Genomic DNA, 112,664 nt, shown 5'->3' with positions numbered 1-112,664 from the left:
CTTTGGGCTACCCGAGCGGTTTTCTCTGGGACCTGAGCGATTCTTTGAGCTACCCGAGCAGTTTTCTCTGGGACCTGAGCGATTCTTTGAGCTACCCGAGCAGTTTTCTCTGGGACCTGAGCTGTTCTTTGGCTTACCCGAGCGGTTTTCTTGGGGACCTGAGCGACTCTTTGGGCTACCCGAGCGGTTTTCTCTGGGACCTGAGCGATTCTTTGAGCTACCCGAGCAGTTTTCTCTGGGACCTGAGCTGTTCGTTGGCTTACCCGAGCGGTTTTCTTGGGGACCTGAGCGATTCTTTGGGCTACCCGAGCGGTTTTCTCTGGGACCTGAGCTGTTCTTTGGGCTACCCGAGCGATTTCTTGGGGCCTGAGCTGTTCTTTGGGCTATCCGAGCGGTTTTGGATCAGCCGCATGTTACATTTATGCACTTATTATCCTTTCGTAAAATAATATTTGAATAAAAAATCTCATACAAATACCCCAATTGATGGCGAGTCTAACAATTGGGGTGAAATTCAATAAAGCATAGGATTGTGCTAACTCTTCACAATCGTTCTTTGAGCCTTTTTAAGTATCCTCTCTGTTGCCTTTGATGGAGAATCTTTTTGCCATTCGTCGCAAAGATTTTTGACCCAATCTGGTTGTGTTTTACTAGCATCATTTAACCAATTTCCAACAGAATCTTGAACATACTTGGACGAATCTGATTTTAATAAATTTAAAATAGGGAGTGCGATATATGGATTTTCTTTTAAAATTTCAATATGCTTGGTCCATACCCCGCGTGGACGAATTGATTCCAAGCTGAATCTACGAATGTTTTCATCCTCACTTTTTGCCCACTCAAATAGCAAATCTACACTATTCTCAATATTTGCTGAAAGATCCTCTCTAATGGACATCCATGCAATTTCCCGAACACCAAAATGATGATCTGCAGCAAAAAGCTTGATATACAACAATTTCTCTTCTAAAGTAAGATCATTACTTTTATTCATAAATGCTGCCCAACATCGTACACTATCCGAAACATGATGAGAGCATTTTTTGATGATATTCTCTTTGTTAGTAGCACTTTCTTCTTTCACGATTGTATCTAATAAACTTCCAATTAAACGTATTGCCTTCATTCCTGTTTCTACTTTTTGGTTTTCAATTTCAGTTAGAACAAATTCTAATTTTTCTTCCAGCCCTAAGGATGGTAGAACATTCTTTAATAAAGTAATATGGTGAACAGCTTGCCATTCCGTTAAATTAACACTCTCTATTTTTCCTTGATTCAGCAGCATTAAAACTTCATTCGGGATATCACTAGCCTTTCTAGCGCCCTTTCTATTTAAAACATCTGCTAGTACTTCCATTCAATAACCTCCTGTATTTGCTGAACATTACTCCTTTAACTAAATAGATGTCACTATTCATATTATTTTTTATGAACTTCCAAATAGAAAAGAAAATCCTTTGTATTTTTATAATTTGGATTTATAAAAATAGTATCCAAAAAATTTTATTGATACAAAATACTATGTCGGTAAAATCGCACTATGACTTTCTACTTTCGAGTTGTCAAAAACACGTTTCTTTTTAGAATATTGGATTTCATGCTCATACGGTAGACTTGTTTTCAGTTTGTCCAATACCTTTGCAGTTTTCTCTACTAAACTTTCCTCTAAAACGACACTTGCTGTAGGTTATCTAAATAGTAATGGACATAATTATATTGGACTTAATTACAATGTATAAAAGCTTAGATTATAAGTCATTAACATTAGATCTCCTAATAAAAGATGGACATAATTATTTAGATAACCGTTATACTGAAAATTAATTTATAATTATTATACAAGAAGTTGTAATTATTATTAATAGGAGACGGATATATGAAAATAGTAATTGCAGAGAAACCAGATCAAGCAGCAAAATTAGCTGCCCCCTTTTCTTTTACAAAAAAAGCTGGTTATTTTGAAGTTAAGCCTAACACATATTTTCCAGATGGAGCACTAATTACATGGGCGATAGGACATCTATGTGAATTGAAAGCACCTGAGGAATATAATCCAACATGGAAGAAATGGACTTTAGAAACATTACCGATTATTCCAGATCGATTCGAATATAAAGTGACAAATTCAAAATATAAACAATTCAATGTGATTAAAAGTTTAGTAAAAAGACCCGACATTAAAGAAATCATTATTGGTGGTGATGCTGGGCGTGAAGGTGAATTGATTATCCGCACCATTTTAAGAGTATGCAGTGTTAATAAACCGATGAAACGTCTATGGATATCATCTTTAACAGAAAACGCTGTAAAAAATGGGTTTGCAAATTTACTACCAGAAGAGAAAACACGCGATATTTATTTTGAAGCACTAAGTCGTTCATGTGCAGACTGGCTAATTGGCATTAACACATCCAGATTATACACGGTACTCCTCAAACGAAATGGCGTGAAAGATGTATTTTCAATTGGTCGTGTACAAACACCTACACTTGCACTAATAGTAAAGAGAGAACATGAAATTGCGAATTTTAAATCAGAACCATTTTGGGAAGTGGAAACAGAGTTTAATTTTGATGGAAAAATGTTAAAAGCAAAATGGCACAAAGATAACATTTCAAGGGTTCAAGAAGAACGACAAGCTATTGCTATTGCTAATTTCTGTATCAATAAAAATGTAGAAATTAATAGTATTAAAAGGGAAATAAAGGAATACGCTCCTCCATTGTTATTCAACTTATCTGCATTACAGGCTACAGCAAACAAGGCCTATAAATTCTCACCACAAAATACACTGGATATTTTGCAAAAACTTTATTTAAAGGGCGTAGTTTCCTATCCAAGATCTGATTCACAATTTTTAACGAATGAAGAAGCAAAAACACTACCAAAGATACTAGAGCATTTAAGTAAAATTGATAAATATAAAGGTCTTCTTCCACCACCGACAATTTCAATTATGAATAATAAAAGATATGTGAATGAAAAAAAAGTAACCGATCACCATGCAATTATTATTACAGAGCAAATACCAGACGTAGCAATGCTAAGTACAGAAGAAGAAAGGATTTATGATTTAGTTGCAAGACAAGTCATCGCAGCACATTACAACAATGCCATATTTTCTTACACAACGATTCATTCACTTGTTGATAAACGTGCAGAATTCATCTCTAAGGGCAAAGTGCTAATGGAAGAAGGTTGGCGTAAGGTTATTTATCATTCTAAAGATAACTCACCTACAGACAAAGATGAACTGCTCCCCCCATTACATGAAAATGAGCAAGGTGTCGTTGCAAAAGCTAACGTAAAAAAAGGGGAAACTCAACCACCAAATCGTTATTCTGAAGGTAATTTGATTACCGTAATGAAAACAGCTGGTAAACATTTGGAAGATGAGGAATTAGAAAAGGTCTTATGGAAAACGGAAGGATTAGGTACTGAAGCTACACGCGCTGGAATTATTGGTACATTAAAAGATCGAAACTATATCGAAGTTAAGAAAAACCAAGTCTTTGCAACAACTAAAGGTATATTACTAATTGAGGCACTAGGTGAAAGTATCTTAACTTCCCCTTCAATGACAGCCAAATGGGAGCAACGACTTTCTGAAATAGGTGAAGGCAACGCTTCTCCTAAAGTATTTTTGGAACAAGTAAAAAAGCTTGCTGACAAATTGATTTCAGATGCTAAAAAGCGTGAAAAGGAATGGGCATTTAATCAAAATGCAGTCTATAAAATCACTGCAAATAATCCGTACAATAAAAGATATAATAAAGAAAAAACAGTTGTTGGGAAATGTATCCTTTGCGAGGGGTCAATCATAGATCATGGCACTTTTTATGGGTGTTCAAATTATAAAACAGCTAATTGTAAATTCTCGGTTTCAAAGAAACTTTTAAGAAAAACTATTTCACAATCTAATATGAAAAAACTCTTGGCAGCTGGTGAAACAGATTTGATAAAAGGATTTAAAAAAGGTGAGAATATTTTTAATGCCCACCTTATTTGGGATGAAAAAGAACGTAAAATTAATTTTAAATTTCCACAATAACTCACAATCCTACTTTCAACATATCGTTGAAAGCCTGTAGCTTATATTAAGAATTTAAAATACCTAATAGCCTTGATAAACAAGCAAAAAGAAAGAGCGTGTTTTTAAAAAATTTAATCTAAACGTGCTCTTTATATATTTTATTGAATCATTCTTCTATAAAAAAAGATTAATCATTTCTATGATATTTCCTCCATTAAAGCTCCCTTTAATGGGGAAATATTCCATAAATTATATTAAGCATGCTCTTTTAATATAGCTGTTTTCTCAAAGATTGTTGCTTCTGATTTTGCTATCTTCTTCGATTAAAGTACCCCGATTATTCAATCGGATTAAATTTAATTAATTTCGCTTGATACATTTTATCCTTATACATATATGTAATATCCCCTCTACTCCCACCTGTTGGAGAAATTTGACCCCCTATTTTCGCAATAAGTTGATTGTCATTTATTTCAAAATAGATAAGATTGCCAGTATATATCAGGAAATAAATGTTCGGGTTTAAATGTTTAATATTAATTTTAAAATTCTTTTTTCCAATTCTAATAATGGCTTTGTTAGGTAATAACTTAGTCTTCACATTTTTTAACACTATTGCAATCGGATCATCAACAAGAACTTCAACTGGTACTTCAACAAGTTCCTTATTTATTCTTTGATTTTGGATATGGAAAACGTGAACTTCTCGTTCTAATATTCCAGTACCAGTACCTTTGATCAAAATTTAATAGGACTCCAATACTCATATTCGTAGTCTTCCTGCCACCTATATAATTCTATGGTAAAAAAACCATCCTTACGTTTAAAAATTTGAACGTTATATTGATTACTTGGAGACAATATTTCTTTTAGAACTTGTTCCATTAGCCCACCATCTTTTCTCGTAATAATGTAAATAGTATAGTATTTCTTTTCAACTAAACTGCACCTTCGTTGAAGAACATCTTTCCACAATCTTTAATTTATTTCACCAGAGATTCCTCATCTTCCTTTGAAATTGAATTAACAAAGACATATAAATTTGCAATGGAGACATTTACTGAGTTTAGTCGTGATGGGAAAATTGATATTAATCTTTCTGAATTAAATCCAAATGATAGTTCTGAACATTTATATGTAAAAAGAATTCAATCAAGCTTAAACAATCTTCGCTTTGCTTGTGACAAACTTAAACAATACAAAGACGTTGCACTAACATGGTGCGTTTGTTGAAGTACATTCATATCTAAAGATAAAAAGGGAGCTGAGATTATATTTCTAGCTCCCTTTAGTCTGTATTTGTAATAAATCCCTAGTTGATTTTTTTAAGGAAATTACTTGTGGCATCACTGATATCTGTAACATTAGTTTGATAGAATCCATGAGAGCCGTCAATAATTTGGGACTCAGCATTTGCACCAAGTCGATTTAAGTGATTTATTTGATACTCTTCTCCTCCTTGTTTTTGAGTAACTGAGGATATTAGTTTCAATACAGGTATTTCTGAAGGGAAGACTACGCTGTTTACCTCATTGACAGCGTCATATAAACTCAAAACCTGATTATAGATCGTATCGTTGAGAACATGATAAGAAAATAATTTATTATCACTGATTTCTTTTTCGGTATAGCCATTTTCAACTGTTTGATCAGAAGGTAGCAGCCCATTGATGATTCGATTAAATCCAGTTGCTTGAAGTAACATATTAAAACCATATAGGATTTATATTGAGGTTATATCGGCTCTGCGTCTTAGCGTCTGGCTCTTTAACTATGATAATTTTAAATTTTTTTATGTTTACTAAACTTTCTTGTTTACATTTTGGACAGTAAAGAGCAAAACTAATTAATATTGTATTCGCATATACTTTAGTGCGTGTTTTTGAACTACAAATTGGGCAGTATATCCATTTGCTTTTTTCACTCATATACCCTTCTCCTTTTCTGTCTAGCTCCTCATATAGTTATATTTTACACAAGCAAATTTTCAAAGTGTATATGCACCATATATATTTTTACAGAAAAAAGGAGACAATCAACATTAGAAAATTCATGGCAATATGAGCAAACATATGTGCAAGTATCGCAAGTTCTAGATTGTGCTTCCAATAAATCCAGCCAAAGAAGAAGCCGGGTAAACCATTCAATAAGATCATTCGGAACCAAATGAATGCGGTCATTTCTGTCACACTTGCAGTTCCACTATAGTGACCTATTGCAAATAATAATGCGCTAACAAATATTGCAAGGATAAAGACCCAGTTCGAAGGTTTTGCTGATTTTCGATCAAATAGTTTCCAAAAAATAAAAACCAACAAGCTCATAAACCCAAAACGCATTAATAGTTCCTCAACAATCCCTCCGTAGAGTAAAGCTGCTAAAAATTCTATTGCATTATAAGGATGTATTAGTTCTTTTAGACCCTCCGGCAAGAGTGGGAATAAAAGATAATCGAATCCTCTTATAACAACTCCTGCAATCGAACCGAGTATGATAGCTAGTTTAATACCTTTTATCCACTCTGACTTTGACTTTTCTCTAGCATTCGGGTGCATAATCACAGATTTTAAACCAACTTTATGAGCAGTAAAAAAACCTATAACAAGAGCAATGATTAAGAAAATATAATTGGGAAGTGTGCCAAGTAAGGCTAACATTTCAGGTGATCCTGAAATCCCCATCATTTCCCTCGCTTGCTCTAATTGGGCCGGGTTTGTCGATAGTGTCGATAGTGCCTTAAGATATAAGGGAACGAATGCAATGATTCCAAGCAAGAGATAAATGAATAGTCCTTTAACACTTTTTTGCTTTGTCATAAGTAACCTCCTTGATTTCAGTATAAGATTCATATAAATATCAATATTTGTTTTATTTACTATAAGACTCTATTAAACAGTTCATTCTTGTTTCCCTCCTCCAAATTGTTTATTCACCCTTAATACGATTACGTTCGACTAATCGTTCACTTACGAAAAAATAAATAAAAAAAATCTCAGGAATTTGAACCTGAGACCTTTCTTTTAAATATTTTTCTTGCAAAAATAAGATAGATAATAAGATACGTTGGAAATGTAATAAGGCCTAAAAAGCCCCATAGCCAAGCATTGTGTCCCCTCTTCCGTGCATCCCAAAACATCCATGAGCTCTGACAAATCAGAATGGATGCAATCACGACGCATAACCAAAGCGGTGTGCTACTTAGTTTGTTTGAGATCATTCATTACTGACCTTCTTTCTAGTTTTGTTAAGAGCTAAGGGCAATAAGATAATCCCCACAAGCTGAAAATAAAGAATAAGAATTGGCTGACGATAAACGACAGCAATCCCAACCGAAAGCACAAATACTGCAACAGAGATAAACGTGAGGAGGTCTTTCCATTGTTTTTTTCGTATTCTTTTTTTCTCTAATTCAACATTTTGTTGAAACCATTGTAAGTTTGGAGTAGATACTGGATTCCATTGATCCAGTTTTTCTAAACCATCTATTAATTGCTTAACCGTTATTTCATCTTCATCATCCAACATAGAATTACTATTTTTAGAATCATACTCCTTCAAGTTCAGCCAACTCCTTTCGTACATTTTTTAGACCATTTGAAACTCGAGATTTTACTGTTCCTTCTGCAATACCCATCATTTTTCCAATTTCCTCATATGAATATCCGTAATAATGCTTTAATACGATTGGCATACGTATTTCTTCATTAATCTGAGCAAGTACATCAAGTACATCAGTCCATTCTTCGTTCATATTGGCTGCATTCCATTTCATTTTTCGGAGCGCTTGTTCCTGCTCTAGCCAGTTTTTCTCCCGCTTCTTTCTACGCTGTTGATCGATAAAAAGGTTCGTTGCGATTGTGATGAGCCATGAGGAAAACTTGGATTCACCATTATACAGTTGGATTTTTTCAATACACTTCATCATCGCCTCTTGTGTTAAATCTTCTGCGATTTGTGGATGAAGGGTAACTTTCATTAAATACTTTACGAGGAACGAATAATTCTGTTGTAGCAGTTTCGAAAGAGCCAATGTATCCCCTTTTTTCGCCTTTCGAATTAAATCCTTTTCATCCATGAAATCTACTCCATACAATAATGATTTATATGTAATACGACTAACTGGGAAAAATCGTTCATTTTCAAAATAAAGAATCACAACAAAAACATTTTGCCACCTATTAGTATTTATTAAGTTTACATGAAAGTTATATATTTGACCAAAAACCAAAATATTGTTGCTCCTTCAACGAGTTCAAAATAATTGTTTAATTATTATAGTATTATCAAACTACTCACATGATTTGACACCCTTGCTCTTGGCTAACCTCTACTTCTGTCTTCGAGGTTCGGGACTTACACCCTATAGTTCATACACATGCCGGGCGCACCTAAAAGAACTCATTTTGAAAAAATTAATCAAAATGAGTTCTAACAAATATTTTTTAGTTTTTAAACACGGGTATTCGAACTTAAAATTACTCCAATGATTATTTCAGAAGTAAAGTTATCATCCTCACTGTAAAACATGTAGCGCTTCGAGCTTTATTAAACTTGCTGCAAATCTTTTTGGACCACTTTTAAATAAATAAGTGCCAATATTATTCAGCTTTTTTCACCATAAAGCACACAAGCATACATGGTTCACTGCTTTTATTAACACACCAATGCTCTTCGCCAGCAGGAATTAGTGTTGCATCTCCTGCCTTTTCCACACTGTATTCACCATTACTGTATGTTTCAATTTCTCCACTGAAAATATAAGAATATTCATCTTCATCATGACGGCTCATGCCCACAGTAGGAACACGTTCGCCTGGTAGCAGAGAAATAACACTCATGCTCACTTCTTGGAAATTCCCCTGTTTTGTAAAAAATTTTTTCATTTCATACATTGGCATGCCAATGGGCTCGACTTGATTAATATTAATTTTTTCCATTTTATTTACCACCTATTCTTTTTGAAGTTTTGGATCTAGGAAGTCTCGTAGACCATCCCCTACAAAGTTAGCACCAATCGAAATTGAGAATATAGCTAACCCTGGGAAGGTTGATACCCACCAATTTTGAATAACCTTTGCCCCATCTGATACCATTGAACCCCACTCAGGTGTAGGCGGCTGTGTTCCTAGTCCAAGGAAGCTTAATCCAGAAAACATCAAGATTGCATTCCCTAGATCAAGTGTTGCCATAACCAGTAGTGGACCAAAGCTATTCGGTAAAATTTCTAAAAACAGAACTCGAACATGTGAAGCACCCATCACGCGCGAAGCAGTAACATACTCGCTTTCTTTTAAGGAGATAACCATTGAACGCATCAATCTTGCATAATTTGGCCACCATATAATGGCCATTGCAATTACCGAGTTTATAATACTTGGACCAAGTGCTGCTGCAATTACCATCGCTAAAATAAGTGGTGGAAATGCCATAATAAGCTCTGAGAAACGCATCATTACTTCGTCTACTTTCCCACCTTTATATCCTGCTATTCCCCCATAGAAAATACCAAAAGAAAATGCAGTTATCACAGTAATTATACCTGCTGTTAGAGAAATTCTAGAACCATACATAACACGTGAGAATACATCACGTCCCAACTCATCAGTACCAAAGAAATGTGAAAAGCTCGGTGGCTGGTATCGAATGGATAAATCTTGTACAGTTGTACTATGTGTAGCGATTAATGGTGCACAAATGACAACGATTATCCAAAATGCACAAATGAATAATCCAAGTTTAAAAAGAAATCCTTTTTGAGTGATAAAAGAGCTAAATTTTCTCATTATTTATACCTCACCCTCGGATCAATAATCCCATAAAGGATATCAATTAGTAGATTAATAACAACATAAATAAAAGCAATTAATAATGACACACCACATATAGCTGGGAAATCAAGTGAAACGGCAGATAGGTAGGCATACTGTCCAATTCCAGGCCAAGCAAAAATATTTTCAACTAGCACCATTCCACCTAGTAAATTACAAAATCCTATTCCAGCTACTGTAATGACCGGTATCATTGCATTGGAAATCGCATGTTTAACGATAATTCCAGATTCCTTCAGACCCTTAGAACGAGCTGTACGTATGTAATCCATTGACAACACTTCAAGCAAATTAGATCTTGTTTGACGAGCAATTAGTCCCATAGTAAAGAATCCTAATACCGTTCCTGGTAGAATCAAGTGCATAGCCACATCACCGAATAATTGAAAATTCCCGCTAATAATTGAATCTAGTAGAAGTAATCCTGTTCCTCCCTCAGGAGTTGTTGCTCGTGCATCAATTCGACCAGGTCCAGGCGTAATGCCTAAAACGGAGGAAAAAATATTGAGCATAATTAAAGCAAACCAAAAGCTCGGTACAGATACCCCACTAACAGAAATGGTACGAATGACATGATCAATAGCCTTATTTCTGAAAATTGCAGAGATTGTTCCAAATAGAATACCTAACACTAAGGCAATCACCATCGCTACTATCGATAATTCCAATGTTGCTGGGAAGAACTGCATTAAATCATCAAACACAGGTCTGCCTGTTCGTATTGATGTACCCAAATCACCCGTCAATAAGTGTTGGAAGTACAGAAGTAATTGACTAAAAAGCGACTGATCTAGTCCCCACTTCTCTTTAAAAGCAGCAACAATTTCAGGATTATTCATTGCACTTTGGCTCAAATTCGCAGCAACCGGATCACTCGGCACTAAATGCGAAAGAATAAAAACGAAAAGTGCCACACCAAACAATAAGAAAAGCAGAAACAATAGACGCCTAGCAATAAATCTAAGCAATTCGGATCACACTCCCAACTAGAATACAACTTCCTAGTAAATCTCAGGTAAGTAGCTACCGTATATAGTTACCTACCTACGAGTAGCTGCTTAATCATAAAAAATTATTTTGAAAGCTTTAATTCATTTAATCGTAATTTATAAAGGTCGTTGTAAGTAACACCTTCAAGGTTGGCACCTACAGCAAATGATTTAGGGTGCTGTACTAAGAATGCATATGGACTATTTTCAGCAACTATTTCCTGCATCTTCTCAGAAATTTCTGCACGTTTTGTAACATCAATTTCTACTTTCGCTTGTTCAGCTAAACTTACTAATTCTGCATTAGCTGAAGATTCCCAGTTTGCACGTTTTCCTACAATATCACCTGGAATAAATGCTAATTGATTGCTTAGATCATAGTAGTCAGGAGACCAGTGCATCACTAGGAATGGCGTTTTCCCATTTCGATAGTCTTCGATAACAACCCCAACATCTCCAGTTTGAATTTCCACATTAATATTAATTTTCGCAAGATCTTCTTTTACTTTTTCAGCAATTGTTACCCATGAAAGTCCTTCTGAATCGTAATTAGCAGCTGTTAAAGGTACTGTAAAGCCTTTTTCATACCCTGCCTGCTTCATCAATTCCTTTGCCTTTTCTAAGTTTTGATAATTATCTGGTCTAGATTTTGCGCCAACAAAACCATCTTGAACAAATGACATTGGTAATAGTGCGCCATCGCCCGCTAATAGCTGGAAGCCTTTATAATCAAGCGCGTAACGAACAGCTTGCTGAACAAGTGGGTCCGCCATTTCTTTTCCTATTTCAGTACTATTATTCATTAGTAAGAATGAAATTGTTGAAGTTGGTGAAGATACTACCTTGGCATTTCCACCCTCTTTGATGCTTTTCACTTGGTCAGGTCCAACGCTTAATGCTACGTCAATTTCACCTTTTTCAAGTGCTTTAATTTGTGTATTTGGATCCGGAATTTCTTTGATAATAACCTTACTCGCATTCACAGTACCCGTATAATTCGGATTCTTTTCAAAAACCATCTCTGTATTTGGAGTCCACTTCGTTAATACATAAGGACCACTACCTGCTGATGCCCCATCAAGGTAAGCAGTTGCTGCATCCGTTGAACTTGCATCTGCTGCATCTGAACCACCTTGTTCCTTCACAACTTTGCTATCTACAACTGCAAAGGCATTACTTGTAAGTTTTGAAAGGAATGATGCATCCTTTTCCTTAAGATTGACAACAACAGTCTTGTCATCTGGCGCTTCCACGCTAGCAACTCCTTCTGCAAGAGCAGAAGCATTGTCTTTTAAATTAATTGTACGATTAAAACTAAATACAACATCCTCTGCAGTTACAGCATTACCGCTCGAAAATTTACGACCCTCATCTAGCTTAAATGTATACACAAGCCCAGAATCATCTACCATATACTCTTTTGCAAGTGCTGGCTTTGGTGTAAGGTCTGACCCTTCCAACGTGTATAAATTCTCATATGTTGCATAGAAATAGAAATTTCCAAACACTTCATAAGCACGCGCTGGATCTAACGTTTTCCAGTCGGAAGCAACCCCAATTACGATTGTATCCGTGTTAGATGTGCCTCCAGATTCATTTGTTTTTTCTTCTTTATTGCTACAGGCGATAAGCGATAGAGCCAATACCAATAGGATGGATAGTAAAGAAAATTTTTTCATCATCTAAGTTCTCCTTTTATAATAAATTTATAGTTTTACTTTGTATGCAAATGACATGCTGCAAAGTGCTTACTATCTGTTTGAATAAAGTCAGGCTCCTGTGTTTTGCAAATATCCATCGCTACAGGACATCTTGTATGAAACCTACATCCGGCAGGCGGATTAGATGGACTTGGCACATCCCCTGTAAGAATAATCTTTTCTCGATGTTCATCACTAATATCTGGAACCGAGGACAGAAGCGACTTTGTGTAAGGATGTTGCGTTTTTTCATATAGTTGATCACGAGTAGATAATTCAACAATTTTACCTAAATACATCACTGCGACTCGGTCACTAATATGGTGAACAACACTGAGATCATGCGAGATAAATAGATAAGTAAGGTTCAATTGTTTCTGTAAATCCTCTAGTAAGTTAATGACCTGTGCTTGAATCGACACATCTAAAGCTGAGACAGGTTCGTCACACACGATAAGCTCTGGATCTAGTGCCAATGCTCTAGCAATTCCAACCCTTTGTTTCTGACCTCCTGACATTTCATGAGGATATCTATCAAGAAAACGATTTGCTAGACCAACCATATCCATTAGCTCTTTAATTTTTGCTTCACCATTTTGTATTTTATGAATTTTGAATGGTTCTAATAAAATTTGCTTAATCGTTCTACGTGGATTTAAGCAAGCAGATGGATCTTGAAAAATCAGTTGTGCCTTTTTAGCAAAATTTTTCCGTTTTGATTTTGAAAACTTTGTAATATCTTCGCCATCAAATAATATTTCAGATCCCTGGTCTGGTGTATATAGACCAAGCAATGTCCTGCCTAGTGTACTTTTACCACAGCCACTTTCGCCCACAAGACTAAATGTTTCACCCTTTTTTATCGTAAAAGAAACATCGTCCACTGCTCTAAGTAAACCTTTTTTTCCATCTGGGCTTTTAATATGAAAGGTCTTTTTTAAGTGTGAAACCTCTAAAATATTTTCTGTGCCTTTGCTGTTTGATACCGTATCTATACTATTGGAATTATTTTGTACCATTCACATCACCACCCTTTTCAGATCCGTCATAAATAAAGCATTTTACTTCACGACCATCTTCTAGTTGAAATAATGGTGGGGCTTCCAATTTACATTTCTCTGTTGCAAATTTACAACGAGGATGAAAACTGCAACCTTTTGGCATATTCAGTGCATCAGGAACACTACCTTCAATCGCTTCGAGTCTTTCCACTTTACTAGAAATTTTAGGTATGGCATTAAGCAATCCTTTTGTATACGGATGAAGAGGATCAGCAAAAACCAAATCAGTTGGACTTTTTTCAACAATTTGTCCAGTGTACATAACTACTACTTTCTCACACATTTCCTTCACAACACCCAAATCATGAGTGATCATAATAATACTCATATTCCTCTTTTTCTTTAGACTGTTCATTAAATCTAGAATTTGCGCTTGAATCGTAACATCTAATGCAGTAGTAGGCTCATCAGCAATTAATAGTTTGGTATTGCAGGCTAAAGCGATAGCTATCATAATTCTTTGTCGCATACCACCTGACATTTGATGTGGATATTCATGAAATCGCTGCTCTGGAGAAGGGATTCCTACCATTCTTAGCAATTCAATTGCTTGTTTTTTTGCCTCTTGTTTACTTACACCTTTTTCGTGAATCAAGATTGGTTCCATAATTTGCTTACCACAAGTATGTAAAGGATTAAGTGAGGTCATTGGCTCTTGAAATATCATTGATATAGAATTTCCTCTAATCTTCCGCATTTCATGAGGTGAGAGTTTTAACAAATCTAAACCATCAAAATCAATATTTCCAGTGATTTCACTATTAGCATTTTGTAAAAGTCCCATTATCGTAAGGGAGGTAACACTTTTGCCACTACCACTTTCACCAACGATTCCTAATGAACTTCCTTGGGCTAGTTCAAAGTTTAAATTATCTACTGCTTTGACAACACCTTGACGTGACTTGAATTTAATCGTCAAATCCTCCACTTTTAGTAATGTCATCAGTTTCACCTCTTTCAAAAGTATTGTTAAAAATAATTGCAAGAATAGTACTAAAAAATTAATAGATTGATAATTCCGAAAATTCAATACATTAATCTTTAGCACACAATTTGGCTTGAGGAACATTTAATTAATTATTGCTCTATTATCTAAAGCAAGTAATAGTGTATAAGTTCTTTAAATAGATCCGTTTTGAAATTCTAATATTCCTCAAGTAAATAAATCTTAAAACAACTAGATAAATTTCCTTTTTATTTATTTAACTAAAAATAACTGGAGTGATTACGGAAAGTAATACAGTCTCCTGATTTAAAGGATTTTCCCATATATGAGTGAGATTTGAAGGGAAATGTATTGCTTCTCCTTCACGCAAATAATATTCTGTCTGGTCAATAGTGAATAATACTGCCCCTTTTAGAACGTAATAAAACTCTTCACCTGGGTGTTTAAATGGTTCGTTTTCTTTTTGAAGAGGCTTTATTGTTACAAGAAATGGCTCTATTTTTCTATCTGGAAAATTATTGCTTAACCTAACATAAGTAGAATCAGAGCTTTCTATTTTAAAAGGTTTTTGATTTTGCTTTTTCACTGCGTAATTTAGATCTTCCGTCTCCTCAAAGAAATGAATCATCTTCACACCAAATGCGTCAGCAATTTTTTTTAAGGATGTGATAGCTAATGATGATGTTCCTCTCTCAATTTGGGATAAAAAACTGACGGATAATTCAGTCTTTTCACTCAATTCCTTCAAAGTCATACCTTGTTCAAACCTTAATTGCTTTATTTTTTGAAAAATTTCTTCCATAACTGAATTCCTTTCTCTTAACAGAAGAATAATTACTGTATAACCGTAATTTATTACAATCTTATCATAATTTTTAAAAATGTAAATTAAATTTTAAAATATTCTTTATATTCTTAATATAATATTTTTTTAAGATACCTTTGTAATATAGCAGCAATACTATAAAAGATTTGTTGATTTTATATAGATAATAAACGTTTAGAAGCACCAAGAATGCTGACTACTAAAGAAAAAACAAACATTTTAAACAGATGAGTGGTAATAAAGGATGGATGTATTGGTTTATAATCTATTTGAAAGAGTAGGCAGTCATAAATTATAGTGAAAACAGAATGTGGAAAAGAACAAGTTAAAAAATAATGTACTTTTCTGGTCATTGGAAGGAGTTATAGCCCTATTTTATAGCAGGTGGGTTTTAATGAAGCTGTAAAATGGTGTATGTTTAACGAAAAAATTCGATAGGCTGCAACTAGGTGAGCAGATTAAAGATGGGCTTCTAAACGAAGATTACTAATTTAAGGAGCTCGTATACACTTATACAGGAGAATTTAAATGTAAATACTGAAGTGTGAAAAGGGACACAACTACCAAGACCACATTTTACGAAAAAAAAAGAAACTATTTGATATAAATTGATCAAAATAGATTCTTTCTTTGTGAAGGATTGTTTAATTTTCATTAAAAATTCGACTACTTTCTTCTGTTGAACTTCAACAAATGCGCTCTTCAACAATTTTCTTATCTAATGTAAATGGTTTCGTAGAAGATGCTTTTGGCACAATAAAGTATACAACTGTCATATTTTATCCCCTACTATGAGTTGGCCATCTATTATAAGTATCGTAGCCATAGGAATGGGTTTGTTCTCCTTCGTTTACCTTAATTCGAATGGACATTCCATCTCCTACACTGGTATTGATAGAAAACGTGCCATTAAAAGCCCGAACCCTCTCTTGCATCCCCCTGATCCCCATTGAATCGGCAAGAATGATTTCATCCATTTTACATCCTATACCATCGTCAAAATAATTGACTTCAAAACCTTCTTTGGCTTCTAAGAGATGAATCTCAACAATGTTAGCATGCGAATGTTTCAAAGCATTATTCAATAGCTCTTGGAAAAGACGATAAATCATTAAATTTAAACGTTCATCCTCTAAATAAAGACGATCAATGGTGTAAATTAGAACAAAATCAGTTCGTTTATGAAATTTTTGGATAAGTTTTTCAAGCGCTGCATTTAAACCTAATGTATCTAATAGTGGCGGTTTTAAATTTTCACAATATCCTCTTAAATCAGTCAACGATGCAATCATATGATCATGAACTACAGAAAGATTCGTTTGAATATTTGTGTTTGTCTTTGCATGGATAACTACATGCATTTCTCTAGCAATATGGAGCTGCTCTTGTAAAATCGTATCATGAAGTTCTTGCGCTAATTGATACTTTTCTTGTTCAAATCGAAGCCATAGTAGCTTATTGAGCCACGGTAACTGATCATTATCTGCTTCCTTCATATGCTTTAATTGTTCTAAAAGTTCTTCAACCATTTTAGTATTTTCTATAAAATTATTTAAATATAAAAGCAATAATTCTAGCCATAATAATTCCTCTTCCTTTAGATAGATAGATTTATTATGATCTACGACTAGTATTCTTTTATAATTTACATCTTGGTGAATAAAAGCAATATAAAAATGCTCAGTTTTCTTTATATCCCCCAAGCGTAGTTCTTCTAGTAAAACTTCATCTATTTGATTTTGTGTATATTCTTTTGATTTGCTTAATGAAGTAACATGATGTGTTTGAAAACCATTTGTTAGTACGTCGATATGATTAATCTCAAGATGCAAAGCAACTTCTAGAACAAATTTCTCCAATAAGTCTTCAATCTTTACGACTCTTCCAATACTATCAATGGTCGTATACATTCTATGGATATAATCTCCCTTTGTTGAAAAAAGGATTTTTCGCTTATGATAATCTATTTTTTCTTTAATATAGAAAAGGGCTATTAAAGAGAAAAAGGAAAAAAGGAAAATTTCTGTCATTCTTGAAATAGCTATATCAGTTATCCAGTAGAGACCAATTAATAGCCAAACTGTAAAAGCAAATGAAAAATTAAAATAATGACGTATGCGAGTTATATAGTACTCCATATCAAATATACGTTCAGTGAGCTGTGTACATATGAAGCTGTATGGTATAAGCAACAAAAATAAGGAGCATATATCGGCAGAAATTATATATTTATGAAAAATAATTTGCGGTAAGGCAAACAAAAAAAGGAATGGTAAAAAAGGGCTAATAATGCTTAATAGAAAAATTTTCAATTGAGGGGTTTTATATTTTAAATAGCCTATCCCTAAAATACCAAAAATTATTATTAATAAAATAAAAAATAACCACAGGGTAAAAATAGAGAATAAAGTATTTGTAAATGGGTAGATGATACTAAAAATACTAAAAGAAGAAACTATAATTACAGGAAGTATATATATTATTTTAATGTTGTAGATAAATAACCATTTTAAATTCAAAAATAAAAAATAATTTCTTAAAAAGTGAATCAAAAGAACAAGACAAAGTATCATACTACTTCGATTCACAACTGTCCCAACATTATCTAACATTCCTGATGCGCCAATACTAACATAAGCCAATGATACGGTAAGAATAAACAGAATAAGTAAATTTATCAAACTCGAATTCTTTTGTTTCTTATATAAGTAGAGAGAAACAATTAAACTTAATAAAAAATAACATGCTGGTAAAAAAAATATATACAAAAATTGTTCAGGAATATCAGATGGTTCTAATTGTAAATGAATTAACTGTCCATCTTCTTGGTTCACAAACTTTAACTCTTTAGCCACTCTAATTACAGGATCATATTTAATAATATTTAGTTCATTAATATTGTTACCATTAACTTCCAAAATAATATCCCCTGCTGAAATCCTTTGCTTATTTGCCCATTCCTTATAAAATGGCTCAATTATTAACCATTGTCCATTCTCTTCTTTCAGTTTAATTCCCAAATAAGGCGTGCTATAAGTTACATATATCAAATAGCTTCCTAATATAAGATAAGTACTTATAGTAAGCCAAAGCCAATTACTTTTCAAAAAGTTTAGTGCCAAAAGCCCGTTTCTAAACATGTCTCATCCTCATCAAAGGATGTTATGATTGCCTTCTGCTCAAGCTCTGTAACACCAACTAGAGAAGCCTTATTTTCTTTTAACAATGTAAGTAGTGATGGGTTTTTTTCCAAATATTGAATCATGTTAATCATAAAATCTCCTCATTTCATTAGTTTTTATAGTTACATTTTTCGGCATAATCAATTGATTTTCAATCTCTATTAACTTTAGTATTTTACCATTCAATTTTTTATAAGGGATTAATAACCATAAATGCAACTATACTTATATTATACTTTTATTATCCAATTTATCAACATAATTTTCTAAAAATTGCTAAAATTCAATATATCGGGTGCTGATTTTTCTAAGAACAGGCTTTGTCTTCTTCATTTTTTGACAATTTAATTTTATATGTCGATATTGTAGTCTTAGAATATTTATTAAATCAATAAACCTCGATAAAAGCGCTCAAAACACGCTCTTAATAGAATTCGTGGAAGATCTTTTTTAAATATCCTTCTATTTCAACATTGATTTGTATTTTCAAAAGAATAATCAAAAATTCAAAATCTATGTTCTCAATACACCCAATCAATATTTTATCCTTCCCATAAACTCGCTCAGTCTCAAATTTCTCAATGACCTTCACTTTTAAAGATCATCTTTTACCTTAATAGTGCGAGTAACTCTTCTAATCCTTCCCCTTTATCTATTGTTAATAAAAAATCCGTTGTAGTCAGAACAATTGAGTATTGTGTCTTAAGGTTGGGATGTTTGATACCTACTTCATCTGCAATGACAATTGTTTCTTCAAACGTCAATGAAGGAAATTGTTAACAAATATCAACAAAAAATAAGAGTATTCAGTTAAATATAGTGGTATGGCTCCAAGTCATATAAGAATTCATGCTACCTATATATTAATTAAAATGTGTGTTCCTTCTCAATGATGAAACATCTGCTAACTATAGCAGCTAGCTTGAAATAGTCCTCAAATGATTTGAATATACATTTTAAAAACATCAGCAAAGGTTTTTCAAATACTACATACTCTTTTTTGGACTCTTAATGATAATGGAATAACACCAAAATGGGAGCACCTTTTTCGCTTTCCCAAAGCTCAACAAAAAAGCAGTATCCATAAGGGAAATCATTCAAATACGCTTCATCATCAAGGCAGATATTATATTTATACTTCGAATACCATTCAGACTTAACATCATTTATCGATAATAGCTCTAGCTTGCTTTTCTGCTCTGTTTGATAGTTACAGATAAATACCTGTTCTACTATGCTATTAAAAATCATTTCTCCAAGTTCCTGTGACATAGGAGTATCAGGATAAAGTTTACTTGAAACTAATGCTTCATCGTTATAAATCTGATTTTTATATTTGTCTATGAAATAGCCTTTTTTTCTCACAATGCTCAACCCTTTTTGTTTTACTTTCGTTCTAAATATTAAATTCTTATAGACATACCTGTCATTTTAAATCTGAACACTTCTCACCTACCACATCCCCAACATCTGTTCTTCTCGAAACAGATAATACTAGGATTTCTGTTAGGTTTCAAATTTCAACAGAGCTATATTAATTAAAGTATAATCATAATATAGTTGAACTTAAATAATTGCCTCTACCTAAAAAAGTTCTTATATTTAAAATTCATAAAGAAAAGGAGATTACGCAATGAGCTATGACTTAATGGTATTTGACAAGGAGCAAGCACCTAGCAATAAGGAAGCTTTTTTAAAATGGTATGATGAACAGACAAAATGGACAGAGCCACATGATTATCAAACAGTGGCTTATACAAGCCGAGCATTACAAAAATGGTATGAAGACATGACTCAGCAATTTCCCGATATGAATTTGGCATATGAGGAATTACTGGATGAAGATGAGGACGATGAGCTTGAGAGTCGTTTCACTGAATATAGTATTGGCTATGCTATTATTTATACTGCTTTTGCTTGGTCAGTCGCAGATGAAGCCTTCAACGTAATGAAAGAGCTTGCACAAAAGCATGGAGTCGGCTTTTTTAATGTGAGTGGTGATGGTGAAGTCGTCAGGTAATAAGACCTAAATAAAAGTTAACATAAAAAGGAATGCTCCACGCATTCCTCTTCTTTTGTAAACCATTATCTAGTCAAAACTGGCAGAGCTTATCAATCAAATATCGACAGCATTGCTAGCCAAATTGGCATGTTCACTCCGCATGAAGGACAGTTTGTCTCACCAGCCAAATATGGCAAATCGCGGGCTAGTCCATGTTCACCAATCGTTGTCACTTGATCCGCCAACACCGCTTGGTCCGCATCCGAAAAATTAGACACAGGTATAACTATATGGACCTCTTGTTCCTCTTCGAACACAGGGTCTTGCGCAAATGCCTGTATACACTCACCCTCTTCATTTGGCCATAAATATACATCCTGCCTGCACTCTGGACATACTGCAATGTACTCATCTCCCGACACAAATGTCATTAGCATATTCGCCACCTTGTAAGATCCCCGAAAAGCTGCATCAGCGGCAAGAATATAACGCTTTTCCACATCATCAACTGGAGCATGAGCAGCATGGATACGCACCTCTTCTCCTAATAATGCTACATCGCGAATTGCCTCTATATATCCACTATAGATGTCCTCACAGATTGATGCTCCTACATCCTCAGCGAGCTCCGCCCAAGCTATAGGATAAGGCGTCGAGTCGTTCTTGTCACGGCTTGCTTCGATGATGCCGCATGTAATAAACAAATCTCGCTGCACTTCAGGAACTTTCGTCGAACAAGCAATCTTTGCTAAATAAGGAACTGCCGCATATGTGACCGTGTAAATCGTATTCTGATGAAACAAGTATTCCTGAAAAAGCTCATCAGCCGTTTCTTGGTTGTATTCCTGCATCAACTGCTCTAGCAGCGTTGGTACGTTCTCTCCAGATCCATAGGGTCCCATCAGCTTCCCCCATGTATCGCTAGTCCATTCAAGCAAAGTAAGCGCCCCCTTGTTTCTCTTTCTGATTGTCTGCTTTCCAAAAAAGCTTCTCTTATATTCATCGATAAATATAAACATATATTTACCACATAATTAAGGTTAATCTTAAAAATTTGCACTTTTTCAAAATCTCTACATACTCAACGGGACTTTTTCCTTTGAATTTTATTAATAGATTTACTTTTGGATTTCACTCATTTTTTTAATGTTCTGTTAATAAAATAATTGCATGATACACATTTAGGGAGTAACGGGATGTAGCATATTCTTCATGGTATTCTCTTCAGCACATGCAGTTTCTACTACTTTTCTCCATTCTTCGGCTCGGAATTCATCCACAACTATGAATTTTCTAAGTGATGTAATAGACTTTGTTTTTTAATATTTATAATATTCCTCTTGTTTCTATAAGCAAAAAAATATTAAGAATAATAAATAAACAGTACTTCTATTTGTTCTAGACTATCTTCAAAAAACATCGAGTAAACTACTCTTTTTGCCTTACAACAGTCCAATATGTATTTAACATTCTGGTTGGAACAATGATTGATTTCAATAAAGTCTAACTTGGTTCACTGTAAAAAATTAGTGACCCTATTTGATAAAAGTATTGTCCTCTTTAATGCATACATGAATTACTCCAGTTCTACTGACATGTACAAGTACATCTTTTATTTCTCTATCTAAAACCTGTTCGATTGCATATCTAATTTCCCATTCCTTAACTTGACCATTAGCATTTGAAATGCTTGCATGACTAGTATGCTTGTCTTCAATGTGTATAATTATTGTCCCTTTATGTTCGTAGACTTTTACAACGCTTCCAATAAAATCAGCTGCAACTTTATCTACGTCAACTACTCCTTCATTTGTTATATCTCGAAATGTTCTACTTGAAAACTGATAGATTATAGCCATTTTATTCCCCCTCCCTGCCAAATGATGTTTATTTGTTACAACTAAAAATGCTCAGACTCAATTGTGTGCTTGGAAATACGTAGCTTGATTACTAAATTACCGTGTACAACTTTAATATTTTTGATTAATAATCCACGATGTAAAATTTCTATTAAAAATCCAAAAAATGTTTCTAATTAGAAATAAAAAAATTAGACTCAAATCTCACATCATTTGAGTCCAATCTTTTTGCGCAATGAATAACATTTGTCATGTTACATTCATAAAATAACATATCACTCTGAACAATTTCTAAACAAATTATTTGTAGATAATACAGTAAGGAATCAATTTCGCCTTGGTGTAATTGCGTCCGGATTTTGAATTGAGCATGCTAACTTAATCCACTTAGCTATGACAATAAAACAAAAACTAGAAAATATTATTGTAAGCTAGCAAAAATCAGTATAAAAATGATAAAATAGCTTAATAAAGGGGGATGCAAATATGGGGAAATTAAGCAAAAGGAATATATTATGGATTGTGCCAATTGGCATTTTAGGGGTATTTTGGTACTTTTACGGTCCACAAAAGGACATTACAGATAATGAATATATTACATACGTTAAAAACTATTCATTTGAAAACAGTCAAAAATCGTTAGAATCTGGATTGGCAAGTGCTTGTAAAAATCCATACTGGGTATATTTTGAAACACAAAAAGGGCAAAAGGTTGTAGAGTTTAAAGGAGATTGTCCAATTAGTAATAAAGAAAAGAAAGTGAATATTCAATTTTTAGCGGATAATGATATGACAAAGGTCTGGTACGGTGCAATGCTGGTTGATAATAAAATGCAGGATGAAAAGGATCGAGACAAATACCTTCTCACTCTTGCTGGTGACTAATAGTGAAAGCTCTCGTTTAAAAGCAAAACGAGAGCTTATTTAGTCCTATAGAGCTAATCAAAGGATTGTGGAAAATCGTAGAATCCATCCATCCCTAGTTAAATAGATAACCTAAAAAGCGATTCTTTATTTCACTGCTTTCCAAATGGTCCATCTATCCTTTTCAACTATCGTACTGTCAGTGTCCAATGACTGATCTATATATTGCACTAATTCCTGCAACTCTTCCTCTTCTAACTCATGTAAAATACTTCTCCCTGTTCTATTCCTAATATCCTGAAGTAATTGTACTTTGTACTCATAGACCTTTCTAGTTTCCCATAGCTTTACTTCCTGTATCTCCTTAAATCCAATTTCCTTTAGTGTTTCCATTACTTTTTTACTACTATATCTGCGCGTTATTTCATGCTCCTTTAATTTAGGGAAATACTCAAAGAAATATCCTCGTATATGACGTGCATCGCCTTTTAAAAGACAGTCTTCTGGTGTACGGTCTTGGATAATATAGATTCCATCATCCTCCAGTATTCGATACGCCTCTTGAAAACAAGCTTTTAAATCTTGGATATGATGAATTAATGCTCGTTCGAGAATTACCTGAAAGCTGCTGTTGTCTAAGCCTGTATCCAGTGCATTTCCCTGCTTAAAGGTAATATGATGATAATCCTTACAATTTTCCCTCGCCCCCACCAACATGGCCTTAGAAAAATCTACACCGATGACAGAAGTTACACCCAATTCTACTAATGCCTTAGAATAAATTCCTCCACCACATCCAATATCAGCAGCTCTAGAAATATTCATTGGCGGAACAAGCTTTTTAATAGTTTCCATCCATGAGAAATCAGCATGTCGAGTTGTATACGTTGTTCGATTGTTCATACTGTGAAAATCAATGCCCATCTTCATCACTCTTTTCGAAATTTATATGGTCAACTTGTTACTCTTATTGTAAACCTCTTCTTAACATTAAAAAAATTAATGATAATTATCATTTTCAATAAGGTAATCTTATCAAACAATACAAATTACTCATACACAATAAAAAACTCATGCAATTTAAATATAGTTGCATGAGTTGATTTTGTTATAATCAAAATATAACTGAATCTACAGACTGAATGATGTAACGTTCTAATATTCTAATTTCTTTATTTAGCTTCACAATGGCATCTTCTATTTGCTCAAAGCGTTCCCTATAACGATTGCTTCCATTTTTGGACTGCATCTTTTCTTTTAACGATGCCTGACCTAAATATAGCCCTTCTAGTAAATCTAACTTTTGAAAATAAGTTGTACTGTATTGTAATTCCATCGGTATAAAGCCCCTTACCTGTTCCTATTTTTTCTTTCCTAAAACCTAGCTTCTTATTAGCACTATAACCGAAAAATGAATCTACAAAACTACAACAATATTACTAATTAATAACCAATAAATGGTGTTAACTGAAATAATGAGCTTCATTCTTTAAGATTGAATAAGCAAATGTATCGTATGCCTTACCATTTTGGTACATATAATCTCTGAGAATTCCTTCCTGTTGAAACCCTATTTTCTTAAGTAATTGATTAGATGCCTCATTTTCTATAAATACAATAGCTCCTATTCGCGTCAGCCCTAGGTCATTAAAGCCATAAGAAATTACCTTAGTAACCGCTTCTAATGTATACCCCTTTCGCCAATAATCTGGATGAATTTCATAGCCAATTTCTGCTCGTTTATGTGTTGGTGACCAAACATTGAAGCCAATAGTTCCGATGATTCCCTTCGTCTCTTTTCTTTCTATACCCCAACGTATCCCCCTTTTTTCAGTGAAATTTTTTGAAAAAAGCATTATTAATTTTTCGGCTTGCTTAAAATCTGTAAATGGCTCCTGCCCATAATACCGTATTACTTCCTCATGAGAAAAACAGTTAAAAATACTTTTAGCATCGTCTTGTGTCAGCTCTCGTAAAATAAGTCTTTCTGTCTCTAAATTGGGAAACATATAATCCCTCCTTCTATCTCTACCGTACCATCTTCTTTAATTTGATAACTATAGTAATAATTGCTATATAACTAAAATTAAATTATACTATATAAGACTATGCACTCCTACTTCAAGCATATTAAGGTGATTACAACATGACATCCTATGAACGTATACTAATAATGGTCCCGCCTTTTCCCTAGCTACTCTATCTACTCTTTAATTAAAAAGTAGATTTTGCTTGTAGGAGGGCAATAAGTTGAAAAAACATGCAGCACCATCTTTACTTTTAATGATTGTACTTGTGGCATTCCCACAGATTAGTGAGACAATCTATTCTCCATCTCTTCCTGATATTTCACACGCATTGAATACTACAAATAGTGCCGTACAGCTCACTTTAAGTATTTATTTTATAGGGTTTGCAATAGGTGTTTTTTGTTGGGGATGGCTATCTGATTTTATTGGACGTAGACCGGCAATGTTAGGCGGTTTAATTTTTTATGGAATTGGCTGTTTTATGTGTTTTTACGCAGAAACGATAACTTTTCTATTGGTTAGTCGATTTATACAAGCTTTTGGAGCAGCAACTGGCTCTATTATTACGCAAACGATTTTACGAGAAAGTGTTTCTGGCAGTAAAAGACATGCGATGTTTGCACAAATTTCTGCCGTCATTGCCTTTACCCCTGCAGTGGGACCACTTATTGGTGGTTGGGTCGATCAGGCACTTGGCTTTAGAGCCGTATTCTTTGTGCTCGTTGTAATGAGTATATTGCTATTTATCTACACCTATTTGAGACTTCCTGAAACAACAGATATATCAACAAGAAAAAGAATCGCTATTTATCCGGTTGTAAAGCGCATTCTTTCATCTCCTAAAGTTCTTGTTTTTGGCTTGTTGATTGGTGGCATAAATGGTGTGTTATTCAGTTACTATGCTGAGGCGCCTTTTATTTTTATAGAACATTTTCATATATCGCCTGGTCTCTATGGATTTCTTGGGATTTTTGTGGCACTTGCCTCTATTATTGGGGCAATGATATCTAAAAGACTCGTCGTCAATTATAAGCCAGAAAAAGTTATCCATCTTGGCTGCTATGTGATGATTGCTGGCGCCTTTTTACAATTAATCGTTAGTATATTACCATTCTCTAATCATGTACTATTTAGTAGCATATTAGGTACTATTTTTATTCTGTTATTAGGCGCAGGTATTGCTTTGCCTAATTGCTTAAGTTTAGCTCTTGTCAGCTTTCAAGATGTAATTGGAACAGCAGGTGCTATTTTCAGCTTAGGCTATTACCTGCTGGTGAGTCTCATAACGTCTGGCATGAGCCTCTTGCATAATGGTTCCTTGCTTATAATGCCTCTATATTTTGTGATTTTAACCATGCTTATGTTATTATTCGGAAGAAAATATATTGTTTAAATATAGTAGCGGGCATATTTAAGCATTAGTACTTCCACTATAGGCCACCCTATACTTTTTGGGTGGCTTTCCTATTTACTGAAAATAGTAATCCACTACCTCCTCAGCAGATTGAAAAACCGTATTACCCTGCGTCTTATAAATAAATTTCGGAGACGTACAGGCTTTCTCAAGACTTTTGGCTTTTTTTAATTTATCCGTCATCTGCTCGATAATTTCTGAGTAGCCATCAAGATTATTGGAAATCTTCGGCATCATGGAATGTGTAATATCTAAAACTATGGATACTTGATCCTCTGCATAATTATTTAAATTAATGAAAAAGCACTCCTCTAGATTTTTCGAATGCTTATCAACATTGATAACAGCCTCTTGGTATTTAGCAATAAATCCAGTCGATGTTTTAGTAATAGTAAAGCCCTGTTCCGTTAATTTCTTATCCATAGCATCTAAAAATTTATTAACTTCCTCGTCCATTTTAGGCGTTACCGTTGACTGTATTAAATCATCACAAGTCTGATAAATAGTATCAACCTCTGCTTGCTTTTCAACAAGTAATTTAAAATTTGACATTGAATACACACGAAATCTCCCCTTTTTTATAAGTTGGACATTCGGGCGTTTTTTTAGTCATCTTTTGCGATATTTTTACAGTAAATATGTAATAGGAGCGTATAACAATGTCCATTAGAAATTCAATGAAAGCAATCATCATAGAAAATGATAAAATTTTACTAACAAAAAATCAGGATACAGATGGCATCTTCTATCTTTGCCCTGGGGGTGGACAAGAGCATGGAGAAACGTTTCACACAGCATTGAAAAGAGAATGTATTGAAGAAATTGGCTATTCAGTTACCATAGGAGAGCTTCTTTTTATTCGTGAGTATATCGGAAAAAACCACGAACATGCAGCATCCGATGGTCATGTACACCAAGTCGAATTTTATTTTCTATGTCACTCAATAGATCAAACACAATCTCCAACAAATCCTGATTGTTATCAAATTGGCGTTGAATGGGTACCTATTGAACATCTTTTAGAATATCGAATATATCCAAAGGAATTAATACCCTATCTACAACAATTTGCTACAGGGAAAAAATCCACCATCTATCTAGGGGATATTAATTAAAATAAGGCTGTCGAAACAATTAGACAGCCTGATTTTGTGCTAATCAAGTAATTTTACCATTGTATAATAGCTACTACCAGGTGGGTAATCTTTTATTTCACCAACAACCTGGTAGCCTCTTTGCTCATAAAATGTACGTGCTTGAAACTCATATGTAGTTAACAATGCTCTTGTTGCACCCATTTCCTTGGCTGTTTTTTCTGCTTTGTCTAATAACTGCCCACCGATACCTCTTCCACGGTAATCTTTACTAAACCAAAACTTATTAATTTCAACCCATCCCCAATAAACCTCTGCCGTGATACCACCAATCCATTGTTGCTTGTTGTCAGTGACGATAAGATTTAATGGAAGAATAGAATCCTTTTGTCTGCTTTCCTGATGGAATAGTGAATGTTCATCATTATATTCGCGAATTTTGGTATTTAAAAAATTAGTGAAATCATCATGCTTTTCTTGTAAAATTTCTACTTGATAGTCCATCCAATTCTCCTTTCAATCCTGGTAACGCTTCATTAACTTATCTTGATGCGCGTTGAAAATTTCTTCTAAGGAAATATCATATTTATTAGCGATTACAATAATATTCCCTAAAACATCTCCAAGCTCCTCTATTAACTCTTGTTTATTTTCTTCATATGATTGAATCTTTTCATCTGGTCTGTCTCTACCAATTTCTAAGGCTCGAATAGCTCTTGCCACTTCTCCTGTTTCTTCAGCGAGAAAACCTATGCGGGTAAAAATATTCAATTCAGACCATCCACGCGTATCATAGTATTCTTTTATCCATTGCTGAAATTCATTTAATTTCATTTTTCAGACCTCCATTTCTTTCCTCACAAAATTAAATTATACTATATTATGAAGCTTCTATCAGTGGACAGTTTTTCTCGCTAGAATAGAGCGAAATACAGGTAGTTTTTTACTTTTGTTATATTTTGAAATATTCCCTGTTTAATCGGATGAAACAATCAAATGTGATTTGGAGGAGCTATTATGAATAGTATTGCAGTATTTTGTGGATCAAGTATTGGTGCTTCAGAGATCTATCGTGAAGGGGCTATTCAACTAGGTAAGGAATTAGCCAAGCGACAAATTACCTTAATTTATGGTGGAGCCAGTGTTGGAATCATGGGTACAGTTGCAGATACAGTTTTGCAGGAAGGCGGTAAGGTCATTGGCGTTATTCCTACACTACTGGAAGAACGAGAAATTTCACATAAGCATTTAACAGAGCTGATTGTGGTCAATACAATGCATGAACGAAAAAGCAAAATGATGGAGCTAGCTGATGGCTTTATCGCATTACCTGGTGGACCTGGTACATTAGAAGAGTTATTTGAAGTATTTACATGGAATCAAATTGGTCTTCATCAAAAGCCATGTGGCATTTTGAATATTCATCATTATTATGATTTACTTATTACGTTCTTTGACCATATGCAGAATGAGCAATTTTTACAAGCGCATAATCGTGATACATTGCTAGTTGATGACAATGTAGCGGCACTCTTAAATAAATGCGCTGCCTATGTGCCACCCGCAGTTAAAACATACCAGCTTTCAAAATAAAACTATTACTGCATGGTATTTATTTTTTTACCATGCAGTTCACCCCTCAAAAAGTCAGCATAGGTATTTCCCCTATCACTTCATCTACTACGCAATTCTTTATCCTATACTTCTTTACGATTTTTCACTGCCACTACTGCAATAATAACCATGATTAGCTTCACCACCAGTATAAATATGTAAATGCTAAACGATATAATGGCAGGCAGTAACACTAGCCACCAAGACCATGTAATAACGTCTGTAAGCTTTAACACAATAAAAACAACTGTTAAGACTTCTGCAATTCCCACAATGTCCCCACCAATCGACTTTAAATTTTTCCCTACAAAAGTAAGCTACTATTAACTATTATACAACGATTAAAAAACATACCATACTATGTTAACTTTTTGAAAAAAACGGAACCTTTTCGCTGGTAAATCGTATAGATATTGGAAACATAATTTCAGTCATAAAGGAGACAACCAAAGATGAAAAAACCGTTTAAAAAAACTTGGATGATGGCTTCAGCATTAACATTAGGATTAGCTGTAATGACACCACTTCAGGCAGGAGCTACATCTGTGCTAACACCCAACAATGCTACAGTTCAAATGGAACAACAAATTACGGGGACAATTACAGATAATTATGGAGATGGGATCAATCTTAAAGGAAAAGATGGGAAGAATTACTTTATTAGCTTCTATAAATTTTCTAAGGAACAATTAGAAAAAATAAATTTAGTAGAGGGACAAGAAATCTCAGTAGAAGGTTCCATTGTTGACAGTTATTCTGATTTTTACACTTTTGAAGTTTATAAAAGAGATCTACCAAAAGAAATCACAGCTGAAGATCTAGCAAAATTAGAAAAGTTATTTAATGAGATTAAAAAACTTCAAAAAGAAGCAAGTGTGCTTGAAGATACTTCTACAGAAGAGGCAGAAAAGAAGTACGATGTGATTGCTAAAATCTATGAAGATATGTATAAAATCACAAAGCCTTACATCTTAGCTAACTGGGAGCCTCAATCCTTTGATGAGTATGTACAAGAGTTTGGATTTAGTGAAAAAAATATCATCATTGAAGCTGAGGACCAAAAACAGCTTAAGGCAATTTATGATGAATGGGTAAAGCTTGAAAAAGCTGGTATTGAAGAAGACAAGGCAAATGAAAAATTTGACGCATTTTATACAATTCTTCAACCTTATTTAGATAAACTTTATCCGCCACAAACTTTTGAAGAATATATAGAAGACATTGAGTTAGATATTCCTGCTGAAACGTTAGCCAAGCTAAAAACAATCTATGTGGATGCTCAAAAGGCAGAAAAAGATGAAAATGCTGAACTGTCCGAAAAGCTATGGGCTGAATTTTATACTATTATGGATGAATTCTATACTCCACAAACATTTGAAGAATACATGGCTGACTTTGCCTTCGAGGTGAGCGAGGCTGATCAAAAACAATTAAAACAGCTTTATGAGGAAATCCTAGCCCTTGATGATAAGGTAGAACAAGAAAAAATTGATGCCAAATGGGACGCTTTTTATACGATTTTAGATCCATACTTTAAAGCAAACGAAGACATTCTTATCTCTGCTTCTAAGCTAACAATTAACGGTCAGGTTTACATTCCTCAATAATTGAAAATCACCTTAACGTATCTTTCTAATTGTGTTTTTTTCTTAACCTGGTAGTGTTATGTTCCTGTGGGAAAGGGAGTGAATTGCATCTATAAATTTCGAGTAAGAAGATGGCTAAACTTACATGCTGAAAAAGATATCATAGTAACAAGTGAGCATTATAAAAGATTAGGCGAAATAGGGTTAATAAAAATAATTATAATGGGGTCATACAAGGGAAAAAAGATTTCCTTTGATCCTGAACTGTTTGAAATACTCCCCTCCTTCCCTTCAGTCGATGCTGAATCATTGGCCAAATTAGCTCAGGACTTTACAGAAATGCTAAGAGATAATTATGAAAGAGGAAATAAAAAACCAACTCATTACATTTAAAATACAGGTATTTTAAAAAATTCCTAGCTACTTGTTTTCATAGATAGCTAGGAATTTTTTCTTTTCCCCTGTAAATTTTCTTCACTCCAGCCTGTTCCATTTCAATCAAAAAGCTTTCGAGAAAAAATTCCCTAATTTTTTTCACAAGATAAAACTTTTTGCAATGGAAATACGTCTAATAATTGGTAATACCAGTTGAACAAAAGGAGACATGTTGATGAGAAAACCACTTAGAAAAACTTGGATAATTGCTTCTGCACTTACATTAGGAATGGCTGTTTTCACACCACTACAAGCTGGAGCAACATCACAGGAAACAACAAAAGATGTGACGATCCAAATCGAACAGCAAATTAAGGGAACTATTAAAAATATTGTAGGAGACGGCATCAATGTAAAAGGCAAAGACGGTAAAAATTACTTTATTGGTTTTCATAAATTTTCTGAGGATCAAATTGAAAAAATGAACTTAGTCGAAGGACAAGAAATTACTGTAGAAGGAAGTGTATTAAAAGATTATGCTGAATTCTATACATTTGAAGTTTATAAAAAAGGCTTACCTAAAGAGGTAACAGCTGAAGATTTTAAGAAATTGGAAAGCATGTTTACTGAAATCAAAAAATTTGAAAAAGAAGAGAAGTATGATGAAGTAGAAAAGATGTATGCTGCAATGGAGAAAATCACCAAGCCCTATGTATTAGCTAGCTGGCAGCCGGTATCCTTTGAGCAGTATTTAGATGAATATGGATTTAGTGAGAAAAATATCGTGATTAAGGCTAGTGAGAAAAAGCAGCTAAAAGGGATTTATGAAGAATGGGTAAAGCTTGAAAAAGCAGGTAAAGAAGATAAAGCTCAAGAAAAAATGGATGAATTTTATAAAATCTTGCAACCATATTTAGATGAGCTATATCCACCAACTCCTTTTGATGAGTACATGGAGAGTATGGAAGTAGACATTCCTGCTGAAGTTATGACAAAACTAAAAACAATTTATGAAAAAGCTCAAAAGGCAGATAAAGACAACAATATGGAGCTATCCGATCAGCTATGGGGAGAATTCTATGAAGTCATTAACCCATATTTTAAGCCAATTCCATTTGAGGAATTTATCGCTGATTTTGATTTTGAAATCCGTGCAGCAGATAAAAAACAATTAAAAATACTATATGAAGAAGCAACAGCTCTTGATAAAGATGGAAAACTGGAGCAATCTGAAGCAAAATGGGATGCTTTATACAAAATAGTAGATCCCTACTTCCTAGAAAATAAGGAAATTTTAATCTCCGCTTCAAAGCTTACTTTTAAAGGTCAAACATATCTTCCGCAATAGATACACGAAAGGGAGGAATCTCTAATGTCAGATTCCTCCCTTTGTTTTTTAAAGTGTAGACTATTGCTGTGATAGCCCCATAGCGTGTAGCATCGTTGTAAATTTCGCAGAGATTTCATTATATTCACTATCCTGCTCAGAGCTACTGACAATGCCTGCCCCTGCAAATAATGTAATATCCCTATTATTGATTTCAGCACAACGAATCGTAATAACCCATTCCCCATCGCCTTTCTGATCCATATAGCCAACAATTCCAGTATAATAGCCTCTATTAAAGGGCTCCACTTTCTGTATAAACTCTAATGAAGTCTTTTGTGGTGCCCCGCAGATAGCTGGTGTAGGATGTAATAACTGTGCTACATCCAATACTGTCGTAGTATCATTTCTTATTTTTCCCTTTATGATAGTGGATAAATGCATCATTGTATCTGTATAAAGAATAGCAGGTTTTTCATTATACGCTATATCACATAAATAAGGTTGCAGTTTCTCACAAATATAATCCACAACAATTTTATGCTCATGTAAATCTTTTTCTGCATGTAGTAGCTCATACTCAATAGCCTTATCTTGTACCATATCAAAGGTTTTTTTACGTGAACCAGCTAAGGGATTAATCGTTACAATATTCCCTTCCTTTTTCACAAGTAGCTCTGGGCTAGCTCCTATCAAATTTTGAGCGTTGTCTAGGGCAATAGAAAAAATATAGCCTTGTTTATTTTTGTGTAGTAAATTCGTTAACCATGCTGTGATTGGTGGTTCCGTTTGTAATCGATATTTTAATGATCTTGCTAGCACAACTTTGTCAAAATGTTGCCTATTAATGGAGTGTATTGCTTCTTGAACCATTTCGTTAAATTGAGGTCTGCTAGGTAAATCAATGCTGTCTTCTATTGACAAGGACTGGGTTGCAGTCTGTAAATCATCTATCAAAATGGAGTGCTGGTAATTTCCAAAGGAATCTGGAATAATAATTGTTGCTTTACTACGTTGATCAAATGGGATTGCACCAATAATCATCGGTGCATTATATCGCTTTTGAAGTGCCCTAATTTCCTCTGTGAGGGTTGTAGAATCATTATTGGCCAATTGAAGTCTTTTTTGTTCCCCATTGAATATCAATAATCTTTCAGGCGTCTTCAAAAAGGTATCCTTGTTGTTAAAATGATAAAGGATGTCAGATAGTTTTATTTTTTCCATAGTCTTCACCTTACTTAGATAAATTGATTATGCTTTAATTCTTGTATTATCAGATCTTCTGTGATGTGTATAACATTTAAATTCATCTCTTGACTACAAATAAGAGACAGACGATAAAGGTTATCAACCCTTATGGAATGACAAAATACATCCTTTAATGTTGGTTTTATTTGCTGATTATCCATACTTATTTCGGTTAATTTCATATGTAATCCCATACCTAACATTTTGGAATATGCTTCCTTTAGGGTCCATATTGTATAAAAATAATCTAGCTTTTCTTCCTTTAATCGAATCTCCTTAAAATAGGAAATTTCTTTTTCACTCATAAAAAAATCAATACAATCAAAATCTATAGGCTTGATTCGTTCAATATCGATGCCAATAAAGCTGCAAGTGGATACGGCTCCAGCTAGATATTGTCCAGAGTGAGATATATTAAAATGGACATCTGGCACATGGACAAATGGCTTGCCATATGGACCATATTGAAATTGAACATCAGTTAATCCTGCTTCTTTTAATAGAAGAAAGCGTTTAAAAAGGTCCGAATTATATTTGTTAACATGCTGTGTTTTATATAAATAAATATTTAATTGATTACACTTGGTCATCTTATGCCTTCACTGCCTTGCATAATAGTATCCTCTAAGCTTTGCAAATAAGAATCCTCTATTTCATAAAGGAAAAAGTGCCCTCCCTGAAATTTTTGAAGAATTAAGTCTCGATTCGCCACCTCTTGCCATCTTCGTAAATCTGTGATGGTAAGGTCGGGGTCCTCTTCACCAAAATGAGCAATAATAGGCGTATTTAATTTTTGTTCCTTGTAGCAAAGAGATTCATGCAAGCAATAGTCATTTTTGATGGATGGAATGACAAAATTTAAAAACTCCTTATTCTCTAAAAGCAATGATGGTGTACCACCAAGTCGATATAACTCCTCTATTAAATTCTGATCAGGCATTGAAGAATGATATTTATCCTTACTCTGACAATGAGGTGCTTGACGACTCGCAACTACTAAAAGCTCTAGTTGTGTATTAGTATTTGTTTCAAGATAGTGCGCCACTTCAAATGCAATGGCGGCGCCCATACTATGACCGAATAATACTACCTTTTTATTAACTGAAATATGTGTAATTGCCTGAGCTATTTTGACACTTACCTCAGCGATGTTTAACATGGGTTCCTCACTTCTTCTTGTTGCCTTCCCTGGTAGTTCTACACTATACATATTTAATTGTGTGCATTTACTTACCCACTCTTTATAGTTTGAGGCTGATCCTCCTGCATGATGAAAACAAAATACATTGACATCACTACGATTATCGCGTGAGAATGGAAACCATATTTTCGAATCCATATCAACTTCCTCCTTTCATTTTTTCTAAAACAAATAATCGTTGACCTAGTGGATATAATTTATGTCCCTTATCAGGTTGTATTGAAATACATCTGAATCCCACCTCATTAAATATTTCCAGCCATTGAGCTGTCGTTAAAAAAGTAGATGATGTTTCCACTCTTTTATCATTCGCAGGCTCCATCATAAAGACTTGTGAAATTAACATTTGTATGGATTCACCATCTGCTTCTGTTAATATAATTAAACCATCCTTTTTTAATAGCGATTGAAGCATCCATAATATTTCCTTTGTATTTTTCACATTATTTAACACACCAGCAGCAAGAATCATATCCTGAGAACCATTCTCAATCAAAGATATATCCTTCCTATCTTCTATATCCATTTTCATAAATTCTAGCCACTGAATATGCTGTAATGATTTCTTTGCTTCATTAATAAAATAATTAGAAATATCACTAAATAAATAGCAACTCATGTTATTGTGTAGCTGATTTTTCAGAATGCTATCAATGACTTCTTTAGTGGTTGCACCAGTTCCTGCGCCTATTTCTAAGATATTTACTTTATTCTTTATTGCAATCTGTGCTGTAACAATGCTGGCGACTTCTTTATTCAGGAAATGGGCAATCATTGTATCCTTATATAAGGATGTAGCTACATCCATCTCACCCTCTTGAAATAGTAACTGGACAGCAGATTGCTTACCCGTTAGTAAATCTCCCAGTAGTTCAGCGTGTCTATAAAAGTAATTCATGACTTTTGCAGGCATCAATTGATCTGACCATACTGATTTAAGCTCTTGCCACGCCCTCTCTACCTCCTTAGGCGTCAATACTGGATAGTTTAATACAAAGCCTGTATCTAGATAGATTACATAACCATGATTAGTTAGTGCTGTTAACCATCTTGTAAGAATAAATTGAAATCTATCAGCGATTTGAATAGCATGGGAAATTTCATCAGCACGATATATCCTATTCTTCGAAGTAAAGATATTGTTTTTCTGGAGCTCAAGAAGAATCGTTTTTAAACAAACCTCATTAAACTGTGTAACAGCCTGTTGAACACCATCAATTGTTAGCTGTTTATAGTGTACTTCCATAGATTCTTTTTTTCGAAGCTGTAATTTTATATCCTCAATATTTAAAAATGACTGTGGTACTCGCTCACAATCATTTGGATAACCTAAGGCACTCGTTAGTCCACTCCATAGCTGTGCAGCTTGAAGTATCTGTTGCCCCTCTTTTCCCATCTTGATCGAATTCATATCATGGGTAATCCAATTTGCTAATCTCTCAATATCCTGTAAAATAGCGGAAGGCCAAGTCTTTGTCAGAATGTCTTGATAGGTAGCATTATTTTTTGATGTAAAATCCTCTATCACCGAGCTAGTGAGTGAGAGGGGAGCTTCCTGTTCCAAATCTCTTGGAACTAGTGGAATATTAGGGATTTGCATTCTAGGTGTCCATAGTACAGGTCCATTCGTATCAAAAAGAGTCAATTTACCACTATCGAACCCTAATGTAATGTGATGCATTAAATGCATATAACTATCAGAGACAGCAACATCCACTTGATTTTGTGCTCGTATCGTTGTTGGAATATCCTTTAGCATGGCGGAAAGCAATTGAAACGGCATATTGCCAGTAATCACATCCTTTACCTCCCAGGGCTGAACATTACCAAGTAATTTTGTTAAGATATGAGCTAGTGGAAATGAAACCTGGGTTGCCATATCGATATTCAAATATAAAGGCTGTTCTTGCTGCATTATAGTTTGAGCAACTTCTATGAATTTGTTGACGAAGGGTAAATTACCATATAAATCTCCTACCATAAACTTAACACACTGTTGTTTTGCCATTCGGTAACAGTCGATTAAATTTTGATAATGTACTGGCTGTTCTAATAAAACATGAATGCCCCTTTTCATGAATGCTATTGCAAGCTCTGTGCCTGAACCTCCCATCACGCTTGTAGGAACAACAATGCAAGCAATATCAATGTCATGAGGTATGTCCTCGATATCCGTATATAAATTTGTCTCATATATACTGGCACAATGTTTAGACCTTTGACTGCCTTGTGCAAGAATCCCTGCTAGTTCAAAAAGTGGCGAAAGCTGGATAGCCTCTAAATAAAATTGGCCAAATCTTGTGCCGCATACAAGAACACGTAACTTTTGGGTCACTACTATATCACTCTCTCATATATTTATATTAATGAATAGATGACACAGCGGTGCATCACAAGCCGCTAGCTATAATGACACCACTGTGCATTTAGTTTGGAGCTAGTAAATATTCAAGTAAAAATGCCTTCTTCTCTCTGCAACCCCCTACAATGTACCTATAACATGTGCTTCTTCCTTATCCTGATCATTCTTCTGTGCAACGAGATTTGCAGCCATTCCTTCAATGGTAGGATGTAAAAATAACTTTTCCAACGTTAAAGAATACTCTAGTTCACTCAGTAGATTAATAAATCGAATTGCTTTAAGGGAGTCACCACCATGTTCAAAGAAGTTATCGTCCACACTGCTATACATAGTTTCTATTATTTCTTGCCAGACTTGAACAACAATCTGCTCTTCTGGAGTAACTGCTTGTCTCCCCTGTTTCACAAGCTCAGGCTGGTGAGAAATTCTGTAGTGTGCAAGCTGCTTGCGGTTAATTTTTCCGTTTGCTGTTACTGGGAAGGATTCATGAACGAAATAATCATCTGGACACATATATTTAGGAAGAGTATGCTTTACCTCTTCTCTAAAGCGGTCAAGGGATAATCTTTGAATCTTTGAAGGTCCCTCAACCATCATGATATGTTCACCAAACCACTTAACATCATCCCGCGGCCACTCTAATAAATAGTTAAAGCCTTCATTCTTCCATAATTGTTGCCATGTCTCGCAATCAAGCAACGGTAACTTCTCTGCACTCCTAGTATCAGTAAGTTGCTGATAGCCTTCCTCATAAAATGCCACTGTAATTAGCAATAGTGCATTATTCTTTACATTCTCAGTTAGTATAATAAGACCATCTGGCTTTAATAGTCGCTTTAAATAAGTCATCGTATTATTTAAATGACGACTTCGATGCAATGTATTTTCAGCAATAATTAAGTCATAGGTATGAAGATCCATATCCTGATTATCAGGTGGGAGATTAACATCATATTGCTTAAATTTAACATGCTCATGAGGTGTCGCCGCCTTTCTACGATATAGAAAATCGGATGATTCATCAGCGTAGGTATATTGACCATTGCTCATAAAGTGCTTCGCAAATTGGTGACTACCCTGACCTGTTCTTGTGCCAAGCTCCAAGACATTTAGTCCTTGCTCTTCATTGGATTTTGATAATATGCTTAACATATTGTCCACTAAATCCTGTGTATATTGACTCCATAAATTATAGTGACCTAATTGTTCAGGCGTTAAGAATCCCTCCGAATCTACTAAATAAATCTTGGCTTGCTGCTCGCCTTTTAGAATGGCAAGTCGGGCCTCTTGAGAAATGATTAACTGCTCCTTTAATCGCTGGAATATTGGCTGTGTTTCACCAAGATGAAAATCATTTAATTTATTACTCATATATTGTAAAGCGTTTTCTTTGCTGAAATTAACGATATAACTAGTATGTTTCCTCTCTATAAAACCATATTCAGCAAGGTAATCTAGCCAATGCCCTATTAAAGAATCATACGTATTCCCAATAGCTCCTATTATTTCCTCCTTCCTCAATACTTGACCTTGATCCTTAAAGATGCTCAGTGCAGATAAGTCTAAAAACATCATGCCAACACTAAGCCATTCAATTGAGGCTGTATAATCAGAAAGCTCAGTCATATGAAGGGTTGGCTTCATGTGCTCCAACTCATTTTTGATTGTCTCAAGACTGATAGAAAGCTTTGTATCTGTTGTCAATGTTTCAACTAAATCATGCTGACTGTCCTTATGAAGCTTTAAATGGCCTATTAGCTTATTATCCTGCATGATGACAGCAGCCTGCTGTACAATCGGAAGCTTGCATAAATTAGCTTCAATATCCCCTAGTTCCACTCTGTGACCATTCATTTTAATTTGCTGATCTTCACGACCTAAAAATTCGATATTACCATCAGGAAGATACCTAGCTAGATCCCCTGTTTTGTAAATTCTTGCTCCTGTTTTAGGATGGTATATATAGTGAGCATTTGTTCTCTCATGATCATTACAATATCCTGTTGATAAACCAATACCACCAATATATAAATCACCTTTTACCCAAACAGGACTATCCTCATAATTGGCGTTCAAGACATACAACTGCTGATGTGAAAGTGATTTCCCATATGGAATACTCTTCCACGAATCTTCAATAGTATCTACCATAAAATAATTGGACCAAATCGAGCATTCTGTGGCTCCTCCTAGACTGACAACATGTGAATCTTTGAAAATGCTTTTTATTTTTTCTGGAAGGGTTAATGCTATCCAATCACCACTTAATAGCACCCATCTTAAAGAATGTCCCTGCTCTGCAATTGTAGTAGCTGTTTTATGGTAATTCACAAACATTTCCATAAAGGCTGGTACTGTGTTCCAGATCGTTATGTGATGTTTATGCAATAGCTCTAACCAATGCTCAGGGTCCTTCAGCTTCTGCACTTCAGGTATGACTACTGCACCACCTGCTGCGAGTAAGCCAAATGCATCATACACGGATAAATCAAAGGTAAAGTTCGATAAAGCTATACTACGGTCAGAGGATGTTACTTCGAAACGCTTGTTTATATCTAAAATGGTATTCACCACACTACGATGAGTGATTTCAACCCCTTTAGGCTTACCTGTAGAGCCTGAAGTGAAAATAATATAAGCCAAATCATCTGGTGATACTGTGCGAAGGGTTGTCATTTTCTCTGACTGGGTTTCAATAAGTGACTCCACAGTATAAACGTTTAAGCCTAAATGACCGAATCGACTATATAAAGTCTGTGAAGTCATAATTGTGCCGATATGTGCTTGGTGTATAATCTGCTGTAGTCGTTCCAAAGGTGTATCCACATCTACTGGTAAATATGCTGCCCCTGCTCTCATAACCCCTAGTGCTGCAACAATTTGCTGCCATCCCTTTTCCATTAATATGATGATAGTCTGAGATGGCTCTGCACTAATGGCAGCAGCTATATTTTTTGACATATCGTCTAATTCTTTATAAGAAACTGTCTTTGTAGTATCAATAATCGCTGGATTTTCAGTAAATGTAAGCCATTGTTTTTCTAGTAGACTGATAAGTGTTTCTTCAGATGTCGGGATAATGGCCGCATGATGAATGACCTCCCGTTGTTTTGCATCTGGTAGACTAATAAGAGTAGAAGTCTGTTGCCATGCCTTCATACCCTGACTTAGTTGGTCTAAAAACTGCAGATACACATTAAACATTTCAGCCAATAAACCTGAAGGGAATAATTCTTCTACACCATCCCAGGATAGGATAAGCTCACCATCTTGCTCAAATACTTGATGATCCAACCAAACCTGAGGTGTCTGCGATGCTCCATAAATGATTTTCCCTAAATAAGAAATATCCTTTAAATGATCCTTATTCACGCCAATTCCACTAGTAAAGACAATCGGCATAACAATTTCGTTAAAATGATTCCTGTCTTTTCGTAGCATTCGCTCGACTTCCACCCCACTGACAAGCGTATGTTCAAGATCCTGCAATAATTGCTTTTGCATATCCTGACAGCGCATAATGAAATTGCTATCGAGACGATGATCTATTTCAATCAGTACTAAAGAAGTAAAGTCTCCCACTAACTTATTGACATCTTCATGTAAAGGTAGACGGTTAAAATGCGTTAAATTTAATGTAAAATGCTGATGACGGCTATATCTGCCTAATACTTCTGCATAGGCTGTCATTATAATCGTTGAAGGCGTCAAATGAAGTTGGTGTGCCATTTGTTTCATAGTACTCCATTTATCCTTCGTTAAAACTGCCTGATAACGTGTAAATCTTTGTTCTTTGATTTCATTAGGCTGCTTGGCTAGTGGCAGCTCTGGAGCGGACGGTAGCTTTTGAACACGTTCTTCCCAATAGTTCATATCATTTTTATACTCAGTAGAATTTTTAAAATCCGCTAGTGCAATCGCATAATCTCTAAAGCTAATATTGATGGTAGGTAAGTTTAGGGTCGGAGTATAAGATAATTTATACCACTCATCAAATAGCAGAAAAATGCTATAGCCATCAAATACCGTATTATCAAAGCTAACATGTAATCGAGTTGTCTGATTTGGACTTAAGCTGGCCTCAATTTCAAATAATGGCCATTTGCTAACATCAAATCTACGCTGAGACATTTGATTTCTGGTTGCTTGCACTCCATTAGTAAAAGCTAAATAATCCTGATGCCTGTAATCATTGATGTTAATTTGATAAGCTGGTACATCCTTCAAAATTTGCTGAGACAATCCATTATTCAGTACAACCACTCGCATGACATCATGACGCTGAATTAATTGATTCCAAGCCGCATTTACTGCCTTCATGTCCAGTTCGTCACATTCAAGCTCAAAATAACAATGAGCAGACACATCGCTTAAATCATATACACTATTTCTTCCGAGCCAATAGGATTGCTGAATATCCGTTAATGGGAATGGCTCATAAAGATGAGTTGTATCACTTTTAATATTCTCAAAAGATGTAGGCATTATTTCCTTTGTCTCAGCCATTGTTTGCTCGGCTATATATTGAGTAAAATCACTAAACTTCGGATATTTGAAAATTGCCTCTAAGGAAGTCGGCAAATTCAATTTTTTCTGTAATTGACTATTTAGTTGTGTTGCAATTAATGAGTCTCCTCCAAGTTGATAGAAATTATCGTCTAGTGAAATATGTGGTTTCTCTAATACCTCTTTCCAAACATTCGCAATTTTTTGCTCCATAGCCGTCATTGAACGTGTAGGTTCTGCCTGCTTCTGAGCACCTAAATCAACGCTTGTATGTAATAGCTTACGATTTAGTTTCCCATTATTCGTTAAAGGCATTTTACGAAGTAACGTAATATGTCTAGGAATCATATAATCTGGCAATTGCTCTTTAGTATAGTCCTCTAGCTTTCTTTGGTTTATTTGCTTTTTCACAGGAGATGACTGAGCAATAAAAATATGGTGCGCATATAGTTGTGGGTGATTCACCACATTCACATTTGAAAAACCAGCTTTCTTAAAGACTTCTAGCCATTGAGTATCCGCTAATAAAGGCTGACAATCCTCTTTTCTTTCATCTTCATATTGCGTAAATCCATTTTCTTCAAAGCCTGTTGTAATAAGCTGCAGGCTGCTATTCATTGTGTTTTCAGTAGTGACCATCAAGCCATCAACATCTAAAAGCTGCTCAATAAAGGGCATCGCTTCTGGTAAATTTTTAATTCTGTGTAGCGCATTATTGGCAATTATCAGGTCATATTTCTGGCATGTATAGCCTTGTAAAACAGGGTCAATTTCCATATCTAATGTAGCAAATTCTATATGGTCTGAAAGAATGTGATCGAATTCACCTTTAAAATATATAGAAGCATCCGTGATAGTATAATGATAATCCACACCTGCCAATTGCTGAATGATAGCTTCCGTAAATGAGCTACTTCTTGCTCCAAGCTCTAGAATGTGTATTGGCTTTTTCTTAGCTATACTAATCCTATTAATAATGGTTGCTACTAGACGATGACTTTCTATAGCCCCTGGTTCTTCACATATCACCTCCATCGGTGATAATGCATTTTCAGAAAATAATAAAGAAGCTGGTGATATTTTTCCCGTTAGTATTGCTTGCCCATTCTCTATAAAGGACGTACCGAATTTTAAAATATGTGGGTAATGAACTAAATAAGGTAGCTGACAATCCGATAAATTCATCCTATTTGTATAAGTGATATGATCTATAGTCGCTACTACATGTAACTTATGTAGCAAACTAAACCATTGGAAAATAAGCTCATAATACCTCGCCTCTATCTGCCTTTCTTCTATTAATTGTTTAACATCGTAGCTATGTCCTTTGTCCATAGGAAAGTCCATTTGCTGTAGAATCGATGATATTCCATAACAAGTTAATTGATCGATTTCTTGCATAAATTTCTGCATTGCCTCTGAATCATCGAAGTCACTAGCATTTGAATGTTGATAAACTGATTCGATCACGCTTCTAACAAGTTTAGGTATGTCAGAGGATGTCGTCTGAATATCAAAAAGATTACCAAAACCTTCGGCAGTGATAAAAGCATGAAGTTGATTTCCACTTTTTTGTTTAGTGGCAAGAACTACCGCATCTTTAATACACGAATTATTTTTCAGGCTTCTTTCAATATCACCTAACTCAATCCGATGTCCGTTAACCTTGACCTGTTCATCTTTCCGACCTAAAAATAATAAAACGCCATTATCTACATACTTGCCATAATCCCCTGTTCGATACCATTTTTGCCCATCAATAGAGATAAAATGGCTATTTGTTTGCTGGATATTTCCTTTATACCCCTCAGCAATACTGTTCCCACCTATCCATAATTCACCAGCTACTTCGTTTGGACAATCCTCGCCTCTTTCGTTAACAACACGATACTGCTGATTTGGTAATGGGAACCCATATGGAATACTCGGATATTTATGAACAATATCATTGGTTACTTTAAAATAATTAGACCATATCCCACCTTCAGTAGCTCCACCCATGGCAATCAAAGTACCGTGAGGCGTTTTTACTGGCATCTGCTGTACTAAATCTGGTTTAATCCAATCTCCAGATAAATAAATATGTCTAATTGTTGGAAGGCTTTTCTCCTCTTGCTCTAACTCTGCACATAACATCTCAAATAATATAGGTACAGAATTCCATAATGTAACACCAAATTCTTCAATATAGTGTACCCATTTATCTGCACGTCGCACTTCCTCTTCACTCAGTAATAGCAGTTTGCCACCAACAGCCAACAAGCCAAACATATCATAAACTGATAAATCAAATTCTGTGGCAGATACAGCTAATATACAATCCTCTATATTGATTTGATTAAGCTGATTAACGGCATAAATGGTATTCCATGCGGCTTTATGCGTCATTTCTACACCTTTAGGCACACCCGTTGAGCCTGAGGTAAAAATAATGTAAGCAGGAGAGGCTGCATCATAGATGATTTCAAAGCATCGCTCACACTGTTCTGCATCTGCAACAGATAAATACGAAACGCCACTGTCATCATCTAGCTGAGGTTGATCTGTTACAACAAATCGTATATCCGCTGCTTCATAAATTTTATTTCTTCGAAACAATGGCTGCTTGAGACCAATTGGTACATACACCGCTCCTGCGGCTAAAATCCCTAAAATTGTAGCAATCTGAGAAATGCCTCGCTCCATTAATAGTCCAACTGCCTCACCCTTTCGGATACCGTTAAGGTGCAAATATTGAGCGATGCGTTGTGCCTTTTCCTGTAAAGCACCATAAGTAATTGATGTCTGTTGTGCAGGGAAAATCAATGCTTGCTCATTAGGTATTTGTTGAGCTTGAGTAAAAAATGGCGCATGTAAGCAAGTCGGCTCTACGGTCATTTCGGACTGAACATTTTTTCTAATCGTTAACTGCTCTGTTATTGGAATATGAAGTGGCATCGACCAATCATTCCTATTAGCGACACTACCCACTGTTTGTTTGAAGCTTGTAAACATCTCATCAAGGACCTGTGGCTTAAATACATCATCAATACTATCCCAAATTAAAAGCAAGCCGCCATCCTGCTCAAACACTTGGAAATCTAGCCAAACCTGTGGCGTTTGGGAAATCATATAATGGATATCGCCAAATACTGATTTAAACTCTTCATTCAATAAAGGCGAACCAATATTACAGGAGAAAACAACAGGGGCAATTTGTTGTTCACTGCTATGCAATCGAACATAGTCTCTTTGTACATCCACACCAGAGTAGGCTGTATATTTCATATCTGTATGAAATTGGTTTTGAATGGTTTGCACATCCTGTAAAAATGTTCGTTGCTCCTGTAAATCAACCTCTACTAAAAGGATTGTTGTAAAATCAGCAACCACCTCTTCAATCGTGTGCTTATTTGTTGATTGTCGATTAAATAATGGGAGATTGATAAGGAAATGATTAGTTTCGCTCCATTTATTAAGAATTAGACTATAAATTGTTAGTAGCGTCATAGCAGGAGTGACACCTGATCTTGCAGCTGTATGTTTTAATTTTTCCCATAACTCCGCTGGTAAAAAATAAGAACGTCGATAAAATGTTGCATTTATTTCGGACTTATTTGAGACTGGTAATTGAGGCTTTGTTGGTAATGTCTCTAGCCTTTTTGTCCAATAGGCCATTGCCTCTTGTCTCTCCTGTTGATTTTCTTCATTTTTCTCTACCAAATATGTAGCAAAATTCCATTCAAGGGGTGCTTGAGGCTCCACATTGCGATTGTACAACGCAGCTAAATCCCTTAATAGTATTTGATAGCTTTGGACATCTGCTACTAATAGGTCTATATCGAAAAACATACGACCTTTATTTTCTGGTAATAAAGTGATTTGTAATTCTGCTACTTGACCCTCGTCTATCTTTAGTAGTCTATGAGATGTTTGCGTTCGTATTTCCTCTAAATGGTGTTTGATTTGCTGCTCATCTGCCATTCGATAATCATGAACGATTAAGGGCTTCACCTGTGATTGTTTTAAAATAAATTGTTGCCCATCTGCTGTAAAACAGGACCTCAGCATTGGATGATGCTCCTGTAACCTTTTCCAAGAAGCTGCCAATCTGTCCGTATCAATCTGTTCAACATTAATTTCTAAATAGCCATGACAGCCTACATTTCCTAGGTACTGTCCGTCATATCTACCGACCCAATAGGCATGCTGAACTTCGGTTAAAGGGAAGGGCTCATACATATCCACATTCTTTTTGTCCTGCTTATAAGGTATCTGTTCCTCAAAAATAGCCTCCTCTAACAAAAATCGTTGCCAGTCCTTTAAATATGGGTTTTTTACCAATTGTTCAAAAGTCAATCGATAGCCTAGCCTTTTACTTACATTTATAAGCTTCATCATTTCAATAGAGGATAGGCCCATGTGTAGTAGGTTTGCATCATCCGCTATTTCCCCACCGGGATTCAACATATTGCATACTTCATCTCTAAATGCTTGCCATTTTAATAAGACCTCTGTCTTAGCCATTGAAATTCCTCCTAAGCTAGATATTGTGCGACTAATTTTTTCTTGTCGGATTTCCCTACATTAATATAAGGAATAGATTCTACATACACTAATTGATCAGGAAGTTTAGTATTTGCTACACCGTTCTCTATCATAAATTGGAAAAGCTCTGTTAACGAAAGCTCCCTATCTTTTTTTACAACAAATGCACAGATCCGTTCCCCTAATTCCTGATCAGAAACACCTACAACGGAAGCATCCACAATCTCATCATGCTCAAGAAGATAGCTTTCAATTTCACTCGGGGTTACGTTTTCTCCAGCACGATTAATCTGTTCCTTTACTCTTCCAAGAATTTGAATATTGCCTTCCTCGGTTATGCGTGCCTTATCTCCTGTTTTAAAAAAGCCATCTGTTGTAAAGCTTAGCTGATTCATTTCTGGTGATTTATAGTAACCCAGGAAAGTGTAGGGGCCTTTTTGAATCAGCTCACCTGCTTCTCCCTGCGCAACCTCATCACCGTTCTCATCAACAATTTTAATGTCATCACCTGTAGAAATTGGCGTACCTTGACATGAAATAATTGTGTCAATATCATCATCTGGTGAAGTGAAGCAAGTAATGCCTTCTCCAAGACCATAGCCCTGAATTAGCTGACATTGAAATTGTGTTATCAATTGGAGAGCCAATTGCTTCTCTAGCTTGGCTGCCCCTAATAAAATATAGTCAACGGAAGATACATCTGCGTTTTCTTCCAAAGCGAGAGACTCTACCCATAAATTTGCTATAACTGGGACGATAGATGTATAGGTAACACGCTCTTTCTCAATCCATTTTAGTGCTTCATCAAATGTACTGGTTGAACTTAATACAACCTTACCGCCTTTACTTAAAGTGCCAAAAACACCCGGTGAGCAAAGAGGATAGTCATGTGCGATGGATAGCACCGCAAGATAAGTACTATTTTCTGTCACCTGACAACGGTCCGCTGCTGCTTTTGCATTACATAAGTAAGCCGTATGCAGTTTGGGAATGACCTTTGGCGTTCCTGTAGTTCCACCTGATAGTAAAAATAATGCAATATCTTGATAAGAGGATTGATGTTCCATGAAGTCATTTTTCTGTGTAGAAAACTCGTATTCTATATCTCGCAATGACATACATGTATCATTCGGTTCATCTGTAATGATGCAGGAAATACTTTGCTGTTTCATTGCTACCTTTCTAGCCATAGATTGATAGTCATAGCCATGGAATGTGGATGGTATAACTATTGCTACAGGCTCCGTTAGATTAGCGATATTCGTAATATCTTTTTCTCGATGTGTTGGCAATAATAATATGGGTCTTGCTCCTAATATAAATAACGCAAAACAAATCTTTACAAAGTAGATATTGTTGGGTAACTGTACAAGTACATTGTCTCCCTTCTTAATACCCTGTGCTAATAATCCCTGTCCTAAAAAATTGGCTGATCGATACAGCTCCTCATATGTTAATGATCCTGTTTGATCAACCAGTGCAACCTTATTCTTGTAAATAGTTGCCCAATTTTTTAAGGCATCTGCAAGCGACAATGGCTCCAAATAGCCCTTTTCCTCATAATGCTCCAAAAATTTCGTAATCTTTTCCTCTGTTTGTATGCTGCTCATCCTTTTTAACCTCCAGTATGACAATATCTGAATCCGTAAAATGTTTCCTAGCAATATATAAGTTGATCTGTCGGAGCAATTGCTCAAACTCACTTTCAGTTCTTTCCTGGCCATTACACAATGTCCAAATATGCATATCCCCTAAAAAAGCTGGAAGTGCTTGTCTTGACACTTTTTCAGGAAGTAATTTTTCAATAATCAACAATACATTATCATCAGCCATTACCGCTGCTATATTGCTGAGTATGACTGAAGCTTGATGATCATCCCAATCATGGAGAATTCTTGATAGGATATACATATCCGCCTTATGCTCAAGAGGTAAAAAGAAATCTCCCTCTATAAATTGACATCGCTTCTGTAAGCAGGATGCGCGAATCGTTTGCTCTGCTTCTGCTTTGATATAATCTTTATCGAGGATGATTCCCTCCGCTAGTGGGAATCCTTGTAAAAGCTGTGTCATTACATCTCCAGCACCACCTCCTATATCAACAATTCTCTTAATATCAGCCACTTTTCTTGTCTGAAATAATAGCTCTAAATTTAACTGTGAGCTTGATTGACGCATCATTTCATTAAATGTACCTAAACGATTTTGGCTCATATCATTGATCTCAAAGAACGCCTCTCCCTCCATCAATTCAATGGGCGAAATATTATTCTTTAATCCTTCATAAAAATAACCCCACGCTTTCATGCATATACGTCCATTAAATAAAACCATTGCAGCCATTGACTCTTCACTATCATTTGATAATTTGTCACCGAGTGATGTTAGCGAGTATTGAGCATTTTCTTGGTAGACGAAATCCATCGCTACAAGAACCTTCATAAATCGCTCTAATAATAAAGGGGAAAGATGCAGTTCTATGGCCAATTGCTCATTTGTCATGCATTTTGAATACAATGCATTAAAAATGCCTAACTCAACAGCACTGTATACAATATACGAGTGGGAATAGCCCTGTATCGTATTAATAATTTTCATTTTTTCTATATTCACACTACTTCTCCTCTATAATTGAAATAAATTTCGTTTTTACGAGTTGTTGCATCAGCGCTTCCACATCAACGATTGATTGCGCAAAGTAACACCCTTTTTTATTTGCCCCATTCATTTCTTGCATTTGTATTGCTACACAAGCAGCTACTACTCCAGAACCATAGTTCCAATTCGTATTACTTTGTAGGTAGCTAGTATGTGTTTTACCATTTTCTTCTGTTTCAATATAAATAATAAAGCCCTCTTGTTCATCTTGAGTATGGTAGCTTTCAATTAAACGATGAGCAGAGGCGCGCTTTTCCTCCTCAGTTTTATAGGGCTGCATGGCCTTTATCATAATAAAATCACTCAGTATTTTAGATGTAGCAAAGGTATTATAAAAATAGGCATTGGCAGCCCTATATTCTTTTACACAGGCAATAAATTCCTCGCTCAATAGGGGGAGCGTGTATACATGATGAAATGGAGCAGGTAAAAGCATTTGGCTCCCTATTCCTGAAGTTAATTTTTTTATGTCCCCATTACTGTAATAGGACAGGCCATAACCCTCATCTTTTTCTAGGCTAGAGATAATATCATAGGCCCCTGTTTCAGAAAAGCTACCTTTACCAGCAAAATAACAGCTAATACGCTCCACACCTTTTTTGCGTAATAAAAATGCTACAAACATTTCTGTCAATCCTGGATAGATACCAGCAGATATAGCACATGTTATAAGACTATTGTGCTTTGTGAGAGCGTCCTCTATTGCCAATTTCATTGCTTTATCACCAGAAACATCAATATAGTTTGTATTTGTTACTAGACAAGCTTCAGCAACTCGTGCAAGTGTGAGGGAAGAGGGTCCAGCCGTATTTATAACCAAGCAGCAATGCTCACAAAAGGCTCGAATGCTAGCTTCATTAAAGACATCGACTGCTTGGTATTTCATGGTCTCGGATTCTTCCCCAAATTGTGCAATAAGCTTTGCTATCTTCCGACCTCCTAGTAATAATGGGGTCGAATAATTGTTTAATAAAGTTTCAACAGCCCCCACACCAACCTGACCTGTTGAACCAATGATACCTACGTATTTTTTATTCATATTGACCAATACTCCCCACTTGAATTGGTGCTAGCAGTATGTCAGCCACACGATGTGCATTATCATCGTCTTCAATACATGTAATGTGATTCCCAGCAATCGTTATTTCCTCAAAATGACCAATGCACAGTTCTTTCCAAAACTTCAACGTATCCTGCCTATTGGTAAAAATAAAATCCATATCTTCCTCCGCCACTAAATAGCGAATATCACCAAAGTATGCCATTGGTCGCACGTTGGACCCTTTAAAGCTGTGTAAATAAATGTTATAGTACCCCTCTAGCATCTCATCTGGAATGATTTCACCAGTTTTTAGCTCTATAGCAGCTCGATAATCCTGAAAGCGTTGATTTCTGCTTCGTTGTGATAAATTCTTGATAAAATGGTGCATCTCTTTAAATTTTTCTACATGTTTAAGCTCCTCAAGACTCGATGCACTTAAACGCTTATTATGTTGATAGAAAATATGCATGATGGCTTCCATTAATTGTTGATTGGATGCTCCTTTATAAACATCCTCGACAGTAATATAGAAATTCGTAATAAAGATTAATTCTAGCGCTATGGAATCCTCGATATCATATAAAACCGGTGCACTATCAATTAACGTAAAGTCAATTATTTCCACTCCTCTTTCCATCAGCCTTCTAGCCATTTCAAGAGCAATCAAGCCACCCATGCAATAGCCGATTAATTGAACTTGCTTCACTTGTTTCGCCATAATTTGTTGTACATAATCATCTGCTAAATAATCAATTAATCTGGCACTATCTATGGCTAAATATTGATCTGTATCTTGAATAGAAATACTAATAACTGTCCCTAAATCTTGTTGTGTTAAATGCTTGTTCAAATATTTAAAGGCATTCATTGTGCCTAATCCTGCATGTACAACAATGCGGTATGGTTCACCATGAGAAGAGGATTCCTCCTTTAATAAACCTATTGCTTGGGCATGATTTCGTTCATTTAGTTGTTGTTTTTCCTTTGTTTCTGTCACTGTATGCTGCATTATTTTTTGTGCAAGCAATTTGATAGTTGGCTCATTTAACAATTGGCGAAGAATAAAATCAAAAGTAATTTTATGATATTGATTTTCATTCTCGATTAACTTTTTTATCTTCCCTGCTAATTGTGATAAAGATAAGGAATCTGCCCCATAGTCATATAAATTTTTATCTGCCTGAATATGCTCTATCTGAAGAACATCTTGTGCAAGATGGATTAGTGCTCCCTCTAATTGAGTAACTACTTCTCCCTGTCGTAGGTTCTCTTCAGCCTGACTCTCCTGTACTAGCTGCTGTACCTGTTTCTTGATTAATTGACGGTCTAATTTATCATTTGCATTGAGTGTAAGCTTCGATAAAATAAATAATTTGACTGGAACCATATAGGAAGGTAATAGATTTTCAAGATAATCAATAAAATCATGACAATGTACATTATTTGGAGCATATTCTGCCAATTGAACGACAGCATAAAGATGCTTATTATCTAGTACGACTACACAGGAAGCGTCTACTTGCTTATGTTTATTTAATAATGATTCAATTTCCCCTAGGTTAATAAGATTTCCCCGTAGCTTCACTTGATTATCAAGACGTCCGATAAATTCAATTTCTCCATTGTCCATATATCTTCCATAGTCACCAGTTCTATAGAGCCGCTGCTGTTTAATCGTTGTAATAAATCGTTCATTTGTCATTTCAGCATTTAGATAGTAGCCTTGTGCAAGACTATCTCCAGCAATATATAGCTCTCCACGAACCCAATTCGGACAATCCTCATTATGTTCATCTAAAATATAAAAGCGTTGGTTTGCTAACGGATAGCCGTAAGGTATAGTCTCTCGTTCAACGTCTTCTTCACTGCAAATATGATAATTAGACCAAATACCCGCTTCTGTAGCACCTCCTAGCGCAATAATGCTGCTTTCCGGAAACACAGTTGCACATTGTTTAACCATTTTTGGTGGTACCCAATCTCCTGATAATAGTATCGTTTTCATGGAATCTATTGTGAATTGCTCCGTTTCCTCGGCAGCTAGTAGCATTTTCATTAGTGCTGGCACTGTATTCCATAGTGTTATCCTTTTAGTTTGTAGATACGATAGCCAATAGTTTGCATCATACATATGTCCTTGTTCTGGAAAGACAATCGTGCCACCAGCAGTGAGCAAACCAAAGATGTCATAGACTGATAGGTCAAAGTTAAGCTTAGATAGAGCAAGAACACGATCATTACTAGTAATACCAAATCGTCTGTTTATATCTGTTATCGTATTCATGGCTGCAGCATGGGACATGGCAACACCCTTGGGTTCCCCGGTTGAGCCAGATGTAAAAATAATGTAGGCTAGTTCATCGGGATCACTCTTATAAACGTTATAGGAAATGCTTTCACTTTGCTCTAGCAAATTAGCTGCAATGCATTGTACCTCTAAGCTTTCATAGATTGGCTGAGATTCATCCACTAGGATAGCCTTTACTTGACTTTGATCGATTATTTTCTTGATTCGACTAATCGGCTGAGCCTTATCAATTGGCACATAGACTGCTCCTAGTGATAAAATAGCCAGCACACTTGTCACTTGATAGATGGATTTGTCAGAAATGATAGCTACCTTATCCCCTTGTTTTAGCTGATGTTTTTGAAGAAGATTTCCTAATGTAAACACCATATCCCTTAATTCAGCGTAAGAATATTCCTGCTTGCCTTCGATCACTGCGATCTTAGTAGGCTGCTGACTTGCTTGCTCGAAAAAGCCTTGGTGTAACAGCTGTTTTGCTTGGTTTAAATAGGTATTATTGACACTAGCTCTTTGTCTTGTTTGTTCATTTGGCAAGTTTACCAAAGCTGCTGATTCCCAGGCTTGATCGTTATGCACTAATTTTAATAAGGCGGTTTCGAAGGTAGAAAACATATTAGCAATTACATTGGGAGGAAATACGCCTTTCCTTACATCCCAATTCACACGCAAGCCATTGTCATCATCCATGACCTGACAATCAATAAATACTTGTGGTGTTTGACTAATACCATACTCATTCATTTTTCCGATTAATCCATTGGAATCTATGAGGTTAATGGCACTCGTAAAGACAAAGGGCATAAATGCATATGCTTGTCCCTTTTGCCTTGTCATCTCTCTCAGTACCTCTACGCCGGAGAAGCTGCTATGGTCTAAATCACGAAACATTTGCTGTTGAATCTGACTGACATGATCTATAAATGGCATTTCAGCTCTTCTACAATCAACCTCTGTTAAATTAATAGATGTGAAATCACCAACAATACGTTGAACATTTGGATGGACGGGTAATCTATTTAAAAGAATTAAATTAATGGTAAAATGCTTGTTTATGCTCCATTTCGCCAGACATTGGCTATATAAGGCAAGCAAAACACTCGTAGCCGTTTTACCTTTATTAGAAATGGAAGATTTAAATTTATCCCAAACGGCTTTATCTAATTGAATGAAATAGCGTTCAAAGGATTTTTCATCCTTTACTAATGACAATTTAGGTAATGTTGGTGAAGGTGGAAGCGTTTGAATTCGGTTATGCCAGTAGTCTTTATCCTCTTGATATTTCTTTTGATATCTCATCTCCTCCTCTATCTTTACGTACTCTTTAAAGGTGAAATTATTGGCTGGTAATGTAACATCCTCATGAAAATAAAGCTCTTCAAATTCTTTTAATAGAATCCAAATACTAGCCCAATCCACGATTATAAAATCAAAGGACATATGCATAGTCGTGCCATGCAATCGTTGACTTAATGCAATATCAAAAAGCGGCCAGCTTTCTGGTGTATAGGTTTTATGCCCCAATTGTTGCCTAATTGCTTGTAGTTGCTCCTTATTCTCGACACCATTTCTCATTAAATCTTCAATGGGAATTTCAATGTTAGGTATGTCATCCATCACACTTTGATAGCCATTTGGATGAATGGTTGTTCGTAGCATTTCATGCCGCTCTATTAACGTTGTCCATACTTGTTTAACCTTCTCACAATCTAGATGGTCATATTCAAGCTCCATGTAAATATGGCTGGAAACACCACCATATTCAAAGCTGTCCATACTACCTAGAAGATAGGCAGATTGGATAGGGGTTAATGGAAATGTATTAGCTTGCGCTTCTTGCTCCAAAACAGCCATTAACGCCTCTTTGTTCGTTTTCAGAAATGCCATTACTTCTTCGGCCATTTGATCCTTACCTGCTTTAAAATGAAGCTTTCCCTGATTTGTCCATAATTCAATTCCCTGTGACTTTAGTTGTTTTATTTCTTTTTTTACATGCATCATATTTTCATCCCTCACCTTTTTCGCTTAATATGTACTCTCTATGCATTAGATTTGCTCCATGTAGTAATTTAGTATCGATTTTGTCTGTCAGTCCTTCAATAGTAATACCATCTATGTTAAATTTTTTAGATTCCTTGATTGTTAGCATTACCTTATCGACGAGCAAAGTATTTAATATTTCTGCTGTTTCATCTGGACAGCTTATCGTCATGGAATGTATATATTGAGAGCCATTTAAATGCTTAATTTGCTTTGGCCTCTGGGGTGTATTATAGGCTGAAACGACAAAAGGTAAATCGCAAGGAGACAGCGAGAAAAAGCCATATGTAACAATTTCCCCTGTCGGTTTCTTTCGTCGGCCATTTAACACTTTTGATGTATGAATACCTAAATTTTTGATTTCATTTCTCACTAAATGTAAATTCTCTTGCTTTGCAATATCCTCTTCATAGCCTTCTAAAGCAAAATCTATAAGCCCTTCGCGCTGAATCATCCATTTCACCCAACGCTCTCTCATTGATCTACCATAGAGAATTCCTAATGGAAATTGTATTGGAGACATAAACCGCTTCATTTCAAATAGTTCAATAAATGGTCCCTGATCAAACCAGATAAACGCATTTAACGAATTTTTAGGGTTCCTTCCCCATTCAACTTGAAATCCGGCTTTTTCATAATCATGGACTGCCTTTTTAATATCATGCACCCTACACAGAATATGACTAATTTTTAGCAAATAAATTCAACACCTTTTAAGTAATTTCACTTTCATGAAAGCTAAACTAATTGATAATGATTATCATTATCGACAACTAACATTGATTCTAAATTATTGTAAAAATAAATACAATAGTCTTTATTGGTTATTTTTGAAAAATTAATTTACCTAAAATAACAATTGACAATGATTCTCATTTTCAAATATACTCGACATGAGTATAACCCTAAATATTCCAAAAAAAAAGAAAATAACCTGTTAAAGATTATTTCTTCATTTCGAAAGGAGCTATTTACATGACAAAAAATCTCACATTACGCACGGAAGACTTTATGACAGTAGGCATTTATACAAGCATCTATTTTGCCTTATTATTTACCATCTCGCTATTAGGGTATATTCCCATTTTCAATGCTATCTTACCTGCTCTAATTGGTATTTTTGGAGGCGTTCCCTTTATTTTATTTTTAGCAAAAACTGAGAAATTCGGCATGATTACGATGAGTGGTACTATTTGTGGATTAATCATGATGTTAATGGGCGGTAATGGCTTTTATCCCCTTCTTACAGGTTTAATTTGTGGCTTCATTGCAGATATACTTTTTATAAAGCTAAAATCAAGTACATTTTCTATGTCATTATCTTTTGCTGTGTTTAGTTTATGGACAATTGGTTTATATCTCCCTATTTATCTTCATCGAACTGCTTATTTTTCTAATATCACTGTTCAATATGGTGCTGAATATGCCAATAAATTAAACAGCTATATTCCTGATTGGACTTTATTTCTATTTATTGTCATGACATTTGCTACAAGTCTAATAGGAGGCTTGATTGGTACTAAATTATTAACAAAGCACTTCAAGAAATCGGGGATTGTTTAATGAAACAACGGATACAAATAGATCCACGTACTAAGCTGCTGTTGACAGTAACTATTAATATCATTACTGTAAGTGCTCCGCAAAGTGGCTGGTTTCTGTACATATTACCGATTCTATGGGGCATTCCTGCTATTTTGCTATTGCTATATCAAAAATACAAAATAGCCTCCTATTATTTGATTTTGCTATTGTCCGTGACAACATTTCAGTATACGATAGCCCCTTTTCTACATGGCTTATTGTTCTTTCTGTCATTAGGGATTATCTCCATTACTCTAAGATTACTTCCTGGTATAATGATGGGCTATTTTCTTATATCTACAACATCTATCAGTGAACTTGTGGCAGCTTTGGAAAAACTACATATGCCAAGAGGATTCATTATTTCACTCTCTGTTATGTTCCGCTTTTTCCCAACGCTAAGCTATGAGTATATTTATATACAGCAGGCAATGGCTTTCCGGGGCTTAACAGGATTTTCAATGCTGCTACATCCTATAAAAGCAATGGAATATCGCCTTATTCCACTTATGGTATCTGCCTCAAAAATTGGCAATGAATTAACAATGGCATCTTTAACTCGTGGTTTATCTGCCCCGAATAATAGAACAAATGTCTGTCAGCTTCAGTTTTATCTGCAGGATTTTCTATTGATTACCACTTGTATTGTGGTTTGGCTTATTTTTATTTGGGAGGTGTTTTTATGATCCAGCTTCAAAATGTTTCATTCCAATATCAATATCAATCAAAGAAAGCGCTAAATGCTATTGATTTAGAGATTTCAGCTGGCGAGGTCATTGTGCTCTGTGGAAAATCTGGCTGTGGAAAAACAACGATTACTCGATTATTAAATGGTCTAATCCCCTATTACATTAACGGCAAATTACAAGGGACTATTCGGCTGGCCAATCAGGATATTCGAGCAATGGAAATTCACGAAATTTCAAAGCTTACAGGCTCAGTCTTTCAAAATCCTAAGACCCAATTTTACAATATTGATACAGACAGTGAGCTAGTTTTTACTGTTGAAAATTTTGGCTTGCCTTCTGAGGAAATACTAAATAGAAAAGCTCTGATGGTAGAACAGCTCAAACTACATACACTTTTACAAAGAAATTTATTCCATCTTTCAGGTGGAGAAAAACAACGAATAGCTTGTGCATCTGTTGCCATCCATGATCCTCCTATCATTATTCTGGATGAACCATCCGCAAACTTAGATCAAGATGCAACAGCGCAACTTGGGGACATGATTGCTTTTTGGAAAAGTCAGGGGAAAACGATTGTTATTTCTGAACATCGCCTGCATTACTTACAGCATCTTGCAGATCGATTTGTTTTTTTGGAGGACGGGCAAATCAAGCATATTTTTGCCCAAAAGGAGATGCTCACCATGTCAAATGAAGCACTTTATCAATTAGGGCTTCGAGCGATTCATCTTGAGGAATTGATACCTCTGCAAAATCGTTTGTTGGATCAAGGTGCACGTTTTAAATTGGAGACACTCTCTTATTCCAATCATGATTTTCAGCTACAAATTGAGGGGTTTGACCTTCCATTCCCTGCAATTATGGCTATTACTGGTCATAATGGTGCTGGCAAATCGACATTCGCTAAATCTCTGACAGGTCTTAATCGAAAAGCCTCCCCTTCCTTTCACATCAATAATGCGAAATTTAGAAAAAAGCAATGTCTTCAGGCTAGCAGCATTGTTATGCAGGATGTACATCACCAGCTTTTTACAGAAAGTGTGCTGGCAGAAATCTTACTCTCTATGCCAGAGCCAAATGAAGAGCTAGCATTAGACCTACTGGCTTTACTGGATGCCTCCGAACTAAAAGACATTCATCCACTGGCATTATCAGGTGGGGAGAAACAGCGAGTAGCCATTCTTTCTGCGATTGCCGCAGATAAACAATTGATTATTATGGATGAGCCTACGAGTGGACTTGATTATCATCATATGAGGCAATTTGCAAATTGTATGAATATTTTGCGTGACCAAAATAAACTTGTGTTCATCATCACACATGATCCTGAAATGATTGCACTTTGCTGTGATGGAACCATTGAATTATCGAAAGGCATGATTAAGGATATCACAATATTTAACAAACAAAGGGTGTGAAATGGTGGAACAGATTGAAAAAAAAGAACATTGGATAAAGTCTATTCTTCAATTTACAGGGAGCTCTAAAGTACCTCTTGCTTTATCCATCATCTTTGCCATTATGAGTGTCGTAGGCGGGCTAGTTCCATATGTAGCTGTTTATCAAATACTACTACTTTTAATAGAAGGAACACAAACAATCCAGCGACTTCTGTTTTGGATTACTATAGCAGCTGCTGGGTACATTGCTTTAACAGTGTTTCATGCAATTTCTAGTTATTTCTCTCACCGTGCTGCCTATCATATTTTGGAGGAAATTCGTCTGCAACTAGCTGAACGATTAGTTAGAGCACCTCTTGGTCATATTTTAAATCAACCAGTTGGTAAGATTAAAAATGTCATTATTGATCGTGTGGAAACTTTAGAATTGCCATTGGCACATATTATCCCAGAAGGCATTTCAAATCTCTTACTACCTATAGGTGTTTTTATCTATATGCTGACGATTGACTATCGACTAGCCCTTGCCTCGCTTATTACAGTTCCAGTTGCATTTATTGTATATGCCTTTATGATGAGAAATTTCAACACCCAGTATCAGCACTATATGGATGCAAGCAATCATGTAAATAGTGTTATCGTAGAATATGTGGAAGGTATCGAGGTCATTAAAACCTTTAATCAAACAAATGCTTCCTATGAAAAATTCACGAATGCTATTACAGATTTTAAAAATTTTACAATGCAATGGTTTCGTAGTACATGGCCTTGGATGACATTAGGCAATGCAATTTTACCATCTACCCTTGTCGGCACCCTCCCCATCGGTTTATGGCTATATTATCAGGGTGCTATTAATCCTGCCCAATTAATCATTTGTCTTATTTTATCTATGGGGCTTATTTATCCACTTATGAAGTTTACTGTTTTTGTCAATGATTTCAAAGCTATTGAATATGCCATTGATGATACAAAAGCATACTTAAATTTAGAATCCCTTCCTATTACAGAAGAAATTACAGCTCTGGAGCATTATGATATTGCCTTGAATGATATTTCGTTTAGCTATAATGATGAGCAAAATGTGCTTCATCAACTTTCTTTAACAATTCCTGAAAAAAGCTATACAGCACTTGTGGGTCCTTCTGGAAGTGGAAAATCCACAATTGCCAAGCTTTTAGCACGTTTTTGGGATGTTACTGATGGTTCCATTACGATTGGACATACCAATATTCAAGATATTCATCCTAATGAGCTGGCTAAAAAGATTAGCTATGTAGCACAGGATAACTTTTTATTTAAAACTAGTCTTTTGGAAAACATTCGAATGGGAAACCCACAGGCTAGCGATGAGGAAGTCTATCGTGCGGCACGTTTAGCAAGATGTGATACGTTTATTTCTCGACTAGAGAACGGCTATGACACTGATTCTGGTGAAGCAGGCAACAAGCTTTCTGGTGGTGAAAAGCAACGTATCGCCATAGCTCGTGCTATCTTAAAAGACGCTCCAATCATAATACTGGATGAAGCAACAGCCTTTACAGATCCAGAAAATGAAGCAGAAATTCAAAGAGCTTTTAACGAGTTAGCGAAAGATAAAACGCTCATTGTGATTGCTCATAGATTATCCACGATTAAACATGCAGATCAAATTGTAGTGTTAAAGGATGGCAGTATCCATAAAATTGGCACCCATAATGAATTGCTCGCAACGAATGAACTTTATCAAACATTATGGATGGCTCATATTGGTTCAAAAGAACATGGACTCCTCTCTGATACGAACCCTACTCAGGAGGTATCTTTAAATGATTAAAATAATGACGAGAATTATTCAGTGGATTGGTCCATACAAAAAACGTTTATACCTTGGATTTATACTGTCTTTTTTGCAATCTATTTGTATTGCCCTACCGATTGTTATAACTGCTAATGGCTTGCAAATAATGCTTGATGACTATTATGGAAAAAACGCTTTAGAGATAGATGCAATCTGGTTGCTGTTACTGTTTTTAGTGCTAGCCATTGTCGGTCGTTTTATCTTTGCCTATTTAAAGGCACGTTATCAAGAGAGCATCGGCTATGAAATAACAGCAGATCATCGTATCAAAATGGGACATACCTTGAAAAGGGTCTCACTTGGATTTTTTCAGCAGCATCGGATAGGTGATATTAATAGTACCGTTACAACAGATTTGTCCTTCTTTGAAATGATGGGAATAAAAATGATTGATGTCGTTGTAAATGGTTATATTCTAACATGTACAATGATTCTATTTTTATCATTCTATCAACCAATTATGGCTCTCGTAGCAATTGGCGGTATTATTGTGTCAGCTATATTCCTGCGACTATTACAAAGACATAGTCGAAAAAATGCTAACCTCCATCAGCAAAGTCAGCACCAGCTTGTTAGTGCTACTTTAGAATACTTACGTGGCATGTCTGTTATTAAGAACTTTAATCAGGAAGGTATTGCTTCACGTAATATACAGGATGCCTTTCGCAATAGTAAGCAAGTAAATATATCTATTCAGAAAGGATTCGGCGTTTTCAATGTTGGACACCGATTAGCCTTAAAGTTTGCTTCTATATTACTTGTATTTGTTGCCTGTTATTTTGTGATGAATGGCGAAATGACACTTGCGGATATGATTCTTATTACGTTATTTTCATTTGTTATGTTTGATAGTATTGAGCCCATTAGCGATGCAACACATGTGTTGGAAACGATTAATCATACGCTCGATAAACTAGAGTCTATTGAAAATACAACATTTATTGACGAAGAGGGTCAAGATACCATGCTTGCGCAATATGGAATTCAGTTTGATCAGGTTTCCTTTGCGTACGATGAAAGACCTATCATTCAGGATGTATCCTTTACAGTCGAGGAAGGCACAACCACAGCAATTGTTGGACCATCTGGCTCTGGAAAAACCACTCTTTGCAATTTGATTGCCCGATTCTATGATGTTGACACTGGAGCTATCTGTATTGGCGGTACTAATATTCGCTCAATGCAGTTAAACAATTTATTATCATCGATTAGTATGGTATTTCAAAAAGTCTATTTATTTAACGAAACCATTTATAATAACATTCTTTTTGGGAATCCAAATGCTTCAAAGGATGATGTCATAGAAGCAGCCAAAAAGGCACAATGCCATGACTTTATTATGTCACTGGAAAATGGCTATGATACGGTGCTAAGTGATGGTGGCTCCTCTTTATCTGGCGGGGAAAAGCAGCGTATCTCGATTGCCCGTGCTATTTTGAAAAATGCTCCCATTATTATATTAGATGAAGCGACAGCAAGTCTTGATCCAGAGAATGAAACACATATTCAAGCTGCATTAGAAGAATTAATTCAAGGAAAAACAACCATTATCATTGCACATCGATTAGCAACGATACAGAATGCCAATCAAATAATCGTTTTAGAAGATGGTCAAATAATTCAACAGGGAACACACCACTCATTAATGAAAGAAAAAGGTGTATATCGTCGTTTTATTGATATTCGACAGACCGCAGAAAACTGGAATCTTACCACGTAAAAATGCCCATGAACTTCAGTAGTACAGACATTGATGAAGTGTTTGTACTACTATTTTAATATTAAATTGGATCCCCTCTTATTATCCTTGAAAATATTGTATCCTTCTATCAAAAAGTTTGTAAATATTGTTAACTTTTAACATTTATGTTTTAATGTCCAAATAAATATGTTACTCTATAAATAGGGTAAAACCTACAAAAATTCCTATAAAAGGTTTTTAATAACGAAAGCCTTGAAGGATCATTTCAAAGGAGTGGTTTTCATGTTAGGTTGTAGTAGTTTAGCAATTCACACAACAGATAAGAAAAATCTATTTGCTCGAACAATGGATTTCACAATGGAACCAGATAGTAAAGTTATCATTGTGCCACGTAATTATGGAATACGATTGCTTGAAAAGGAAGATGTAGTTATAAATAATCAATATGCATTTATTGGGATGGGCAGCACCGATATTTCATCCCCTGTTCTATACGATGGTGTTAATGAAAAGGGCTTAATGGGAGCAATGCTATATTATGCAACATTTGCGACTTATGCAGAGGAGCTCGAGGAAGGTAAAAGAGGCATAAATCCTGTTTATGTGGTATCACAAATTTTAGGTAACTGTGTAACCATTGATGATGTACTGACGAGATTAGAGGCATTTACCCTTCTTAATGAAGCTAATGCCATTCTTGGATTCGCTCCTCCTCTACACTTTACTTTCACAGATGCTTCAGGTGAAACAATTGTAATAGAGCCAGATAAAACAGGAATTACCGTCCACCGAAAAACTATTGGTGTAATGACGAATAGCCCTGGCTATGAATGGCATCAGACGAATCTGCGGGCTTATATTGGTGTTACGCCTTACCCACCAAATGATATTACGATGGGTGATTTAGAGCTTACACCATTTGGACAAGGTGCTGGAGCATTGGGACTTCCAGGTGATTTCACACCATCAGCTCGTTTCCTTCGAGTTGCCTACTGGAAGAAGTATACGGAAGAAGCTAAAAATGAAACAGAGGGCGTAACAAACCTATTCCATATCCTCTCTTCTGTTAATATTCCAAAGGGTGTTGTGCTTACAAAGGATGGCAATACGGATTATACAATTTATACGTCAGCCATGTGCTCACAAAGTAAAAACTATTACTTTAAGCTCTATGATAATAGTAGAATTTCGTCTGTTTCCTTAATGGATGAAGATTTAGATAGTCAAACATTAATTACCTTTGAATGGGATCGTACACAAGATATAAAGAAACTCAACAAAGTTAACGTTAAAAGCTAACACTTTAAGCACTTGCTCTTATAAATTATTTAAAGGACCAGGCTCCAACTAAATGGAGTGCCTGGTCCTTTTGATAGGATGAGTTACTTCAAACCGATTCAAGTACAATAAGTCATGCTTGTTGATTACTTTTCTTCTTATTTATAAAATCTGCATAAACTAGAATACCAACTATTATAAAGCTTAGGCTCACTAGACGGAAAATCATCTCCAAGCTTATCCATTCTGCTAAAATTCCTAAAACAAATGCGCTAATGCCAACACCAACATCAAAACTAGAAAGAAACGTTGCATTGGCTGCCCCACTTTTTGCTTCATCCACTTTTTGAACAGTCCATGTTTGTAAGCACGGCATAATTGTTCCGTAACCTGCCCCGAATAATATCGCAGCAATGATAAGCGATAAATCATTTGTTGTATAGGACAACACGACAAGTGATAAAAATCCTAATATTGCTGACACAATGATAATAGACCAAGGTCCATTTCTATCAAACCATTTTCCTGTAAATGGTCGTAATAAAGTGGAAACAATCGCATTGATAAGAAAGAATAAGAAAATATGTTTTATTCCCTTTTGTTCCCCATAAAGAACTAAGAAGGTTATAATCGCTCCAAAGCCAAGTGTCGTAATAACGGTCAATAATGCTTGGAACCTTACTTCTTTTTCAAAAATCGCTTCTACAAATCGAAATGGCCGCTTCTCATATTTAACAGGTGTAGATGAATGGACAAATTGAAGCCCTACTATCGCTAACAGGCTGAGTATAACTGATGAATAAATTAAAATTTGGAAGGAAAAGGCGTTATAGAGAAGAATACCTATACTTGGTGCAATTATTGCGCCAACTGTTGTTGAAATAGAGAAATACCCTATTCCTTCTCCTAATCTAGCTTTTGGAATTAGATCGACAACCATTGTACTATTGGCTGTCGTTGATACTCCCCATGCTGCTCCATGGAAAAATCGTAACAATAGGAAAATCCAAATAATGTTAAGAAAAGGATACAGCATAGTAATGATCAATAAAGTCACACATGCTCCAATCGCAAGATGTTTTCCTTTATTATCAATCAAATAGTAACCCACGAAAGGTCTGATTAAAATTGCACCTATCGTAAATATGGTTGTTACCAAGCCTACTTGAATAGAAGAGGCATTAAGGCTTAATAAATAGGCTGGTAAAATTGGTAGTAACATCTCAAAGCCTATAAAGATTAAAAAATTACTTATAAATAAAAATAGAAATGATGATGTAAAAATTTTTTGTTTTTTCATGATATATTTCCTCGCTTCTAATTATTTTTTAAATTAGAAGCGATTGGCACACTGAAACATTCCTAAATTGTCTAAGTTTTTTAAACAACAAGTCTCACCCTTTCTAACACTGTTATATTGAGAGATGACATTAATTTTTGTCTATTTGGACAAGCATCTCATCATTGTATCCATCCCGATTCTTCTCCTGTAAAACAAAAAAGACGCCATCAAATCCGGCGTCTAATTATGGCTTTGTATAATGCACAAACAATAAAAGTTCTAATTTTATAATACAAAGGCAAAAAGCTTCCGGCTATTTGCTATATGAAGTTTACTTAAAAAAGTACAGACTGGTCCCTTTGACAGTAAATCGTCTAGTTGTAAATATGTCTTTACTTCTGTTGCAATTCTTCTGAAAACAGTTTCCATGACTTTTTGCCTCCTCTCATCATCAATTAATATCTTAGTATAATACAAGTGGATGAAAAATGCAAATTCTTCTTTCAATATTTTACTTACCACTTAGCAGGATTCACCTACTACCATACCATTTTCAAGGTTCTTCAAGTCTTCAGGCTCATCGGAATGAATTAATACTGAAATTACTTTCTGTTTTAAGTTAAATCAAGAGAAGTACTATACATTAGCATTCCTATCCACATGTCAAAATCATAAAATAAAGAGAGCTTGTGAGGCGTTGCTATGGACGTCCCATTGCCTGTAGAATACGAATTGCCCTACACGACTGTTGACATTTGGAAACAGGTCGCTGATTTTGTCACCCACGAATTTCGATAACTAACCATATTTTGAATATATTGGAAATCTATGTTATAATTTGAAATGTAAGTTGCCTAAAAATTGATAGAGAGGAGTATTTATTATGGTGAATGATAGAAAAAATAGAATAATAAGGTGCTTACTGCTTTTCTAACGATAGCTGTAATAATTTTGGTTTTATTATTAAGTAATTCATCTCTTTTCATTGATGAGAAAACGACAGTTGTTAATGATAACAATCAAAAAGAGATGAACGCCTCAGATTTAGTTATACCTACATGGGAAAGTATTGTAAAAGATGGCTATCCAATAAATGAAAATGGGCAAACATATGGTATTAATATGGGAGATTTAATACTTGGTGAACTTGGAGAACCTGATTTATTGTTAGCAAAAGATGAGAATGGTGTATTAGGATATATTTATCAGCCTAAAGGCATATCTTCGCCTAATGAGTTAGATGAATATAATAAATCATTCAAAAAATCGGTACCATTATATTTACATGATGGTAAAACAATTATTGGTACATTTTATTTTAATTAGACTTTCAATTTCAAATGAATTTATTGACACTAATAAATATTATATTAGTTTATTACTGTCAAATTAAATATAGACAATTATACACAATGATTTTTACAAATTTATGGAACAGGAGACAAATCATAGGTAAATTTAAAATAACAAAATTACTAACAACTGCTTTAATTGCTGTTTTTGTGACAATGTCTTGTTTTAATGTAAGTGCCTTCGCGGCATCTGCATACAGTCCGGAAAAGAATGTAACCGTTTATGGTACCTCATATACGTATTATTCTGGGGTTGAAACTGATTCAACCAGAACTTTAGCACATGGTATGGTTAAAACGGCAAATAATGTTCCAACAGGATATATTGGCATCAATGCAAGACTATATAATGATTCAGGAACTCTCATCTCAGATAGTGGAATAATTTATAATGAAAGAGCTCTATTACAAATGACTAGATCTACAATGACTACTACTAAAGGAACTTACTATGCTCAATCTCAAATGCATTTTTACAATGGAGATGGATATTCTAAGTATACAAGTAACGCAACACCACGTGTCCAGAGATCTTTAGTTCAACTACCTCTAAATAAACCATATGAAGTTAATGAAAATGGTTTGACTTATGGTTCAGATTTTTATGCAGAGTCACTAAAAGATAATCCAGATCTTATTCGAGTAATTGGAATGAATGGTGTTGAAGGATATGTATATTCTAAGGATATTAACTTGGAGCTAAATCTCTTGAACAGGTGTTAGATTACATTAATTCGGGGCAGTCAAATTATACTGTGACAGCTTGTAAAGAAAATGGGAGTACAATTGTAGATACTTTTGAAATAAATTCTGAAATTTAATATATATAATCAAAGATAATTAAACTTAGTTGTACAAAAATGAACCGTAAACCCGTAATCAAATTATGCATTTAAATAACCAAGCACCTCCTGTATGATAGACGTTTCAATAAAGGGGGTGTTACTTTATGTCAACTTCCAAACTAACAATTTTCCCTGTGACACTGGATGCCATCACGGACAAGTATTCTTTTATCAATTCAACGTAATTTTCCTCTGAGCCAAGCTTTATCATTAAAACAGTTGATGCTGAAATTTCCTTCTTTAAGCACCTTTCATTAGGTGAAGGTCAAAAAGCACACTAAAAGCATTTGAAGCCAATGGTGGGGAAATTCTATAAATGGGTAGACGAACACCTTTCTTTTGGAAAAATACACTCGCTAAAACTGCTGAAAATAGAGCACAGTATGTTGGATTAACTATAAACACCTATAGCCATTTAATTAGACAAAAAAGATGTCATTGATTTATGTAATAAATATCTTATGAATTAGTAATTTTTTGGACGCTTCTTATTTTCAAAGTCCCCAAAACTCTTTGAAAATAACGTTTTGGGGACTTAATGCAAAAACCACTCGTTCTTTAACTACTCACCTCAATTACTATAACAGACTTTAATTATTTTTTTAAATTGTATTCCAAAAATCCCATCTATTAGCCTATGTATTTTAAATTGAAATCAAAATTTTATTTCTCCCTCTAAACTAAGCATAATATTTCAATCCAATGAACAGTTAGATAGAATAGGTTTTATGCAGATTAATTGACTAAACAAAAAACCACTCATTGTTAAGCGGTCTTCTTATAAGCTATTCTTTTTGCATTCTAAAATTAAAATATAGTCTAATAATCCTCTGAAAAACCATCTTTAAAGAATTCTAGTATTTCTTCACCATAAAACGAAAAAAACAGCAAAATAAAAACAATTAAAAGGGCTAAACTACCGAATATAAGGGTAAACACTATCCCAATTTTTTTATCATTCACTTATATCCCTCCGACACCTTCATTTATGTTTTTATGTGCTTTATTTTAAACCTGTACCGTCATAAAATTGTGTTTTATTTTTCATTATATATCTGCTCACATAATTCTCGAAAATTACAACCACCTCAATGCCATTTTCCAAGCGTTTGTTCAAAGCCCTCGAGGTCTACGGGTTCATTGGAAAAATATCGGCTTGGTACTTAATTATTACTTTCATAAAGTTTCAGTGTAAATCAAAAGCTCTATTTACCAACGTTTTTCAATCGTAGTATTTTCTTTATTAATCACTAACTGTTACTAAAAATCGTTTTAGGTCACTTTTCAGTCACTTATTTTATAGCCAAAGACCACCCATCACGGAGTGGTCTTTTTATGGATTATTTAACTAAAGCACTCCGTTAGCACAATAAAATAACTAAATCTATTTCTGCAAATCGGAGGGTAACATTCCATATACAATACTATCTGTCCATTCATTTTTATTCCAAAAATCTTGTTTAAAATGGGCTTCCTTTCTCATCCCTATTCGTTCACACAATTTTTGTGAAGCTGTATTCCGTGCATCAAGATTAGCTTGTATACGATGTACATTCAATTCATCAAATAATTTAAATACCAAACTACTTACTGCTTCTGTTGCCAAACCTCTCCCAGCTACTTCATTTAAAAAACTATAACCAATCTCAACAGTGTCTTTCATATCTGTATACCATACAGATAGATCACCAACTACTTTAGTCTTGTATATAACTGCCAAACTTAACATTGAATCTTTAGTGAGTACACCGTTTGCTAGCTTCTTATTAAATCTTTTTTGCATATCTTCATGAGTCCACTTATTATGTAATAGGAACTTACATGTATCATCATTATTATAAATAGCAAATACATCCTGTAAATCAGTACTCTTAAAAGGTCTAATTATTAATCTTTCTGTTGTGATTTCCAAGTTAGCTCGCCTCCCCTACATTCATTCTATAAAATAAAACAAAAACCCACAATGTTTGAGAACCAAGTAAAAAACTATAAATTCCAGTAATGCCATTTAACTACAAGGATTATATACTGAAAGTGCAATAATTGAAATCAATCCTATTGTTTCACATAAAAGAATGATTGACCCAAAACATTTTTTCATAGTATTTAAACCTCATTCTTAGATTTTACCTTGATACATATTTCACCATAGTAAATTAAAATCCTTCCTCCACTTAACTTCACAGTTAGCCATCCATGTAGCGCAAAATCAACACTGAAAGTTGATTAAGTTCTTTCATGGTAGTTTAATAATCCCTTATACCACTTTCATTTGGATGAGTATTTCCATTTACCATTCCAGCCAATTATCTAACGATGGTCAGTATGCACTCAACCTTACTATATGTCCCTACAAATACTTTAGCTGTAGCTCCATGGAAAGAGAACGTTCTATATGGTTTTTATTACCCGTTGCTTTCCGAAAATGAACTCCAATTTTGATCCAAAGTAAGGAACGCCTTCACACTAACCTGAATTCACTTCCATATCATTCGACTCATTACAGCTTTTCTCATTTGGTTCTGTTGGTTCTTCACCTTCCTGTAGCTTTGTAATAAAGTTTGATCAAAAACATCTCACAAACCAGCATTTTTCTATATATAAAAAGACTTCATTTTGAAAAAAGATTGATCAAAATGGAGTCTTATATTGTAATACTAAGATTGATTTTTATAAAAAGGATTGATTATTTTCTTCCTATGTTGTTCAACAATCGCGCCTGTTAATTGAAGAAACACCCCCCTCTTTTATTACACATTATCCTTCGTTTAGTCCTTTTCATCCTTAACAAAGAAATTAATCTCCTTTAAGTGCTCATGTATGTGCTGCGTATCTATTTGGATAATATATTCCGAGTTTTAATTCAACTATTTTTATGCTAAAACCATTGACTCTTACCAGCGTCTAGTCTTATTATATTTATATTGACTCAATTTATTAAAAATAGTCATAAAAGGAGAAGAACGTATGCCTAAGATCATAAGTGAGCAGGAGAAGGAGCATATCAAAAATGCAATGTATATCAAAGGAATAGAGCTCATTCGTAAGAAAGGCATGAAGCGAGTTACGGTTGACGATATTACAGCAGCTGTGCAAATAGCCAAGGGTTCCTTCTATACCTATTATCCTTCCAAGGAAGAATTTCTCTACCACATTATAAAGCAAAACGAGCAAGCTTTACTTGACCGAGTTCTTGAAATCGGAGCTAGCTCGGGACATTTTAAGGACAAGATTACGCATGCACTTCGTGAAATTTATTTGGCGTCAGATAGTCTTGCACTCTATGTTCAGCCATCGGACCTAGAATATTTGCTGCGCAAGCTTCCAGATCCTATCAACAAAAAGGAACAGGATAAATCCAAAACTAATTTTCAGAGTACAATGAATGGCTTGGGAATAGAGGATGCTCAATGTGATTATAGCGTACTTGCGAATTTAATGGATGGCTTACATTTTATCGCCTCAAATCAAAACCAATACGGTGAACAAGGAAGGACACAAGCATTAAGCATTCTTGTAGAAGCAATTGCGGAATATCTAAGCAAGTGCAAGCAAAATTCAACCAAAAATAACTAGAGGAGGCATTCATATGAATCAATCTTGGATTATTTTCATAGCGGCTATTGCCTGCATCAGTATGGCGATTTATTGGTTTCTCTATACAAAGAAGCGTGCAACAGCTTGTCATATCCATACGCCAAACGGAATAGATGAGGGCGAGTATGTAACGATTGGTGGAATACAGCAGTTTTTATATCATCGTGGTGAAGATAAGGATCACCCCATCCTCTTATTCCTGCATGGAGGTCCTGGCAGTCCGATGCTTCCTTTTGTCCAAGACTTTCAGTTTCCTTGGGAAGATAAAGTAACCGTTGTCCACTGGGAACAACGAAACAGTGGTAAAACCTTCTTTGCCAATGATCCACAGAAAGTCACGCCGACAACAACGGTTGAACAAGCGTTACAGGATACATATGAAGTTGTGAGCTATTTACAAAAGAAATATAACAAAGAGCGAATCCTTCTGCTTGGTCATTCATGGGGCTCTATCTTAGGTAGTCTATTCACCATGCAATATCCGCAGATGGTTCAAGCCTATATTGGAGTTGGACAAGTTGTAAATATGTTTGAAAACGAACGAATTGGCTACGAGAAAGCATTGGAATGCAGCAGACAAGTAAAAAATCAGAAAGATATTAGCACCTTACAGGCTTTAAGTCCTTATCCCGAGCACCATTTTAGTGATGCCATGGTCAAGAAGCTTATAAAACTTCGTAAGTTACAAGGTAAGTATAAGCTTGCGATGCAACCATCATTTCAACTAGTTATGAGCGTACTATGTTCTCCCTTTTATTCGTTCAAAGATATTAAATACATGTTAATGAGCGATGTACTAGAAATAAAACAACGTGCTATTTTGGAATTTTTATTTAAGTCCTATAATCTGAACATGGTAACTTCAGACTATCAAGTTCCAGTATTCTATATCCATGGCGAGGATGACTGGCAAACTCCTTATTCTCTCGCTCGCACATACTTTGATCAACTCAAGGCGCCAATGAAACAATTTTACTCCATACCAAATGCTGGACATGTGACGATGCTTGATCAGAAGGAGCTATTCAACGAAGCTTTATTCGACATTATCGATCAAATCAAAATTAATTACCAAAGCCATTCCATCATAACACCATGATGGAATGGGACTCGAATATCTCAACCAAGTCAGATACAACTAAATGGCCCTTTTCATGAATAAAGGCGCTTTCCTTATTACGGAAAAGCGCCCGATTGTTGAACAGTAATTTACTCTATATAGTCAATTAACTTTGCTGGAACTTGCTCAAAAATATAAACTTCAGGGTTACTAAAAGGCATATTATTTAAATAATCTTTGAGAGTGTTCATACTTGCCCAATAATTTTTCATTAAATCTTCCTTTGAAGGTAATCCCTCAATAATACGCCCTTTGCCACCATCATACATGTCCTCAATATAAGCAAATAAATCACTTGATATATCACGGTTAAAAACTAAAATTTTATCACTAAACACTGGAAACCGATAGTGAGGACTTTCGTCGACTTCCAAATCTATTCCGAAAGCAACTTCAAAATCAATCCATTTTGGTAAATTTGCTGGTCTGAAACGCTCCGTTAAATCTGGAAATAAATTAGCACTCTTGGAATACCACTTGGTTGACGTCTTGTAATTTAATCCTTCCTTTAATACGATTTGGGGACTTATATTTTCGAAGATATCATTGTGAATAACCATATGATATAAAAACAAACGAGTTCCTCCTTTCCTTAAATAAAGGTTCCTAAAAAAATCCTCAATTAAACTACGCTCTAATTTCATACGTTCAAAACGAATAGAAGTTCAAGTACTGTTTACAAACTAATTTCTCGTGAAAAAAATTCAATTACCTGCAAATGAACTAAATGCCCTTTAACCATTTTTTTCTGCCTTCTTGTTCAACAGACCTGCGTTGATAGTTTAAGTGCATTTCTTTAATCTCTCATAATTTTAACATAAATATCCATATTCGTTTAGAGGGGTTGTTTAAAAATATGGCCCTTTAGCAGAAGAAGGCACAATCCCTTTTCAAGAATAAAAGACCTTGTAATTGAAGTATAGGAACGATAAAAAAATGCAGTTTTAAAGCGTCAATATACAGGTTTTTATTCAGATAACACACTCTGCATACTCTTGAAAAGTACTATCGTAGCACTGTTTATATATTTGCTTAAAAAGATGTATAAACAATATTCAAACTAAAATCCAATAAATGTTGGTTTAACAGCATTTATTGGATTTCGCTCTCTCTCCAAACTTTTGTTTGAGAACGTTATTCCAATATAAATTGCATATTTGATACATACTAAAAAGTTACTGCTCAACACTTAAAAATTTATTATCTTTTATGTCGTAGTTACCGTATTTCCTTGAAAGTACAACCGTTTTTACAGCATATTTTTCATCAGCAAATACTAATAAAAAACGGTCTTCTAAAATATCAATTCCCCCATTTTCACCATTAAATTTAATTTCCATTGAATCTTCAATAACTTCATTTGATGTATAAGGTCCAAATACATCGACTTGAGTCCAATTGAAATCGATAAGCTTCGTTAAATCAATTTGTGTTTCACTATTTTCTAAAAGGGACTCAATTTCCTTAGCTAAAACCGTGTCTTGACTAGCTCGATTACCTAATAAAGTAACAGCTAAACCTACAGCAACAATACTTAGAATTACATAAACCATTTTTTTCATAACTACTTACATCTCCCTAAATTTTAATATTCCATATTTTAGAAGATGTTAAAAGGTGGGGCTAGTTCCCTGCTAAACATTTCTTAAAAGCTTGTTATTTCACAATCTGGCCGTTTGTGGAACAAGAAAAAATCCTGAATATCAACACTGGATTTTTAAGCAAATCTTTTTATAAACGTCACGACTTTATTTTAAACTTCGCATCTTTTTTATAAATATCGTGACTTTATTTCAAATCTACACTTCCGGATCAGGTTCTGGAACTAAACTTGGGTCAACATCACCAACTACTAAATCATCACCATTTACTTTAATTTGTAAAACTATTCTAGAACAAATAAATAGCCCAGTCTCTATTTTAATTGAGAGCCTGGGCTTTTTGTGTATAGTTGAGGAATGGTGCATCTTAACCCTTTGTGCAGAAGGGAAAAGTTGCACCTAAATTATTATATCAATTTAAGTGTTCCTGTAAAATCCAACAAATGGATTAAAAAGAAATATAATCACATAGACTTGGATAATATACATTTATAACTAAGTTTATCCAATTAATAAAAAATCTTTAATTACACTAACCTGTTCCCATTACTATTATTACTAACTTGAAAATACAAAAGATTAACCATCCATCACAGAGTGGTCGCTTAGTTTATTCAGTTAAGCACCTTTTCGTTCAGTAAGTAACTAGAATTTAATCTAATTTTTTTACAAATAAAACTCTGTCTTGATTTGGTCCGTTGTAGTCTGTATTTAATGATAGTCCATCAATAATTCTATCTCCATTCTTAATTTCAAAACCCAACTTGGTATGATAGGCAATCGAAACTTTATTGACAGGTGATGTTATACAACGAACAATACTTCGATTATTTTGCTTTACTGCATTAAAAAATTTATTGTATAAATGCTTTCCAATATCATGCTTTCTGTATTCTGGATGAACTCCAACAAAATGAATATACGCCTCATCTGAATGAGTTTGAGAAAGGAATCCTATTAGAAAACCCACGAGTTTACCATCCTTTTCTGCAATGAAACTTGTCTGTGTAAAATGATCGAAGAATAATTTTGGTAACAGATGAGACACATTCCTGCCACCCCACCACTCATTAATTAGAGGTGAAATTACATAGTAGTCTGAGCCTTTAACTGAACGAATTTCCATTTTAATCCCCCTATTTATGTAAAAATTTAACTAAACTAATATTAATATAAAACAATTTTATATTAGTTAGTTTAATAGTACCTCATCTCAATATTACTTGGATAATTTTCCCCTTCCACCATTTCAACTATGGTTCACCATGCACTATTGATTGCGGAAGGCTATCATGTTCTCTTTTGATATTTCTAGCCAATTTCAATATTATAAATGTTGGAGATAGATAAAGTTTAAATGAGGATTTCAAAATGAAGAAACTAGAACAAACAACCTAAGAATTTCTGGAAGCTGGTTATACGATTGTGGAAATTAAAGCAGCTTTTGAGGAAGTCATTGAACAAGCTAAACAGTCTAATACAGATAGTGAGACAGATCACTAACAAAGTTGTCTGTTTTTTTTATGTATATTTGTATTCAAATTACCTAAAATGGAAATATAAAGGGAGGAATAATTTATGAAAAAATTAGTATTTAGCGTAGCATTAGTATTAAGTCTTGGACTAGCAGGATGCGGAGAAACGACTACAAAAGAAGAACCCGGTGAGAAGGAAAAACCAGTTACTGAGACATCAAAAGAGGATGCTACAAAACAAGAAACATCAGCACCAGCTACTAAAGAGGAGAATGGTAAACTAACTGAAGAAAAGTTTAAACAAGTTAAAGAAGGTATGACATATGAAGAAGTAGTTAAAATTGTTGGTGCCGAAGGTAAAGTTCTTTCTGAAACAGGTTCAGCTGGTGAACCACATCATACAGTAATGTATGAATTTGAGACAGATGGCGTCTTGTCATCTTCTACTATGATGTTCCAAGGTGGTAAATTAATCAATAAAGCACAAATTGGAGTGGAAACATCTGATATTGAAATTACTCTTGACCAATTTAATAAGCTTGAAAATGGCATGACAAAAGAAAAAGTATTTGAAATTCTTGGTGGTGAGGGTGCAGTCATTTCTGAATCTGGTGATGTAGTAATGTACAGCTATAATGGCACAGCTTTAGGTGCCAACGCATCGTTAATGTTCCAAGGCGGTAAATTAATGAATAAAACTCAAATAGGTTTAAAATAACAATCCATTAGTCACTAAAAATGAGTGGCTTTTTTTATTAGAATAAGACGATTTTTATCATGGTAAATAGGTACATCCATGGTTAAAGTTGTTATTGTAGGTTATTAAAAGAAATAACCTTAGACAATTTTAAGGAGGATACAAAAGTGGTTAATTTATTTAAAAAAGGTTTTATTTATTTAGCATTAATGTTGTTAGTGTTAGGTAGCTTTAGTATGGAAAGTGCTTCAGCTGAAGAAGCTGTGGATTATGAAGAAGGGGGAACTAATTTAGATAATACGCCTGAAAACAGTGCAATAGTAGGAAGTAGGTTATTAAAACCTGAAATAGGTTGGAAAAGATATGACGATTCTAATCCATTAATAATAAAAAATAAAATGTTCTATCAATCTCAACCAAATAGAGCATATAAAAATGGTCAATCACCAGGAAATTCCATAGGAACCTTTATTAAATTTGATTTTATAGGCACAAAATTTCGTATAATAGATCAATTGCATTCAAACCGTGATAAGAATACCAAAGTAACAATTGATGGAGAGATTGTAGAATATTACTCATCATATACATCTAGCTCTGTTCAACAATGGCAAACATTGGTATACGAGAAAAAAAGTTTAACAAATACGAAACATACAGTTTTAATAGAGAAATCGGATGACACTTCTTATTTATCGTTTGATGCTATTGATATTGATGGCATATTGTTAGCTCATGTCGAAGTTGAAAAATCCATCACATTAGACAAAAATAATTTCGAACTATTAGTAGGAAGTCAAGATATAATAACTGCCACAGTTACTCCTGACAGTGCTAAAGTAATTTGGACAAGCAGTGACGAATCAATTGCAACTGTTGATCAGAATGGTAATGTAACTGCGATTCGTGAAGGTACAGCAATCATTACAGCAACAATAGAAAACACAGATATTTCAGCTACAAGTACAGTTATTGTTAAAAAACCAGATAATGCATTTTCAAGTGCTATTCTTAGTATTACTTCGGTGAATGGTATTACTAAAGAATATGATGTGACTAACGCTGTTTTAAACAATTATTTAAATTGGTTTGATACTGCACAAGGTACTTCTACATTCAAATTTTCAAAAACAATTTCACCTTATAAAAAAGTAACTGAATATGTCGTACACGATAAGATTGCTTCTTTTGAAGTAAGAGAATATTAAACACAATAAAGACCGGGCGCTCATTTTTGAAGAGAGTCCTGGTCTATTCTATTTTGAAACTTTATTTTATTCTTTGGTCTAGTCAAATTTATGCGGATTTACAACGTTAAGAAATGTACACGATTTTATGCAAAGTGAAGAATAGTACGAAAAAATTATTTGCTTATCTTTAATATCTATTTATTAAAAAATAGGTCTCATAAAACTTCTTTCATAGCTTAAAATGCATTTATTATCTTCTGCAAACTTAAATGCGGCTTGACATTCTTCATCTAATGCCATTTTTACTCGGTACTCTTCATATGCTGCTAAACTTGGAAAAGTGAATAAGGCATAAGCAATATTATTAGCCCCCTCATGCGGAAGGAAATAACCATGATGATTTCCACCTAGTTTATTTACAAGAGGAATCCACATTTTACCGTATTCTTCAAACTCTTTTGCTTTATAAGGATCAATAATATATTTCAAATAACAAGTAACCATTTTATACCTCCTAAACATTTTTTTGAATTATATCACATACTTTAACTCCTTTGCACCGAGAATTGTAGTTTACATCGTTACCAAAGCGTTGTTTTGGAAAATTTAAAGCTTTAACCACACTTCACTCTCTCCTAATACTTACTATTATTAATATATTTTTTTACACGTGTTGATTTACCAAACTTATGAAATTTCAAGATCGTTAAGACCCCTATGAAACATCAAACTTTCTTTCGCCCTGATTCGCCATTCCAGTGGCAGGGCAGCACTAAGAAAGAGGTGTCTGAAACCTTCGAACGAGAGGGGTTTAGTGTTATTATTCTTCATTCCTTGTGTTTGAAGAAATTTCAAACAAACATAGGCAATAAGAGCTGAGAATAGCTGATCAAATACGGCATTTTTTGTTGTCCCGAAGATCAGACACGTTCAAGTTTTGTATAATCCAAGGAAAAAAACTTTCAATTGCCAACGAGATTTATACAAATTGGCAATTCCTTCAGTGGTAATATCCATTAAACTTGTTACGATCCGTATTTCTTTGCCCTCATGATCCGTAAATTGAACGATATGAGGGCGCTTTTTCGTTTGTTTTTGTGGTAACCCAAGCGTGCAAGTAAAATCAACTGTCACATTGGAATCGTTGATACGACTACCTTGGAGCGATTTTTTGCGATTTAATTGCACATTGTCTTTTAAACGCAACTCAAAATGTTGATGTTCTTTCAAGTAACAATCTACTTTATCAATAGAGAAGTAGGCACGGTCACAAAGGAGGAAAACCTTTTATCTTCAAGGAATTCGCCAATGGGATCATCATATTTTAAACCGGTTGTTTCTACAACTTTTAAGGACATCGTGGTTTCATTCGTAAAACTAACATGTAATTTGATTCCTGAAAGTTCACCGTGATATAATCAACATGTCTGATCAAGTAAGGAAAAAATCTCCTCACCGACCTACCTCTGAGGTTACATCACATTTTTTCTATCACAAACTCTCGTACATGTTTTACATTTGTTCCTTTTGTTACATACAAATTTATTCGAAAATCTCTTATCTTAGCCAAATTTAATTAGTTTATGTCAATAATTCTTCTCACAACTTTAAATTCACCCTCTATTTCTATCGCCATTATGCTATCAATATCACTCGAAATTTCCTCTCCCTTTATTTTATATATATTTACTCCCGTTTTTAGTCTGTAACCCTCTTCGTGTTTTGTAGGTAAAACTGTTGTTTCTTTTGCTATTTCTCCGATTTTTCCTTCTATCTGATCTTGTGTGATAGGCTCATTTGTAACAATATAATTATAACCATTCCAATTTAATACAGGTTCAGTAATATTCCTTTGATTAGGATCAGTGCAACCTGCAAACAGAATTACTGTAATAAAAAATGACAAAATAAAATATTGTTTCATATTTTTTATGCCTCCTTATAAAAAAAGATGAAGGTAGTAACCCTCATCTTGGTCATTATTTTATTAATATTTTAATATAAATATCTTTAGCCATAGGATAATTTTTGTAGGTTGTTCCCAAAAGTTTACCAGCGGCATTATATGTTTCTTCTTTATATCCTCTAACAATATATACTCCATAAACAGCCGGACGACTCCATCTATTATAGTCAGCTTTATTAAAAAATTCATTACTAGTAGACGGTTATCCATCAAAACCTGCTGCTATAGATCTTGCTTGGAGAAGAATCATTGAAAAGTACAACTTACCAAAATTGAATTTTCATACTTTATGCAATTCTTACGCCTCATTTATGGTCAGTCGGAATATAAATTTTAAAATCATACAGGAACAACTAGGTCACTCTGATATAAAAATGACAATCAACACATATAGTCATTTAACAGAATGGATAAAAATGATGCAAGCGGCCATTTCGATGATTTAAATGGATCGGTCACTTTTTGGTCACTTGCTTCATTCTTAACTTATTTTTCATCACATAATTCCCGAAAATTACACCCACGACATTGCCATTTTTCAAGCGTTTGTTCAAAGTCCTCGAGGTCTGCGGGCTCATTCGAAAAAATATCGGCTTGGTACTTTTTCATTTCCAAGACACTGCGCTGAAAGGTGTACAAAATATTAGCCATATCGATGTCAGTAAATACATATTTCTTTCGTTTTCCCGTTAATAAATATTCGTTATATACCTCGATTTGCTCAAGGGATACACGGTATTTTTGCTGCACATAATAGGCATAGAACGCTAATTGCTGACGGTCATCGTCAGACTCTCCACCTGTCTTCCAATCGACAATCACCCATTTGTCCGTTAGTTCATCATAGTAATGGAAATCCATTACGACAAATACTTGGGTATCGTCTATTTTCATGGAGCGGAATTGCTCAGGCTCACCAATGCGAAGAGAGCCTTTTTGTGCCGTGATTTGCTGGAATGTTTCACTCATCAAAAAATGGTGAAAGATAAGCTGTAAACGTTCTTTGTAGTCCTGAACAAGTTCAGGATTCAGCTTACCGGTATAGTAGATTTCCTGCATCATATAATATTTTGTGGGCTTATGTCTCCATAATTCAAAATTGCGTGTGGAGTCAATAAATGCTGTATTAAGCTGACCTCGTGCCCAATGTATCAGCTCCTCTACAGTTGGTGCCTCTCCTGTTTGTAAATAATCATTAATCGCCTGCTCGATAAATCGGTGAACAATTTGCCCAATTAAGATCGGCATGGATTGTAGCTTTTTTAAGCGATAGACCTGTTGATGAAAAGGCTCCACATTATAGCTAAGCCAGCCATTATGTGAAAAATAATAGTCATAGCCATATTTTCGTGCACAGCTGGTTAATGTTTTATGCCGAGACAGTGACCATGAAAAACTTGGATATGGTGTGATGTCAAACAGAATAATCGCCTCCTTAGAGCTGTTTCATAAAATCATAGACAAGCTGTATTATTAATACAATGGTTACAACACGTAGCAAAAGCTTTACTTGTTTGGCATTGACCTTTCGAGCAAGGACAATTCCAATCTGTGCGCCAATAGTTGATTCCAATCATTAAAATAAGTGTTAGTGGCCATTCGATTTTTCCTGTCGCTATATACGTAATCGCTGCGCCAGAGCACATCGCAAAAACACCGACACGTGACAGCCCTACCGCTTTTATATAAGATAGTTTCTCATGTGCATATGTATAAAGTGCCAGTGTACTACTTCCTGGACCAAACATTCCATCATAAAAACCAACACCCAGCAGAATAAGACCATTTTTACGATTCATAATAAAGTGTTCTCTTTCGCCAAAATCAGCCCCACCGATAAATGACATAATCAATGCAAACCCTAGTAAAATAATGGCGATAAGCGTCAAGGACTGACTGCTCATTAATGATGCAAATAAGCCTCCAAGTGTTCCCCCAATCAGCGATACAAGTAAAACGGATCGCATTTCTGCCCAGGCCAATTCTTTTCTTCTATAAATCGTATAAAAACTGGAAAAAGCACTCACCATATTAGACACCTTATTAGCGCCGATCGCTGAATGGACAGGTACTCCCATTAACATCATGGTTGGCAGAGTAATCAATCCCCCACCCCCGACCAATGTCCCAATGACGTTACCAGCAATTCCAATGCTTAAAAATAATAAGTATTCCATGTAATCCTTCTTTCTGTACCACACATGATGTCATTCTATGATACAGTATAACAGAATGCTATTTTGAATGACGAAAAACGAGGTGAATCAATGTACGAGCAACAAAAAACACCTACGCCACGTTTTTGTATGCAACTAACATGGATTATAGGCACTATATTTCTTGCGGGTGTTACTGCAACGCTTATCCAATATCATAAGCTGCCAGGTTCTATACCCGTTTTACAAAGCTTTACAAGTGAACATGCCCAGTTTGGTCCAAAAATCGCTATTTTTTACTTACCTTTTATTGCACTTATGCTATTTTTACTGCTACATTACTTAGAGGTCAGGGCTGCATATCCAGTTTTACGTAAAAATAAACCGACTCTTTCCCATAGTCAGAGACAAAATGGAATTTTGACGTTTTGTCTCATTAAAAATAGTATCTTACTGTACTTTACGTATTCACTTTTCAACGACTTAACAGTTGCATTAGGCCATGATCGTATTTTACAGCAATGGCATGCCTACCTTTTTCTAGTTTTATTAAGCCTGATATTCATCGTAGGCATCATACGTGGTGTTTTACTAGGAAAAAAAATTTAACAGCTTTCCATTAAAAAAACACCTTCACAGTTGATGGATTTCAACAAAAGGTGTTTTTGATATTATAAGGATTAATAGTTCATAATTACAACAACAAGTGCTACAGTAATAATACTGATTTTTATGGTTTCTACTTTATAGATAGCATAATGCTGGATGTCTCGTTTGAGGTTATACCAAATGATGACACCATATAAAACAGCGAGCACAAGCATCAAGGGCTTATATAAAGGGCCCACCCAAGTTGCCCAAGCAAAAATACCGAAAGTTACGGAGAGGAATAATAGTAGCAGCCACCATTTTGGTTTAGGTGGTTTATTATTATCTAATTTATGCCGTTTATAGTAGGAGGCTGAAAATAAATTGACTATGATGACCGCAAGGGGCAGGATTAAAAACAAAGGTTTTGTATTTACACTATATAATAATTGAAATACTTCCTCATACATATCTGATGTTCCCACAAAAAACTGCCCACTATCAATATTTAGCATGCCTGTATCAGAAATCTGGTAGTGCTCCTCTTGATGATCCCTTACAACGACCACATCTGTAATATAATCACCTAGCCTACCATCTCTTTCTTCAACATAAGGTGTAAAATCTTGAAAAAAATTATAGACTTTTCTATCATTAACCCTTTCAACAGATGTATACAAGTCAGAACTTCGAGCAAAGAATTTCCCTTCTTCTCCACCAAAATACTTATAAATCGTTTGAATGGATTGATTAGCACTCTGTGGAAATGAAGAATTTTGTGGTAATAGGATTAAAAATAGAGCAATCACAGCCATTGTTAATAGTAAAACGCCTTCCTTCCAAATCGTAAGCCCTTTTTTATTCTTTTGCTGAATACGCTCGTAAATACGCGACTTTACAGCCTGATCCTCTGGTAAATTATTGAGTTTCTTTAGTCGATTGTGTAAATCCAAATTCGTCACCTCCCAATATTTTCTCTAGTTCTTTTAGTGCATTTCGCTGTGTATTCGCTACTTTAACTGTTGACCATCCTAAAATTTCACAAGTTTCAGCCATTGTCAGTTCCTCAATTTTTCTGTATATCACTACTTCACGATACGCTGGCTTTAATAATTGGATGGCTTCATAAAGCAGTCGACGTTCTTCAGATTGGACAATCCAGTTATGTGGCACATAATGTGTCTCCAGTTCCTCATGACTTTTTTGAAATGGCAGCCATTTAATCAACGCCTTTTTTCTATACATATCATAAACAATATTTCGTGCGATTTTTCTGATATACGTACTTAAAGCAGCTTCGTTTCGAAATTGTCCTTTATAAACCCGAAGAAATGTTTCCTGCGTTAAATCCTCTGCTAAGCTAGGATCTGAAACCATATAATAAATAAATTGATAAATGCGTTGAAAATATTGTTCATATAATTCATCAAATTCCATCTTTTCACCTCTCTTACACCGCTTTCATGCTACATTTTTTAAGCTTCACTATATTAGACGAAGCAGACAGCCCAATTTGTATATAACCTTTTAGTTCTTTGCAAGAAAAAATAAGCTACTTGATGCCAAATAGCGTCAAGTAGCTTAGAATCTCTTTTTACATATTCTTTTGCATCTCTTTAAATGTATGGGTTAATGCATATTTTTGTACACCTCTTGCCAGATCTATGCTTTCTTGCTGATACTGCTGAAAAGCGCCTTCATTTTTTATCGTATAAGCATAAATCGCTTCAATCGCTGGCTGCATCCATGGCTGTGTAAGCTTTGCACTTCGCATATCTGCTGTTCGCTCTTCAAGTGCGGCTATATAACATTTTGCATAGCTTGCTAATGGCTCTTTGTTTATTTTATCAGCCGCCTCCTTTGCTTCCTCTAAACTCTCTTCCATAATTGTCTTTACAAAAATATAATTATTCTTCACTGCTGGCTGCTTATATTTCTGAATAACCACCTCTAATGAGTGCAGCTGATCTTCCTTTGTTCCATAAGCTACTGCATAAAGATAGGCAAAAAATGGCTCCTTTTTGCGATCTTTCACTAGCTTATCCACCAACTGCATATTATTTGTTCGATATAAAATATGTATATGTCTATATATTATCGCTAGTACAATCAGCGCAAATATAGCAAGTGAGATTGATAGACGAACTCCTGCCAGTGATAGCGTCATTGCTAATATAATAATAGCCAGATAAAAAAGGGTAAGTTTTACAAGCTTCATATATTCCTCCTACTGTAGTTTCCTTCGCATTTTTCGGGAAAAGATATAGCCAGCGCCAATGAAGAATAAAAGTGCCATAAACTTCATAATTGGAATGATAAATAACTTACTAATGATAAAGACCACCAAAATATAATAAACGACCATCGCCAGCAAAAATATAGTCAACTTATTCATCTTGCATCCTACTCTCTTTCATTGCTGCTTCAATAGCAGCCAACGCTTTCGGACCCATCCCATGTAAAAGCTTTAACGTTGATAAATCCACCTTTTGCAATTGCTCTAATCTTGTATATCCTGCTGCATTTAATGCTCGTATAGCAGGCTTGGCTACACCCTTCGGCCATTCTGTCATTTATGCTCGTCCCTTCCTTTTTCGACTGTTAAATAGCTCTGTACCTATAATTCCTATCAATAGTATAACTATAGATGCAACATGATAATCAACAAAAAAAGAAGTAAACGCTATATGAAAGTAATGGAATATTACGGTAAGAATACGCCCTCCCATTAAAACTAAACCTATAATCAAGGATGCCTTTACTATTTGTTCGATAAATTTCATTCCTAACACCTCTAAGCTATTATGCAATTGATAAGGATGAAATGCAAATTAGCTTGGTGATTAATGCCTCTAACCGTGTAATACGTCATGTTGTTGACACATCTAAAAAAATCACTTACCAGAACGCTAAACTACGTTAAACATAGCGAAGAAAGAAGCAATCAGATTGCCCATGCTATGTATACTCCAGCTTGTTAATATGGAGCCATTGGATTTCTGTTCATTGATCCATCCCATTAAGTAACCAGCTAATCCCGTTACAATCACAACTAACACAACAACTTCAAAAGGAATAACAGAAAATAGCATCCATCCATGAAGACTACCAAATAGTAAGCCTTGTAGAATATTTCCTATCTGAAAACCAAATGTATGTGCAAATCTTTTTAATAAAAAGCCTCTAAAAAGCAGTTCCTCTGACAAGCCCGTTTGGATAATTGCGTAGAGAAGTGCGGGGATAATCGCAGAAAAGCCGAGTCCTGCAAAACGATTCGATGCTAAAAGTGAGCTGTCTATATAAAAAAAGACGATTAAGTAAGACGATACGAATAATAAAAAAATCGAGAGTAAAAACCATACAAAATAATTTCCTTTATTCTCGATGACAGGCTTTTTAATACCGAGCCATGATAAAAATGATTGTTTCTTTCTTGCTGTGAAAAACCACCAACAAAATGGTATTACTGAAAATAATATAACTTGAATAATGGCACTGATAGCAATGTTTATAATCATAATTTTTCCCCCTGCTTCGTTTTCTTGGTCATTTCTTCATGTTAAGCATATAAAACAATTGAGAGGAAATCAATATAAATTTAACGATAAACATTAAATACTTAATTTAAATAATTAAATAATAAATGTTAATCATAAAAAAATAGCGACTAGAATCTACTAGTCGCTGTCAGTGTTTATTTGGATTTCGTTCAATAAAATCAGTAATTTCATCCTTTAGATCATAAACCAATGTAAAATACTGATGCTCGTTCATGACACCCTTCTCTCGCCATTTTTGCATTTCTTGATAATGGAAAGTCACAAAATAGCTGATGATCTCACGAGGCTCTATGCCCACTTTATCAGCCATATCAACGATGGACAGGCCCTCTTTCCAGTATTGATCGTATACCTCTTGCGTAATACCAAGCACCTTACAAATAGCATTATAATCGTACTTCACATGATAAACGACCTGACCTTCCTCACCATTCGCATGTTGTTGAATGACATTATTAGCATAGCCGACTGGTGCAAAGCTCATTAAAAGTATGCTGATTAACATTAAATTTTTTACTACTATTTTCATGCTAGACCTCCTTCACAATTTAGTGTGTGAGGTTTTAACAATCATATTCCTTATTAAGATTTTTAAGCTGACTACTACCAATATTTAATATAATGAAAAACATCATGATCTATTTTCATTCCAAGCTTTTCATATAGCTTTTGAGCTTGTTTATTATCAGTCGCTGTTTCTAAGGTTATATATCGTGCATCCTCATTTTTACAGTATGCATAACATTCTTCCATTAAACGCATTGCCACTCCTTGCTTTCTCGCATGTTCTGCCACAAATAGATCATTTAATAGAAAGGCTTTTTTCATCGCAACTGATGAAAAAATAGGGAAAAGCTGGACAAAACCTACTGGCTGAGCATCTATATACGCAAGAAGAATAATGGATTCCTCTTTTTGCAAACGCTCCTTTAAAAATTGCTCGGCTTGCTCTAAATCTGAAGGTTGTTTATAAAATTCTCGATAGGCATTAAATAATGGGACTACCTCTTTAACTGTTGCAAGTGTTACTGTTTTCATTTCCATTGCAAATCTCTCCATTTCTTTTTATCAGTCTTTCTTGTATGATAATAAAAAACATTCTGACATATAAAAAGTGACAAAAATAAATATTTAAACATGTCAAGAAGGAGCCTTATGAATGATTTTATTTTTTTCTTTACAGATAAAGAGGCAAAATATAAGCAAATTTATCAGCAAATCAAAACTTTAATTGAGCAAGGTAGCTTAAAAACAAACGATACTCTTCCTTCTATTCGTAGGCTGGCAGATACACTACAGGTGAGTCGCAATACGACCTTAACTGCCTACGAGCAACTTGTCGCAGAGGGATATATACGAGGAGAAGGACGAAAAGGATATTTTGTCAATGAATTTGAGCAGGTATTTTTACATGAGGAGACACAACCAAGCATTCCCAATAAAAAGCAAGTCACTAGAAATATCATCATTGATTTTCGAGCAGGTGCTGTCGATCAACAGGATTTTCCTTTAAAAATTTGGCGACAAATGGCCAATCAAATATTACATGAGGAAGAATGCTATACATATGGGGACTCGTTTGGTGAACCTCGATTAAAGGAACAGCTTGTGGATTATTTATTACAAGCTCGTGGTGTTCGTGTTAATTCAGAGGACATTTTTATTGGTAGCAGCACACAGCAAATGTTAATTTATTTAGGCTTTTTATTAAAAGAGGATTTTGATAGTATTATTTTGGAAGATCCTGGTTATAACGGAGCGCGCGAAGCCTTTAAATTACATAACTTCAATATAGAATCATTACCTGTTTTGGAAAATGGTGCACAGCTTCAGCATTTAACCCATTTACAGTCACGTCTAATTTATATTACCCCTTCCCATCATTTTCCCTATGGTGTTTCACTGAGCATCCAGCAGCGACAAACATTGATTCAGTGGGCTAAACAAATTGATGGCTATATTCTAGAGGATGATTATGACAGCGAATTTCGCTATACACAGCAGCCATTCCCTGCCCTTGCCTCTATTGATAAATCGCGTGTGATCTATATTGGCACATTTTCTAAATCCTTTTTACCAGCCGTTCGCTTAAGCTATATGGTTTTACCCAAATCATTTGTCTCTACATATAAAGAACGCTTTCAATATTTTGAGCATAATGCCTCTTCTCTTCATCAATTAACAATGGCAGCATTTATGGAAAAGGGCGAATGGACAAGGCATATTAAACGAATGCGGATTACCTATAAACAAAAGATCAATCTTCTTGTACGGGAGCTGCAACAACAATTTGGAGACAGGATTACAGTATTGGGGGCACAATCAGGTCTCTATATTTTAGTGAAAGTACATACGCAACTTTCTGAGCGTCAACTCATAGAAAGTGCTGCACGATATGGCGTGAGGGTATATCCAACCAGTCCCTTTTTCCTTAAGCAAACAAGCATTGAGCCTATCATTCAACTAGGCTTTAGCAAATTGCAGCTAGATGAAGTTGTTTTAGGGGTGCAACTATTAAAAAAAGCTTGGTTAACATAATAAATAAGCCATAGCAACCATGTTATGGCTTATTTGTGTTTTCCTCATGATCTCGATAATCATAGGTTTCATTTGGTACATTCAATGTCACGCCGTTTATTTTGACAGTCTCATCATCTATCCATGAAATATCGGCTTCATTCTCCCGATATTGCCAATAAATCTTCTTTGATTTCTTATTTTCTTTATTAAACATTAATTCACCCAAAACCGTATAAGACGTAGTGGCCCCTCCATCTGAGACATAAGCATTCACTGTATAGGTACCATTGGGAGAAGTGGATTCTGCAATCAATTCCTGTTTAAACCTACTCCAATCAAAAAACAGCCAATAAATCCCATAGCCTATAATGCTTACAATAAATAGGAACCAGACACTCAGTATAATTAGCGCTTTTCTGTATACTTTTTTCTGCTCTACCCTCGCAGTCATATCAAAAAACATCTCCCTATTTTTTTATTTAATAACGAAAATAAAGATGGATTTGTTTCCTTATTTTGATGTATTCCTAAAGTAGAGTGCTTAAAATGTTCTGTTCTATTTAGGACGTAGTAGGATGGAGCAGTTCACTATTCGAGCTGAGCAATTTTCGGATTGACCCGAGCATTTTTTGGATCGACCTGAGCGTTTTTCTTCTCAACCCGAGCAATTTTGATATTGACCTGAGCAGTTTTCTTTCAACCCGAGCAAATTTTAAGTTGATCTGAGCATTTTCTTCTTACCTCAAGCAAATATGGCTTTAACTTAAATATTTCTAAACAAATAAAACCCTCACGCTCAAAAAGGTGAAGGTCATTCTCTTGCTATGTATTATTTTTGGGCATATTTTTGCAGATGCTTTGGGATTTCACGTACGTCCATTAAAAATGGCATCATAAGGATTAACGCTAATAAGTAAATCGCAACACCGATTGCTACTGCAGAGCTTTTTACCTCTTCATCAATCACATAAGGCATTGTAATATATGGTACAAAGACTAGTAATAAAATGGAAATACGTGTCATAGAAGTGAGCATTTGCTTTTTCCCACAGTATGGACAGCCTATAAAGCGAGAAAATGATACAATTGACCGCATTGACTGCTTCCACGTCCATTTTTCCTTACATGTAATACATTTTGGCATATCATCTATCCCCTCCATTCACTAATTATGCCATAATTACCATTCTAGAAACATATAAAAAAGAATTTGCACCAGTTAAACCCTGTACAAATTCCCTATATAGGTTAAAAATAATCGATAAATGTTGGAATACCGACAGGAAGTACTGTCTCTAGCAGTGCAATGTCAATCGCATGGCCCTGTAAGCGTTCGATTTTTTCCAAATAGCTTGGTCGTTTATAGCCTAGTAACATTGTGGCTAATGTTTGCACAGTTAGTTGAACAGCATTTTCGGACAGTGTTTCGCTGATCTTATCTACGCTAACCTTACCTTCCTGCACCGTAATCACAAATGTGCCGTTATTCCACGCTACAATACGATCACTAACAGCCAATCGTAACTGAAAGTCATTTCCCACAAATGGATAACGTAATAAAAATTCTTTGACATCCACGATACGTGCCATAAAATAAGGGGACACTTTTTGTATGATTTCACTATCCTCCAGTAAAAAGGCAACTGCTTCATTTCCAGTCGTTTTGCCATAAGCATTATAAATCATTGAGCTATGAGCAGAGACAAAATTCCATAAGCCTTTACGTGCCTCTTCCTGTAAATAGACGATTTCATCAATGTAATAATTTTCCTCCATAATGCGATAAAACATATAGCCCTGTGGCACATCATCCTCATCATAATATACGGCTGCCTGAAGATTGACATCACTATCAATAAACTTTTCTTCCCAAAAGTCTTCCTGAAACTTCTCATTCCATGCAATACTATTGCGTACCATCACACCATGCGTTTTTTGGGCATAACTTGCATAAATCGCTACAACATCCTCATGTTTTGGATCAACTCGACGTATCTTTCCATTTAGTCCTGCATAATGTGGCAGCTGTGTATCCTTGACCTGAAATTCCACGATATCGCTCATAATTTCCCAGCCCTTTTTTCGATAGTATGGGATCGAATATGGGAATAAATAGGATATATATTGCCCCTCATTTCGCATGCGCTGTAGACATTCCATAATCAGGCTCTCCATTAAACCATGTCTTGAATATTCTGGATATGTTCCCACAGCCGTTATACCACCCATTTCGTAAATCCGACCATGAACATTTACCTCAAAAGGAAGGCTTAATATTTGTGAGACAAGCTGTGTACCATCAAACCATCCAATTGCATGTCCTTCATCGAATTGCTTGCTCTTTGCATTGACAAAGCGGCGATCCTTATGAATAGACATGGACATTTGAAACACGTAATTGAGTAAATCTATGGATTGTGCCATTTCATCTAATCGAATTTCCCGCATGATTAAGCCTTTTCGCTGATTCATTATTCCCTCTCCTCATCAAATAACTCTGAAAAAATGGTTTCTGGTGCATTTAAAAAACGCTTCGTAACAATGTAATGTATGGTCTCCTCATAACGAGTAGACTTAATTTCCTCACCATCAAAACTGTAAATAGTTGCATTTGGATAGCCAAGTAAAATCGGTGAATGTGTAGCGATAATAAACTGTGCCTCATGCTCTAAATCCTTCATGATTTTAAGGAGACTAAGCTGCCTTGTTGGAGAAAGTGCCGCTTCAGGCTCGTCTAATAAATAAATGGCCTTACCTTTAAAGCGATGTATAAATAACGATAAAAATGATTCCCCATGTGATTGATGATGTAAAGACTTGTCACCATAAGCCGCATATTTGTTTGGATGCTCTAACGAATCAATATGACTGGCAAATTGATAAAACGTTTCAGAACGTAGGAAAAAGCCATTTGAAACTTTCGGCCACCAAGATAATCGTATATATTCCCCAAGTGCAGATTCCGCTTTATGTACCTCATATAAATTTTGTCGCCCACCACCTGCTGTATTAAAATCACAGCAATCAGCAATTGCCTCCAATAGTGTTGATTTACCAGAGCCATTTTCACCAACAAAGAAAGTGACATTTGTAGGAAACTCTAGCTCCTGTAAATCCTGCAAACTTGGTATGTTAAAGGGATATACATGCTTATCTTTGATGTTGTTTTGTAACACCTTACATGATTTTAAATACATTTCATTTCCTCCCTTACTATTATTATAACGCGGTCATGCTACTCTGAAACCGACTTTTTTTCCAAATACAAGCTACAAACACCCAAAATAAATAATAAACTGATACCTATAAAGGAAATAGGTGACCATGAGAGCCTTGGATCAAATAACTGAAAGAAAAATGTGAATATTGGAACAAAGCATAAACTCATCATTACAATTAATGATGAACAATACTGAATGCCTATTTGTAATAAATACATTGGTAGCATGACGCCTACTACTGTAACTGCAAGTATCCACGAAATATTTCCCGAGAAATATTTAAAAAATATGTCGAAAGTTGCAGAAAAAGATAATAAAATTATGCCATAATAGCGGTTTGCTAAAATCATGGAAGTAGTCCAACCAGCCTCACTTAATCGCTTCGAATAGATCGTACAGAGAACTGCTCCAATCCCACAGCCAACACTCGCTATTAATGCCACAATTACAGGCAAAGTTAGGTCCATTTGTACAGCAGATTTCCCACTAATAACAGCTACTATTAGTATAGTACAAGCGATAAATGTTCCAAAAGCAATTACCCATTGTACACGAGGAATGGATTCCTTAGCAAAAACAGCTACTATTAAGACAAACAGTGGTCCGATGCCCATTTCAAGCGCACTTACAATCGCGGACTCAACGTATTTTAAGGCAAAATAAAAGCCCATAAATGTTACCACCGTAGCAGCGTTCAACTTCATCACATCCGTAATATTTCCCTTCCATACATTCACTAGCTTTCGTTTTCGGGCAAAGAATGAAAAATAAATGGTTGTAATGAAAAAACTAATGCCCGTAAATAAAAAGGTTGGTACCTCCTGTACCTGCTTGGCATAGAACACCTGGCTCATTGATGTTAGAAGTGCTGACAGAACAAGTGCAGTTAAACCTACTGTTGTTGCTTGTTTTTTTATCATTTCCACTATATTTCCCCCTTGATAAATTAACAGTGTTGAGCAAATTCCAGTTCCTCTCCCATTTCCCAAATAAAAAAACTTCGTCTCCAATAAATATAGAGACGAAGTTATCCGCGGTACCACTCTGATTAGCTAGAAAGCTCACTTGACTATAACGGTAGCAGCCGTTTATGCCTATCTCTTCAGCATAAAAAACTCCTGGATGAGTTCATAAATGGTTTGCGATGATTTTCACCTGCCATCATCTCTCTAAAGCAAACTACATTCACTACTACTTCCAATCATTGTTAAATTATATTCGATACATCATAATTCAAATCATCCTTTTCGTCAAGACTCTCTGAAGTATGTGCAATATTGCAAATACACCTTTATGTTGGATCATTATGACTCGAATTAGCATCTGATTCCAGTTATTGTGACTTATAGCAAATGTTCTACTTTCCAGCTGATTGTCATACATTGAGTAAAACCTTTTGAACCTTATTTTAAGATGGAATGTACCTGAAAAAAGAACAAGGGAGAAAAGTGATATGTTTGTAACTCATTTTTATGAAGGCAAGACATCTGTGTTAAGTCAGCTGCTCGTCAATCTACCTGTTGTCGAAGAAAATATTAAAATTAAAGGACGAAAAGCAAAAATAATTGAGGTTAATCAAATCAACAACAATAACTACCAAGTACGAATCGTTTTTGAAATTGTACCTAAAAAACAGCCTATTAAAGAGCTTGGGAAGAAAAAAAGATAGCCATTTATAGTTTAAGGCGTAACGCTATCGTTGATAAATCCAATGATAGCGTCATGTTGTTGAAATACTATTATGTCAATGAAATCAAGGTGACAAATTAAAAAGTATAGCCCTTTTTCAAAACGAGAGGTTGATTTCCGTTCCGACTGAGTGCTTTCCTGGGGGCGTCCGATGAGCCGCTTCACTCGCGTGGCTCGCTCCAGGGTCTCATTTGTGACGCTGAATCCCCGAGGAGTCACTCAGTCTACACTCCAATCAACCTTTGCTCATAGTATTTTCTTCTGGCAATTCACACAAATATATTGTGATAAATTTGAAGTCTTAGCCATCACTATATTGTGCAAAAATGGAGCTTTGATAACATTTTTCTATGTGAAAACAGAGGAGTACTTTATGTAAAGTTACAAAGTAGTTTGTTTTACGCATAAAATGTAGGTTAACATCTGTAGACAGGAAGCGGCTCGTCGCTCGCCCACAGGAAAGCGAGTAGCCTGGAACGGAAATCACTTTCATTTGACTTAGTAGTATTCACAAAGATTCCCTTGACTATTTAGTTTTTCAACACTATGACGCTATCGTTGATAAATTCAATGATAGCGTTTTAAATTTCTTATAAATGGGTATCAAAATAGTATATTGCAAACTGTTCTCAATTCTTTTTAATCTCTTTCTCTTTAAGAAAAAAAGTTGACTTTTTAATTGATAACAATTATCATTATCAATAGATTATTTCTTTTCTCCAAATTGCTTAATTCAGAATCCCCCTCTTTTTTGAAATAAGCATGTATCAAACGGATATTCTTACATCAGACTAAGAATATCCGTTTTTTAACTGTATTCTGTTTATTTTAACGGAATATTTACATATACAAAGGAGCTGTTTTACATGGATTATCGTATTGAAAAAGACACTATGGGTGAAATAAAAGTACCTGCGGATAAAATTTGGGGTGCTCAAACACAGCGTAGTAAGGAAAACTTCCAAATTGGTACAGAACAAATGCCAATCGAGCTAGTACAAGCGATGGCTATTTTAAAGAAAAGTGCTGCTATCGCAAACAAAAAGCTTGGAAAACTTTCAGCTATCAAAACAAACGCTATTGTCCAAGCAGCTGATGAAATTTTAAATGGTCAATGGGACGATCAATTCCCACTTGTCGTTTGGCAAACAGGTAGTGGTACACAATCGAATATGAACGTCAATGAGGTTATTGCGCATCGAGCGAACCAGATTCTCCAGGATGCTGGAGAGGCTGATCGTATTCATCCTAATGATGATGTCAATAAATCACAAAGCTCAAATGATACATTCCCTACAGCTTTGCATATTGCAGCCGTGTTAAAGGTTGAGGATTATTTATTACCGCGTCTTCGTTTATTAAAAGCAACTTTAGAAGAAAAAGCAGAGCAATTTAAAGACATTATCAAAATTGGCCGTACACATTTGCAGGATGCTACTCCCCTTACATTAGGTCAAGAGATTAGCGGTTGGGCTGCAATGCTCTCAAAATCTGAGCACATGATTATCCAAAATATTGAATACATGAAGGAACTTGCGATTGGTGGTACAGCTGTAGGTACTGGTATAAACGCACATCCAGAATTTGGCGAACGAGTAGCATCGGAAATTAGTGAGCTGACGAATAAGCATTTTACGTCTGCAGCAAATAAATTCCATGCACTAACAAGTCATGATGAAGCTGTCGTTGCCCATGGTGCCTTAAAAGCGCTTGCAGCAGACTTAATGAAAATTGCCAATGATGTACGCTGGTTAGCAAGTGGACCTCGCTCAGGAATTGGTGAAATTACCATTCCCGAAAACGAACCAGGCTCCTCTATTATGCCAGGTAAGGTTAATCCGACACAAAGTGAAGCCATGACAATGGTAGTAACACAGGTCGTTGGAAACGATGCAACAATTGCCTTTGCCGCTTCACAAGGTAATTTCGAATTAAACGTCTTTAAACCAGTCATTATTTATAATTTCTTACAATCCACTCGTCTATTAGCAGATACAATGAAATCATTTAATGACCATTGCGCAGTAGGCATTGAACCAAATAAAGAAGTACTTGATTATAATTTACAAAATTCATTAATGCTTGTAACAGCATTAAACCCTTATATCGGCTATGAAAATGCAGCAAAAATTGCGAAGAAAGCTCATAAAGAAGGGACAACCTTAAAAGAAGCAGCTATTGCCTCAGGATTACTATCAGAAGAACAGTTCGATGAATATGTAGATCCTGCAACAATGATTTATCCAAACGTAAAATGATGTAAGTGCAAGGTGGCTACAAGTAGCAGACGTGAGTATAGAAAGATTGGAGCTAATTGCTTCAATCTTTTTTATTTGCTCAATATACTGTTGTAATGTCTTGTAGAATATTAAGCATCTCCAAGACGTAAAATATATATTTTGCCATCATAATATAGATAAGGGCCAGGTTGGCGTAATTCGCTAAGTTAGTCCTTATCTTTATTAATAGGCTTTGTAAAATACACCAAATTAAAAATATCTGACTGAATTTTCTACAATAATTTGATACTTGGATTGTTAAAGTTGGCCCATGCTATATTACTGTTAATATATCTAACCATTCTATAAGCTACTGGCTTAAATCCGCACTTTGGCCAAAATGTTGAAGAAGCAAGGTTGGTGATTCTCCAGTCTGTTACCATGTTGTTATATCCTTTTTCTATCATAATTTTATGACCTTCATTCATTAATTTTTTACCAACTCCTTTGCCCATGTGAGAATAGTAAGTGCCTGCAATACTTAACTCTACTCCTATGTCAGGTGTCATTAAATCTGAGGTAATAGGATAATACACTTGAAATCCTAATTCTTTCGAGTCCTTTATCGCAATTAGGCACATCCCATTATTCTCCTCTACAATATTTTGATAAGCATCTTTGATATCCGATACAACTTCGGGTAGCGCAAGTTCAAACGTAGGTGCAACATTATGATACGATTGGATGATGCTAGACATTTTGCTCATCATTTCACCATCCATTTTATTAGCTACTCTAATCTCAGCATCAGATATATTTTCAAAGGGTTTGTAATCCTCTATGTCCATTACTGCGTGAACTTGCTGGATAAAAAAACTTAATCGTTGGTAGGCATCGTAGTACGCCTGATTGCCAAGAGGTATAATACTGTAGTGCATAAAACAACCTTGCTCTAACCATATCACTGAAACTTCTGCATATAGATGCCTTATAAGTTCAGCGGATTGATCCATTCTGATTGCTATTCCCTCATAGGGCACCCATACATGTCTGCCTCTATGGGGGTCAATCTTTATCTCTCCGATAATATAGCCTACTAGTTCTTTATTAGTAAATGCTCCTATTCCAATGACTTTATTAAGAAATAATTTTTCCAGTAGGTTCGTTATATATTCAATATTAAGGCAGCTGTTTTTTAGAGACGGAAATACTTCACCTTCCATGTTCTGCCTATGTATTAACAAGTCTGTCATAGCGGATATATCGTCAATACTAAGGGGTTTAAACTCATATATTTTCATCTTTATTCTCCTTCCATAATCAAGTTAATATTTTTTGCTGCCAATTTTTGAAACTAAACTGCTATTCACAATGATTGTATTTATTTCCATTTATAGCAATGCCTTTTTATGTAACTTAAAAATTTCTTAAGCACTATAAAAAATTATTTACCTCTAACTTTAAACTATCTACAAACTCGTTAATTTGTTCCATTTGTACTTTTAAACATAATGCAGGACCAGTTTCTGATGCACTATGATCATTCCTCTCACCTGCATCTAACACAAAAAATAATCTATAATAAGGCTCCCATTCATCCCTTTCATGTTCAGGCACTTGATGTAAACCATGTCCAGGGTAATAATAAGAACCAAAAAGAGGAATATGATAAATACACAACCCAGGGTCATGGGGCTCTAACATACTTAGATGCATAAGATCTATTTGTCTTAAATCATCTAGTAATTTTAAAAAATCTCTTCTCAAACAAAGTATTTCAGAAAAAACTTCTGGAAAACTTTTACCTGAACGAAATTGTATATTGAATTTAACACTAGATTCATTCACTAAAACTAAATTTATTTCAACTTCACAACTAGATTGACTAAAATAATCTTTTAATATAGCCATAAATAATTCCCCCTTACCTATTAGTGGTCATTTCCTTCACAAAAAAATACCGCAGTAGCAAATGCTTATATTATTCCTCATCCTTATTTTCATTTTGTCGGATTTCTACTTTTTTACGCTGCTGTTGTTTCTTGCAACTGTCTCATATAAATGCGTGGTATTTCAAAGAATCACTTAGTAAACACTATAATTTTGGAATCAATTAATGCTTGGAAACTAAAATAAACAACCTCTCAACACTGTTCAGAAGTATTTCGTTTAGGTAAACGTACAAGAAACATAATTCTTTTTACATATAGTATCAAATATGATAGAAAGGGTGTGCAGTGTGAGAAAAAAACATAAAAATTTTAAAAAGTTCAAGTTTAAATCAAATCCAAGTTGTCACTGTCGTTGTTGTGATTTTTGTTGCCCTTGTCGTTGTAAGCCACCATTTATACCTGTGCCACCAACTCCACCTTGTCATTTTTTAGTGTACGTTACAGATGCTGGTCAGTTAGCTACGCCTGATAATATGGTATCGGTGATTGATACAGCTACAAATACGATAGTTGCTACCATTCCAGTAGGAACGGCTCCATTAGAAGTAGCGATTACACCGAATGGAGCATTTGGCTATGTTCCAGCTCTATTCTCGGATAATGTAACGGTTTTTGATACTGCAACAAACGCTGTAGTCACTACTATTTCAGTAGGAATTGGACCTGATCCTCTTGGTGTCGCAATTTCACCAAATGGAGCACTTGCTTATGTATCAAATCATGGAACTAACACTGTATCTGTCATAGATACAGCTACAAATACGGTAACCGCTACTATTACAGTAGGGCTTCAGCCTCAGGGTATAGCTTTTACTCCGAACAGTGCGTTTGCTTACGTTGCAAACGAAAACTCAAATTCAGTGTCAGTTATAAATACAGCTACAAATGCCGTTGTTGCTACAATTCCTGTGGGAATTCGCCCAAGATCAATCGTTATTACACCGAGCGGACAATTTGCTTACGTAACAAACGAAAATAGTAATACAGTATCTGTCATTAGTACAGCAACAAATACAGTAGTTGCTACAATTCCCGTGGGAACAGGACCTGTAGGAACAGCAATTACACCGGATGGAACACTTGTTTATATTGTCAATAAAGGTAATAATACTGTATCTGTCATTAGTACAGCAACGAATTCGGTGATTGCCACAATCCCTGTTGGAGTATCACCTGACCAAGTAACCATCTTGCCGGATGGAACACTTGCTTATGTCACAAATCAGCTTGACAATACTGTGTCTGTCATAGATATAGCAACAAATACAGTAATTGATACAATTTCAGGGTTTAACGGTCCTACTGGTATAAAAACCGGAACAATCTGCCAATAAAAATAAACTTTTTATACAAAAGAGTATAAAATACGTTCAGATTTGATTTCAAGGGACGTCTTGTTTTGCTTGTATATAATGATTTTGGGATAGCAGACGTATACATCCTCTAAAATATATTGCTACTATGCTATCCCAGGCCCTACATAAAAAAGCCACACCTTTGAGAATTTATTGAATCAACTCTTAAAGATACTAGTAGAAAATTATTGGATAATTACAAAGAATATAAACATGACCCCTAATAGATTAATTTTTCATATCATATGTGTTTTCTTCCTCTAGACCAAACATAGGGTTCTGGTCTATTTTAGCTATTACTTCCTTTTATGGTTTGCTATCTTCGGAAGCTAAAAAATGGAATGACTCATATAATCAAGAAAAAGAGAATTCGAATAACAACGATTTCTCCTTTTCTTGAATAACAACTAGCTATGCTCCAGCCTGTTTAATTACTGCATAATATCTTTCTTTGTTTCAACACTGAACAAATTAGTTCAGGTATTTTGATTCCCCTATGTTATTATCCTCTATTAGTTAATATACAATATTCTTAGATTTTCCTTAAAATACATTTAGGGTCCTAGCCTTTTCTTATTTGGACATCATCAAAAGATCTTACTAACATGGATGATTTTACCTCTACTAATACAAAAGGTTAATCATTTCTATGTTCTTCTCCCATTATTCTCTAACAGCCAAAGGATTCATAGATAAACTATTTTTCGACTCTTTAAAGATTCGATTCATATCCTTGAATCCTGAGCCAGTAACTAAAAGAACTACATTCATATCTTGATTTATAAGCTTTTTTCTAAGATCCGATACTAAGCCTGCCCATGCTGCCGCTGCTGAAGGCTCTACAAAAATGCCAGCCTTGGTAGCTAATTTTTTTTGGGCATGTAAAATCTCTTCATCCGATATGGAAATACCCCAGCTATTTGTCTTACATAGATAATCAATAGACATTTCTGCATTTGCAGGTGATTTAACAGAGATAGAATCAGCGATAGTATCTGTTTTCTCTAGGATTAAATCTCTTCTCTCCCTCCAACTTTTTACTATTGCATCACTACCCTTTGCTTGCACTAAAATACAAAGTGGTAACTTATCAATAAGTCCCTCTTGTTTAAGGTCAAAAAAGCCTTTGCAAACAGCGCTATAAATTACACCGTCACCAGCTGGTATATAAATAATATCGGGTGCTTTGAAGCCTAATTGATTGTACAGTTCAATAGAAACTGTTTTTTTCCCTTCTATCGTAAAAGGATTATAAGCGGTATTTCTATTAATACCTCCAAATCTTTCTGTATACTCTAGCGATAGTTTATATGCATCATCGTATGTTCCTTTCACAGGGATAACGCGCGCTCCAAAAAAAATGGACTGTGCTATTTTTTCTTTAGGTGCAGTTTCAGGTATAAATAAAACGGTTTTTAATCCATAGGCAGCAGAAATACAAGCCATTGCAGAACCAGCATTTCCTGTAGATGCAAGTACAATTTTCTGCTCATTATGGAAGATAGCTTGTTCTGCAATTAATAACGATGCTCTATCTTTTAGTGACCCTGAAGGATTTAAACTGTCATTTTTAATAAAAAGATTGGGTAGTCCTATCTCTTTTCTTAATAAAGCAGGCTCTAATAATGGGGTATTACCAACCTTTAAAGCAGACGAATTTTGAATGGCAATTGGAAGAAAGGAATCCGGTTCAGCCATTGAGTTTCTCTTTGTCTTTTTTTGAGGTTCATATTTAACGGATAATATCCCCTTTTGAAAACCATTATTCTTAACATTTTTACAAACAGGACATAGATAAACGATTCCTTCTGATTGAAATTCATATCCACATGAAACACAATCATATCGTATCACTTTAATTATCACTCCTCTGTATATTTCTACTAAAAAAATCTCTTCATTATTTCAGAATGAGACCGATATTATTTTGCTTCGCTTTTTCAAAATACAATTTAGCTATTGTTATATCGAAAATAGCCATTCCCATTGGATGAAACATTATTGCTTGATTATCAGGAAATTCTTTCATTGCATTATGAAGGACTACATCAATAATGGATTTTGTATCCTCTTTATTCAAATTACATTCTTTATGCATTACCTCTATATCTGTATTTGCTCTACAGACCTCGTCCCAATCATCTACAATCATTGACTGGGTGAAATCAATAATACTAGGTTCATAATCACGAAGAGAAACATTCAGCAGTAGTGCGCCCTTTTTAGGCTCTTTATTTATATATCTCTTCTCTGAAACTGTACAAGTTATAAAGATTTCACTATGTTTATAAACTTCTTCCCATGAACTACAAATTTCTGTTTTCTCTAGCCAATTTGCAGGTATTTTCACTGTAGAAATTCCAGCAATATCAAAAATATAAATTTTATTTATTTTTTCATTTAATAATTCCGTTACCATTTGATAATGTAACTGACCTATTGGACCAAATCCAATAATGCCGATATTAATTTCATTTAATTCTCTAGCCGCTTGAAATTCACGTATAATCAATCCCGAAACAGATGCTGTACGTATCCCACTTATTATTGCGGTATTTATGATGCATACTGGCTCTCCTGTATGAACATCGTTTAAAATCGTTATTGAGTGAGCTCTTGGAATAGCCTTTTTAATATTTTTCGGAAAACTTGCAATCCATTTTATACCTGTAGAAGAGATGTCACCACCAACATATGCTGGCATAGCTATAATACGATCATTCGGATCTTTAAATTTCAAATAAGGTTTAATCGGTTGAGAAAAATCATTGTTTGCTAAGCATTCTACAGCGTATTTCAGATGAGAAATATTTTCACGCCAATTTATTGGAATCATTGATATATCTGTATTATTTAAATAGAGCATGATATTTCCAACTCCTTTTGTACTATAAATTCATCACTGTATCCTTTTGATTATCGATCCATTTTACCCATTCATTATTATAAACAGTATCAACATATGGTGAACCACCATCGGGGCATAGAAACACTACATTTGGAACTTGGTTAAGTTTTTTACCTTTAAAATATTCACAAATTGCGTAATAGGATGCTCCTGAAGAACCACCTGCAAAAATAACAAATTTCTCAAAAAGCTCATAACATCCTTTTACTGCTTCGGCTTCTGGAACATATATTACTTCATCTATTAAAGCTTCTTTTAAAATATCAGGTGTCATACTCGACCCAATCCCAGGAATATAACGCTTGCCTGGAGGTTTTCCGAAAATAACTGAACCCTCCGTATCTACAGCAATAATTTTTATAGCAGGAAATTTCTCTTTTAATTTTCTTGAAACTCCTGCAATGGTTCCACAAGAACTAACACCAATAAACGCATAATCTAATTTATCGAAATATTCAGATATTTCAGATCCCAGTCCGTAATAGTGAGCTCGTAAACAATCTATATTTCCATATTGATTGGTCCAAAATACATTATCATTATTAGTTTGAAAACGTTTTATTTCGTTAATTCTTGTTAAGAGATACCCACCTGTTTCATCCCTCTCTGTAACTTTTATAACATCGTGTGAAATTGTACGAAGCAATTTTTCATATGTTTGACTTATATTCATATCGATAATGGGGACAAACTTAATTTTTAAAAATTTACATATGGTAGCTAATGCTATAGCAAAATTCCCAGATGATGATTCAATTACTGTTGTATTTTCATTAATATTTCCATTTTTAATGGCTTCTTTAATTACATAATAAGCTGGTCTCATTTTCACACTGCCCATTAGATTATAAAATTCTAATTTTGCAAATAAATTAATAGGATTTACATCTAGCTTCACACATGGCGTTTTGCCAATATATTGATTAAGATAATCTAATTTTTTTAGCAAATTTTAATAATCTCCCTTCATAATATAAAGTAATAGTAGATACACAGCTTGTTCTGGTAATAAAATAAGTAGTTATAAACTCAAAATTGCTTCAACTGCGAAGTCCGTTCCTTTAGGTAAGGCTTTCACACCAACTGCTGCTCTTGCGGGATATGGTGTTGTAAAAAGTTTCTCCATTTCTTCATTAACTAATGAAAAATGAGCTAAATCAGTTAGATATATTGTTACCTTAACCACATTCGAAAGATTTCCTCCAGTAGCTTCCACAACAGATTTTAAATTATTAAATGCGCATTGAATCTGTTCCTTTATTCCACCTTCTATTACCTCCATTGTTTCAGGTACAATGGGTGCTTGGGCGGATAAAAAAACAAGATTATTTGAATGAATTGCCTGTGAATAGGTTCCGATTGGTTCTGGTGCATTTTTTGTATATATCTCTTTAATTGACATTTTTATACTCTCCATTCTCACGTTAAGTTTTCAATAATTACTTAGTTACTCCAATTGTCATACTGTTACGTTCTAAACTAATTCTATTAGGCGAAAGTGCCTCTTCTAAAACTCCAATATTTTTTAACGAATCAGGGAAACACTTTTTTGTAAGAAGCATTCTACAACAATTTGCTATAGCAGGCGCCGTTTGAAACCCATATCCTCCTTGTCCCACTAGCCAAAAGAAGCCTGATACATCTGCGTCCTCTCCTACAACTGGCGTCCTATCTGCCACAAAGGATCGCAAACCTGCTAATGTATGATCAATCTTTTTAACATCTATATCAGTTAATACTTCAAGATTATTAGCAGCTATAGCGATATCTAAATCTGATGGTTTGGCATCACAAGGCGTTATTGGAATTTCATCACATGGACTTACGAATAATTTTCCAGAGTCGGGTCTAAAATAAAAAGATTCACTTAAATCTCCTACATACGGCCATTTATTTATATTAAATTCATCGATTGATAGATAAAAGACGCTTCTCTTCTTTGGTTCCAGGTTAATACTTCTAACTCCTGCTAAACCTGCTATCTGGTCTGCCCAAGCACCTGCTGCATTTATAATCATCGGTGTAACAATATTACCTTGGGTAGTATCTATACTCCAAAGGTTGTTATGACGAGATATTGAATTCACACTACAATTGGTAATCAAGGCTCCATCTTTTTCTTTAAATCCATTGATATATCCTTGATGAACAGCATGGGTATCGATATCCATTGCGTCTTGTTCAAATATACCTGATGTATAGATATCTGTATTAATGACCGGAACAATATTCCTTAGCTGATTACCCTCTAGCAGTCTCAAATTACCCACATCATTTTTCATTTCTTTATAATGTTGTTCTGCTAATATCTTCTGTTCCTTTGTTGCTAAAAAAATGGCTCCTCTCTCTCTTAATAAGGGTTTATCACTAAACCCTTTTGGAGGGTTAGTATAAAACTCAAGGCTATGCTTTGTTAATCCTCTTACTGTTTTATTACCATATGCTTGCATGTATATTGCCGCAGAACGTCCTGTGGAATGGTAAGCTAATTGAGTCTCTCTTTCTATCAGAATTACACTGGCCTCCTTAGCCAATTCATAGGCTGCCGATGCACCTGCAATTCCCGCACCAATAATTAGATAATCTGTATATTTATCTGTCATCAACTATCATCCCTTTTGTGAATTACTAGTTTCCATGTTCATTTCTTTTGTTTTTTTAGAGAAATTATTAAATTTTATTTGAAAAATTGAATTTGTTAGAATCCCAGCGACTAATCCCCAGAAAGCAGCCCCTATACCCAAAAAGGAGATACCTGATATTGTAACTAGAAAAGTAATGAGCGCACTTTCTTTTTGAGTGCCTTCCATTGCGGAAGCAAGGCTTGAACTAAGTGAAGCAAATAGAGCTAAACCAGCAATAACTGCTATAAACTCACCAGGAAGTGCTTGAAAAATTGACGCCATTGCAGCACCAAACAAACCAAAGATTAAATAAAATAATCCACATGAAATACCTGCAACATATCTTTTATTTTTATCCTCATGAGCTTCTTTCCCAGTACAAATTGCCGCAGTAATTGCTGCTAAATTTATAGCATGAGAACCGAATGGTGCTAATAAAATTGAAAAAATTCCTGTTGTTGTAACTAATGGACTTATGGGTACATTATAACCATCCGCTCTTAAAACCCCTATACCAGGCGCATTTTGAGATGCCATTGTTACAATACATAATGGAATGCCAATTCCAATCAAAGCATCTAGCGAAAATGAGGGAACTGTAAAAATAGGGTTCACTAAAGACATATCAATACTTTCAGTCTTTAGATTTCCTGTAAAATAAGTAATGAATAACCCTAAAAATAATGTAATTACAACCGTATAACGTGGTGAAAACCTTTTAACAATTAAGAAACACAGTATCATCGGAAAAACTAATTCAGGTAGATTTTTCAAAGATGTAAAAACTTCAACTCCAAAGTTTAAAAGAATTCCAGCAAGCATAGCAGTTGTGATTGAATATGGAATTCGGTTCATTATTTTCTCAAATATCCCTGTCCATCCTAGCAAAGTAATAATTACTGCAGAAAAAATAAATGCTCCAATAGCATCTGTATACGAATAAATTGACCAGCTTGAAACTAGTAGAACCACTCCTGGCGTGGACCACGCTGTTATAATTGGAGATTTAAACCAAATACTCAATAAAATACAGGTTATCCCACTACCTATAGAGATTGCCCATATCCACGAAGATAAATGAGAATCACTTAAATGCGCAACTTTAGCAGCTTGGAAAACAATTACTAAAGGTCCAGCATAAGAAACCATTGTAGCTATTAATCCCACAACTACAGCTGATATTGATAAATCTTCTTTTAACATTCCCATATTAAAGGAGTGTCTTGAATTCTTTAACACAAAGCAGCAACCCTTCCTCCAATATCTGTTTTCTATAAATTTATTTGTTTGATCACCTCTCTTTTCTTTGTTTTTTATACTAACACAACAAATCTCCTTCAAAAACCAGTTTTTCCCACGTTCATTTTTTTGTCAATTTTTAATGTTTTTATTATTTTATTGGAAAATAAATCTATATTATTCCAAAAATATAAAAATAAAATATTTCTATATACATCTTTATAATAGTTTTAATTTTAAAAACCTCTTCCTAAAATAACCAAAATTCTATTAAAAACATAATTTTTCTAAAATATAGAAAATACCTACTTATTTGATTATTTAAAATTTTCGAATACAACATTTAAATTGTTATTAAGCGAAAATTTTATTGAACTAAAGTATTATTGTGTTTAAAAATGGTCTACATAAAAAATTACTTTACCTTTTCGTCCTAAAGAAATTTTTTTATAATTAGTTGACAATAGTACTTCGTTGCAATAAGTTTTTTTATTTATTTCGACATTTACGAAATAATGAAGGCTAAAGAATATGATCAAAATGCTGAAAGAGTGATTCTATTGAAACCTATAAACTCACAATACCGAAACATGCGAATAGCTTATGTAATAACCATTATTATCACTATTTTTTTAGGCCTTGCCTCTAGAAAATGGAGTCTTTTCCTGCCACTGTTTGTAGCCCAAAACAGTGGGGACGTACTATGGGCTATAATGGTCTATTTTGGATTTCGATTTTTGCTAATACGGAAGAGTACCTTCATAGCTATTTTGCTCAGTTTTTTGTTTAGTTTCAGTATTGAATTTAGTCAGTTATATCAGGAAGATTGGATTAATCAGATTCGTGCAACAACGCTTGGGGCTTTGATACTTGGGAAAGGTTTTCTTACAGAGGATTTAATTCGGTATACAACAGGGATAGTAATCGCTGCTGTATTAGATAAGGTCTCACTTAAGTTCATACTTCGCAATTATTAACAGAACAACCAAAGAACCAAAAATTGGCTGAAATGAACCTATTTGAATTCATTTCAGCCAATTAGTTTCTTATTCTTTCTTTTTGTACCTCTCCTTCTAAATTGCATGTTTAATAAGTGTTATATATTTCTCCGATATACAGTGAGTAATCTGTATCTAGATTTTCTCTATTTTCCACGATAATTTTACCTTCATATAAGGATTCCCCAGTATGTACATCACTGATAACTAGCAAATGACCGTCAGAAGTACGATTCACTAAATATAGTTTACCATCTATAAGTTTGAAAAAAGGTTCCTCCTCATCATTAGCAATGCTTGGATATTCAAAGCTTAGAGGCTTTTCCCATTGATTTTTTTCGATATTATAACGATTCAGTACTAAACTTTTAGCTGTCTGAACAGGAATAAATATATCTGCTCCATAAAGAACTGTCGACTCTAAATTTGATTTTAATTCGGCAGGAATTATCCATTCCTTTACTTCATTCGTGAGATTGTTATAAAGATATATTTGTCTAGAGATTAATTTTGGGTCAGCACCTTCTATGATACTCCTAAATTTTTCTACCATATATAGGTAATAGTTTTCATTTTGAATTATATTGGGATCATTAAATATATGGATACGTGACATGCCTATATCTTCTGACTCTAATTTTGCAATTATTAAGTCATTTTCTAGCTCCTTTGTTTTTTCATTAACTGTATATATATGAAGTTCCTCACCGCCTTCAATGAGGTAGCCCGCCGTTGCCAAAATTATTATTTTTCCATTTTCAGCATAAACGTTATTCACATTGACTGAGCCATAGCTTGCTTTAACTGGCGCATTGATTTCAAATGAAGTACTGTCATTTGTATTTTTATCTAGTATATCGATTTGTAGTGTTAAAAAATTACTTTGATCCACTTTCCAACCATTGGCTAGAACATTTGTGTAGATTAAACGAGCTTCATCTTCAAAGTACTTACTAGGGTACAATTCTTTTCCACGCATAAAATTACGGTGCTCTTGAATAAATTTTTGAAATAATAATGGCTCATGCGGAACTATCAAACCCCCAAAAAATGACTGATTCATCCGATTTGTCGAACCATCTTTTGATATGTACAACCATCGATTAATATTCCCACTTTGATAGCTTGCTTGAAGTATACGATTTTCGATTTCTTCTTTATTTCCACTAATAGTTTCAATTTTAAAAGATACATCATTTTTAGAAGCCCATGCTAGTTGGACATAGTATGAACCAATCGCTACCACGATTGCTAAACTAATCAATATCGATTTCCAATATCTTTTCATTGTCATCCCTCCATTAGACTCTTATTTTATGTTTTAGCAAATAATTCGCTATCCAAATGGCGCTTCCTAAAACAATGATGCTCGTTACCAATTCCATGAAAAAGATTTCAAGTGTGTAAAAATAGTTACTATAAATACCATTCAATACTAAAGGTACGATAAAGAATCCGAATGAGAGCAACCCATAAATAATAGAGAAGAAAATACCTTTTAAACCGTAACTCCGTTCAAATAAAATGGCAGTGAATAGAATAGCTACAAAAATTAATCCGACTCCATATACTAAGATAAATTCAATAAAGGTGTTCGGATACAGCCAGCCCCATATTTCCAAGTTATAAATCTCATCAAAAAATGAGAAATACGTACGGAAATCTACTGGTACAATACTATTAGCAATTTGTATCTCGATTGAAATCGACAATAATTGTAAGGCAATTAACCCAAGGACCAAAAGCATAATTGCTGTCAATTTAGCAAAATATATATTAATTCTTTCAGTTGGCAGCATCAATAATCTGTAAATAAACGTATTTTTTCCAAACCAATCTCGATACCAAATAAAGAAAACATAAATCATCAACATTGCGATACAAAAAAAGATTGGTATCACAAACCATTCAGAAAAAACAAATTGATGAAAGGAAAAAGTACCATATTCCTTAATATATTGACTCACCGATAGTTGATTTTCATACATTACTTGATCTGATCTATTCATATAACCTTTGGAGACGATAATCGCCCCAACGAACTGGCAGACAAATGTTAATCCTATTAAAACTAGATATAGTTTGAAAAAACGGCTTATTTCAAAATTTACAAGCTTTAAATAGTTTTTCATCCTCGATACACCTCCCGCATCACATCAACAACTGATTTTCCTTCATTCTCACGCATTTCCTCCACGCTAAATTCCTTTAATATTTCACCATTATCAATAAGTACTGCTTTATCAATTAAGTGTTCAATATCACTGATTTCATGGGTTGTGAGAATCACACCACGCTCTTCAATTAAATGGCTTGTAAACACTCCGGCAATCTGTTCACGGGAGAACATATCAATACCAGAGAATGGTTCATCCATCAGTAAGTAATCCACGTCCAGTGCTAAACCTAACAGCATATTGACTTTAGCCGTATTTCCCTTTGATAAATTGGTAATTCGTTCAGTTTTGTCTAACTTAAAGAATTGCAACAGCTCTTCTGCCCTTTGCGTGTTCCAACTTTTATAAAAATCCGCCATGAACGTAAAGGCCTCACCAATTTTCATTTGTGGTAACATCGTGAGTGTATCAGGAATAAAAGTAATTTTTTCAAAGCTATCCTTCCGAATTTTTTCCCCATCTATTAAAATTTCACCGCTATTAATCGGCGTGAGTGCCATAATAGCTTTCATGATCGTCGTTTTCCCTACCCCGTTTATCCCAATTAAACAAGTAATTTCACCCTTTTTAGCAGTAAAGGAAAGATCTTTTAAAACCTGTTTTCTACCGTATTTTTTATTGATATTTTTCACTTCTATCATTTAGATTCCTCCGTTTCCCCGCTTTCAGCTTCATACTTTTTCTCAACTAGTTTCAACACTTCAGATAATGGTACATTGATGGATTTTATAGAACCTAAAAATAAGTCAACTGCTTCGATAATTAATTCTTCACGGACACTTTTAAGGACCGCTTCATCTTTCGTAATACAGCTCAGCATATTTCCCTCAGTAAAAATCAATCCTTGTTCCTCCATTTCCTTATAAGCTCTTTGTGCGGTATTGGGGTTAATCTTCAGTTGATTGGCCAGTTCCCTTCTTGACGGAACTTCCTGACCTGGTTCAAAGAATCCCTTAGCAATTTGCTCTTTAAAATGCCGGATAACCTGTACATAAACCGGATCCCGATTATTAAACTTTACAGTCAATTAACTCAACTCCTTGCAAATTGTATTTTCGTGTATTAACTCCTTAATACACATTACGCATAATGAAGCAATGCATTTCATAAAGCATATGCACTAAATCATTTAACTATAGCTACTGTTCTGTATTACCCACTTAATACACCATCTTTTTAAAAGCGTATTAAACTGTTAATACACTTTTGAATGTATTATAGGCTTAATACACATTTTATGTCAACCAAATTTATGGAAATAATTTATTGGAATAATAATTGTTACAAAAACTTACAATGTCGTGCTAAATAGGAGGACGCAATTTTTGCAAAATGTCCTTTGATTCTAGGTAATAATTCGTACTGATCATCTTTTAATTAAAACAATTCTTTTCATTTTGACTAATATAGTTATCAAAAAGAAAATGATACATTACAATAAATTTGAGTTGGTTGAGATGAAAAGTAGATTGAAAGAGCTTCGTGTCAGAGATGGATTGAATCAGTCTGAACTAGCAAAACGAGCCAAGATATCGGGACAAACGGTTAGTTTAATTGAGCGTGAAGAGTATATGCCATCTCTATTAATAGCTGTACGAATAGCAAAAGTTTTTCAAGAGTCGATTGAAAATATCTTTATTTTTGAGGAGGAGGAGCTTTAATGAAGAAGATTGGAGTACCGCTAATATATCTAGTAATTCTTTTCTATATCCTAAAGAAATTTACGAGTGGTTATGATCAGCGAAGTGTAACACCGAATTTACTTTTTGCTGCGAATATTGTGAGTTTTATCTGTCTAACCATCGCAAACATATATAATGCTTACATAAAATATTTATCTGAACGCTCTGTATTAATCCAGGATAAGGACGATATTCAGCTTACTTTAGAACGTAAGTCTTATTCTGTCGTAATTTGGATACAAGTTTCCCTTTCAATATCATTTATCACCCTTTTAATAGGATTTTTATTGGTTCGTGATTCATACGCATCTATTGCTTTTTATGCTGCCGTATTATTCATCGTTTCCATTATAGCTTTGGGACTATCAATGTCTTTGATGCGTTTTACACATCCAGAATTTAAATTGCCTAATCCGACGTCGCCAACTTACCAACAAGAACTCTTTGATAGTTTTGATGACGGAGAAAAATATATGATGTTAAAAAGCCTATATAAATTATACTTTTTGATTATTGGAGCACTTGTACTATTAGCATTTGGATTAATGTATTACTCCGCGTTTACAGGTGACTCGCAATTAATTAGCATAATCGGAATTGGAGCTATTTTATTATTTGTACAAACCTATTATTCTATTAGTTTAAAGCCTAAAAGGATTTAATTATTGAGAAGCAGTTATATATCTTGAAAATCTGCATTATGTTTTGTATTTAGTACATTCGGAGAGGGGTTTTCCTCTCCGTTAGCTGAATCTAACAGCTCAATGTCTGAATCAAACCATTGTTCGATAAATTGTATTTGCTCTCTTATTTGCTCTTTTGTGTACTTTTCATCCTCAGATGTAACGACCCATTTTTCTTCTACATCATCATTTCTATGGACAATTGCGATAAGTTTACCTATAAATTCATCTATTGGACCCTTTATAGTATTTGAAAGGATATAGACATCTTGTTCCTCCCCGTCGCCACCAATTTTCCCAGGTATATAACCATAATTTAACGGATAGACATTATCGAAATCATCCTTATAGCCAATTGGCCGATCTACTTTTACTTTCAATTTTTGAAATTTCATCAACAATATATATCCTTTCTACACACGGCGCTAAAAAATTCGCCTTAATTGCTGAACCTTACCTATACAAAATCAGAGTAACCTATTGGGAGTGAAAGCGTCTAATTTGAAAATAGGGAGGAATTGCTTTGAAAAAAATAATATTAGTATGTATGGTAATCCTTATTTTAGCTAGTTGCGATACAGCTACAAATGACAACAAAAACAAACTAAATTCTGCAACTATTGAAGGTTATATAACAGCAGCAGAAGATGGCAGATACTTAGTTGTTAGTAATGAACCAATCTATTTAAATCATTCGAATCCCCAGTATGTGAATGCATTATGGGTTTCCACAACAAAAAAATTAGCAATAGGTGACTATGTGAAAGTATGGGCTGAGGCAGTTAATGAATCCTATCCAGGTCAAACAGGGACAGATAAAATCGAAATTATACCATCAAACTTAAATAGTACACTTTCTATAAATGAGGTCCTCTCTAAAGTAGCAGAAAATCTTGAGTACAACCCAATTATCACTAATATAAAGTTTGATGCAAAAAAGAGCATATGGACCCTGCATTATAAAATAGATATTGCTGCCAATGATACACTTGTCGGTATGGTTATTCAGGATCAAAAGCCTATCTCACTTGGGCAGCCCATTTATGAACAACCACCTCATCTAGAATTGGCTATTAACGAAGAAGAACAGCTCCCCTTATATCTCCAACAATATAGTTGGACATACACTGACATTAAAACAGGAGAGAAAAAGCAAACAGAACACGAAATACCGCTGTCGCATATACAAGCATCCTATAATGAAGCTATTACCCTTCAAAAGCCAGAAAAAGTAAAACTGATGGCTAATGGCTTGGATATACTTCACAGTGAAATTGTGTTTTTGGATAAGCAAATGAACAAGGTTGAAAGGATTATAAATGAAGACGGCACATATCCAATAGGCACGTATTATATGCATGTAAAAGTCCAGTTCGAACAAGGAACAGCGACTTATGTAGATACAATTCAATTTAAGTAATCCTCATTTAAATCTACATGTCTAGGATTGTACAAATTTTTAAAGGGAGACATTCTTGACTCCCTTTTTGATTCAAAATATTTCATCATGTATCAAGACTTCTGCCCCCGTCATTTTCCCAACGATCAATATCATCCCAACCTTCAGATGTACCTCCACCTCTAGAATGAGAGCCATTTTGTGCTTTGGAAATCCTCACTGACATGTTAAGCATCATCCTTTTATAGCATTTTATTTATACTATGTTTTGTACGATGGTTTAGTTCATAATCAAAAGGATTTTGCTAATATGCTCACATTACATAAAAAACCGCCATTGCACAAAAGAGGCACATAAAACTAAAAAAATTCATTTTTTTATAATAGAAATCAGTCTTTTTGTTAGATTTGAAAACTTAAAAAAGTCGATTTGTATCACATTTTTTATGGCAAATCGATCTTTTCAGTACCTCTGCAAAGGATGGGTATGCTTTAGTCAGAAATTATCATCACATTTTCAGCTACATACTTCTGATCACCTGTCATGGACGTTTCAATTAAATCAAAGGTGACTCTTTGCTTCTGACGAAGGTATCTAAAATGATCGGGAAATCGATCTTTATCCAAAAGAATAGAACTAAAATGAACAAAAACATGTACCCCTTCTTTGCCTTCAAGAAGGATCCGTCCATAGCCCTCTTCTTCTTTATACCATTCTACAATTCCCTCTCGTTTCAAATTAGCACACCTCCTTCTTTTTTATTTTCATAATAGCTCATAAGGTATTAGACCTTCCATCTACCCATAATCATTGTATGATAGTATTTGCCATCAGAAAGGCGTTTGTCATTTTTTAAAATACCTTCTACAGTAAAGCCCAGTTTTTCATAGAGTCTACTTGCTTTGTCATTTGTCTCTAAAACTTGTAAGGCTATTTTTTTTATATTGTTGGCATCTGCCCAATCTATCGATACTTGTAAGAGGTTCTTACCAATGCCATAGCCCCAAAATTCCTTAATAACACCTACACCAAATTCCACTTTATGTGCCAATCGTTTTAATGCTGATCCCTCGCATCTTGAAAATCCGATAATCCGGTTATCGACGACAGCTACTAAACATATATTGCTTGGGCTTTCTGTATCTATGCGGATAATCTGTTCAAATCCAGCTGTATCGATAAAGGCTTCTCCCTGCTCGCGATCAAAATTTTCCGTTTCTCCATCTAATTGTAGTCTTAGGTCTGATAATGCTTGTGCATCTGGAATAGTAGCGGATCTAATCGTGTAACGAAGACCATTTATATAAAATTCCTGTTGTTTGATAAGCATCATTGAATCCTCTCTTTTATGGAGTTTTTAAAGAAGTTAATTAGCTGGGTAGTGACAAACCGTTGATGCCAAATCGATTTGTGATGCTTTATAATTTGCTGGGCATTTATGATTTAAATAATA

104 protein-coding genes, 4 pseudogenes and 1 other annotated feature (1 of these 109 cut by a window edge) are annotated in these 112,664 nt (G+C 34.8%); of the genes and pseudogenes, 31 read left to right on the top strand and 77 right to left on the bottom strand.

Annotation, left to right across the window (positions count from 1 at the left end):
• A partial coding sequence (locus AC1RNS_RS09210) for a hypothetical protein (RefSeq protein WP_492992085.1) occupies positions 1 to 449 on the top strand: 449 nt, incomplete at its 5' end.
• A gap of 86 nt (positions 450 to 535) precedes the next feature.
• Here the strand turns inward: AC1RNS_RS09210 and AC1RNS_RS09205 are convergent.
• On the bottom strand, positions 536 to 1,360 hold the full coding sequence (locus tag AC1RNS_RS09205) for a DNA alkylation repair protein (protein ID WP_492992084.1): 825 nt from the start codon (positions 1,358 to 1,360) through the stop codon (positions 536 to 538).
• A 519-nt stretch (positions 1,361 to 1,879) separates the two neighbouring features.
• Between AC1RNS_RS09205 and AC1RNS_RS09200 the strand changes: the two genes are divergently transcribed.
• Entirely contained in the window at positions 1,880 to 4,054 is a 2,175-nt protein-coding gene (locus AC1RNS_RS09200) for a DNA topoisomerase III (RefSeq protein ID WP_492992082.1), read from the top strand.
• Positions 4,055 to 4,373: 319 nt separating this feature from the next.
• Here AC1RNS_RS09200 and AC1RNS_RS09195 read toward each other — a convergent pair whose 3' ends face one another.
• The 16 genes from AC1RNS_RS09195 to AC1RNS_RS09120 all read right to left on the bottom strand — a co-directional run bounded on the left by AC1RNS_RS09195 (position 4,374) and on the right by AC1RNS_RS09120 (position 19,933).
• Positions 4,374 to 4,778, bottom strand: coding sequence for a hypothetical protein (locus tag AC1RNS_RS09195; RefSeq protein WP_492992080.1), 405 nt, complete (start codon positions 4,776 to 4,778; stop codon positions 4,374 to 4,376).
• Positions 4,779 to 5,348: 570 nt separating this feature from the next.
• Positions 5,349 to 5,741, bottom strand: a complete 393-nt coding sequence (locus tag AC1RNS_RS09190; protein WP_492992079.1) for a hypothetical protein — start codon at positions 5,739 to 5,741, stop codon at positions 5,349 to 5,351.
• A gap of 1 nt (position 5,742) precedes the next feature.
• Positions 5,743 to 5,964 carry a cysteine-rich KTR domain-containing protein gene (locus AC1RNS_RS09185; protein WP_492992077.1) on the bottom strand — a complete coding sequence of 74 codons (222 nt, stop codon included), beginning with the start codon at positions 5,962 to 5,964 and terminating at the stop codon, positions 5,743 to 5,745.
• 87 nt (positions 5,965 to 6,051) lie between these two features.
• Positions 6,052 to 6,852, bottom strand: a complete 801-nt coding sequence (locus AC1RNS_RS09180; protein ID WP_492992076.1) for a CPBP family intramembrane glutamic endopeptidase — start codon at positions 6,850 to 6,852, stop codon at positions 6,052 to 6,054.
• Between the two features lie 397 nt (positions 6,853 to 7,249).
• Complete coding sequence (locus tag AC1RNS_RS09175; protein ID WP_492992074.1) at positions 7,250 to 7,594, bottom strand: YxlC family protein; 345 nt, start codon at positions 7,592 to 7,594, stop codon at positions 7,250 to 7,252.
• Positions 7,581 to 8,264: an RNA polymerase sigma factor SigY gene (gene sigY, locus AC1RNS_RS09170; protein WP_492992073.1), complete on the bottom strand. Its 684-nt coding sequence runs from the start codon at positions 8,262 to 8,264 to the stop codon at positions 7,581 to 7,583. The genes AC1RNS_RS09175 and sigY overlap by 14 nt, the downstream gene beginning before the upstream one ends.
• A gap of 370 nt (positions 8,265 to 8,634) precedes the next feature.
• Positions 8,635 to 8,973, bottom strand: coding sequence for a cupin domain-containing protein (locus AC1RNS_RS09165; RefSeq protein ID WP_492992071.1), 339 nt, complete (start codon positions 8,971 to 8,973; stop codon positions 8,635 to 8,637).
• A gap of 12 nt (positions 8,974 to 8,985) precedes the next feature.
• Positions 8,986 to 9,819, bottom strand: coding sequence for an ABC transporter permease (locus AC1RNS_RS09160; protein ID WP_492992070.1), 834 nt, complete (start codon positions 9,817 to 9,819; stop codon positions 8,986 to 8,988).
• The gene (locus tag AC1RNS_RS09155; RefSeq protein ID WP_492992068.1) at positions 9,819 to 10,832 is read right to left on the bottom strand and encodes an ABC transporter permease; all 1,014 of its coding nucleotides are present in this window, start codon (positions 10,830 to 10,832) and stop codon (positions 9,819 to 9,821) included. Before AC1RNS_RS09155 ends, AC1RNS_RS09160 begins: the two co-directional genes overlap by 1 nt.
• 104 nt (positions 10,833 to 10,936) lie before the next feature.
• Positions 10,937 to 12,535, bottom strand: a complete 1,599-nt coding sequence (locus tag AC1RNS_RS09150; protein WP_492992067.1) for an ABC transporter substrate-binding protein — start codon at positions 12,533 to 12,535, stop codon at positions 10,937 to 10,939.
• 32 nt (positions 12,536 to 12,567) lie between these two features.
• Positions 12,568 to 13,572 (bottom strand): ABC transporter ATP-binding protein, encoded by a 1,005-nt coding sequence (locus AC1RNS_RS09145; protein WP_492992065.1) that lies wholly within the window; start codon positions 13,570 to 13,572, stop codon positions 12,568 to 12,570.
• Entirely contained in the window at positions 13,559 to 14,557 is a 999-nt protein-coding gene (locus AC1RNS_RS09140) for an ABC transporter ATP-binding protein (RefSeq protein ID WP_492992064.1), read from the bottom strand. The genes AC1RNS_RS09145 and AC1RNS_RS09140 overlap by 14 nt, the downstream gene beginning before the upstream one ends.
• A 259-nt stretch (positions 14,558 to 14,816) precedes the next feature.
• Positions 14,817 to 15,362: a helix-turn-helix domain-containing protein gene (locus tag AC1RNS_RS09135; RefSeq protein WP_427538166.1), complete on the bottom strand. Its 546-nt coding sequence runs from the start codon at positions 15,360 to 15,362 to the stop codon at positions 14,817 to 14,819.
• Positions 15,363 to 16,165: 803 nt separating this feature from the next.
• Positions 16,166 to 18,526: a sensor histidine kinase gene (locus AC1RNS_RS09130; RefSeq protein ID WP_492992063.1), complete on the bottom strand. Its 2,361-nt coding sequence runs from the start codon at positions 18,524 to 18,526 to the stop codon at positions 16,166 to 16,168.
• Positions 18,499 to 18,660: a competence pheromone ComX gene (gene comX / locus AC1RNS_RS09125; protein ID WP_283872189.1), complete on the bottom strand. Its 162-nt coding sequence runs from the start codon at positions 18,658 to 18,660 to the stop codon at positions 18,499 to 18,501. Before comX ends, AC1RNS_RS09130 begins: the two co-directional genes overlap by 28 nt.
• Positions 18,661 to 19,576: 916 nt before the next feature.
• Positions 19,577 to 19,933, bottom strand: a complete 357-nt coding sequence (locus tag AC1RNS_RS09120) for a hypothetical protein (RefSeq protein ID WP_492992060.1) — start codon at positions 19,931 to 19,933, stop codon at positions 19,577 to 19,579.
• A 268-nt stretch (positions 19,934 to 20,201) separates the two neighbouring features.
• Between AC1RNS_RS09120 and AC1RNS_RS09115 the strand changes: the two genes are divergently transcribed.
• Positions 20,202 to 20,588, top strand: a complete 387-nt coding sequence (locus AC1RNS_RS09115) for a hypothetical protein (protein WP_492992059.1) — start codon at positions 20,202 to 20,204, stop codon at positions 20,586 to 20,588.
• 92 nt (positions 20,589 to 20,680) lie between these two features.
• Here AC1RNS_RS09115 and AC1RNS_RS09110 read toward each other — a convergent pair whose 3' ends face one another.
• Together AC1RNS_RS09110 and AC1RNS_RS09105 are read right to left on the bottom strand one after the other, a co-directional pair.
• Positions 20,681 to 21,508, bottom strand: a complete 828-nt coding sequence (locus AC1RNS_RS09110; RefSeq protein ID WP_492992057.1) for a hypothetical protein — start codon at positions 21,506 to 21,508, stop codon at positions 20,681 to 20,683.
• 597 nt (positions 21,509 to 22,105) lie between these two features.
• Positions 22,106 to 22,429 (bottom strand): DUF1827 family protein, encoded by a 324-nt coding sequence (locus AC1RNS_RS09105; protein ID WP_492992056.1) that lies wholly within the window; start codon positions 22,427 to 22,429, stop codon positions 22,106 to 22,108.
• Between the two features lie 486 nt (positions 22,430 to 22,915).
• Here AC1RNS_RS09105 and AC1RNS_RS09100 point away from each other — a divergent pair, with 486 nt between their 5' ends.
• Positions 22,916 to 23,314 carry a glucosamine 6-phosphate synthetase gene (locus tag AC1RNS_RS09100; protein WP_492992054.1) on the top strand — a complete coding sequence of 133 codons (399 nt, stop codon included), beginning with the start codon at positions 22,916 to 22,918 and terminating at the stop codon, positions 23,312 to 23,314.
• A 126-nt stretch (positions 23,315 to 23,440) separates the two neighbouring features.
• Here the strand turns inward: AC1RNS_RS09100 and AC1RNS_RS09095 are convergent, their stop codons facing one another.
• The 3 genes from AC1RNS_RS09095 to AC1RNS_RS09085 all read right to left on the bottom strand — a co-directional run bounded on the left by AC1RNS_RS09095 (position 23,441) and on the right by AC1RNS_RS09085 (position 25,302).
• Positions 23,441 to 24,217, bottom strand: coding sequence for a methyltransferase domain-containing protein (locus tag AC1RNS_RS09095; RefSeq protein WP_492992053.1), 777 nt, complete (start codon positions 24,215 to 24,217; stop codon positions 23,441 to 23,443).
• 190 nt (positions 24,218 to 24,407) lie between these two features.
• Positions 24,408 to 24,629, bottom strand: a complete 222-nt coding sequence (locus tag AC1RNS_RS09090) for a hypothetical protein (protein ID WP_492992051.1) — start codon at positions 24,627 to 24,629, stop codon at positions 24,408 to 24,410.
• A 127-nt stretch (positions 24,630 to 24,756) separates the two neighbouring features.
• The gene (locus tag AC1RNS_RS09085; RefSeq protein WP_492992049.1) at positions 24,757 to 25,302 is read right to left on the bottom strand and encodes a GNAT family N-acetyltransferase; all 546 of its coding nucleotides are present in this window, start codon (positions 25,300 to 25,302) and stop codon (positions 24,757 to 24,759) included.
• A 241-nt stretch (positions 25,303 to 25,543) separates the two neighbouring features.
• On the opposite strand from AC1RNS_RS09085, the gene AC1RNS_RS09080 reads away from it, so the two are divergent.
• Positions 25,544 to 26,716, top strand: a complete 1,173-nt coding sequence (locus tag AC1RNS_RS09080; RefSeq protein ID WP_492992048.1) for a multidrug effflux MFS transporter — start codon at positions 25,544 to 25,546, stop codon at positions 26,714 to 26,716.
• Positions 26,717 to 26,791: 75 nt separating this feature from the next.
• On the opposite strand, the gene AC1RNS_RS09075 is transcribed toward AC1RNS_RS09080, so the two are convergent.
• Positions 26,792 to 27,289: a hypothetical protein gene (locus AC1RNS_RS09075; protein WP_492992136.1), complete on the bottom strand. Its 498-nt coding sequence runs from the start codon at positions 27,287 to 27,289 to the stop codon at positions 26,792 to 26,794.
• A 107-nt stretch (positions 27,290 to 27,396) separates the two neighbouring features.
• Between AC1RNS_RS09075 and AC1RNS_RS09070 the strand changes: the two genes are divergently transcribed.
• On the top strand, positions 27,397 to 27,852 hold the full coding sequence (locus AC1RNS_RS09070; RefSeq protein ID WP_492992046.1) for an NUDIX domain-containing protein: 456 nt from the start codon (positions 27,397 to 27,399) through the stop codon (positions 27,850 to 27,852).
• Between the two features lie 39 nt (positions 27,853 to 27,891).
• On the opposite strand, the gene AC1RNS_RS09065 is transcribed toward AC1RNS_RS09070, so the two are convergent.
• Positions 27,892 to 28,335, bottom strand: a complete 444-nt coding sequence (locus tag AC1RNS_RS09065; protein WP_492992045.1) for a GNAT family N-acetyltransferase — start codon at positions 28,333 to 28,335, stop codon at positions 27,892 to 27,894.
• Between the two features lie 12 nt (positions 28,336 to 28,347).
• Positions 28,348 to 28,665, bottom strand: coding sequence for a MazG nucleotide pyrophosphohydrolase domain-containing protein (locus AC1RNS_RS09060; protein ID WP_492992043.1), 318 nt, complete (start codon positions 28,663 to 28,665; stop codon positions 28,348 to 28,350).
• A gap of 183 nt (positions 28,666 to 28,848) precedes the next feature.
• On the opposite strand from AC1RNS_RS09060, the gene AC1RNS_RS09055 reads away from it, so the two are divergent.
• The gene (locus AC1RNS_RS09055) at positions 28,849 to 29,424 is read left to right on the top strand and encodes an LOG family protein (RefSeq protein ID WP_492992042.1); all 576 of its coding nucleotides are present in this window, start codon (positions 28,849 to 28,851) and stop codon (positions 29,422 to 29,424) included.
• Between the two features lie 104 nt (positions 29,425 to 29,528).
• Here AC1RNS_RS09055 and AC1RNS_RS09050 read toward each other — a convergent pair whose 3' ends face one another.
• Complete coding sequence (locus AC1RNS_RS09050; protein ID WP_492992040.1) at positions 29,529 to 29,717, bottom strand: transmembrane Fragile-X-F protein; 189 nt, start codon at positions 29,715 to 29,717, stop codon at positions 29,529 to 29,531.
• A gap of 180 nt (positions 29,718 to 29,897) precedes the next feature.
• Here AC1RNS_RS09050 and AC1RNS_RS09045 point away from each other — a divergent pair, with 180 nt between their 5' ends.
• Both AC1RNS_RS09045 and AC1RNS_RS09040 read left to right on the top strand, forming a co-directional pair.
• Positions 29,898 to 31,052 (top strand): hypothetical protein, encoded by a 1,155-nt coding sequence (locus AC1RNS_RS09045; protein WP_492992039.1) that lies wholly within the window; start codon positions 29,898 to 29,900, stop codon positions 31,050 to 31,052.
• A 589-nt stretch (positions 31,053 to 31,641) separates the two neighbouring features.
• A complete protein-coding gene (locus AC1RNS_RS09040; RefSeq protein ID WP_492992038.1) occupies positions 31,642 to 32,754 on the top strand; it encodes a hypothetical protein in 1,113 nt (370 codons plus the stop codon).
• Positions 32,755 to 32,814: 60 nt separating this feature from the next.
• Here the strand turns inward: AC1RNS_RS09040 and AC1RNS_RS09035 are convergent, their stop codons facing one another.
• From AC1RNS_RS09035 to AC1RNS_RS08990, 10 genes are all read right to left on the bottom strand, one after another.
• Entirely contained in the window at positions 32,815 to 33,957 is a 1,143-nt protein-coding gene (locus AC1RNS_RS09035) for an isochorismate synthase (RefSeq protein ID WP_492992037.1), read from the bottom strand.
• A 14-nt stretch (positions 33,958 to 33,971) separates the two neighbouring features.
• A complete protein-coding gene (locus tag AC1RNS_RS09030) occupies positions 33,972 to 34,571 on the bottom strand; it encodes a 4'-phosphopantetheinyl transferase family protein (protein ID WP_492992036.1) in 600 nt (199 codons plus the stop codon).
• A complete protein-coding gene (locus AC1RNS_RS09025) occupies positions 34,568 to 35,320 on the bottom strand; it encodes a thioesterase II family protein (RefSeq protein WP_492992034.1) in 753 nt (250 codons plus the stop codon). Before AC1RNS_RS09025 ends, AC1RNS_RS09030 begins: the two co-directional genes overlap by 4 nt.
• 1 nt (position 35,321) lies before the next feature.
• Positions 35,322 to 37,517 carry a Gfo/Idh/MocA family oxidoreductase gene (locus tag AC1RNS_RS09020; RefSeq protein WP_492992033.1) on the bottom strand — a complete coding sequence of 732 codons (2,196 nt, stop codon included), beginning with the start codon at positions 37,515 to 37,517 and terminating at the stop codon, positions 35,322 to 35,324.
• A 147-nt stretch (positions 37,518 to 37,664) separates the two neighbouring features.
• A complete protein-coding gene (locus AC1RNS_RS09015) occupies positions 37,665 to 46,556 on the bottom strand; it encodes an amino acid adenylation domain-containing protein (RefSeq protein ID WP_492992032.1) in 8,892 nt (2,963 codons plus the stop codon).
• 11 nt (positions 46,557 to 46,567) lie between these two features.
• Positions 46,568 to 48,187 (bottom strand): (2,3-dihydroxybenzoyl)adenylate synthase, encoded by a 1,620-nt coding sequence (locus AC1RNS_RS09010; RefSeq protein ID WP_492992031.1) that lies wholly within the window; start codon positions 48,185 to 48,187, stop codon positions 46,568 to 46,570.
• Positions 48,135 to 49,190: a methyltransferase gene (locus AC1RNS_RS09005; RefSeq protein WP_492992030.1), complete on the bottom strand. Its 1,056-nt coding sequence runs from the start codon at positions 49,188 to 49,190 to the stop codon at positions 48,135 to 48,137. The genes AC1RNS_RS09010 and AC1RNS_RS09005 overlap by 53 nt, the downstream gene beginning before the upstream one ends.
• A gap of 1 nt (position 49,191) precedes the next feature.
• Positions 49,192 to 50,274, bottom strand: a complete 1,083-nt coding sequence (locus AC1RNS_RS09000) for a saccharopine dehydrogenase NADP-binding domain-containing protein (protein WP_492992028.1) — start codon at positions 50,272 to 50,274, stop codon at positions 49,192 to 49,194.
• Entirely contained in the window at positions 50,267 to 54,583 is a 4,317-nt protein-coding gene (locus AC1RNS_RS08995) for an amino acid adenylation domain-containing protein (protein ID WP_492992027.1), read from the bottom strand. Before AC1RNS_RS08995 ends, AC1RNS_RS09000 begins: the two co-directional genes overlap by 8 nt.
• 4 nt (positions 54,584 to 54,587) lie before the next feature.
• Positions 54,588 to 55,319: a VOC family protein gene (locus AC1RNS_RS08990; RefSeq protein ID WP_492992026.1), complete on the bottom strand. Its 732-nt coding sequence runs from the start codon at positions 55,317 to 55,319 to the stop codon at positions 54,588 to 54,590.
• 278 nt (positions 55,320 to 55,597) lie between these two features.
• On the opposite strand from AC1RNS_RS08990, the gene AC1RNS_RS08985 reads away from it, so the two are divergent.
• From AC1RNS_RS08985 to AC1RNS_RS08960, 6 genes are all read left to right on the top strand, one after another.
• Positions 55,598 to 56,185, top strand: a complete 588-nt coding sequence (locus tag AC1RNS_RS08985; RefSeq protein WP_492992025.1) for an MptD family putative ECF transporter S component — start codon at positions 55,598 to 55,600, stop codon at positions 56,183 to 56,185.
• Entirely contained in the window at positions 56,185 to 56,892 is a 708-nt protein-coding gene (locus tag AC1RNS_RS08980) for an energy-coupling factor transporter transmembrane component T (RefSeq protein WP_492992024.1), read from the top strand. Before AC1RNS_RS08985 ends, AC1RNS_RS08980 begins: the two co-directional genes overlap by 1 nt.
• On the top strand, positions 56,889 to 58,313 hold the full coding sequence (locus AC1RNS_RS08975; RefSeq protein ID WP_492992023.1) for an ABC transporter ATP-binding protein: 1,425 nt from the start codon (positions 56,889 to 56,891) through the stop codon (positions 58,311 to 58,313). The genes AC1RNS_RS08980 and AC1RNS_RS08975 overlap by 4 nt, the downstream gene beginning before the upstream one ends.
• A 4-nt stretch (positions 58,314 to 58,317) precedes the next feature.
• Entirely contained in the window at positions 58,318 to 60,111 is a 1,794-nt protein-coding gene (locus AC1RNS_RS08970; protein WP_492992022.1) for an ABC transporter ATP-binding protein, read from the top strand.
• Positions 60,104 to 61,855, top strand: a complete 1,752-nt coding sequence (locus AC1RNS_RS08965; protein ID WP_492992021.1) for an ABC transporter ATP-binding protein — start codon at positions 60,104 to 60,106, stop codon at positions 61,853 to 61,855. Before AC1RNS_RS08970 ends, AC1RNS_RS08965 begins: the two co-directional genes overlap by 8 nt.
• 264 nt (positions 61,856 to 62,119) lie before the next feature.
• Positions 62,120 to 63,136 carry a linear amide C-N hydrolase gene (locus AC1RNS_RS08960; RefSeq protein WP_492992019.1) on the top strand — a complete coding sequence of 339 codons (1,017 nt, stop codon included), beginning with the start codon at positions 62,120 to 62,122 and terminating at the stop codon, positions 63,134 to 63,136.
• 112 nt (positions 63,137 to 63,248) lie between these two features.
• Here AC1RNS_RS08960 and AC1RNS_RS08955 read toward each other — a convergent pair whose 3' ends face one another.
• Both AC1RNS_RS08955 and AC1RNS_RS08950 read right to left on the bottom strand, forming a co-directional pair.
• Positions 63,249 to 64,415: an MFS transporter gene (locus AC1RNS_RS08955; RefSeq protein ID WP_492992018.1), complete on the bottom strand. Its 1,167-nt coding sequence runs from the start codon at positions 64,413 to 64,415 to the stop codon at positions 63,249 to 63,251.
• Between the two features lie 267 nt (positions 64,416 to 64,682).
• A complete protein-coding gene (locus AC1RNS_RS08950) occupies positions 64,683 to 64,826 on the bottom strand; it encodes a hypothetical protein (protein WP_492992017.1) in 144 nt (47 codons plus the stop codon).
• Positions 64,827 to 65,348: 522 nt separating this feature from the next.
• Between AC1RNS_RS08950 and AC1RNS_RS08945 the strand changes: the two genes are divergently transcribed.
• Together AC1RNS_RS08945 and AC1RNS_RS08940 are read left to right on the top strand one after the other, a co-directional pair.
• Positions 65,349 to 65,723 (top strand): hypothetical protein, encoded by a 375-nt coding sequence (locus AC1RNS_RS08945; protein ID WP_492992015.1) that lies wholly within the window; start codon positions 65,349 to 65,351, stop codon positions 65,721 to 65,723.
• Positions 65,724 to 65,809: 86 nt separating this feature from the next.
• Positions 65,810 to 66,472 (top strand): hypothetical protein, encoded by a 663-nt coding sequence (locus AC1RNS_RS08940; RefSeq protein WP_492992013.1) that lies wholly within the window; start codon positions 65,810 to 65,812, stop codon positions 66,470 to 66,472.
• 941 nt (positions 66,473 to 67,413) lie between these two features.
• Here AC1RNS_RS08940 and AC1RNS_RS08935 read toward each other — a convergent pair.
• Together AC1RNS_RS08935 and AC1RNS_RS08930 are read right to left on the bottom strand one after the other, a co-directional pair.
• On the bottom strand, positions 67,414 to 67,557 hold the full coding sequence (locus AC1RNS_RS08935) for a hypothetical protein (protein WP_492992012.1): 144 nt from the start codon (positions 67,555 to 67,557) through the stop codon (positions 67,414 to 67,416).
• A 421-nt stretch (positions 67,558 to 67,978) separates the two neighbouring features.
• Positions 67,979 to 68,506 carry a GNAT family N-acetyltransferase gene (locus AC1RNS_RS08930; protein ID WP_492992011.1) on the bottom strand — a complete coding sequence of 176 codons (528 nt, stop codon included), beginning with the start codon at positions 68,504 to 68,506 and terminating at the stop codon, positions 67,979 to 67,981.
• Between the two features lie 1,055 nt (positions 68,507 to 69,561).
• Here AC1RNS_RS08930 and AC1RNS_RS08925 point away from each other — a divergent pair.
• Both AC1RNS_RS08925 and AC1RNS_RS08920 read left to right on the top strand, forming a co-directional pair.
• Positions 69,562 to 70,170, top strand: coding sequence for a TetR/AcrR family transcriptional regulator (locus tag AC1RNS_RS08925; RefSeq protein WP_492992010.1), 609 nt, complete (start codon positions 69,562 to 69,564; stop codon positions 70,168 to 70,170).
• 13 nt (positions 70,171 to 70,183) lie between these two features.
• Positions 70,184 to 71,290 (top strand): alpha/beta fold hydrolase, encoded by a 1,107-nt coding sequence (locus tag AC1RNS_RS08920; protein ID WP_492992009.1) that lies wholly within the window; start codon positions 70,184 to 70,186, stop codon positions 71,288 to 71,290.
• A 110-nt stretch (positions 71,291 to 71,400) separates the two neighbouring features.
• Here AC1RNS_RS08920 and AC1RNS_RS08915 read toward each other — a convergent pair whose 3' ends face one another.
• The 3 genes from AC1RNS_RS08915 to AC1RNS_RS08905 form a co-directional block, all read right to left on the bottom strand.
• Complete coding sequence (locus AC1RNS_RS08915; RefSeq protein ID WP_492992008.1) at positions 71,401 to 71,886, bottom strand: hypothetical protein; 486 nt, start codon at positions 71,884 to 71,886, stop codon at positions 71,401 to 71,403.
• Between the two features lie 600 nt (positions 71,887 to 72,486).
• Positions 72,487 to 72,873 carry a hypothetical protein gene (locus tag AC1RNS_RS08910; RefSeq protein WP_492992007.1) on the bottom strand — a complete coding sequence of 129 codons (387 nt, stop codon included), beginning with the start codon at positions 72,871 to 72,873 and terminating at the stop codon, positions 72,487 to 72,489.
• Between the two features lie 691 nt (positions 72,874 to 73,564).
• Positions 73,565 to 74,038 carry a GNAT family N-acetyltransferase gene (locus AC1RNS_RS08905; protein ID WP_492992006.1) on the bottom strand — a complete coding sequence of 158 codons (474 nt, stop codon included), beginning with the start codon at positions 74,036 to 74,038 and terminating at the stop codon, positions 73,565 to 73,567.
• A gap of 452 nt (positions 74,039 to 74,490) precedes the next feature.
• On the opposite strand from AC1RNS_RS08905, the gene AC1RNS_RS08900 reads away from it, so the two are divergent.
• Both AC1RNS_RS08900 and AC1RNS_RS08895 read left to right on the top strand, forming a co-directional pair.
• Positions 74,491 to 75,105 carry a DUF3862 domain-containing protein gene (locus AC1RNS_RS08900; protein WP_492992004.1) on the top strand — a complete coding sequence of 205 codons (615 nt, stop codon included), beginning with the start codon at positions 74,491 to 74,493 and terminating at the stop codon, positions 75,103 to 75,105.
• 146 nt (positions 75,106 to 75,251) lie between these two features.
• Complete coding sequence (locus AC1RNS_RS08895) at positions 75,252 to 76,292, top strand: Ig-like domain-containing protein (RefSeq protein WP_492992003.1); 1,041 nt, start codon at positions 75,252 to 75,254, stop codon at positions 76,290 to 76,292.
• A gap of 183 nt (positions 76,293 to 76,475) precedes the next feature.
• Here the strand turns inward: AC1RNS_RS08895 and AC1RNS_RS08890 are convergent, their stop codons facing one another.
• From AC1RNS_RS08890 to AC1RNS_RS08880, 3 genes are all read right to left on the bottom strand, one after another.
• On the bottom strand, positions 76,476 to 76,778 hold the full coding sequence (locus tag AC1RNS_RS08890; RefSeq protein ID WP_492992000.1) for an NIPSNAP family protein: 303 nt from the start codon (positions 76,776 to 76,778) through the stop codon (positions 76,476 to 76,478).
• A gap of 426 nt (positions 76,779 to 77,204) precedes the next feature.
• Entirely contained in the window at positions 77,205 to 77,504 is a 300-nt protein-coding gene (locus AC1RNS_RS08885) for a hypothetical protein (protein WP_492991999.1), read from the bottom strand.
• A 346-nt stretch (positions 77,505 to 77,850) separates the two neighbouring features.
• Positions 77,851 to 78,198: a hypothetical protein gene (locus tag AC1RNS_RS08880; protein ID WP_492991998.1), complete on the bottom strand. Its 348-nt coding sequence runs from the start codon at positions 78,196 to 78,198 to the stop codon at positions 77,851 to 77,853.
• Between the two features lie 251 nt (positions 78,199 to 78,449).
• Between AC1RNS_RS08880 and AC1RNS_RS08875 the strand changes: the two are divergent.
• Positions 78,450 to 78,686, top strand: a pseudogene (locus AC1RNS_RS08875) (tyrosine-type recombinase/integrase); the annotation flags it as partial.
• Positions 78,687 to 78,726: 40 nt separating this feature from the next.
• Here the strand turns inward: AC1RNS_RS08875 and AC1RNS_RS08870 are convergent.
• Together AC1RNS_RS08870 and AC1RNS_RS08865 are read right to left on the bottom strand one after the other, a co-directional pair.
• Positions 78,727 to 79,623: a PD-(D/E)XK nuclease family protein gene (locus tag AC1RNS_RS08870; RefSeq protein WP_492992134.1), complete on the bottom strand. Its 897-nt coding sequence runs from the start codon at positions 79,621 to 79,623 to the stop codon at positions 78,727 to 78,729.
• Positions 79,624 to 79,675: 52 nt separating this feature from the next.
• Positions 79,676 to 80,417 (bottom strand): annotated as a pseudogene (locus AC1RNS_RS08865) (sulfite exporter TauE/SafE family protein).
• Between the two features lie 90 nt (positions 80,418 to 80,507).
• Between AC1RNS_RS08865 and AC1RNS_RS08860 the strand changes: the two are divergent.
• On the top strand, positions 80,508 to 81,005 hold the full coding sequence (locus tag AC1RNS_RS08860) for a DUF1648 domain-containing protein (protein ID WP_492991997.1): 498 nt from the start codon (positions 80,508 to 80,510) through the stop codon (positions 81,003 to 81,005).
• Positions 81,006 to 81,076: 71 nt separating this feature from the next.
• Here the strand turns inward: AC1RNS_RS08860 and AC1RNS_RS08855 are convergent, their stop codons facing one another.
• The 8 genes from AC1RNS_RS08855 to AC1RNS_RS08820 all read right to left on the bottom strand — a co-directional run bounded on the left by AC1RNS_RS08855 (position 81,077) and on the right by AC1RNS_RS08820 (position 85,588).
• A complete protein-coding gene (locus AC1RNS_RS08855) occupies positions 81,077 to 81,937 on the bottom strand; it encodes a hypothetical protein (RefSeq protein WP_492991995.1) in 861 nt (286 codons plus the stop codon).
• Entirely contained in the window at positions 81,903 to 82,421 is a 519-nt protein-coding gene (locus tag AC1RNS_RS08850; RefSeq protein WP_492991994.1) for an RNA polymerase sigma factor, read from the bottom strand. The genes AC1RNS_RS08855 and AC1RNS_RS08850 overlap by 35 nt, the downstream gene beginning before the upstream one ends.
• Positions 82,422 to 82,578: 157 nt before the next feature.
• On the bottom strand, positions 82,579 to 83,202 hold the full coding sequence (locus AC1RNS_RS08845; protein ID WP_492991993.1) for a hypothetical protein: 624 nt from the start codon (positions 83,200 to 83,202) through the stop codon (positions 82,579 to 82,581).
• Between the two features lie 9 nt (positions 83,203 to 83,211).
• Positions 83,212 to 83,379 carry a hypothetical protein gene (locus tag AC1RNS_RS08840; RefSeq protein ID WP_492991992.1) on the bottom strand — a complete coding sequence of 56 codons (168 nt, stop codon included), beginning with the start codon at positions 83,377 to 83,379 and terminating at the stop codon, positions 83,212 to 83,214.
• On the bottom strand, positions 83,372 to 83,557 hold the full coding sequence (locus tag AC1RNS_RS08835; protein ID WP_492991991.1) for a helix-hairpin-helix domain-containing protein: 186 nt from the start codon (positions 83,555 to 83,557) through the stop codon (positions 83,372 to 83,374). Before AC1RNS_RS08835 ends, AC1RNS_RS08840 begins: the two co-directional genes overlap by 8 nt.
• A gap of 336 nt (positions 83,558 to 83,893) precedes the next feature.
• Positions 83,894 to 84,502 carry a CPBP family intramembrane glutamic endopeptidase gene (locus tag AC1RNS_RS08830; RefSeq protein WP_492991990.1) on the bottom strand — a complete coding sequence of 203 codons (609 nt, stop codon included), beginning with the start codon at positions 84,500 to 84,502 and terminating at the stop codon, positions 83,894 to 83,896.
• Between the two features lie 169 nt (positions 84,503 to 84,671).
• The gene (locus AC1RNS_RS08825) at positions 84,672 to 85,073 is read right to left on the bottom strand and encodes a hypothetical protein (protein WP_492991989.1); all 402 of its coding nucleotides are present in this window, start codon (positions 85,071 to 85,073) and stop codon (positions 84,672 to 84,674) included.
• A gap of 74 nt (positions 85,074 to 85,147) precedes the next feature.
• A complete protein-coding gene (locus AC1RNS_RS08820) occupies positions 85,148 to 85,588 on the bottom strand; it encodes a GNAT family N-acetyltransferase (protein WP_492991988.1) in 441 nt (146 codons plus the stop codon).
• 111 nt (positions 85,589 to 85,699) lie between these two features.
• On the opposite strand from AC1RNS_RS08820, the gene pdxR reads away from it, so the two are divergent.
• A complete protein-coding gene (pdxR, locus tag AC1RNS_RS08815) occupies positions 85,700 to 87,082 on the top strand; it encodes a MocR-like pyridoxine biosynthesis transcription factor PdxR (protein ID WP_492991986.1) in 1,383 nt (460 codons plus the stop codon).
• A 22-nt stretch (positions 87,083 to 87,104) separates the two neighbouring features.
• On the opposite strand, the gene AC1RNS_RS08810 is transcribed toward pdxR, so the two are convergent.
• From AC1RNS_RS08810 to AC1RNS_RS08790, 5 genes are all read right to left on the bottom strand, one after another.
• Complete coding sequence (locus tag AC1RNS_RS08810; protein WP_492991985.1) at positions 87,105 to 87,515, bottom strand: DUF5412 domain-containing protein; 411 nt, start codon at positions 87,513 to 87,515, stop codon at positions 87,105 to 87,107.
• Positions 87,516 to 87,893: 378 nt separating this feature from the next.
• Complete coding sequence (locus AC1RNS_RS08805) at positions 87,894 to 88,208, bottom strand: TIGR04104 family putative zinc finger protein (RefSeq protein ID WP_492991984.1); 315 nt, start codon at positions 88,206 to 88,208, stop codon at positions 87,894 to 87,896.
• 104 nt (positions 88,209 to 88,312) lie between these two features.
• A complete protein-coding gene (locus AC1RNS_RS08800) occupies positions 88,313 to 89,536 on the bottom strand; it encodes a GNAT family N-acetyltransferase (RefSeq protein WP_492991982.1) in 1,224 nt (407 codons plus the stop codon).
• On the bottom strand, positions 89,536 to 90,261 hold the full coding sequence (locus AC1RNS_RS08795) for an AAA family ATPase (RefSeq protein WP_492991981.1): 726 nt from the start codon (positions 90,259 to 90,261) through the stop codon (positions 89,536 to 89,538). Before AC1RNS_RS08795 ends, AC1RNS_RS08800 begins: the two co-directional genes overlap by 1 nt.
• Before the next feature lie 38 nt (positions 90,262 to 90,299).
• Entirely contained in the window at positions 90,300 to 91,205 is a 906-nt protein-coding gene (locus AC1RNS_RS08790; RefSeq protein WP_492992133.1) for an EamA family transporter, read from the bottom strand.
• 94 nt (positions 91,206 to 91,299) lie between these two features.
• Positions 91,300 to 91,499, bottom strand: a binding site (T-box leader).
• Between the two features lie 239 nt (positions 91,500 to 91,738).
• Here AC1RNS_RS08790 and AC1RNS_RS08785 point away from each other — a divergent pair.
• Positions 91,739 to 91,954, top strand: a complete 216-nt coding sequence (locus AC1RNS_RS08785) for a hypothetical protein (RefSeq protein ID WP_492991979.1) — start codon at positions 91,739 to 91,741, stop codon at positions 91,952 to 91,954.
• An 886-nt stretch (positions 91,955 to 92,840) separates the two neighbouring features.
• On the top strand, positions 92,841 to 94,232 hold the full coding sequence (fumC, locus tag AC1RNS_RS08780; RefSeq protein WP_492991977.1) for a class II fumarate hydratase: 1,392 nt from the start codon (positions 92,841 to 92,843) through the stop codon (positions 94,230 to 94,232).
• A 254-nt stretch (positions 94,233 to 94,486) separates the two neighbouring features.
• Here fumC and AC1RNS_RS08775 read toward each other — a convergent pair whose 3' ends face one another.
• A complete protein-coding gene (locus AC1RNS_RS08775) occupies positions 94,487 to 95,494 on the bottom strand; it encodes a GNAT family N-acetyltransferase (protein WP_492991976.1) in 1,008 nt (335 codons plus the stop codon).
• 133 nt (positions 95,495 to 95,627) lie between these two features.
• The gene (locus AC1RNS_RS08770; RefSeq protein WP_492991974.1) at positions 95,628 to 96,104 is read right to left on the bottom strand and encodes a hypothetical protein; all 477 of its coding nucleotides are present in this window, start codon (positions 96,102 to 96,104) and stop codon (positions 95,628 to 95,630) included.
• A gap of 415 nt (positions 96,105 to 96,519) precedes the next feature.
• Between AC1RNS_RS08770 and AC1RNS_RS08765 the strand changes: the two are divergent.
• A pseudogene (locus AC1RNS_RS08765) lies at positions 96,520 to 97,479 on the top strand (beta-propeller fold lactonase family protein); the annotation flags it as partial.
• 684 nt (positions 97,480 to 98,163) lie between these two features.
• Here AC1RNS_RS08765 and thrC read toward each other — a convergent pair.
• The 6 genes from thrC to AC1RNS_RS08735 all read right to left on the bottom strand — a co-directional run bounded on the left by thrC (position 98,164) and on the right by AC1RNS_RS08735 (position 104,271).
• A complete protein-coding gene (thrC, locus tag AC1RNS_RS08760; protein WP_492991972.1) occupies positions 98,164 to 99,198 on the bottom strand; it encodes a threonine synthase in 1,035 nt (344 codons plus the stop codon).
• Positions 99,199 to 99,400: 202 nt separating this feature from the next.
• Complete coding sequence (locus tag AC1RNS_RS08755; RefSeq protein WP_492991971.1) at positions 99,401 to 100,366, bottom strand: 2,3-diaminopropionate biosynthesis protein SbnB; 966 nt, start codon at positions 100,364 to 100,366, stop codon at positions 99,401 to 99,403.
• A 22-nt stretch (positions 100,367 to 100,388) separates the two neighbouring features.
• Positions 100,389 to 101,357: a 2,3-diaminopropionate biosynthesis protein SbnA gene (gene sbnA, locus AC1RNS_RS08750; RefSeq protein ID WP_492991970.1), complete on the bottom strand. Its 969-nt coding sequence runs from the start codon at positions 101,355 to 101,357 to the stop codon at positions 100,389 to 100,391.
• Positions 101,358 to 101,429: 72 nt separating this feature from the next.
• A complete protein-coding gene (locus AC1RNS_RS08745) occupies positions 101,430 to 101,810 on the bottom strand; it encodes a Rid family detoxifying hydrolase (protein ID WP_492991968.1) in 381 nt (126 codons plus the stop codon).
• Positions 101,811 to 101,847: 37 nt separating this feature from the next.
• Positions 101,848 to 103,011: an NAD(P)/FAD-dependent oxidoreductase gene (locus AC1RNS_RS08740; RefSeq protein WP_492991967.1), complete on the bottom strand. Its 1,164-nt coding sequence runs from the start codon at positions 103,009 to 103,011 to the stop codon at positions 101,848 to 101,850.
• A 6-nt stretch (positions 103,012 to 103,017) separates the two neighbouring features.
• Positions 103,018 to 104,271: a benzoate/H(+) symporter BenE family transporter gene (locus AC1RNS_RS08735; protein WP_492991965.1), complete on the bottom strand. Its 1,254-nt coding sequence runs from the start codon at positions 104,269 to 104,271 to the stop codon at positions 103,018 to 103,020.
• 515 nt (positions 104,272 to 104,786) lie between these two features.
• Between AC1RNS_RS08735 and AC1RNS_RS08730 the strand changes: the two genes are divergently transcribed.
• The gene (locus AC1RNS_RS08730) at positions 104,787 to 105,248 is read left to right on the top strand and encodes a ribosomal maturation YjgA family protein (RefSeq protein ID WP_492991964.1); all 462 of its coding nucleotides are present in this window, start codon (positions 104,787 to 104,789) and stop codon (positions 105,246 to 105,248) included.
• 109 nt (positions 105,249 to 105,357) lie between these two features.
• On the opposite strand, the gene AC1RNS_RS08725 is transcribed toward AC1RNS_RS08730, so the two are convergent.
• The 4 genes from AC1RNS_RS08725 to AC1RNS_RS08710 are packed head-to-tail and all read right to left on the bottom strand — an operon-like array spanning position 105,358 to position 108,473.
• Positions 105,358 to 106,557 (bottom strand): hypothetical protein, encoded by a 1,200-nt coding sequence (locus tag AC1RNS_RS08725; RefSeq protein ID WP_492991963.1) that lies wholly within the window; start codon positions 106,555 to 106,557, stop codon positions 105,358 to 105,360.
• Between the two features lie 13 nt (positions 106,558 to 106,570).
• On the bottom strand, positions 106,571 to 107,401 hold the full coding sequence (locus tag AC1RNS_RS08720; RefSeq protein ID WP_492991961.1) for a hypothetical protein: 831 nt from the start codon (positions 107,399 to 107,401) through the stop codon (positions 106,571 to 106,573).
• Positions 107,398 to 108,087 carry an ABC transporter ATP-binding protein gene (locus AC1RNS_RS08715; RefSeq protein ID WP_492991960.1) on the bottom strand — a complete coding sequence of 230 codons (690 nt, stop codon included), beginning with the start codon at positions 108,085 to 108,087 and terminating at the stop codon, positions 107,398 to 107,400. The genes AC1RNS_RS08720 and AC1RNS_RS08715 overlap by 4 nt, the downstream gene beginning before the upstream one ends.
• Positions 108,084 to 108,473: a GntR family transcriptional regulator gene (locus AC1RNS_RS08710; protein WP_492991958.1), complete on the bottom strand. Its 390-nt coding sequence runs from the start codon at positions 108,471 to 108,473 to the stop codon at positions 108,084 to 108,086. The genes AC1RNS_RS08715 and AC1RNS_RS08710 overlap by 4 nt, the downstream gene beginning before the upstream one ends.
• A gap of 430 nt (positions 108,474 to 108,903) precedes the next feature.
• On the opposite strand from AC1RNS_RS08710, the gene AC1RNS_RS08705 reads away from it, so the two are divergent.
• Complete coding sequence (locus tag AC1RNS_RS08705) at positions 108,904 to 109,107, top strand: helix-turn-helix transcriptional regulator (RefSeq protein WP_492991956.1); 204 nt, start codon at positions 108,904 to 108,906, stop codon at positions 109,105 to 109,107.
• Positions 109,107 to 109,790: a DUF3169 family protein gene (locus tag AC1RNS_RS08700; RefSeq protein ID WP_492991954.1), complete on the top strand. Its 684-nt coding sequence runs from the start codon at positions 109,107 to 109,109 to the stop codon at positions 109,788 to 109,790. Before AC1RNS_RS08705 ends, AC1RNS_RS08700 begins: the two co-directional genes overlap by 1 nt.
• Before the next feature lie 92 nt (positions 109,791 to 109,882).
• Here AC1RNS_RS08700 and AC1RNS_RS08695 read toward each other — a convergent pair.
• Positions 109,883 to 110,206: pseudogene (locus tag AC1RNS_RS08695) on the bottom strand (inorganic diphosphatase); the annotation flags it as partial.
• A gap of 128 nt (positions 110,207 to 110,334) precedes the next feature.
• On the opposite strand from AC1RNS_RS08695, the gene AC1RNS_RS08690 reads away from it, so the two are divergent.
• Entirely contained in the window at positions 110,335 to 111,231 is an 897-nt protein-coding gene (locus AC1RNS_RS08690) for a DUF3221 domain-containing protein (RefSeq protein WP_492991953.1), read from the top strand.
• A gap of 471 nt (positions 111,232 to 111,702) precedes the next feature.
• On the opposite strand, the gene AC1RNS_RS08685 is transcribed toward AC1RNS_RS08690, so the two are convergent.
• The 3 genes from AC1RNS_RS08685 to AC1RNS_RS08675 form a co-directional block, all read right to left on the bottom strand.
• Complete coding sequence (locus tag AC1RNS_RS08685) at positions 111,703 to 111,948, bottom strand: cold-shock protein (RefSeq protein ID WP_492991952.1); 246 nt, start codon at positions 111,946 to 111,948, stop codon at positions 111,703 to 111,705.
• 47 nt (positions 111,949 to 111,995) lie between these two features.
• A complete protein-coding gene (locus AC1RNS_RS08680) occupies positions 111,996 to 112,541 on the bottom strand; it encodes a GNAT family N-acetyltransferase (protein WP_492992131.1) in 546 nt (181 codons plus the stop codon).
• 113 nt (positions 112,542 to 112,654) lie between these two features.
• A protein-coding gene (locus AC1RNS_RS08675; RefSeq protein ID WP_492991950.1) for a DJ-1/PfpI family protein crosses the window boundary here: on the bottom strand, positions 112,655 to 112,664 show its 3' end. Its footprint extends 587 nt past the window's final position; the window shows 10 of its 597 coding nt (coding positions 588-597); its start codon lies off the right edge, out of view — the gene reads right to left on this strand; its stop codon occupies positions 112,655 to 112,657.

The sequence above is a fragment of the Lysinibacillus sp. GW821-FHT14F06 genome (assembly GCF_058803665.1).
Note: the sequence above shows the minus strand (reverse complement) of the source record. Positions and strands in the feature narration are given on the sequence as shown.

Coding starts and splice junctions, on each gene's coding strand:
- AC1RNS_RS08820 (WP_492991988.1), bottom strand. CDS start 85,588: ATGGAAATGAAAACAGTAACACTTGCAACAGTTAAAGAGGTAGTCCCA.
- AC1RNS_RS09165 (WP_492992071.1), bottom strand. CDS start 8,973: ATGGAAAAAATTAATATTAATCAAGTCGAGCCCATTGGCATGCCAATG.
- AC1RNS_RS08940 (WP_492992013.1), top strand. CDS start 65,810: ATGATTTTTACAAATTTATGGAACAGGAGACAAATCATAGGTAAATTT.
- AC1RNS_RS09190 (WP_492992079.1), bottom strand. CDS start 5,741: ATGTTACTTCAAGCAACTGGATTTAATCGAATCATCAATGGGCTGCTA.
- AC1RNS_RS08795 (WP_492991981.1), bottom strand. CDS start 90,261: ATGTATTTAAAATCATGTAAGGTGTTACAAAACAACATCAAAGATAAG.
- AC1RNS_RS09075 (WP_492992136.1), bottom strand. CDS start 27,289: ATGTCAAATTTTAAATTACTTGTTGAAAAGCAAGCAGAGGTTGATACT.
- AC1RNS_RS08770 (WP_492991974.1), bottom strand. CDS start 96,104: ATGGCTATATTAAAAGATTATTTTAGTCAATCTAGTTGTGAAGTTGAA.
- AC1RNS_RS08950 (WP_492992017.1), bottom strand. CDS start 64,826: ATGGAAACTGTTTTCAGAAGAATTGCAACAGAAGTAAAGACATATTTA.
- AC1RNS_RS09065 (WP_492992045.1), bottom strand. CDS start 28,335: ATGGACTATCAAGTAGAAATTTTACAAGAAAAGCATGATGATTTCACT.
- AC1RNS_RS08730 (WP_492991964.1), top strand. CDS start 104,787: ATGAAGGCTAAAGAATATGATCAAAATGCTGAAAGAGTGATTCTATTG.
- AC1RNS_RS08860 (WP_492991997.1), top strand. CDS start 80,508: ATGTACGAGCAACAAAAAACACCTACGCCACGTTTTTGTATGCAACTA.
- AC1RNS_RS08715 (WP_492991960.1), bottom strand. CDS start 108,087: ATGATAGAAGTGAAAAATATCAATAAAAAATACGGTAGAAAACAGGTT.
- AC1RNS_RS09090 (WP_492992051.1), bottom strand. CDS start 24,629: ATGGAATTACAATACAGTACAACTTATTTTCAAAAGTTAGATTTACTA.
- AC1RNS_RS08975 (WP_492992023.1), top strand. CDS start 56,889: ATGATCCAGCTTCAAAATGTTTCATTCCAATATCAATATCAATCAAAG.
- AC1RNS_RS09030 (WP_492992036.1), bottom strand. CDS start 34,571: ATGACCAAGTGTAATCAATTAAATATTTATTTATATAAAACACAGCAT.
- comX (WP_283872189.1), bottom strand. CDS start 18,660: ATGATTAACATGATTCAATATTTGGAAAAAAACCCATCACTACTTACA.
- pdxR (WP_492991986.1), top strand. CDS start 85,700: ATGAATGATTTTATTTTTTTCTTTACAGATAAAGAGGCAAAATATAAG.
- AC1RNS_RS09025 (WP_492992034.1), bottom strand. CDS start 35,320: ATGGATTCGAAAATATGGTTTCCATTCTCACGCGATAATCGTAGTGAT.
- AC1RNS_RS09055 (WP_492992042.1), top strand. CDS start 28,849: ATGAATAGTATTGCAGTATTTTGTGGATCAAGTATTGGTGCTTCAGAG.
- AC1RNS_RS08880 (WP_492991998.1), bottom strand. CDS start 78,198: ATGAAACAATATTTTATTTTGTCATTTTTTATTACAGTAATTCTGTTT.
- AC1RNS_RS08720 (WP_492991961.1), bottom strand. CDS start 107,401: ATGAAAAACTATTTAAAGCTTGTAAATTTTGAAATAAGCCGTTTTTTC.
- AC1RNS_RS08755 (WP_492991971.1), bottom strand. CDS start 100,366: ATGCTCTATTTAAATAATACAGATATATCAATGATTCCAATAAATTGG.
- AC1RNS_RS09205 (WP_492992084.1), bottom strand. CDS start 1,360: ATGGAAGTACTAGCAGATGTTTTAAATAGAAAGGGCGCTAGAAAGGCT.
- AC1RNS_RS09200 (WP_492992082.1), top strand. CDS start 1,880: ATGAAAATAGTAATTGCAGAGAAACCAGATCAAGCAGCAAAATTAGCT.
- AC1RNS_RS09010 (WP_492992031.1), bottom strand. CDS start 48,187: ATGAGCAGCATACAAACAGAGGAAAAGATTACGAAATTTTTGGAGCAT.
- AC1RNS_RS08980 (WP_492992024.1), top strand. CDS start 56,185: ATGAAACAACGGATACAAATAGATCCACGTACTAAGCTGCTGTTGACA.
- AC1RNS_RS09100 (WP_492992054.1), top strand. CDS start 22,916: ATGGGGAAATTAAGCAAAAGGAATATATTATGGATTGTGCCAATTGGC.
- AC1RNS_RS08995 (WP_492992027.1), bottom strand. CDS start 54,583: ATGATGCATGTAAAAAAAGAAATAAAACAACTAAAGTCACAGGGAATT.
- AC1RNS_RS08740 (WP_492991967.1), bottom strand. CDS start 103,011: ATGACAGATAAATATACAGATTATCTAATTATTGGTGCGGGAATTGCA.
- AC1RNS_RS08680 (WP_492992131.1), bottom strand. CDS start 112,541: ATGCTTATCAAACAACAGGAATTTTATATAAATGGTCTTCGTTACACG.
- AC1RNS_RS08985 (WP_492992025.1), top strand. CDS start 55,598: ATGACAAAAAATCTCACATTACGCACGGAAGACTTTATGACAGTAGGC.
- AC1RNS_RS08905 (WP_492992006.1), bottom strand. CDS start 74,038: ATGGAAATTCGTTCAGTTAAAGGCTCAGACTACTATGTAATTTCACCT.
- AC1RNS_RS09070 (WP_492992046.1), top strand. CDS start 27,397: ATGTCCATTAGAAATTCAATGAAAGCAATCATCATAGAAAATGATAAA.
- AC1RNS_RS09180 (WP_492992076.1), bottom strand. CDS start 6,852: ATGACAAAGCAAAAAAGTGTTAAAGGACTATTCATTTATCTCTTGCTT.
- fumC (WP_492991977.1), top strand. CDS start 92,841: ATGGATTATCGTATTGAAAAAGACACTATGGGTGAAATAAAAGTACCT.
- AC1RNS_RS09135 (WP_427538166.1), bottom strand. CDS start 15,362: ATGGAAGAAATTTTTCAAAAAATAAAGCAATTAAGGTTTGAACAAGGT.
- AC1RNS_RS09185 (WP_492992077.1), bottom strand. CDS start 5,964: ATGAGTGAAAAAAGCAAATGGATATACTGCCCAATTTGTAGTTCAAAA.
- AC1RNS_RS09000 (WP_492992028.1), bottom strand. CDS start 50,274: ATGAATAAAAAATACGTAGGTATCATTGGTTCAACAGGTCAGGTTGGT.
- AC1RNS_RS08805 (WP_492991984.1), bottom strand. CDS start 88,208: ATGCCAAAATGTATTACATGTAAGGAAAAATGGACGTGGAAGCAGTCA.
- AC1RNS_RS09150 (WP_492992067.1), bottom strand. CDS start 12,535: ATGATGAAAAAATTTTCTTTACTATCCATCCTATTGGTATTGGCTCTA.
- AC1RNS_RS08830 (WP_492991990.1), bottom strand. CDS start 84,502: ATGATTATAAACATTGCTATCAGTGCCATTATTCAAGTTATATTATTT.
- AC1RNS_RS08960 (WP_492992019.1), top strand. CDS start 62,120: ATGTTAGGTTGTAGTAGTTTAGCAATTCACACAACAGATAAGAAAAAT.
- AC1RNS_RS08920 (WP_492992009.1), top strand. CDS start 70,184: ATGAATCAATCTTGGATTATTTTCATAGCGGCTATTGCCTGCATCAGT.
- AC1RNS_RS09145 (WP_492992065.1), bottom strand. CDS start 13,572: ATGGTACAAAATAATTCCAATAGTATAGATACGGTATCAAACAGCAAA.
- AC1RNS_RS09105 (WP_492992056.1), bottom strand. CDS start 22,429: ATGGCTATAATCTATCAGTTTTCAAGTAGAACATTTCGAGATATAACA.
- AC1RNS_RS08840 (WP_492991992.1), bottom strand. CDS start 83,379: ATGAATAAGTTGACTATATTTTTGCTGGCGATGGTCGTTTATTATATT.
- AC1RNS_RS08785 (WP_492991979.1), top strand. CDS start 91,739: ATGTTTGTAACTCATTTTTATGAAGGCAAGACATCTGTGTTAAGTCAG.
- AC1RNS_RS08825 (WP_492991989.1), bottom strand. CDS start 85,073: ATGAAAATAGTAGTAAAAAATTTAATGTTAATCAGCATACTTTTAATG.
- AC1RNS_RS09060 (WP_492992043.1), bottom strand. CDS start 28,665: ATGAAATTAAATGAATTTCAGCAATGGATAAAAGAATACTATGATACG.
- thrC (WP_492991972.1), bottom strand. CDS start 99,198: ATGGCTGAACCGGATTCCTTTCTTCCAATTGCCATTCAAAATTCGTCT.
- AC1RNS_RS08800 (WP_492991982.1), bottom strand. CDS start 89,536: ATGAATCAGCGAAAAGGCTTAATCATGCGGGAAATTCGATTAGATGAA.
- AC1RNS_RS09095 (WP_492992053.1), bottom strand. CDS start 24,217: ATGGGCATTGATTTTCACAGTATGAACAATCGAACAACGTATACAACT.
- AC1RNS_RS08700 (WP_492991954.1), top strand. CDS start 109,107: ATGAAGAAGATTGGAGTACCGCTAATATATCTAGTAATTCTTTTCTAT.
- AC1RNS_RS08775 (WP_492991976.1), bottom strand. CDS start 95,494: ATGAAAATATATGAGTTTAAACCCCTTAGTATTGACGATATATCCGCT.
- AC1RNS_RS08790 (WP_492992133.1), bottom strand. CDS start 91,205: ATGATAAAAAAACAAGCAACAACAGTAGGTTTAACTGCACTTGTTCTG.
- AC1RNS_RS08965 (WP_492992021.1), top strand. CDS start 60,104: ATGATTAAAATAATGACGAGAATTATTCAGTGGATTGGTCCATACAAA.
- AC1RNS_RS08850 (WP_492991994.1), bottom strand. CDS start 82,421: ATGGAATTTGATGAATTATATGAACAATATTTTCAACGCATTTATCAA.
- AC1RNS_RS08955 (WP_492992018.1), bottom strand. CDS start 64,415: ATGAAAAAACAAAAAATTTTTACATCATCATTTCTATTTTTATTTATA.
- AC1RNS_RS08910 (WP_492992007.1), bottom strand. CDS start 72,873: ATGAAAAAAATGGTTTATGTAATTCTAAGTATTGTTGCTGTAGGTTTA.
- AC1RNS_RS08890 (WP_492992000.1), bottom strand. CDS start 76,778: ATGGTTACTTGTTATTTGAAATATATTATTGATCCTTATAAAGCAAAA.
- AC1RNS_RS09040 (WP_492992038.1), top strand. CDS start 31,642: ATGAGAAAACCACTTAGAAAAACTTGGATAATTGCTTCTGCACTTACA.
- AC1RNS_RS09045 (WP_492992039.1), top strand. CDS start 29,898: ATGAAAAAACCGTTTAAAAAAACTTGGATGATGGCTTCAGCATTAACA.
- AC1RNS_RS09130 (WP_492992063.1), bottom strand. CDS start 18,526: ATGTTTAGAAACGGGCTTTTGGCACTAAACTTTTTGAAAAGTAATTGG.
- AC1RNS_RS09160 (WP_492992070.1), bottom strand. CDS start 9,819: ATGAGAAAATTTAGCTCTTTTATCACTCAAAAAGGATTTCTTTTTAAA.
- AC1RNS_RS08845 (WP_492991993.1), bottom strand. CDS start 83,202: ATGAAGCTTGTAAAACTTACCCTTTTTTATCTGGCTATTATTATATTA.
- AC1RNS_RS08745 (WP_492991968.1), bottom strand. CDS start 101,810: ATGTCAATTAAAGAGATATATACAAAAAATGCACCAGAACCAATCGGA.
- AC1RNS_RS09140 (WP_492992064.1), bottom strand. CDS start 14,557: ATGACATTACTAAAAGTGGAGGATTTGACGATTAAATTCAAGTCACGT.
- AC1RNS_RS09115 (WP_492992059.1), top strand. CDS start 20,202: ATGAGCTATGACTTAATGGTATTTGACAAGGAGCAAGCACCTAGCAAT.
- AC1RNS_RS08835 (WP_492991991.1), bottom strand. CDS start 83,557: ATGACAGAATGGCCGAAGGGTGTAGCCAAGCCTGCTATACGAGCATTA.
- AC1RNS_RS08925 (WP_492992010.1), top strand. CDS start 69,562: ATGCCTAAGATCATAAGTGAGCAGGAGAAGGAGCATATCAAAAATGCA.
- AC1RNS_RS09015 (WP_492992032.1), bottom strand. CDS start 46,556: ATGGCTAAGACAGAGGTCTTATTAAAATGGCAAGCATTTAGAGATGAA.
- AC1RNS_RS09035 (WP_492992037.1), bottom strand. CDS start 33,957: ATGGAAAAAATAAAACTATCTGACATCCTTTATCATTTTAACAACAAG.
- AC1RNS_RS08725 (WP_492991963.1), bottom strand. CDS start 106,557: ATGAAAAGATATTGGAAATCGATATTGATTAGTTTAGCAATCGTGGTA.
- AC1RNS_RS09085 (WP_492992049.1), bottom strand. CDS start 25,302: ATGTTTCCCAATTTAGAGACAGAAAGACTTATTTTACGAGAGCTGACA.
- AC1RNS_RS08705 (WP_492991956.1), top strand. CDS start 108,904: ATGAAAAGTAGATTGAAAGAGCTTCGTGTCAGAGATGGATTGAATCAG.
- AC1RNS_RS08900 (WP_492992004.1), top strand. CDS start 74,491: ATGAAAAAATTAGTATTTAGCGTAGCATTAGTATTAAGTCTTGGACTA.
- AC1RNS_RS08810 (WP_492991985.1), bottom strand. CDS start 87,515: ATGACTGCGAGGGTAGAGCAGAAAAAAGTATACAGAAAAGCGCTAATT.